Origin of the sequence: Halorubrum sp. ARQ200, from assembly GCF_005435115.1 — an archaeon.
GTDB classification, from domain to species: Archaea; Halobacteriota; Halobacteria; order Halobacteriales; family Haloferacaceae; genus Halorubrum; species Halorubrum tropicale.
The window spans coordinates 1-110,744 of the sequence record NZ_SGTZ01000001.1 but is presented as its reverse complement, the minus strand read 5'-3'; the positions used below and the strand labels follow the sequence as shown (position 1 = coordinate 110,744).

The 110,744-nt window shown below is 70.7% G+C and carries 108 protein-coding genes and 3 tRNA genes (1 of these 111 running past the window's edge); 61 read left to right on the top strand and 50 right to left on the bottom strand.

Annotated elements, in window-relative coordinates:
- On the bottom strand, positions 1-467 hold the start of the coding sequence (locus tag EXE50_RS00555) for a type II secretion system F family protein (RefSeq protein ID WP_137704067.1). 1,735 nt of this gene lie to the left of the window's left edge; 467 of the gene's 2,202 nt are visible here — the first part of the coding sequence; the start codon lies at positions 465-467; its stop codon lies beyond the left edge, outside the window.
- Positions 464-2,161, bottom strand: coding sequence for a type II/IV secretion system ATPase subunit (locus EXE50_RS00550; protein WP_053772293.1), 1,698 nt, complete (start codon positions 2,159-2,161; stop codon positions 464-466). The genes EXE50_RS00555 and EXE50_RS00550 overlap by 4 nt, the downstream gene beginning before the upstream one ends.
- Positions 2,162-2,332: 171 nt before the next feature.
- On the opposite strand from EXE50_RS00550, the gene EXE50_RS00545 reads away from it, so the two are divergent.
- Entirely contained in the window at positions 2,333-2,812 is a 480-nt protein-coding gene (locus tag EXE50_RS00545; protein WP_137704066.1) for a DUF5793 family protein, read from the top strand.
- A gap of 39 nt (positions 2,813-2,851) precedes the next feature.
- Here EXE50_RS00545 and EXE50_RS00540 read toward each other — a convergent pair whose 3' ends face one another.
- Both EXE50_RS00540 and EXE50_RS00535 read right to left on the bottom strand, forming a co-directional pair.
- Positions 2,852-3,685 carry an S-adenosyl-l-methionine hydroxide adenosyltransferase family protein gene (locus EXE50_RS00540; protein WP_053772295.1) on the bottom strand — a complete coding sequence of 278 codons (834 nt, stop codon included), beginning with the start codon at positions 3,683-3,685 and terminating at the stop codon, positions 2,852-2,854.
- Positions 3,686-3,792: 107 nt separating this feature from the next.
- Entirely contained in the window at positions 3,793-4,323 is a 531-nt protein-coding gene (locus tag EXE50_RS00535; RefSeq protein ID WP_053772296.1) for a nicotinamide-nucleotide adenylyltransferase, read from the bottom strand.
- A 170-nt stretch (positions 4,324-4,493) separates the two neighbouring features.
- On the opposite strand from EXE50_RS00535, the gene lonB reads away from it, so the two are divergent.
- From lonB to feoB, 4 genes are all read left to right on the top strand, one after another.
- The gene (gene lonB, locus EXE50_RS00530) at positions 4,494-6,770 is read left to right on the top strand and encodes an ATP-dependent protease LonB (RefSeq protein ID WP_053772297.1); all 2,277 of its coding nucleotides are present in this window, start codon (positions 4,494-4,496) and stop codon (positions 6,768-6,770) included.
- A gap of 351 nt (positions 6,771-7,121) precedes the next feature.
- Complete coding sequence (locus EXE50_RS00525) at positions 7,122-8,042, top strand: NAD(P)/FAD-dependent oxidoreductase (RefSeq protein WP_137704065.1); 921 nt, start codon at positions 7,122-7,124, stop codon at positions 8,040-8,042.
- A 105-nt stretch (positions 8,043-8,147) separates the two neighbouring features.
- On the top strand, positions 8,148-8,390 hold the full coding sequence (locus EXE50_RS00520) for a FeoA domain-containing protein (protein WP_053772299.1): 243 nt from the start codon (positions 8,148-8,150) through the stop codon (positions 8,388-8,390).
- Positions 8,387-10,282 (top strand): ferrous iron transport protein B, encoded by a 1,896-nt coding sequence (gene feoB, locus EXE50_RS00515; RefSeq protein WP_053772300.1) that lies wholly within the window; start codon positions 8,387-8,389, stop codon positions 10,280-10,282. The genes EXE50_RS00520 and feoB overlap by 4 nt, the downstream gene beginning before the upstream one ends.
- Before the next feature lie 319 nt (positions 10,283-10,601).
- Here feoB and EXE50_RS00505 read toward each other — a convergent pair whose 3' ends face one another.
- Positions 10,602-10,781: a hypothetical protein gene (locus tag EXE50_RS00505; protein ID WP_053772302.1), complete on the bottom strand. Its 180-nt coding sequence runs from the start codon at positions 10,779-10,781 to the stop codon at positions 10,602-10,604.
- A 225-nt stretch (positions 10,782-11,006) separates the two neighbouring features.
- Here EXE50_RS00505 and EXE50_RS00500 point away from each other — a divergent pair, with 225 nt between their 5' ends.
- From EXE50_RS00500 to EXE50_RS00490, 3 genes are read left to right on the top strand one after another with little or no spacing between them, the layout of a single operon-like run.
- The gene (locus EXE50_RS00500) at positions 11,007-12,431 is read left to right on the top strand and encodes a cytochrome ubiquinol oxidase subunit I (protein WP_137704064.1); all 1,425 of its coding nucleotides are present in this window, start codon (positions 11,007-11,009) and stop codon (positions 12,429-12,431) included.
- Entirely contained in the window at positions 12,424-13,428 is a 1,005-nt protein-coding gene (gene cydB, locus EXE50_RS00495) for a cytochrome d ubiquinol oxidase subunit II (RefSeq protein ID WP_137704063.1), read from the top strand. Before EXE50_RS00500 ends, cydB begins: the two co-directional genes overlap by 8 nt.
- 1 nt (position 13,429) lies before the next feature.
- On the top strand, positions 13,430-13,675 hold the full coding sequence (locus tag EXE50_RS00490) for a hypothetical protein (protein ID WP_053772304.1): 246 nt from the start codon (positions 13,430-13,432) through the stop codon (positions 13,673-13,675).
- A gap of 20 nt (positions 13,676-13,695) precedes the next feature.
- On the opposite strand, the gene EXE50_RS00485 is transcribed toward EXE50_RS00490, so the two are convergent.
- Positions 13,696-13,935 (bottom strand): hypothetical protein, encoded by a 240-nt coding sequence (locus EXE50_RS00485; protein WP_053772305.1) that lies wholly within the window; start codon positions 13,933-13,935, stop codon positions 13,696-13,698.
- Between the two features lie 177 nt (positions 13,936-14,112).
- On the opposite strand from EXE50_RS00485, the gene EXE50_RS00480 reads away from it, so the two are divergent.
- The 7 genes from EXE50_RS00480 (at position 14,113) to EXE50_RS00450 (ending at position 19,102) form a co-directional block, all read left to right on the top strand.
- Positions 14,113-14,832 carry a helix-turn-helix domain-containing protein gene (locus EXE50_RS00480; RefSeq protein WP_053772375.1) on the top strand — a complete coding sequence of 240 codons (720 nt, stop codon included), beginning with the start codon at positions 14,113-14,115 and terminating at the stop codon, positions 14,830-14,832.
- A complete protein-coding gene (locus EXE50_RS00475; protein WP_137704062.1) occupies positions 14,829-15,761 on the top strand; it encodes a sulfurtransferase in 933 nt (310 codons plus the stop codon). Before EXE50_RS00480 ends, EXE50_RS00475 begins: the two co-directional genes overlap by 4 nt.
- Before the next feature lie 223 nt (positions 15,762-15,984).
- A complete protein-coding gene (locus EXE50_RS00470) occupies positions 15,985-16,350 on the top strand; it encodes a helix-turn-helix domain-containing protein (RefSeq protein WP_053772307.1) in 366 nt (121 codons plus the stop codon).
- A 70-nt stretch (positions 16,351-16,420) separates the two neighbouring features.
- The gene (locus EXE50_RS00465) at positions 16,421-17,203 is read left to right on the top strand and encodes a CBS domain-containing protein (protein ID WP_121599070.1); all 783 of its coding nucleotides are present in this window, start codon (positions 16,421-16,423) and stop codon (positions 17,201-17,203) included.
- A 57-nt stretch (positions 17,204-17,260) separates the two neighbouring features.
- A complete protein-coding gene (locus tag EXE50_RS00460) occupies positions 17,261-17,503 on the top strand; it encodes a hypothetical protein (RefSeq protein ID WP_137704061.1) in 243 nt (80 codons plus the stop codon).
- 65 nt (positions 17,504-17,568) lie between these two features.
- Positions 17,569-18,471, top strand: a complete 903-nt coding sequence (locus EXE50_RS00455) for an NOP5/NOP56 family protein (RefSeq protein ID WP_137704060.1) — start codon at positions 17,569-17,571, stop codon at positions 18,469-18,471.
- The gene (locus tag EXE50_RS00450) at positions 18,464-19,102 is read left to right on the top strand and encodes a fibrillarin-like rRNA/tRNA 2'-O-methyltransferase (protein ID WP_137704059.1); all 639 of its coding nucleotides are present in this window, start codon (positions 18,464-18,466) and stop codon (positions 19,100-19,102) included. Before EXE50_RS00455 ends, EXE50_RS00450 begins: the two co-directional genes overlap by 8 nt.
- An 18-nt stretch (positions 19,103-19,120) precedes the next feature.
- Here EXE50_RS00450 and EXE50_RS00445 read toward each other — a convergent pair whose 3' ends face one another.
- From EXE50_RS00445 to EXE50_RS00435, 3 genes are all read right to left on the bottom strand, one after another.
- A complete protein-coding gene (locus tag EXE50_RS00445) occupies positions 19,121-19,315 on the bottom strand; it encodes a helix-turn-helix transcriptional regulator (RefSeq protein ID WP_053772312.1) in 195 nt (64 codons plus the stop codon).
- Positions 19,312-19,728, bottom strand: a complete 417-nt coding sequence (locus EXE50_RS00440) for a DUF2178 domain-containing protein (protein WP_137704058.1) — start codon at positions 19,726-19,728, stop codon at positions 19,312-19,314. The genes EXE50_RS00445 and EXE50_RS00440 overlap by 4 nt, the downstream gene beginning before the upstream one ends.
- 143 nt (positions 19,729-19,871) lie before the next feature.
- Positions 19,872-20,180: a hypothetical protein gene (locus EXE50_RS00435; RefSeq protein ID WP_053772314.1), complete on the bottom strand. Its 309-nt coding sequence runs from the start codon at positions 20,178-20,180 to the stop codon at positions 19,872-19,874.
- A 123-nt stretch (positions 20,181-20,303) separates the two neighbouring features.
- Here EXE50_RS00435 and nth point away from each other — a divergent pair, with 123 nt between their 5' ends.
- From nth to EXE50_RS00420, 3 genes are all read left to right on the top strand, one after another.
- Positions 20,304-20,999: an endonuclease III gene (gene nth / locus EXE50_RS00430; RefSeq protein WP_137704057.1), complete on the top strand. Its 696-nt coding sequence runs from the start codon at positions 20,304-20,306 to the stop codon at positions 20,997-20,999.
- Between the two features lie 274 nt (positions 21,000-21,273).
- A tRNA-Leu gene (locus EXE50_RS00425) sits at positions 21,274-21,358 on the top strand.
- A gap of 547 nt (positions 21,359-21,905) precedes the next feature.
- The gene (locus EXE50_RS00420; protein WP_053772316.1) at positions 21,906-22,442 is read left to right on the top strand and encodes a PAS domain-containing protein; all 537 of its coding nucleotides are present in this window, start codon (positions 21,906-21,908) and stop codon (positions 22,440-22,442) included.
- Positions 22,443-22,463: 21 nt separating this feature from the next.
- Here EXE50_RS00420 and EXE50_RS00415 read toward each other — a convergent pair whose 3' ends face one another.
- The 6 genes from EXE50_RS00415 to purB form a co-directional block, all read right to left on the bottom strand.
- The gene (locus EXE50_RS00415) at positions 22,464-24,053 is read right to left on the bottom strand and encodes an NAD(P)/FAD-dependent oxidoreductase (protein ID WP_137704056.1); all 1,590 of its coding nucleotides are present in this window, start codon (positions 24,051-24,053) and stop codon (positions 22,464-22,466) included.
- An 85-nt stretch (positions 24,054-24,138) separates the two neighbouring features.
- Positions 24,139-24,816 carry a metal-dependent hydrolase gene (locus EXE50_RS00410; RefSeq protein WP_137704055.1) on the bottom strand — a complete coding sequence of 226 codons (678 nt, stop codon included), beginning with the start codon at positions 24,814-24,816 and terminating at the stop codon, positions 24,139-24,141.
- Positions 24,817-25,494: a hypothetical protein gene (locus tag EXE50_RS00405; RefSeq protein WP_137704054.1), complete on the bottom strand. Its 678-nt coding sequence runs from the start codon at positions 25,492-25,494 to the stop codon at positions 24,817-24,819.
- Between the two features lie 42 nt (positions 25,495-25,536).
- Positions 25,537-26,370 (bottom strand): sensor domain-containing protein, encoded by an 834-nt coding sequence (locus EXE50_RS00400; protein WP_137704053.1) that lies wholly within the window; start codon positions 26,368-26,370, stop codon positions 25,537-25,539.
- A gap of 70 nt (positions 26,371-26,440) precedes the next feature.
- Positions 26,441-26,776: a zinc ribbon domain-containing protein gene (locus tag EXE50_RS00395; protein ID WP_121599081.1), complete on the bottom strand. Its 336-nt coding sequence runs from the start codon at positions 26,774-26,776 to the stop codon at positions 26,441-26,443.
- 44 nt (positions 26,777-26,820) lie between these two features.
- Positions 26,821-28,293 (bottom strand): adenylosuccinate lyase, encoded by a 1,473-nt coding sequence (purB, locus tag EXE50_RS00390; protein WP_137704052.1) that lies wholly within the window; start codon positions 28,291-28,293, stop codon positions 26,821-26,823.
- Positions 28,294-28,460: 167 nt separating this feature from the next.
- Here purB and purN point away from each other — a divergent pair, with 167 nt between their 5' ends.
- On the top strand, positions 28,461-30,065 hold the full coding sequence (gene purN, locus EXE50_RS00385; protein WP_137704051.1) for a phosphoribosylglycinamide formyltransferase: 1,605 nt from the start codon (positions 28,461-28,463) through the stop codon (positions 30,063-30,065).
- Between the two features lie 22 nt (positions 30,066-30,087).
- On the opposite strand, the gene EXE50_RS00380 is transcribed toward purN, so the two are convergent.
- Together EXE50_RS00380 and EXE50_RS00375 are read right to left on the bottom strand one after the other, a co-directional pair.
- Positions 30,088-31,149 carry a hypothetical protein gene (locus EXE50_RS00380; protein ID WP_137704050.1) on the bottom strand — a complete coding sequence of 354 codons (1,062 nt, stop codon included), beginning with the start codon at positions 31,147-31,149 and terminating at the stop codon, positions 30,088-30,090.
- Positions 31,150-31,196: 47 nt separating this feature from the next.
- Positions 31,197-32,081, bottom strand: coding sequence for a substrate-binding domain-containing protein (locus EXE50_RS00375; protein ID WP_137704049.1), 885 nt, complete (start codon positions 32,079-32,081; stop codon positions 31,197-31,199).
- Between the two features lie 185 nt (positions 32,082-32,266).
- Here EXE50_RS00375 and EXE50_RS00370 point away from each other — a divergent pair, with 185 nt between their 5' ends.
- Positions 32,267-33,568 carry an MFS transporter gene (locus EXE50_RS00370; protein ID WP_121599302.1) on the top strand — a complete coding sequence of 434 codons (1,302 nt, stop codon included), beginning with the start codon at positions 32,267-32,269 and terminating at the stop codon, positions 33,566-33,568.
- Between the two features lie 27 nt (positions 33,569-33,595).
- Here the strand turns inward: EXE50_RS00370 and EXE50_RS00365 are convergent, their stop codons facing one another.
- Positions 33,596-34,654, bottom strand: coding sequence for a M42 family metallopeptidase (locus EXE50_RS00365; RefSeq protein WP_137704048.1), 1,059 nt, complete (start codon positions 34,652-34,654; stop codon positions 33,596-33,598).
- Positions 34,655-34,793: 139 nt separating this feature from the next.
- On the opposite strand from EXE50_RS00365, the gene EXE50_RS00360 reads away from it, so the two are divergent.
- From EXE50_RS00360 to EXE50_RS00335, 6 genes are all read left to right on the top strand, one after another.
- Complete coding sequence (locus EXE50_RS00360) at positions 34,794-35,051, top strand: MTH865 family protein (protein ID WP_053772327.1); 258 nt, start codon at positions 34,794-34,796, stop codon at positions 35,049-35,051.
- Positions 35,052-35,152: 101 nt separating this feature from the next.
- Positions 35,153-35,884 carry a J domain-containing protein gene (locus EXE50_RS00355; RefSeq protein ID WP_137704047.1) on the top strand — a complete coding sequence of 244 codons (732 nt, stop codon included), beginning with the start codon at positions 35,153-35,155 and terminating at the stop codon, positions 35,882-35,884.
- Positions 35,881-36,678, top strand: a complete 798-nt coding sequence (locus EXE50_RS00350) for a metallophosphoesterase (RefSeq protein ID WP_053772329.1) — start codon at positions 35,881-35,883, stop codon at positions 36,676-36,678. The genes EXE50_RS00355 and EXE50_RS00350 overlap by 4 nt, the downstream gene beginning before the upstream one ends.
- 91 nt (positions 36,679-36,769) lie before the next feature.
- A complete protein-coding gene (locus EXE50_RS00345; protein ID WP_053772330.1) occupies positions 36,770-37,810 on the top strand; it encodes an NAD(P)-dependent alcohol dehydrogenase in 1,041 nt (346 codons plus the stop codon).
- Between the two features lie 170 nt (positions 37,811-37,980).
- A complete protein-coding gene (locus EXE50_RS00340; RefSeq protein WP_137704046.1) occupies positions 37,981-39,135 on the top strand; it encodes a thiamine pyrophosphate-dependent dehydrogenase E1 component subunit alpha in 1,155 nt (384 codons plus the stop codon).
- A gap of 100 nt (positions 39,136-39,235) precedes the next feature.
- Positions 39,236-39,418, top strand: a complete 183-nt coding sequence (locus tag EXE50_RS00335) for a hypothetical protein (RefSeq protein ID WP_137704045.1) — start codon at positions 39,236-39,238, stop codon at positions 39,416-39,418.
- Between the two features lie 22 nt (positions 39,419-39,440).
- Here EXE50_RS00335 and EXE50_RS00330 read toward each other — a convergent pair whose 3' ends face one another.
- Entirely contained in the window at positions 39,441-40,763 is a 1,323-nt protein-coding gene (locus EXE50_RS00330; RefSeq protein WP_137704044.1) for an NAD(P)/FAD-dependent oxidoreductase, read from the bottom strand.
- Between the two features lie 99 nt (positions 40,764-40,862).
- Between EXE50_RS00330 and EXE50_RS00325 the strand changes: the two genes are divergently transcribed.
- The gene (locus EXE50_RS00325; protein WP_053772334.1) at positions 40,863-41,423 is read left to right on the top strand and encodes a hypothetical protein; all 561 of its coding nucleotides are present in this window, start codon (positions 40,863-40,865) and stop codon (positions 41,421-41,423) included.
- A 419-nt stretch (positions 41,424-41,842) separates the two neighbouring features.
- Complete coding sequence (locus tag EXE50_RS00320; RefSeq protein ID WP_053772335.1) at positions 41,843-43,090, top strand: pyridoxal-phosphate dependent enzyme; 1,248 nt, start codon at positions 41,843-41,845, stop codon at positions 43,088-43,090.
- A 48-nt stretch (positions 43,091-43,138) separates the two neighbouring features.
- On the opposite strand, the gene EXE50_RS00315 is transcribed toward EXE50_RS00320, so the two are convergent.
- Positions 43,139-44,368, bottom strand: a complete 1,230-nt coding sequence (locus EXE50_RS00315) for a PGF-CTERM-anchored ABC transporter substrate-binding protein (protein ID WP_137704043.1) — start codon at positions 44,366-44,368, stop codon at positions 43,139-43,141.
- Positions 44,369-44,430: 62 nt separating this feature from the next.
- Here EXE50_RS00315 and btuC point away from each other — a divergent pair, with 62 nt between their 5' ends.
- The 7 genes from btuC (at position 44,431) to EXE50_RS00280 (ending at position 49,720) form a co-directional block, all read left to right on the top strand.
- Positions 44,431-45,597, top strand: a complete 1,167-nt coding sequence (btuC, locus tag EXE50_RS00310; RefSeq protein WP_137704042.1) for a vitamin B12 ABC transporter permease BtuC — start codon at positions 44,431-44,433, stop codon at positions 45,595-45,597.
- A 155-nt stretch (positions 45,598-45,752) separates the two neighbouring features.
- Complete coding sequence (locus EXE50_RS00305) at positions 45,753-46,922, top strand: ATP-binding cassette domain-containing protein (RefSeq protein ID WP_369333731.1); 1,170 nt, start codon at positions 45,753-45,755, stop codon at positions 46,920-46,922.
- Positions 46,923-46,972: 50 nt separating this feature from the next.
- Positions 46,973-47,968, top strand: a complete 996-nt coding sequence (locus tag EXE50_RS00300) for a class I SAM-dependent methyltransferase family protein (protein ID WP_137704040.1) — start codon at positions 46,973-46,975, stop codon at positions 47,966-47,968.
- 87 nt (positions 47,969-48,055) lie between these two features.
- Positions 48,056-48,277, top strand: coding sequence for a hypothetical protein (locus EXE50_RS00295; protein WP_053772339.1), 222 nt, complete (start codon positions 48,056-48,058; stop codon positions 48,275-48,277).
- The gene (locus EXE50_RS00290) at positions 48,264-48,653 is read left to right on the top strand and encodes a peptide ABC transporter ATP-binding protein (protein WP_137704039.1); all 390 of its coding nucleotides are present in this window, start codon (positions 48,264-48,266) and stop codon (positions 48,651-48,653) included. The genes EXE50_RS00295 and EXE50_RS00290 overlap by 14 nt, the downstream gene beginning before the upstream one ends.
- 581 nt (positions 48,654-49,234) lie before the next feature.
- Positions 49,235-49,307 (top strand) — tRNA-Thr (locus EXE50_RS00285).
- Positions 49,308-49,588: 281 nt separating this feature from the next.
- Positions 49,589-49,720 carry a rubrerythrin-like domain-containing protein gene (locus EXE50_RS00280; protein ID WP_137704038.1) on the top strand — a complete coding sequence of 44 codons (132 nt, stop codon included), beginning with the start codon at positions 49,589-49,591 and terminating at the stop codon, positions 49,718-49,720.
- A gap of 42 nt (positions 49,721-49,762) precedes the next feature.
- Here the strand turns inward: EXE50_RS00280 and EXE50_RS00275 are convergent, their stop codons facing one another.
- From EXE50_RS00275 to proS, 3 genes are all read right to left on the bottom strand, one after another.
- Positions 49,763-50,974 carry a hypothetical protein gene (locus tag EXE50_RS00275; protein WP_137704037.1) on the bottom strand — a complete coding sequence of 404 codons (1,212 nt, stop codon included), beginning with the start codon at positions 50,972-50,974 and terminating at the stop codon, positions 49,763-49,765.
- A 96-nt stretch (positions 50,975-51,070) separates the two neighbouring features.
- Positions 51,071-52,141 carry a hypothetical protein gene (locus tag EXE50_RS00270; protein ID WP_137704036.1) on the bottom strand — a complete coding sequence of 357 codons (1,071 nt, stop codon included), beginning with the start codon at positions 52,139-52,141 and terminating at the stop codon, positions 51,071-51,073.
- 209 nt (positions 52,142-52,350) lie between these two features.
- The gene (gene proS, locus EXE50_RS00265; RefSeq protein ID WP_053772343.1) at positions 52,351-53,826 is read right to left on the bottom strand and encodes a proline--tRNA ligase; all 1,476 of its coding nucleotides are present in this window, start codon (positions 53,824-53,826) and stop codon (positions 52,351-52,353) included.
- 369 nt (positions 53,827-54,195) lie between these two features.
- Between proS and EXE50_RS00260 the strand changes: the two genes are divergently transcribed.
- Together EXE50_RS00260 and EXE50_RS00255 are read left to right on the top strand one after the other, a co-directional pair.
- On the top strand, positions 54,196-54,795 hold the full coding sequence (locus tag EXE50_RS00260; protein WP_053772344.1) for a CoA pyrophosphatase: 600 nt from the start codon (positions 54,196-54,198) through the stop codon (positions 54,793-54,795).
- 54 nt (positions 54,796-54,849) lie between these two features.
- Positions 54,850-55,197 (top strand): hypothetical protein, encoded by a 348-nt coding sequence (locus tag EXE50_RS00255; protein WP_053772345.1) that lies wholly within the window; start codon positions 54,850-54,852, stop codon positions 55,195-55,197.
- Positions 55,198-55,228: 31 nt separating this feature from the next.
- Here EXE50_RS00255 and EXE50_RS00250 read toward each other — a convergent pair whose 3' ends face one another.
- A complete protein-coding gene (locus tag EXE50_RS00250) occupies positions 55,229-55,756 on the bottom strand; it encodes a DUF371 domain-containing protein (protein WP_137704035.1) in 528 nt (175 codons plus the stop codon).
- An 85-nt stretch (positions 55,757-55,841) separates the two neighbouring features.
- Positions 55,842-56,672: an amidohydrolase family protein gene (locus tag EXE50_RS00245; protein ID WP_137704034.1), complete on the bottom strand. Its 831-nt coding sequence runs from the start codon at positions 56,670-56,672 to the stop codon at positions 55,842-55,844.
- Between the two features lie 139 nt (positions 56,673-56,811).
- On the opposite strand from EXE50_RS00245, the gene EXE50_RS00240 reads away from it, so the two are divergent.
- Complete coding sequence (locus EXE50_RS00240) at positions 56,812-57,279, top strand: GNAT family N-acetyltransferase (protein WP_053772348.1); 468 nt, start codon at positions 56,812-56,814, stop codon at positions 57,277-57,279.
- A 44-nt stretch (positions 57,280-57,323) separates the two neighbouring features.
- Here the strand turns inward: EXE50_RS00240 and EXE50_RS00235 are convergent, their stop codons facing one another.
- Both EXE50_RS00235 and EXE50_RS00230 read right to left on the bottom strand, forming a co-directional pair.
- Complete coding sequence (locus tag EXE50_RS00235; RefSeq protein ID WP_137704033.1) at positions 57,324-58,511, bottom strand: redox-regulated ATPase YchF; 1,188 nt, start codon at positions 58,509-58,511, stop codon at positions 57,324-57,326.
- 60 nt (positions 58,512-58,571) lie between these two features.
- Entirely contained in the window at positions 58,572-59,681 is a 1,110-nt protein-coding gene (locus EXE50_RS00230; protein ID WP_053772350.1) for a GTP-binding protein, read from the bottom strand.
- Between the two features lie 179 nt (positions 59,682-59,860).
- Between EXE50_RS00230 and EXE50_RS00225 the strand changes: the two genes are divergently transcribed.
- The 3 genes from EXE50_RS00225 to EXE50_RS00215 all read left to right on the top strand — a co-directional run bounded on the left by EXE50_RS00225 (position 59,861) and on the right by EXE50_RS00215 (position 62,242).
- Positions 59,861-60,061, top strand: coding sequence for a hypothetical protein (locus EXE50_RS00225; RefSeq protein WP_053772351.1), 201 nt, complete (start codon positions 59,861-59,863; stop codon positions 60,059-60,061).
- Between the two features lie 144 nt (positions 60,062-60,205).
- Complete coding sequence (locus tag EXE50_RS00220) at positions 60,206-61,225, top strand: NADP-dependent oxidoreductase (protein WP_137704032.1); 1,020 nt, start codon at positions 60,206-60,208, stop codon at positions 61,223-61,225.
- 114 nt (positions 61,226-61,339) lie between these two features.
- On the top strand, positions 61,340-62,242 hold the full coding sequence (locus EXE50_RS00215; RefSeq protein ID WP_137704031.1) for a hypothetical protein: 903 nt from the start codon (positions 61,340-61,342) through the stop codon (positions 62,240-62,242).
- Positions 62,243-62,565: 323 nt separating this feature from the next.
- Here the strand turns inward: EXE50_RS00215 and EXE50_RS00210 are convergent.
- A tRNA-Ala gene (locus EXE50_RS00210) sits at positions 62,566-62,637 on the bottom strand.
- A gap of 81 nt (positions 62,638-62,718) precedes the next feature.
- Positions 62,719-63,279, bottom strand: a complete 561-nt coding sequence (locus EXE50_RS00205) for an SRPBCC family protein (protein ID WP_053772354.1) — start codon at positions 63,277-63,279, stop codon at positions 62,719-62,721.
- Positions 63,280-63,813: 534 nt separating this feature from the next.
- Here EXE50_RS00205 and EXE50_RS00200 point away from each other — a divergent pair.
- Positions 63,814-65,898, top strand: a complete 2,085-nt coding sequence (locus EXE50_RS00200) for an ABC transporter ATP-binding protein (RefSeq protein ID WP_137704030.1) — start codon at positions 63,814-63,816, stop codon at positions 65,896-65,898.
- Between the two features lie 22 nt (positions 65,899-65,920).
- Here the strand turns inward: EXE50_RS00200 and gltB are convergent, their stop codons facing one another.
- The 4 genes from gltB to EXE50_RS00185 all read right to left on the bottom strand — a co-directional run bounded on the left by gltB (position 65,921) and on the right by EXE50_RS00185 (position 75,307).
- Positions 65,921-70,621 (bottom strand): glutamate synthase large subunit, encoded by a 4,701-nt coding sequence (gene gltB / locus EXE50_RS00195; protein WP_137704029.1) that lies wholly within the window; start codon positions 70,619-70,621, stop codon positions 65,921-65,923.
- A 233-nt stretch (positions 70,622-70,854) separates the two neighbouring features.
- A complete protein-coding gene (locus EXE50_RS17270) occupies positions 70,855-71,022 on the bottom strand; it encodes an HEWD family protein (protein ID WP_167551913.1) in 168 nt (55 codons plus the stop codon).
- Positions 71,023-71,130: 108 nt separating this feature from the next.
- Positions 71,131-73,614 carry a PGF-CTERM sorting domain-containing protein gene (locus EXE50_RS17935; protein ID WP_321167075.1) on the bottom strand — a complete coding sequence of 828 codons (2,484 nt, stop codon included), beginning with the start codon at positions 73,612-73,614 and terminating at the stop codon, positions 71,131-71,133.
- Positions 73,615-74,623: 1,009 nt separating this feature from the next.
- Positions 74,624-75,307, bottom strand: a complete 684-nt coding sequence (locus EXE50_RS00185; protein ID WP_137704028.1) for a DUF6517 family protein — start codon at positions 75,305-75,307, stop codon at positions 74,624-74,626.
- 140 nt (positions 75,308-75,447) lie between these two features.
- Here EXE50_RS00185 and EXE50_RS00180 point away from each other — a divergent pair, with 140 nt between their 5' ends.
- A complete protein-coding gene (locus EXE50_RS00180) occupies positions 75,448-76,188 on the top strand; it encodes a hypothetical protein (protein WP_053771511.1) in 741 nt (246 codons plus the stop codon).
- A gap of 66 nt (positions 76,189-76,254) precedes the next feature.
- Here EXE50_RS00180 and EXE50_RS00175 read toward each other — a convergent pair whose 3' ends face one another.
- Positions 76,255-76,764: a hypothetical protein gene (locus EXE50_RS00175; protein ID WP_137704027.1), complete on the bottom strand. Its 510-nt coding sequence runs from the start codon at positions 76,762-76,764 to the stop codon at positions 76,255-76,257.
- Between the two features lie 92 nt (positions 76,765-76,856).
- Positions 76,857-78,203 (bottom strand): alkaline phosphatase family protein, encoded by a 1,347-nt coding sequence (locus EXE50_RS00170; RefSeq protein ID WP_137704026.1) that lies wholly within the window; start codon positions 78,201-78,203, stop codon positions 76,857-76,859.
- A gap of 178 nt (positions 78,204-78,381) precedes the next feature.
- Here EXE50_RS00170 and EXE50_RS00165 point away from each other — a divergent pair, with 178 nt between their 5' ends.
- The 9 genes from EXE50_RS00165 to EXE50_RS00125 all read left to right on the top strand — a co-directional run bounded on the left by EXE50_RS00165 (position 78,382) and on the right by EXE50_RS00125 (position 86,700).
- Positions 78,382-79,290: a PhzF family phenazine biosynthesis protein gene (locus EXE50_RS00165; RefSeq protein WP_137704025.1), complete on the top strand. Its 909-nt coding sequence runs from the start codon at positions 78,382-78,384 to the stop codon at positions 79,288-79,290.
- A 61-nt stretch (positions 79,291-79,351) separates the two neighbouring features.
- Positions 79,352-79,546: a hypothetical protein gene (locus tag EXE50_RS00160; RefSeq protein ID WP_053771515.1), complete on the top strand. Its 195-nt coding sequence runs from the start codon at positions 79,352-79,354 to the stop codon at positions 79,544-79,546.
- A 96-nt stretch (positions 79,547-79,642) separates the two neighbouring features.
- Positions 79,643-80,593: a calcium/sodium antiporter gene (locus EXE50_RS00155; RefSeq protein ID WP_121599115.1), complete on the top strand. Its 951-nt coding sequence runs from the start codon at positions 79,643-79,645 to the stop codon at positions 80,591-80,593.
- Positions 80,594-80,689: 96 nt separating this feature from the next.
- The gene (locus EXE50_RS00150) at positions 80,690-82,147 is read left to right on the top strand and encodes a D-aminoacyl-tRNA deacylase (protein ID WP_137704024.1); all 1,458 of its coding nucleotides are present in this window, start codon (positions 80,690-80,692) and stop codon (positions 82,145-82,147) included.
- A 146-nt stretch (positions 82,148-82,293) separates the two neighbouring features.
- Positions 82,294-83,451: a cell division protein FtsZ gene (gene ftsZ, locus EXE50_RS00145; RefSeq protein ID WP_053771518.1), complete on the top strand. Its 1,158-nt coding sequence runs from the start codon at positions 82,294-82,296 to the stop codon at positions 83,449-83,451.
- A gap of 107 nt (positions 83,452-83,558) precedes the next feature.
- Positions 83,559-83,735, top strand: a complete 177-nt coding sequence (locus EXE50_RS00140; RefSeq protein WP_006628863.1) for a protein translocase SEC61 complex subunit gamma — start codon at positions 83,559-83,561, stop codon at positions 83,733-83,735.
- Positions 83,735-84,187, top strand: coding sequence for a transcription elongation factor Spt5 (locus tag EXE50_RS00135; protein WP_004598345.1), 453 nt, complete (start codon positions 83,735-83,737; stop codon positions 84,185-84,187). The genes EXE50_RS00140 and EXE50_RS00135 overlap by 1 nt, the downstream gene beginning before the upstream one ends.
- A gap of 121 nt (positions 84,188-84,308) precedes the next feature.
- Complete coding sequence (artA, locus tag EXE50_RS00130) at positions 84,309-85,271, top strand: archaeosortase A (RefSeq protein WP_053771519.1); 963 nt, start codon at positions 84,309-84,311, stop codon at positions 85,269-85,271.
- Between the two features lie 181 nt (positions 85,272-85,452).
- Positions 85,453-86,700 carry a DUF4010 domain-containing protein gene (locus EXE50_RS00125; RefSeq protein WP_053771520.1) on the top strand — a complete coding sequence of 416 codons (1,248 nt, stop codon included), beginning with the start codon at positions 85,453-85,455 and terminating at the stop codon, positions 86,698-86,700.
- A 42-nt stretch (positions 86,701-86,742) separates the two neighbouring features.
- Here the strand turns inward: EXE50_RS00125 and EXE50_RS00120 are convergent, their stop codons facing one another.
- The 3 genes from EXE50_RS00120 to dph5 form a co-directional block, all read right to left on the bottom strand.
- Positions 86,743-87,117: a cyclic nucleotide-binding/CBS domain-containing protein gene (locus EXE50_RS00120; protein WP_053771521.1), complete on the bottom strand. Its 375-nt coding sequence runs from the start codon at positions 87,115-87,117 to the stop codon at positions 86,743-86,745.
- 115 nt (positions 87,118-87,232) lie between these two features.
- Positions 87,233-87,619, bottom strand: a complete 387-nt coding sequence (locus EXE50_RS00115) for a CBS domain-containing protein (protein ID WP_053771522.1) — start codon at positions 87,617-87,619, stop codon at positions 87,233-87,235.
- Between the two features lie 116 nt (positions 87,620-87,735).
- Positions 87,736-88,533: a diphthine synthase gene (dph5, locus tag EXE50_RS00110; RefSeq protein ID WP_137704023.1), complete on the bottom strand. Its 798-nt coding sequence runs from the start codon at positions 88,531-88,533 to the stop codon at positions 87,736-87,738.
- A 215-nt stretch (positions 88,534-88,748) separates the two neighbouring features.
- Here dph5 and EXE50_RS00105 point away from each other — a divergent pair, with 215 nt between their 5' ends.
- The 3 genes from EXE50_RS00105 to lrpA1 all read left to right on the top strand — a co-directional run bounded on the left by EXE50_RS00105 (position 88,749) and on the right by lrpA1 (position 92,098).
- The gene (locus tag EXE50_RS00105) at positions 88,749-90,644 is read left to right on the top strand and encodes a 2-oxoacid:acceptor oxidoreductase subunit alpha (RefSeq protein ID WP_137704022.1); all 1,896 of its coding nucleotides are present in this window, start codon (positions 88,749-88,751) and stop codon (positions 90,642-90,644) included.
- 3 nt (positions 90,645-90,647) lie between these two features.
- Positions 90,648-91,586: a thiamine pyrophosphate-dependent enzyme gene (locus EXE50_RS00100; RefSeq protein ID WP_121599118.1), complete on the top strand. Its 939-nt coding sequence runs from the start codon at positions 90,648-90,650 to the stop codon at positions 91,584-91,586.
- Between the two features lie 83 nt (positions 91,587-91,669).
- On the top strand, positions 91,670-92,098 hold the full coding sequence (gene lrpA1 / locus EXE50_RS00095) for an HTH-type transcriptional regulator LrpA1 (RefSeq protein WP_053771526.1): 429 nt from the start codon (positions 91,670-91,672) through the stop codon (positions 92,096-92,098).
- Between the two features lie 10 nt (positions 92,099-92,108).
- On the opposite strand, the gene EXE50_RS00090 is transcribed toward lrpA1, so the two are convergent.
- Complete coding sequence (locus tag EXE50_RS00090; RefSeq protein ID WP_053771527.1) at positions 92,109-92,582, bottom strand: N-acetyltransferase; 474 nt, start codon at positions 92,580-92,582, stop codon at positions 92,109-92,111.
- A gap of 186 nt (positions 92,583-92,768) precedes the next feature.
- Positions 92,769-95,921, bottom strand: coding sequence for an isoleucine--tRNA ligase (gene ileS / locus EXE50_RS00085; protein WP_137704021.1), 3,153 nt, complete (start codon positions 95,919-95,921; stop codon positions 92,769-92,771).
- Positions 95,922-96,028: 107 nt separating this feature from the next.
- Here ileS and EXE50_RS00080 point away from each other — a divergent pair, with 107 nt between their 5' ends.
- Positions 96,029-96,325 carry a hypothetical protein gene (locus EXE50_RS00080; RefSeq protein WP_137704020.1) on the top strand — a complete coding sequence of 99 codons (297 nt, stop codon included), beginning with the start codon at positions 96,029-96,031 and terminating at the stop codon, positions 96,323-96,325.
- Positions 96,326-96,440: 115 nt separating this feature from the next.
- Positions 96,441-97,700 carry a carboxypeptidase regulatory-like domain-containing protein gene (locus tag EXE50_RS00075; protein WP_137704019.1) on the top strand — a complete coding sequence of 420 codons (1,260 nt, stop codon included), beginning with the start codon at positions 96,441-96,443 and terminating at the stop codon, positions 97,698-97,700.
- A 63-nt stretch (positions 97,701-97,763) separates the two neighbouring features.
- Here EXE50_RS00075 and EXE50_RS00070 read toward each other — a convergent pair whose 3' ends face one another.
- Positions 97,764-98,885 (bottom strand): pyridoxal phosphate-dependent aminotransferase, encoded by a 1,122-nt coding sequence (locus EXE50_RS00070; protein ID WP_137704018.1) that lies wholly within the window; start codon positions 98,883-98,885, stop codon positions 97,764-97,766.
- A 131-nt stretch (positions 98,886-99,016) separates the two neighbouring features.
- Between EXE50_RS00070 and EXE50_RS00065 the strand changes: the two genes are divergently transcribed.
- Entirely contained in the window at positions 99,017-99,517 is a 501-nt protein-coding gene (locus EXE50_RS00065; protein WP_053771532.1) for a metal-dependent hydrolase, read from the top strand.
- A gap of 10 nt (positions 99,518-99,527) precedes the next feature.
- Here the strand turns inward: EXE50_RS00065 and EXE50_RS00060 are convergent, their stop codons facing one another.
- Entirely contained in the window at positions 99,528-100,319 is a 792-nt protein-coding gene (locus EXE50_RS00060) for a PHP domain-containing protein (RefSeq protein WP_053771533.1), read from the bottom strand.
- A gap of 120 nt (positions 100,320-100,439) precedes the next feature.
- Between EXE50_RS00060 and EXE50_RS00055 the strand changes: the two genes are divergently transcribed.
- Complete coding sequence (locus EXE50_RS00055; RefSeq protein ID WP_053771534.1) at positions 100,440-100,739, top strand: hypothetical protein; 300 nt, start codon at positions 100,440-100,442, stop codon at positions 100,737-100,739.
- A gap of 21 nt (positions 100,740-100,760) precedes the next feature.
- On the opposite strand, the gene rocF is transcribed toward EXE50_RS00055, so the two are convergent.
- Positions 100,761-101,666 carry an arginase gene (gene rocF, locus EXE50_RS00050; RefSeq protein WP_137704017.1) on the bottom strand — a complete coding sequence of 302 codons (906 nt, stop codon included), beginning with the start codon at positions 101,664-101,666 and terminating at the stop codon, positions 100,761-100,763.
- A gap of 133 nt (positions 101,667-101,799) precedes the next feature.
- On the opposite strand from rocF, the gene EXE50_RS00045 reads away from it, so the two are divergent.
- Together EXE50_RS00045 and EXE50_RS00040 are read left to right on the top strand one after the other, a co-directional pair.
- Entirely contained in the window at positions 101,800-102,018 is a 219-nt protein-coding gene (locus EXE50_RS00045) for a hypothetical protein (protein ID WP_053771957.1), read from the top strand.
- A 108-nt stretch (positions 102,019-102,126) separates the two neighbouring features.
- The gene (locus tag EXE50_RS00040; protein WP_053771536.1) at positions 102,127-102,660 is read left to right on the top strand and encodes an Rrf2 family transcriptional regulator; all 534 of its coding nucleotides are present in this window, start codon (positions 102,127-102,129) and stop codon (positions 102,658-102,660) included.
- A 120-nt stretch (positions 102,661-102,780) separates the two neighbouring features.
- On the opposite strand, the gene EXE50_RS00035 is transcribed toward EXE50_RS00040, so the two are convergent.
- From EXE50_RS00035 to ligA, 7 genes are all read right to left on the bottom strand, one after another.
- Positions 102,781-103,962: an NAD(P)/FAD-dependent oxidoreductase gene (locus EXE50_RS00035; RefSeq protein WP_053771537.1), complete on the bottom strand. Its 1,182-nt coding sequence runs from the start codon at positions 103,960-103,962 to the stop codon at positions 102,781-102,783.
- 80 nt (positions 103,963-104,042) lie between these two features.
- Entirely contained in the window at positions 104,043-104,861 is an 819-nt protein-coding gene (locus EXE50_RS00030; RefSeq protein ID WP_121599124.1) for a nucleoside phosphorylase, read from the bottom strand.
- A 57-nt stretch (positions 104,862-104,918) separates the two neighbouring features.
- A complete protein-coding gene (cdd, locus tag EXE50_RS00025) occupies positions 104,919-105,323 on the bottom strand; it encodes a cytidine deaminase (RefSeq protein WP_053771539.1) in 405 nt (134 codons plus the stop codon).
- 67 nt (positions 105,324-105,390) lie between these two features.
- Entirely contained in the window at positions 105,391-106,986 is a 1,596-nt protein-coding gene (locus EXE50_RS00020; RefSeq protein ID WP_053771540.1) for a hypothetical protein, read from the bottom strand.
- Positions 106,987-107,079: 93 nt separating this feature from the next.
- Positions 107,080-107,814, bottom strand: a complete 735-nt coding sequence (locus EXE50_RS00015; protein WP_137704016.1) for an MBL fold metallo-hydrolase — start codon at positions 107,812-107,814, stop codon at positions 107,080-107,082.
- 35 nt (positions 107,815-107,849) lie between these two features.
- On the bottom strand, positions 107,850-108,716 hold the full coding sequence (locus EXE50_RS00010) for a hypothetical protein (RefSeq protein ID WP_053771542.1): 867 nt from the start codon (positions 108,714-108,716) through the stop codon (positions 107,850-107,852).
- 88 nt (positions 108,717-108,804) lie between these two features.
- Entirely contained in the window at positions 108,805-110,673 is a 1,869-nt protein-coding gene (gene ligA / locus EXE50_RS00005; protein WP_137704015.1) for an ATP-dependent DNA ligase LigA, read from the bottom strand.
- Between the last annotated feature and the right edge of the window lie 71 nt (positions 110,674-110,744).

Sequence of the window (110,744 nt, the reverse complement as noted above, 5' to 3'; positions counted from 1 at the left end):
TGCCACCGGGCGACGTACGCGCCGAGCGCGAGCCCGGACCCCACCGTCGCGGAGACGACCGCGAGCAGGACGAACAGCCGCCCGAGCCCGAGGTCGGCGAGGCGCGCGACGACGGCGACGAACTCGACCGCGGCCGGGAGCGCCTCGCGGATCGCCGCCTCGCCGACGTCGAGCGCGGCGAGCAGCCCCGCGGCCGCGTACACCCCGATCACGCTGCCGGCGACCCCGAGGACGGCGGCGTACAACAGGGTCCGCGAGGCGTAGACGCGGTGGGTCGTGCCGGCGACGTGGGCCGCGCGCATCCGGTCGCGTTGGGCCCGCCGCCGCGCCTCGTTCTCGCCGACGTAGTCGCCGAACGCCGTCAGCGCGACGCGGGTGACGAACAGGTCCGCCCGGTCGTCGACGAGCGGGAGCGCGAGCGCGAGACAGGCCGCGACCGCGGCGGCCAGGGGGAGGTACGCGATCATCCGTCCGCGGGGTCCGCCGTCGGGTCGCCGGCGGCGCGACCCTCCTCGGCCGCGAGGTCGTCGGCGTCGACGCCGTCGGCCGCGGCGGCGCGATCGTCGAGCCGCTCCATCACGCGGTCGGGGTCGGCGTAGTACTCGTTGACGAGGGCGGTGAACGTCCGGTAGTCGTCGATGCCGAGCGCGGAGAGCAGTTCGAGGAAGCGCTCGCGCCGCCGGACCTCGCGCAGCAGCTCCGAGCGCGACCAGCCGCGCTCGTCGGCGATCTCCTCTAACAGCGAGGAGTCGTTCCGGCGGAACGTGTCGGCGTCGGGCACCCACTCGAACGCCGAGGAGTAGTCCAGCTCGCCCGTCCGCTGGTCGATGCCGCCGATCTCGCCGATCGTCTTCGCGCGGCGCACGCGCTCGTCGTCGGAGCGCGTGAGCGTCTGGACCGAGAGCATGTCGAGCGACTGGACCATCGCCCGCGGGACGTTGATCGGCTCGTTCTCCAGCCGGTTGATCACCGTCTCGATCGAGTCGGCGTGCATCGTCGAGAACGTGGTGTGGCCGGTGTTCATCGCCTGGAACAGCGTGATCGCCTCCTCGCCGCGGACCTCGCCGACGACGATGTACTCGGGGCGGTGACGCAGCGCCGAGCGCAGCAGGTCGTACATGTCGATGTCGGTCCCCTCGTACCGGCGCTCGCGGGTGACCGCCGAGAGCCAGTTGTCGTGGTACAGGGAGAGCTCTCGGGTGTCCTCGATGGTGAGCACCTTCGCGCGCGGGGGGACGAACATCGACACCGCGTTCATCGAGGTGGTCTTCCCGGATGCCGTGCCGCCCGCGAAGATGAGGCTCTTGTTGTGCTCGATACAGAGCCAGAAGTACGCCATCTGCTCGATCGAGAAGGTCCCGTACTCCACGAGGTCGACGGGCGTGAACGGGTCCTCCGCGTACTGGCGGATGGTGAACGCCGACCCCCGCGGCGTCACCTCCTCGCCGAGCGCGAGCTCCGCCCGCGACCCGTCGGGCAGCGTCGTCTCGACGATGGGGTCGCCGACGGAGACGTGGCGCCCCGACTGCTGGGCGAGCCGGATCACGTAGCTGTCGAGCGCCTCCTGGCCGAACGAGACGTTCGTCTCGACGTCCGTGTACTCGTCGTGGTAGACGAAGATGGGGAGGTCGTACCCGTCACAGGAGACGTCCTCGATGTGGCGGTCGTTGAGGAGGGGGTCGACCTTCCCGTAGCCGCGGAAGTCGCGGTAGAGGTAGTACGCGAGCGCGTGGAAGGAGTCCATCCCCACCTCGACCCCGTACCCCTCAAGGAGCGCCTCCAGCTCGGATTTAAGCGTCTCCTCGTCGGTCTTGCCGGTCCCCTCGCGGTAGAGGAGCGGGTCGCGGATGTCGTCGACGACGCGGTCGAGCAGGTCGCGCTCGAAGGCGTCGAGTTCGGGCTCGACCGCGTAGTAGCGGTGTTCGCTCTCCGCCTCGTCGTAGGTGATCACGACGTACGCGTAGGGGGCGTTCACCCAGTACCGGTCGACCTCGCGCTCGTCCTCGGGGACGACGAACGAGGCGAGCGGGCCGTCCTCGCCCGGGCGGAACGGGCGGACGTCGAGTGTCGACCCCTGGAGCAGTTCCCACGCGTGCGAGAGGCGCCGCTGGAGGTCCTCGATCCGGTCGCCGAGGTCGCTCCCGCCGGCGTCACTCGCCATGGATACGGGGCCATAGAGTCGGGGGGAAGTTAAACTACCCCCGACAATTATCACGACCGACATCGGGGGCGCGGCCCCGGGTCGGCTCCGGATTCCGGCGGCGCCGGGGCTCGGGGCCGCCCGGCCGCCCGTTACGTTGATACGGCCGGACCGCAAAGCAACCAATAGGAAATGCGGCGTGACTACTTCGATCTGACCGTCGAGGGCGTCGACGGCGGCGCCGGCTCTCGGTCGCCCCCGCTGGTGCGGATCGACTTCCACGGGCCGGAGGAACTGCTCCGCGAGCGGCTCTCCGGCGGCGAGAGCGGGGACGCCGCCGACGGCGACCTGCTCACGGCCGACCAGATCGACGTCGCCTTCCGGCTCCGCGAGCCGCTGGGCGAGGCGGACGACCCGGAGGGCGTCGTCGGCGTCACCAACCGGTACACCGGCGACTTCATCCTCGAACTCAACGAGACGGCGACGGACGTCCTCCCGTTCATCCACGCCGCGCGCGACGCGACGGACGACGGCGACGCCCGGTACCGCGTCGAGATCGACGTGGACGGCAATCGGCTCGTCGCCTACGACAAGGACACCTTCCTCGTGTACGACCCTGACGGGAACCTGCTCCGCAGCGAGAGCCTGATCCCCTCGGGCGTCGAACTGTAGCGGCCGCGACCGGCCGACGCCGGGCGAGTCACCCGGCGCTCACAGGCTGACGCTGTCCGGGACGAACCGCACCGAGTCCCCCGGCCGGAGGTCGAACGCGCCGTCGCCGCGACCGTCGTTGACGTCGCACTCCGCGTAGCCGTGGCTCCCGACCGTGACGAGGCGCTCGCCGGGCTCGACGGCGCCGAACGTCTCCGCGACCGGCGTGAGGTCGCCGTCGACGCGGATCCAGTCGCGGCCGCGGACCAGGTCGCCGGGGACGTTGGTGATCACGTTGCCGAACCGGTCGATCGCGAGCACCTCGCCGTCGACGGCGGTCACGTCGCCTCCCTCGTCGCGCTCGACCGTCGGCTCCGGGAAGCGGATGTCCGCGGGGTCGCTCGCGGGCGACAGGTCGTCCATGCCTGCCAGCGTCTCCCCGACCGCGTCGGCGTCGGTCGACTCGCCGTCCGCCGCCTGGTCGAGCGCCGCCCGGATCCGCGCCGCGGTCGGGGCGAACACGTCGCGGCCGTGGAACGTCTCGCTCGCGGGGTCGTCGACCGCGACCGTCCACGCCTCGACGTCGGACTCGTCGGCCGCCAGCGCCCGGGCCGGCGGCATCGCCAGCCCGTTGTCCGGGGCCACGAGGACGTGCGCGCCGGCGCGGACGACGAGGGCGTCGCGGTCGGTTCCGACCCCGGGATCGACCACGGCGCAGTGGACCGCCGGCGGGAACTCCGGGAGGACGAACCGGAGCCAGAAGGCCGCGGCGCGCGGGTCCCCGCGCGGCAGGTCGTGGGCCACGTCGATCAGTTCCGCGGCCGTGTGCCGGCGGATCACTCCCTTCATCGCGGCGGGGTACGGCGAGCCGAAGTCCGAGGTGAGCGTGATCATACCGGAGACCGCGTGCGGCGGGCTGTTAAAAGGAACGGGCGCCGGTCTCGACGGGCGCACGTCGCGGCCGGTCGAACGCCGGCGAGCCGGAGCCGCCGTCTCCCCGGCTACTGGTCCGAGGGCTCGTCGCCGTTGGAGTCGGTCTCGGCGATCCGCCGGATGCGGTCGACGCCGTCCACCTCGCGGATCACGTCGACGACGGCGTCGGGGACCAGGTCTTCCCAGTCGCGGCCGCGGATCATGCGTTCGCGGAGCTCGGTCCCCTCCAGGACGTCGCGCCGGAACATGGGGGACTGGCGCACCTCGACGCCGGCCTCCTCGAACAGGCGGACCACGAGCGGGTTGTTCGAGTACGCGACGTCGAACCGGGGTGTCATGCTCTGGACGTGGCTCACCCACACGGAGTTCCGGTCGAGGTCCTCGATGGGGACGACGTAGGTGGTGGCGTCCAGTTCCTCGACCGCCTTCGTCACCATCATCACGCGCTCGCCGGCGGTGAAGGGGTTCCGAGTGGTGTGGGAGTCGCCGGCGGAGCCGATACCCAAGACGAGTTCGTCGACCTCCTCCGCGATCTCTTCCACCATGTGCTGGTGGCCGTCGTGGAACGGCTGATACCGGCCGATGTAGAACCCCCGCATGAATCTACGTACCGTCGGCGTCATTTATAAACCCCGTGGGAACGGTCGAGCCCCCAGATCGGGAAATATACGGCTTCAAAGCGGGGTTTATTGCCCCCGGGGCGACACGGCCGGGGGGAGAAAGTATATCAGTAGCCGCCCCTTCGTTTTCGGTAGCGTTACCCGATTCTATGAGCAACGAGAAGGACACGAACGACCCGACGGCCGACGACCCCGACGAACCGCCTCGCGGCGGCGTCGACGACTCGAGTCCGGCGGGGAACGGCGAGGACGCCACGCGCGGCGACCCCGAGCCCGACGACGGTCCGGCGAACGAGCCCGGCGTCGACGAGGCCGCGGACTCCGACGGCGAGTCGGCCGCGGGCCCCGACGGCGAGGACCCCTGGGACGACGGGGTCGTCGTCGACGACGACGGGTTCGAGGGGACCGACGTCGTCGGGGAGGGTCCCGACGGCGGCCGGAACGGCGACGCCGCGGAGCCGGCCGACGACGGCGACATCGACGAGCTCGGTAGCACCGTCGAGGTCGAGGGCGCCGAGATCGAGGACGACCCGGACGAGGACGACCTCCTCGGCGGGCTCAAGATCGACACGACGGCCGAGATCGAGATCCCCGACCGGCTCGTCGACCAGGTCATCGGGCAGGAGCACGCCCGCGACGTGATCATCAAGGCGGCGAAGCAGCGCCGCCACGTGATGATGATCGGCTCGCCCGGGACCGGGAAGTCGATGCTCGCGAAGGCGATGTCCGAACTCCTCCCGAAGGAGGAGCTTCAGGACGTTTTGGTGTATCACAACCCCGACGACGGCAACAAGCCGAAGGTCCGGACGGTGCCGGCCGGCAAGGGCGACCAGATCGTCGAGGCGCACCGCGAGGAGGCGCGCAAGCGCAACCAGATGCGGTCGCTGCTGATGTGGATCATCATCGCCGTCGTGCTGGGCTACGCGCTCATCATCGTCGGCCAGATCCTCGTCGGCATCATCGCGGCCGGCGTGGTGTACCTCGTCTTCCGCTACCTCAACCGCGGGTCGGACGCGATGATCCCGAACCTGCTGGTGAACAACGGCGACACGAAGACCGCGCCGTTCCGCGACGCGACCGGCGCGCACGCCGGTGCGCTGCTCGGCGACGTGCGGCACGACCCGTTCCAGTCCGGCGGGATGGAGACGCCCAGCCACGACCGCGTCGAGGCGGGGGCCATCCACAAGGCGAACAAGGGCGTGCTGTTCATCGACGAGATCAACACGCTCGACATCCGCAGCCAGCAGCACCTCATGACGGCGATCCAGGAGGGCGAGTTCTCGATCACGGGCCAGTCCGAGCGCTCCTCGGGCGCGATGGTCCAGACCGAGCCCGTCCCGACGGACTTCGTCATGATCGCGGCCGGGAACCTCGACGCGATGGAGAACATGCACCCGGCGCTGCGCAGCCGTATCAAGGGGTACGGCTACGAGGTGTACATGGAGGACACCATCGAGGACACCCCGGAGATGCGCCGCAAGTACGTGCGGTTCATCGCCCAGGAGGTCGCGAAGGACGGCCGCCTGCCGGAGTTCTCCGCGGAGGCCGTCGAGGAGATCATCCTCGAGGCCAAGCGCCGCTCCGGCCGGAAGGGTCACCTCACGCTGAAGATGCGGAACCTCGGCGGGATGGTCCGCGTCGCGGGCGACATCGCCCGGGGCGAGGACGCCGACTACACGACCCGCGACCACGTGCTCCAGGCGAAGGGGCGCTCGCGGTCCATCGAACAGCAGCTCGCCGACGACTACATCGAGCGCCGGAAGGACTACGAGCTCCAGGTCTCCGACGGCTACGTCACCGGGCGCGTCAACGGCCTCGCCGTGATGGGCGAGGACTCCGGGATCATGCTCCCGGTGATGGCCGAGGTGACCCCGACCCAGAGCGGCGGGCAGGTGATCGCCACCGGCCAGCTCAAGGAGATGGCCGAGGAGTCGGTCCAGAACGTCTCGGCGATCATCAAGAAGTTCTCCGACGAGAACATCTCCGAGAAGGACATCCACATCCAGTTCATCCAGACGGGCCAGCAGGGCGTCGACGGCGACTCCGCGTCCATCACGGTCGCGACCGCCGTCATCTCCGCGCTGGAGGACGTCGGCGTCGACCAGTCGCTCGCGATGACCGGCTCGCTGTCGGTCCGCGGCGACGTGCTCCCCGTCGGCGGGGTCACACACAAGATCGAGGCGGCCGCGAAGGCCGGCTGCGACCGAGTGATCATCCCCGCGGCCAACGAGCAGGACGTGATGATCGAAGACGAGTACGAGGAGATGATCGAGGTCATCCCGGTCTCGCACATCAGCGAGGTCCTCGACATCGCGCTGGAGGGCGAGGCCGAGAAGGACTCCCTCGTCTCCCGGCTGAAGTCGATCACGGGCTCCGCGCTGAAGGACGGCAACGTCTCCGGGCCCTCGAACCCGAGCCCGCAGTAGACGGACTCGGGCCTCGCGGTCCGACCGCTTTCGTTCTCGTTCCGTCGAACTGCCGTACCGCGGGCGTCGCCCGCAGTTCCCCGGGCGTCGTCTCCTCGGGTCCGGTCTCGATCGCTCGCCGAGCGACGCCGTACTCGCGAGAGTATTTCGCTATTAACGCATAACTAATGCGCCCGATACAACTGAGACCTCGCAAGCGCGCGGAAACGTGCGTGCGCCAGTAACTGCGTATTCTCGATTTAGAGGCCCGAAAGCACTCATCGTTGTCAGCGTCGCGGATGAGAACGAACCGCTCGACCGACGCCAAGTGCGGAACTCATAAGTTAGTATAGTGCGTACTAAACAATACAGATGTCAGGGGTAGCGATCATCGGCGGCGGACCGACCGGACTGAACGCCGCCATCTACACGGCCCGGGCGGACAGGCGAACGCTCGTGTTCGACGACGGGGGCGGGACGACCCGGGACGTGGACACGATGGAGAACGTCTACGGGTTCCCGGACGGGGTCACGGGGCCGGAGCTCGTCGACCTGGGACGGGAACACGCGCGGAAGTACGGGGCCGAAATCGTCGAGGAGGAGGTCGTTCGGATCGAGCCTGACGGCGACCGGTACCGCGTCGAGACGACGGTCGACGAGTACGTCGTCGACGGGGTCATCATCGCGACGGGCGCGGACTACGAGCGGCCGGCCGTCGCGGACGTCGAGGCGTACGAGGGCCACGGCGTCTCCTACTGCGTCGAGTGCGACGCCTACTTCTACCGCGACAGCCCCGTCGCGGTCGTCGGCACCGACAACTACGCCGCGACCGAGGCGCTCATGCTGCTCGACTACACCGACGACGTCCGGATCCTCACCAACGGGTCGGCGTTCGAGGCCAACGGGGAGCTGAGAGAGCGGGTCGACGACGCCGGGATCCGGGTGGTCACCGACGATCTCGATCGGCTCGCCGGCGAGGAGGTCCTCGAAGCCGTCGTCACCCGAGAGGGCGACGAGATACCGGTCGACGGGTTGTTCGTCGCGCTCGGTACCGCCGGCGGAACCGACCTCGCGGAGATGCTCGGCGTGCCCGTCGAGGGCGACGACATCGTCACCGACCCCGACCAGTCGACGCCGGTCGACCGGGTGTACGCCGCGGGCGACGTCACCGGCGGCCACCAGCAGATCGCGACCTCCGTCGGCGAGGGCGCCCGCGCGGCCATCAACCTACTCGAAGAGCTCCGCGGGGCGGACTACATCGATTACAAGAAGCTGGACTCGCAGCCGGCCTGACCGGTCCGCCCGTCGACTCGGCTCGCGGCGGACGCGGAGGGTATTATATAAGACTACATAATGAGCAGTGCCGCCCAACACGCCCGTTGTTTTAGGTAAGCCTAAATGGTAGTCGCGCTGGCCGACGTTCCATCGGGGGAGTGGGTCGAACTGGTCGACGTGCCGGACGGCGAGCGCCGCGCTCGTTTGCTGCGGCTCGGCCTCCTAGACGGTCGCGTCGAGTGTCGCCGCCGGATCCGCAACGGCCCCGTCGTCGTTCGACGTCGCGGGACGGAGGTGGCGCTCGGGCGGTCACTGGCCCGGGAGATCACCGTAGAGCGGGCGGAGCCCGACGACGCACCGCGATGACGGCGAGCGGGGACGCGGCCCGCGGGCCCACGGCGGGCGACGTCGAGACGTCCACGGCGCTGGTCGGTGCACCCAACACGGGCAAGAGCGTGCTGTTCGGGCGTCTCACACCCGAGTACGTCGAGGTCTCGAACTATCCCGGCACCACGGTCGAGACGACCGCGGCGCCCCTCGGCTCGACCCGCCTGATCGACACGCCCGGGGTCCACGGAATCTCGTCGTTCTCAGAGGAGGAGCGGGTCACGAGGCGGATCGTCCTCCGGGCCGACGCGGTCGTGAACGTCGTCGACGCCACGCAGCTCGACCGAGACCTGTTCGTGACACTACAGCTGTTGGACATGGGGGTCCCGACCGTCGTCGCGCTGAACATGATGGACGAGGTCGAGGCCGAGGGCCTCGAGATCGACGCCGACGCGCTGGAGCGGTCCCTCGGCGTGCCCGTCGTCCCGACCGTCGCCGTCACGGGCGCGGGCGTCGACGAACTGCGCGATCGACTCCCCGAGGCGTCCGCCCCGGAGTCGACGCCGGTCGCCTCGTACTACGGCGCGCTCCCCGACGGGATCGACGCCAGTCGGGCGGAGAAGACCCTCCTCGTCGAGGGCGACGAACCGACGGCTCGCCGCGTCGGGGCTCGCGACCTCGCGGCCGACGGCGGCGCCGCACCGCTCGCCGCCGTCGGAGAACGGGAGGCGGTGTACCGCGAGCGCCGGACGCGCGTCAGGTCCATCGTCGAGACGGTCGAACGGGGTTCTCGGCGTCGTCTCGGGGAACGGCTCGGAGGCCTGTTGATGCGGCCGGTGACGGGGGTCCCGATCGCGCTCGCGCTCCTTTTCGCTGTGTTCTACGTCATGGGGGTGCTCGTCGCGCAGCGGGTCGTGGACTACGCGGAGACTGTGCTATTCGGGCGGTACTACGCCCCGGCGGTCGAGGCGGCCGTCGCGGACCTGCTCCCGGCGAGCGGGTGGGCCCGACCCGTCGAGTTCCTGCTGGTCAACGACAGCCTCGGGCTGTTGACGGTCACCGTCCGGTACACGCTCGGCGTCCTGCTCCCGCTCGTGGTCGCGTTCTACCTCGTGATCGGAACGCTCGAAGACGCCGGCGTCCTCCCGCGGCTTGCCGTGGTGACGGACAGGGGACTCGACCGGATCGGGCTCAACGGCCGCGCGGTCGTCCCGCTGATCGTCGGCGTGGGGTGCGTGACGATGGCGGTCGTCTCCACCCGAGTGGTCGGGTCGCGCCGAGAGCGGCTCATCACGACGGCGCTTCTGGGGCTCGCGATTCCCTGTTCGGCACAGATCGGCGTCGTCGCGGGGTTGCTCGCCGAACTCGGGCCCGTCTGGTGGATCGGTTACCTGACGCTGCTGCTCGGGGTCCTCGGGACCGTCGGCGTCGTTCTCGACCGAACGCTGCCCGGTCGACAGGACGCGCTGATCGAGCAGCTACCGCGGCTGCGCGTCCCCCGCCCGACGAACGTCGCCCGGAAGACGGCGAACCGGGCCGGCGCGTTCCTCCGGGAGGCGGCCCCGCTGTTTGGGGTCACCGCGGCGGCGGTATCGACGCTCGATTACCTCGGCGCGCTCGACGCGATAGTCGGTGCGCTCCGGCCGCTGACTGCGGCTCTGGGCCTTCCCGCGTCGTTCGGAGAGGTGCTCGTGTTGGGGCTGATCCGCCGCGACTTCGCCGCCGCCGGGATGACGGATCTACAGCTGACGGCGTCACAGACCTTCGTCGGGCTGGTGGTCGTCACGCTGTTCGTCCCGTGTATCCTCACGATGGCGATGGTCCTCAGAGAGCGCGACGCGCGGAGCGCGATCCTCGTATGGGTCGGCTCCTGGGTCACCGCGTTCGTCGTCGGAGGCGCTGTCTCGGCCGCCTTGGGGGTGATCACGTGATCTGCCCGCGCTGCGGGTACGAGTTCGAACCGGCGAACGGGCTCTCGTGTCCGCGCTGTGGCGCCCCCGCCTCCTGCGCGGGTGTCTCGTGTGCCGAGTGCGGCGCGTGTTCGTCGCCCTTCGAGCGCCTCCGGCGACAGGTCGCGGAGCGGCTAGCCGACGCGCGGCGATCCGACGACGGTTCCGCCGGCGACGAGCCCGCGAACGAGTCCTGACGAGGGTCGGTGCGAGGCGGCGCGGGTGGCGGCCGGGCGCTCCGGGGGCCGCCGTCGACCGCGCCGGACGCTCTGCCGCCCCCGTCGCGGAGCGGGCCGCCGAGTCAGCCGACCGACTCCCAGCTCCGGTACAGCGCCACGCCGAACGCGAAGACGATCCCGCCGACCCCGACCTGTCTGCCGACCGTCCCGAAGTCGCCGTCCAGGCCGGCGACGACCGCTCTGACGGTCATCACCAACGTGACGAGGGCGACGAGTGCCAGCACCGCGTGCCGTGTCTTCATGCCTAAGCGCAGTCGCCTCGCCACCCAAAGCGATGGTTTGGCGCAGGACAAATTTCGGACCCGCGGGCGGGCCCCGCGTCGCAGCCGAGGGCGCGGCGGCGGGCGCTCCGCGGTCGATTGTCCTGTGCCAACTCCGGGGTTATGGAGGCGGAGCGATCAGTGTCACACGGAGAGACCGACCGCGGCGCGCGTCGGAGCGACCCTCCAATCCGTATCCACTACGACATGATCGACCCAGTACTCGCAAGCCGATTCCAGTTCGCCCTGACGACGATCGTCCACATCATCTTCCCGGTGATGAGCATGGGACTGGCGCCGTTCCTGATATACTTCACCTGGAAGGACGTTCGGGGCGGCGACCCGGTGTACGAGCAGTTGCGTCGCTTCTGGACGAAGATATTCGCCATCTCGTTCGTCGTCGGGACGGTCACTGGGATCGTCTTGGAGTTCGAGTTCGGGACCAACTTCGCGGCGTTCTCGACGACAGCGGGCGAGCTGTTCGGCGGCCCGCTCGCCGTCGAGGGGATGATGGCGTTCATGCTGGAGGCGACGTTCCTCGGCATCTTCGTGTTCGGTCGCGAGCGGGTCTCCGACCGGTTGTACCTGGTGTCCAGCCTCGCCGTCGGCGTCGGCACGTGGCTGTCCGCGGTCTGGATCCTCATCGCGAACTCGTGGATGCAGATGCCGCGCGGCTACGAGCTCGTGACCGAGAACGGGCGGGAGGTCGTCCACCTCGTCGACCCGCTCGCGGCGTACCTGACTCCGCGGTTCGGCTACATGTACGTCCACATGCAAAACGCCGCCGTCGAGTCGGTCGCGCTGTTCATGGCCGGCGTCTCCGCGTACTACGTCTATCGACACCACGTCTGGGGGACGAAGACGGAACACATCGAATTCTGGCACAAGACGCTCAAGATCGCGCTGGTCGCGCTACTGATCACGGCCCCGCTACAGGTGCTTCAGGGCGACCTGTACGCGAGGCACGTCTATGAGACGCAGCCGCAGAAGTTCGCTGCCATGGAGGCGGTCTGGGACACCGAGGCGTACGTCCCGGAGTATATCTTCGCGATCCCGACTGACCTGAGCCAGTTCACGGATCCGCGCGCGAAGGAGCTGTTCGGCCTCGGCATTCCGGGCGGGGCGTCGTGGCTCGCCAGCGGAGGCGACGCGACTGCGGAGATACGCGGGCTGAACACGTTCGAGACGGAGGCGCCCCCCGTCGCGATCGTGTTCTGGTCGTTCCGCGCGATGGTCGGGATGGGCTTCTGGTTCATCCTGCTGGCGTTCTGGGGCGGCTACCGGTGGTTCACCGGCGAACTGTTCGAAGACGGACTGCTCCACAAGGCGCTGATGGCGTCCAGCCTGCTCGGCATCGTCGCGGTCGAACTCGGGTGGGTCGTCACGGAGGTCGGCCGCCAGCCGTGGGTGATCCAGGGCGTGTTGAAGACGAGCGAGGGGGTGTCGCCCGGTCTTACCGGCGGGGAGGCGCTGCTCACGCTCGTGGGGTTCGTCGGGGTCTACACCGGCATCCTCGCGCTGTACACGTACGTCGTCGCGGGGGTTATCCGCGACGGACCACCGAGGGCGCGCGAACTGCGGTCCACCGCGGAGCGCGACGCGGGGACCGCGGAGGTGCCCGGTGATGACTAGCGCCGTCGACGCGCTCGCGGGGGGGCCGGTGTTCAGCCTGCCGCTCCCGGAGCTGTGGTTTTCGCTCGTGTTCGCCCTGCTCGGGACGTTCCTGTTCCTCGACGGCTTCGACTTCGGCGCCGGCGCGATCTTCGCGACGCTCTCCGACGACGAGGCACGCGAGGCGGTGCTGTCGGCGATCGGGCCGTTCTGGGACGGTAACGAGGTGTGGCTCGTCGTGTTCGGCGGCGCGCTGTTCGCCGCCTTTCCGTCGGTGTACGCGGGGCTTTTCAGCCGCCACTACCTGCTGATGTTCGGCATCCTCGGCGCTCTCATCTTTCGGGGACTGGCGCCGGAGATGTACGAGCAACGCCACGACGCGCGGTGGCGGCGGTGGTGGGGGCGGTCGTTCGTCGCCGGCAGCGTCCTCGCGCCGTTCCTCCTCGGCGCGTTCGCGGGGAACTGGCTCGTCGGAACCCCCCGGTCGCTCACGCTCATCGGCGTCGTCACCGGGGTCGCCGTCACGGCGCTGACCGTCGTCTCCGGCGCCGCGTTCCTCCGGCTGAAAGCGCGAAACGCGCTGCCCGAGAGGGTTACAGATATCGGCGTCGGGGCCGTCGCGACGTACCTCATCGCGGTCGTCGCGACCCTCGGCGTCTTGGCGACTCGGCTCCCGGCCGGCGTCGACGCGGTGCTGTCGCCGCCGGTGGTCGCGCTGGTCGTCGCCTCCGTCGCACTCGGCGTCGGCTACGGCGTCGCCCTTCGGCGCGGAGCGAACCTCGCCGCGCTCGCGGTGGCCGCGGGACTGACGTACGGGCTGATCGCGGTGGTCGCGGTCCTCATGTATCCGCGCATCGACCCGGCGACCGGGGCGACGGTCGGGGACGCCGTCGTCTCGACGTTACCGCTGAACCTCATGTCGATCGGCGCGGCCCTGCTGTTGCCGCTGGTCGCCGCGTACTTCGTCGTCCTGTACTCGGCGTTCAGCGGCCCGATCACGGCCGAGGAGGCGTACTGAAATGAGCGACGGATCGGAGGCGCCCGCGACGACACGTCGCTCGCCTGTCGGAACGCTACTGCTCTCGCGCGTGCTCATCACGTGGGCGGAGCTCCTCGTCGTCGGGTTCGGCGGGGCCGTCGCGGGCGGCGCCGCGTCCGGCCCGCCGCAGCTCGTCGTCTACTTCGCGACGGTCCTCGCCGCAGTCGCCGTGGTCATGTTCAACGTCGACAGGCTCGTTGCGGCGCGCGTCCGGGAGGCGACGTGATCGGACCGCCGCGTCCGACGTCAGTCCGACCGACGGTTCGACCGCCTGAGCGGTCCGACGCCGTGACGCTTGGCGACGATGCCGAACAGCAGCGCGGCGCTGGGGAGGAAGAGCAGTGCGCCCAGCGCAGTGACGGTGTCGTCGTGGGTCAGTCCGAGGCCGAACCCGCCGATCCCGGCGACGAGCGCGACGAGGGCCGGGATCAGGAGACGGTTCCGGAGCGCGGTCGGCGTCTCGCGACCCGAGGGTGACTGCGCCATACGAGACAACGTAAGTACGTCGAGCCCATATCACACGCGTTGTCGAGGGACAACTCCCCGCCGAGGCGCGGGCGCTCGCTGACCGGCGACCGCGATACCGCCGGCCGTGAGACCCTCGACGACCGCAAGACCGTCGCCGCGAACCGCGCCCGCACGACCGGACCAGTTCACCGACAGATGCACGACTTCAGCTTCGAAATAACGTACGAGCCCGGCGCCGACGAGTACGTCGACCTGTTCATCGACCGCGGCTCCCTCCAGTCGAAGGCGACCTACTCGTGTCTCGACCCCGCGGAGCTGTGGAAGCTCGAATCGGTGACCGGCGAAGCGGCCGACCTCGCCGCCGTCGACGAACTGCTCTTGGACGAGTCCGTCGACCGCGAGTCGATCAGCGGTCGGGCGTGTCGCTCGACCCGTGCGACGAGCCTGCTGACCGAAGAGCAGCGGCGGCGTGTGGCGTACACGTACGTCTCCGACGTGGACTACTGCGAGTCCGTTCCCCTCATCACGGCGAAGTACGTCGACGGGGGCGTCCTCTTCGAGCAGACGCGGTCCGGCGACACGGTCCGTTGGCGCGTGCTGGTCCAGGACGACTCGAATATCGGGCTGTTGTACGACACGCTGTCCGCGAAGCTCGGCGACGGGCTGTCGTTCTCGTTCGAACACCTGACCGAGGTCGACCACTGGGAGAGCGAACTGCTCTCTCGGCCCGATATCGCGGCCGAACAGCGCGAGACCCTGCTGCTCGCCGTCGAACGCGGGTACTTCGAGACGCCGCGAGACGTGACGCTCGACGAGCTCGCGGCGGAGCTCGACGAGCCGCGTTCGACGGTGTCGTACCGGCTTCGACGCGCGACCGCGGAGCTGGCAAAGCGGTTCGCCGACCAACAGTCATGACCGCAGAAACCCCACCCGACGACGATCAGCGGAGACCGGCAGCCGCGTCGCTAGAGGGCCGGTACCCGACGGACGTGCTCGTCAGCCCCGACTGGGTCGACGCCCGGATCGACCGGTTCGCCGCGGCCGACCCCGACCTGCGGCTGCTCGAAGTCGACGTCAACGCCTCGTTCTACGGGGAGGGACACGCGCCCGGCGCCGTCGGCGTCGACTGGCGCACCGAACTCCGGTCGGCGACGGCGCACGACATCCTCCCCCCGGCAGAGATGACCGCCTTCCTCGAATCGAACGGGATCGACGAGGAGACGACCGTCGTCATTTACGGCGACAACCGGAACTGGTTCGCGGCCCACCTGTACTGGCAGCTCACCTACTACGGCCACCCGGATGTCCGGATCATGGACGGCGGCCGCGAGTACTGGACGGAACACGGCTACCCGACCACGACGGAGCCGGCCGACCCGCCCGCCGTGACGTACGGCGACGCCCCCGAAGCGCCGGCCAGACCGGGGGTGCGTGCCACGCGAACGGACGTGCGGGCAGCGCTCGACACCGACACGGAGTTCGTCGACGTGCGACTACCCGAGGAGTTTCGGGGGGAAATCACGAAGCCGCCCGGCAGCAACGAGGGGGCGATGCGGGGCGGCCACATCCCCGGGGCGACGAACGTGTTCTGGGCCGAGAACGTCCGCCCAGACGGCCTGTTCAAGTCTCGCGAGCGGCTTTCGGACGTGTACGAATCCCGGGGGATCTTCCCCGACGACGACGTCATCGTCTACTGTCGGATCGGGGAGCGATCGTCGGTGACGTGGTTCGTGCTCGAGGAACTGCTCGGCTACGAACGCGTGCGGCACTACGACGGGTCGTGGACCGAGTGGGGAAACATGATCGGCGTCCCGATAGACGTCGGCGAACCGGACGACGGTTAGCCGGCTCCCCGTCCTCGGCGGCCGTCAGCCGCCGCCACCGGGGCGCGGCAAGTCACCGCCCCCGGCCGAGGAGAGAGGTCGTTGTCCTACGACAAACGGACACATTAGCTCCTGTACACACAATCTTCGGCGATGACTGGTTCTCACGCCGAACCGATGGCGAGGCGCACAGGAAGCCGGTGGGGCGGCCGGCGAAGCGAACTCGTACCGCCGGTCGGTCACGATGAGTGACGCCGGCTCGAAGCGCGACGAGTCGGGGACCGTCCGGCGGCTCTTGGACGCACTGAGCGAGGAGACGAACCGGACGATCCTGTCGGAACTCGACGAGCCGACCTCGGTCGCCGAACTCGTCGACGCGTGCGACATCCCGATGTCGACGGTGTACCGGCGCTTGGATACGCTCGAGGAGATGGACCTAGTGACCGAGCACGTCGCGATCGACGCCGAGAAGGGGCGATATCGACTGTACGAGCGCAACGTACGCCGCGTCACGATCACCGTCGACGACGACGGACGGCTCGGGACGCGGGTCGAGCGCCCGGCGGGGAACCCCGACGAGACGGTGACGTGGCGGCCGGACGGAGAGTGACGGACGTACGGCGACGGCCGGGGGACCGTCGCCCCGCCCTCTTTTATTCCGGGAGCGCCTATGGCGGACGATGAGCGGGAAACCGACGGTCGGGGAGTACATGACCCGCGAGGTGGAGACGGTGAGCCCGGACGAGACGGTGGCGACCGTCGCGCGTCGCATGGCCGACAGCGACGGCCACAACGGGTTCCCGGTCACCCAGGGCCGCACCGTGGAGGGGTTCGTCTCGGCCGGGGACCTGCTGCTCGCCGACGACGACGCCCCCGTGTTCACGGTGATGACGGAGGACCTGATCGTCGCGCACCCGGACATGAAGGTGACCGACGCCGCGCGGGTGATCCTTCGCTCGGGGATCCAGCGGCTCCCCGTCGTCGACGATGCCGACAACCTCGTCGGAATCATCTCGAACACCGACGTGGTCCGCTCGCAGATCGAGCGCGCCACGCCCGGCAAGGTCGGGAAGCTGATGCGGACCCTCTCGCAGATCCACGGCGTCGAGCTCGACGAGGAGCGCCGCGAGGTTGCGATCGCCGACCTGACGCCGACGCAGGCGCGCGTGTACGCCGACGAGTTAGAGGGCCGACAGTACGAGCTCGAACACGGGCTCGCGGAGCCGCTCGTCGTCATCGACAACGGCGGCACGCTCTACCTCGCCGACGGCCACCACCGGGCCATGGCCGCCCGCGAGGGCGGCATCGAGGCGATGGACGCGTACGTGATCGTCCCGCGGACGACGATCGACCTCGGAATGGCGAAGACGGCGGAGAAGGAGGGGCTCCGGGTCGTCGACGACATCGAGGTCGTCGACTACGCGCGCCACCCCCTCGTGGAGACGACGAAGCGGCTCCAGTGAGGCGCCGCGCGGAACCCCGTCCGTAGGCTTTTGTAAGTTGACGTAGACGTTCCGCGCATGGGATCACGCATTCGACGCGCACTCTCTCGGGCGGCGTTCGCCGCGGTCGGCGCGGCCGCCGGCGCCGCGGTCGGCGGACTGATCAGCAGACAGGCGGCCTCCAGCGGCGGCGCCCTCGGCGCGCTCGCGGGCGCGACGATCGCGGACGTGCGCTCGGACCCGGGCGGCTTCTTCGACGCGCTCCGCTCCGACGAGGACGAGGCGCTCGACGACGCAGACGGCGCGGCGACCGCCGGCTGAGTCGCTCTCCGCCGCGCGTCGGCGTTCGGGAACGCCTATACGACGGGAACGAGTAGCGACGGCCGATGACCGACACCGACGCCGACGCGGGGTGGTTCTCGCGGTCCGACGCGGGCGACGCGGCCGACGCCGCCCGCGACCGGCTCGCGAACGGCGAGGCCGACCGGCCCCGGGACTGGCCGGCCCTCGCCGTCGAGTCCGGGTTCGCCGACTCGACCGACGACTATTACGACCGGCTCCACGAGGCGAGCGTCGCGGCGGCCCGCGAGGCGGTCCGCGAGCGGGAGCGCGCCGACGACGCGCAGCTGATCCACGCGGTCCGGGCGATGGACGACGCGGAGCGCGTGGCCAACGAGCTCGCCGAACGCGCCGTCGAGTGGGCCGGGAGCCTCTTCGACGACGTGGGGTCCGGCGTCGAGGGCGCCCGAGCGATCGCGGCCCGCGAGCCGGAGAGCGAGGTCGAGCGGCGGGCGGTGTCGCTCGCGGCGCGCGCCGCCGACCTGGACGACGAGCGGGCCGAACTCGCGGCGACGATCGGTCGGATCGCGCCCGCGGTCGCGCCGAACCTCACCGAGATGGCCGGGCCGGAGCTCGCCGCGCGGCTGATCGCGCTCGCGGGCGGGCTGGAGTCGCTCGCGAAGAAGCCGTCGGGGACGGTCCAGGTGCTCGGCGCCGAGGACGCGCTGTTCGCGCACCTCTCGGGGCGGGCCCCCTCGCCGAAACACGGGATCATCTACACGCACGAGTTCGTCCGCGGCACGCGACCGGCGGACCGCGGCTCGGCGGCGCGCGCGCTCGCCGGGAAGCTGTCGCTCGCGGCGCGGGCCGACCACTACGCCGGCGAGCGACGGGCGCAGCTTCACGAGGACCTCCGAGAGCGCATGGCGACGATCCGAGCCCGGGCAGACGAGGGCGCCGAGAGCGACGGCGACGGAGCGGCGAGCGAGGGGGAAGCCGACCATGAGTGAGCCGTCTCTTCCCGACGGCGTCGAGCGCCGCGAGATAGCCGGCGAGGAGCGGCTCGCGACCCGCGGCGAGCCGGTGTACGGCGAGCCGACGGCGGACGGCTGGCGCGCGTGGGAGCCCGAGCGGTCGAAGCTCGGCGGGATGCTGGAGTTGGGACTGGAGACCGGGCTCGCGGGCGGGGAGACGGTCCTCTACCTCGGCGCCGCGAGCGGGACGACCGTCAGCCACGTCGCCGACTTCGCCGGGCCGACGTACGCGGTCGAGTTCGCACCGCGGCCGGCGCGGGACCTGCTCGACGCCGCCGAACCGCGCGACCGACTCTTCCCGCTGCTCAAGGACGCCCGGCGGCCCGAGACGTACGCGCACGTGGTCGAGGCCGACGTCGACGCGGTCGTCCAGGACGTTGCCACGCGCGGGCAGGCCGACGTGGCCGTCCGCAACGCGCGGTTCCTCGCCGACGACGGCCGGCTGCTGCTCGCGGTCAAGGCGCGCAGCGAGGACGTGACCGCGGCGCCGGAGGAGGTGTTCGAGGGCGCGCTCGACCGCCTTCGGGACGCGTACGAGGTCCTGGAGACGCGGCGGCTCGACCGGTTCCACGAGGACCACCTCGGCGTGGTGGCGACGCCGAAGTAGCCGCGCCGCGGCGGTCGGTCACTCCGCCGGTTCGAAGATGTCCTCGATCCGACAGCCGAAGTGGTCGGCGAGCTCGAAGGCGAGCTCCAGCGACGGGTCGTAGCGCTCGCGTTCGATGGCGTTGATCGTCTGGCGAGTGACGTCGACGGCGGCGGCTAGGTCGGCCTGGCTCTCGCCGGTCTCCTCGCGCCGCTCGGGGATGTCGTTTCTCATGCGGTCCGCTTGTAGTAGAAGATAGACACGCCGAACACGACGTACACTCCAAAGAGCGTCAGCATCGCGCCGTAGAACTCGCCCGGGAGCGTGACGACGCCGCTCTCGTGTAAGGCGAGTCCGCCCGGCGCGCCGAGGACGAAGAGGTACGCGAAGACGTTCAGCGTGTTCTGGCTGGCTTTGCGCTCGATAGCGTTGTCGCGCTCGTCGTACAGTTCGACCGGGCTGAACCGCTGGACCAGCCCCATACCGAGGCCGCCGGCCCAGTACAGAGCGACGCCGAGGACGAAGCGGTCGACCGCGATGCCGATCCACAGGGCGAGAATACCGGCGCCGAGCAGTCCGTAGGCGATGCGCTTGTACCGTTTTCTGGTGGAGGGCCGAGTCGTCGCGGAGGCGGTGTGTTCGCTCATGGTGGGAGTAAAGCGAGCGAGAACTGCATGTAAAACTCGCTTTACAGTAAAAGACACTTTACGTTTGCTAATAAAACTGTCGCCGGCGAAGGTTCTGATAGGAAACGCGTCGAGGGGGTTCTAAACCGCAATTCACCGCCGTTTCACCACGACGGAGGCGAGAAGCCGGCGTCTTCGAGGATGGGCTTCCAGCGCTTCTGGACCGAGAGCCGGGAGACGTCCATCGCGTCGGCGACCGCCGACTGCGAGCGCTCCTCGCCGCGGATCAGTCCGGCGGCGTAGAGGCTGGCGGCGGCCGCGACGCGCTTCCCGCGGTCGTCGTCGGGGGCGCGCGAGAGGAACAGGTCGACCGCGGTCGAGCGCGTCTCGTCGTCGAGGTCGAGCGAGGCGCACGCCTCGTCGAGCAGTTCGATCCACGCCTCGTTGTCGACTCGGTCGCTCGCCCGGTACACGCGGCGAGGTAGTCGAGGGAGGGATATAAACGTCCGCGTCGGCGCCCCGGAGTCGCCCGCGGTCGCCGCCGTTGAGTTCCCCGCGGTCGCCGGTCTCAAGTCGTACGCGCACGTAGCGCGCGTATGACGCAGACGTGGGACGAGACGCGGGTCCGCGCGCTTCACGACGACCTCGTCGAGCTGTACGACCCGGTCGACCGAGTCGCCGAACACGGCGCGGACCCGACCGCGGAGCCGGGCGAGGGCGTCCGGCAACTGGTGACGACGATCCTCTCGCAGAACGTCGCCGACGAGAACACGCGACGGGCCGCCGAGGCGCTGTTCGAGCGGTACGACGACTTCGCGGCGATCGAGGCCGCCGACCACGAGGAGCTGCGCGAGACGATCCGAGTGGCCGGGCTGCCGGACCAGAAGGCCGCGCGCATCCAGCGCGCGCTGACCGCGATCCGCGAGGAGACCGGCGGCGCGTACTCGCTCGCGTTCCTCGACGCGATGGCGACCGACGACGCGAAGGCGTGGCTGACGGAGATCAAAGGCGTCGGGCCGAAGACCGCCAGCGTCGTGTTGAACTTCCACTTCGGGAAGCCGACGATGGCGGTCGACACCCACGTCGAGCGCGTCTCGAAGCGGTTCGGGCTCGTCTCGGAGTCGGCGTCGAACGAGCGCGCCCACGAGGAACTGGACGCGCAGGTGCCCGACGAGCTGATCTACCCGCTTCACGTGTTGTTGATTCGGCACGGTCGCGAGCACTGTTCGGCTCGGGGCGCGGACTGCGACAACCCGGTGTGTGAAGTCTACTGCGACTGCGAGTACTGCTGATACGTCGAGTAGGGAGCGATTCGTGACCGGTTCGAAGTGAATTCTGCTGGTCGCTCGGCGGCGACCGCTTCCCGAAGCACCGCACAGCGGCCCCACGCCTTCCCAGCCTCGTCGCTGGCTCCGGCGGCGCCAGCGACTCCCCCGCGCGTGCTCCTCGCGGCCTCCGCTTCGCTCCGGCCGCTCGCGGACACGCGCCGCCGCACGATATTGACGAATCGTATCGCCGCTGTCGGTTCGTCAGGTTCTTGACTCGGTTCCGCGTACGCTGGTTTGCGCGCGGGTTGCCGAGCCAGGCCAAAGGCGTAGCGCTTAGGACGCTATCCCGTAGGGGTCCGCCGGTTCAAATCCGGTCCCGCGCACTGAGCGAAGGAGCAAGAGCGGATTTGTAACCCAGAGGACGAGCGAAGGGAGTCCTCGCGGTTCGAATCCGGTCCCGCGCATACTGCCTCGAACGAACGTGAGAGGCATTTCGGCGCAGGTTCGGACTCCTTCGCTGTCTGAATCCGTGTTAGTAAGGTCGGTACGTCTACTTGACCGCGGCGCTCGAAGCGCGCTATCGGGAGTAGCTCGCCGCTCGGAGGCTATGCCGGCCACGTCCTCCAACCGCACCTCCTGTTGCCCGTAGTACTCGCCGTCGACCGTACAGGACCCGCCGCCGTCGGCGAAGCAGACCTCGCCGCGCTCGTCGTGACCGAGCGACGCGGGCGCGGCGACGAGTGCGGCGCTGGCGTGACGCATCGTTACTGGACCTCCGAACCGGAGACACATAACCGTCGTTTCAGCCGGCGACCAGATGAGCGGTCGGACGGGCTCGCCTCGCCGCGGCGCACCCCGACGTGGATTCCGCGTGCGGGCCGCTCGTCGCCGAAACGACACCCCCTTGTCGATCGGTCGCGAACCGGATCCGTGACGCTCCGACGCGACGTGCTCGCGGCGGTCGACGCCGACCGCGGCTCGTTCCGGCCCGCGCTCGCGGCGCTTCTCGACGAGTACGAACTCGCGCTCGGGAGGGCCCCGACGCCGGTCGATCACCCCGACGACCGGACGGAGCGCGAGGCGCGCTTCGTCGACCGACTCCGGGCGCTCGACGACGCGCCGATCGGACTCACGCTCACCGGTCCGGCGTACCGCGACACCCCGATCGTCTACGTCAACCGCTGGTTTCGCGAGTGGACCGGGTACCCGCTCAACGAGCTCCGCGGCCGGAACCCACGACTGTTTCAGGGCCCCGACGCCGACGAGGGCGCCCGCGCGGACTTCCGCGAGGCGCTGTCGACGTGGTCGGCGGTCACCGTCGAGCTCCGCAACCGCCGCCGGGACGGCGCCCCGTTCGCGAACCGGGTCGCGCTGCGACCGCTGTTCGGCGACGCGGGAACCGTCACGCACTGGGTCGCCGCGCAGGAGCCGCGGCCGATCGAGGGGTCGGACGCGGGCGTCGAGTGAGCGAGCGCTCGTCCTCGCCGCTCACCGCAGCGTCGACGTGGGGACGACCGACGGGAACGCGCCGCTCCCGGTCGCGTCCTCGACGACCGCCTCGGCGACGTGTTCGCCGCTGAGGAGGCACATCGGCATCCCGATGCCGGGGTTCGTGTACGCGCCGACGTAGTAGAGGCCGTCGACGCCGGGCGCGCGGTGCGCCGGCCGGAGCGGGCCGGTCTGGCCGAGCGTGTGCGACAGCGCCAGCGCGGTGCCGCGGGGCGCGTTGAACCGCCGCCGGAAGTCGGAGACGCAGGCCGTCTCCTCGAAGACGATCCGGTCGCGGAAGTCGACGCCGGCGTGCTCGGCGAGGTCGTCGAACACCAGGTCGCGGAACCGCTCGCGCGTCTCCGGGCCGTCCTCCAGCCCGGCGGCCAGCGGCACGAGCAGGAAGACGGCCTCGTGGCCCTCGGGCGCCGCCTCCGGGTCCGTCTTCGAGGGGACGTGGACGTAGTACGCCGGGTCGTCCGGCCACCCCGGCTCGTCGAAGATGGCGTCGAAGTGCGGCCGCCAGTCGGTCGGGAACACGAGCGTGTGGTGGTCTAAGTCCACCTCGCCCTCGACGCCGATGTACGAGAGGTACGCCGAGGGCGCGTACGTCCGCGACTCCCAGTACGACTCGCGGTCGACGGTCCCGGCGGGGAGGAGCTCGCGCTCGACGTGGGGCGGGGCGGCGTTCGCCACGACGCGGTCGAAGCGGGCCGAGCGGGGCGACGCGCCCGATTCGCGGGGCGCCGACTCCACGGTGAACTTCGGGATCGACGCCGGGACCGACGGCTCGATCGCGGTCACCGGCTCGCTCGTCCGGATCGAGACGCCGAGCTCCCCGGCGAGGTCGGCCATCGCGTCCACGACGCTCGCGATCCCCCCGACCGGGTGGTAGACGCCGAGGTTCATGTCGACGTGGCTCATCAGCGTGTAGATCGCCGGCGTGTTGTACGGCGAGCCGCCGAGGAAGACGAGCTTGTACTCCGCGATCTGGCGGAGCTTCTCGCTGTCGAAGTAGTCGCCGACGTAGTCGTCCATCCCCCGGAGCTTCGGGAGCGCGCGGCCGGACCGGAGCACGTCGGCGTCGACCATGTCGCGGAGCCGCGAGCGGCTCGGGTAGACGAACCGGTCCATGCCCAGCTCGTACGCCTCCGCCGCGTCCGCGAGGTAGTCGTCCAGGACCTCCCCCGCGCCCGACTCGTAGGACTCGAACAGCGCCTTCTGCCCCTCGCGGTCGGCGGGCATCGACGCGCGGTCGCCGTCCTTCCAGATCACCTCGTACAGCGGATCGAGTTCGATCAGTTCGTAGTAGTCGTCGGTCGAGCGCCCGAAGTGCTCGAAGAAGCGGTCGAACACCTCCGGCATGAGGTACCACGAGGGCCCGGTGTCGATCCGGAACCCGTCGCGCTCGATCCGCCCGGCGTACCCGCCGGGGTGGTCGTTCCGCTCGAAGAGCGTCACGTCCGCACCCGCGTCGGCGAGGTGGCTGGCCGCGGCGAGCCCGCCGAAGCCGGCGCCGACGACCGCGATCGACTCCCCGGCGAGCGGCTCGCCCGCGTCCGACCGCCCCGCGTCCGGTTGGGGTGACATTACGTCGTGATAGGCGGCCGACCAGGTTTACCCTGCGGTCATACCATGTTAGGGGCGTCGCCGTCGGTCGGATTTCGCGCGTCCGTCAGGGGTCGTCGCCGACGCCGTCGCCTTGGAGGCGCCGGGCGCCGAGCGCGAACAGGCCCAGCCCGATCAGGTAGAGCCGCCACCCGCTGTTCGCGACCGGGAACCGGCGGTCGACCGGCTCCGCGACGTCGAGGTCAGGGTCGCGCGGCTGGACCGGGTTGTCGACGTGGACCGACTCGCTGGTGCCGCCCGCGCCCGCGTCGACGGTCCGGCTCCCCGTCTCCGGGTCGATCCGCACGTCGACGAACGTCTGGACGACCCCGTCGGCCGTCGAGTAGAGGATCTGGCCGTCCAGCTGGAAGAAGCGGTCGCGGAGCGGCCAGAGGGCGTTGACCCCGTCGAGGTGGGTCCAGTCGATCGCGACGTGCGCGAAGACGTGGACGAAGAGGGCGACCCACGCGACGGCGACCCACCGCGGCGAGAGCCGCTCGCGAACCAGCGACCGCTCTCGGACGCGCGTGTCGTAGTACAGCGCCAGTGCGCCGACGCCGGGGAGGACGAAGTTGTGCCCGACGGTGCGGTGCGCGCCCTCCATGACGACGCCGAGGAAGCTGTCCGCCTCCGGAAGGACGAGGACGACCAGCAGGACCGCGAGCGTTCGCCGGTCGTAGTACGCGCCGAGCAGCCCGGCCGCGAGCAGCAGCGCGAACCCGGCGTGGACGACCGTCGAGGGCATTCAGCGTGGCACCTCCGGGGCGTCCGTCGCCTCGCCGCCACGCCGGAAGCGGACCGCGAGCGTCGCGGCCGCCGCGGCGGCGACGACCAGCTGCCACCCGCCGTCGACGAACCGGAACTCGCGGCCCGCGGCCGGGTCGAGGCCGGGGCGCCCGTCGGGGTTGATCCACGAGGCGACCGGGTCCGCGACCGCGCCGCCGGCGGTCCGGAGCGGCAGGACGCCGGACCCGTCGCCGCCGAGCGCGAGGAACGTCTGGACGACTCCCTCCTGCGTCGAGAACACGAGCCGCCCGCGGACGACGTATCGCGCGTCCTCCAGCGGGTACAGGAGCGCCGCCCCCTCGCCGGCGAACAGCGCGGACCCGATGCCGGCGACGACGAGCGACGCGAGCGCGACCCACGCGACCCGCACGCCGCGGCGACCGAACCGGTCGCGGAGCGCCGACGCCGGGCGCAGCGACGCGTCCCAGTAGACCGCGGCGCCGACGAGCAGCGGCGCCCAGACGGCGTGGAGGAGGGCGTTCGTCGCGCCCGGGACGACGAGGCTCGCGGCCGCGTCGAGGGAGGGGACGAGCGCGGCCGCGACGACGACCGCGACCGTCCGCCGGTCGAACGCGCCGCCCAGCAGCGCGGCCGCGAGCAGCGCCCCGACGGCCGCGCTCACGAGCGTCGGAGCCATACCCGTCCTGACGCTCGGAGGCGAATAAGCGCTCCGGGCGGGTCAGCCGCGGTCGTCCGGGTCCGGGTCGGGGTCGGCCGGGTCGGCGTCGAACTGGAAGCCGTCGGCGTCCGGCTCGCCGTCGCTGTCGGCGCCGCGGTCGTCGCTCCCGTCGGGGTCGTCAGCCACCTCGCGGTCGCCGTCGCGCTCGACCGTGACCCGGTCGCCGTCGTCCCCGCCGTCCGACTCGTCGCTCTCCCCGAGCAGCGCGACGGCCATCAGCCGGGCGCCGCCCGCGATCAGGTTCGTCAGGTGGAGGCCGACGAGCAGGCCGACGACCCCGACGCCCGTCGCGAGGGCGGCCTCCGGGGCCGTGTCGATCGCCCACACCGCCGGCTCGCCGTTCACCTCGCCGAACTGCGGCGCGTAGGGGTATCGAACCGGGGCGCCGACGAGCGCGAGCGACCGCGCGAGGACGGCGAGCGGCGCGAGCGCCAGCACCGTGACCCAGAACTTCAGCGAGACGAACCCGAGCCCCCGCCAGGTCGACGGCGCCGACAGGTACGCCCCGACGGTCGCGACCGCACCGGCGGAGCCGTCGGTCGCCGGGGCCTGGAGGTCGTCCGGCGCGACCAGGTCGGTGCCGAGCAGGCTGTTCGCCAGCCACCGTTCGAGCCCGGCGGCGATCCGCGAGGCGACGACGGCCCCGATCAGGACGCCGACCCCGACGAGGACGACAGAGAAGACGAGCCCGAACGCGAGCGCGAACGTGACGAACCCCGAGTAGACGACCCAGAGCGGGACCGCGATCAGCAGGTACAGCAGGCGGCGATACGTGCGGCCGTCGGCGACGACGCCGACGACCGGGAGGGCTGCCAGCGGTCGGAGGAAGACCATATCCCGACTGGTTCGCCGCCCGACAAAAATCGATCGCTCGACGGCGGTCGGCCCGCCGCGGGGAGCCGACTCAGCCGAGGAAGAAGTCGATCGCGTTGCCGGACGACTGGCCCTTGTACAGCTCGGAGTAGCCGCACTCCGCGCAGGAGACGACCACGAACCGTCGGTTCTGGACGTCGAACATCTTGGTGAGTCCCGTGCCGCTGGTGGCTATCTCGTCCGTCTCGGTCTCGGTGCCGCCGCACTTCGGGCAGCCGTCCTCGCCGCCGCCGAGTGACTGCGGCCGGTCGTCGGTCGCCGCCTCGCCGCGGCCGGCGGGCGACCCGCCGTCATCGCGCTCGCTCTCGTCCGTCGATTCGTCGCCGCCGAAGACGGAGTACTCCGTGTTGTCGGTTTCGGAGGGCATCGATCCCTCCTGCTCGGCCGAGGAGTAAACGTCTTGTGCCGTCGCTAAGCGGACCCGTCGTCATCGTCCTCTCCGTCGCCGAGTTCGTCCGCGAGCGCGTCGGCGACGCCCGTGTAGCCGGCCGGCGTGAGCGCGTTCAGCTCCGCGCGGACCGACTCGTCGACGTCGAGGTCGTCGAACAGCTCGCGGAAGTCGTCGAGCGTCACCGACCGGCCGCGCGAGAGCGCCTTCACGCGCTCGTAGGCCTCGGTGTCGCCCTCGCGGCGGAGGATCGTCTGGACCGCCTCGCCGATCACTTCGGGGGTCGCGTCCAGTTCCTCGCGCATCACAGCCTCGTTCGGGACGACCTTCCCGAGCCCGTCGGCCGCCTTCGAGTAGCCGATCAGGCAGTGCGCGAGCGCGGCGCCGACGTTGCGCTTGACAGTGGAGTCGGAGAGGTCGCGCTGGAGCCGGGAGGCGGTCACGTAGTCGGCGAGGAAGGTGAGGTCCGAGTTCGCCTTCGAGAGGTTCCCCTCGCTGTTCTCGAAGTCGATCGGGTTCACCTTGTGCGGCATCGTCGACGAGCCCGTCTCGCCCTCGACGGCCTCCTGGCCGAGGTAGCGGTCGGAGACGTACAGCCAGGCGTCGAGGTCTAAATCGAGGAGGACGTTGTTGACGCCACGGAGCGCGTCGAACAGCGCCGCGAGGTCGTCGCAGGGGTTCACCTGCGTCGCGAGCGCGGTGTGCTCCAAGTCGAGCCCGCGCACGAACGACGCGGAGAACGCCCGCCAGTCGACGTCGGGGTAGGCGGCGTCGTGGGCCGCGAAGGTGCCCGAGGCGCCGGCGAGCTTCCCCGAGAGGTCGCCGTTCGCGACGACGACCCGCCCGAGCGCGCGGCCCAGCCGCGCCGCGTACACGGCCATCTCCTTGCCGAAGGTGGTCGGCGTCGCGGGCTGGCCGTGGGTGCGCGCCAGCATCGGGGTGTCGCGGTGCTCGCGGGCCAGTTCGGCGAGGGCGTCGCGCACCTCGCGGACGGCGGGGACGATCACCTCGCTCACCGCGTCCTTGACGAGGAGCCGGTGCGCGAGGTTGTTCACGTCCTCGCTGGTGAGCCCGAAGTGGATCCACGGGTACAGCGGCTCGGCGTCGTCGAGGGGCGCGTCGGGGGCCTCCGCGACCTCGGCCAGCCGGACGCGGAGGAAGTACTCGACCGCCTTCACGTCGTGGTTGGTCGCGTCGTACCCCTCGGCGCCCTCGGTCTCTAGGGCCTTGATCAGGCGCGCGTCCTCCGCCGAAAACCCCTCGTACAGCTCCCGGAGCGCCGCCTCGGTCGCCTCGTCGAAGCCGATCGGCGTCGCCGAGAGCGCGCCCAGCGCGACCAGGTACTCGACCTCGACGCGGGTCCGGGCGCGCATCAGCGCGGCCTCGCTCGCGTACGGAGACAGCGGCGCCGTTCGGCCGGCGTAGCGGCCGTCGAGCGGCGAGACGGCCGCGAGCGGGTCCGACCGTGACAGCCCCGAGATGGCATCGTCGGTCATGCCCGCGACTGCCCCCGGAGCCAGCAAAAGCGTGTCGATAGGGTGTCGCACGGACGTGGATCCGAATCCGTCTCGAACCGACCTAAAACCACTCTCCGATCCCCGATCGTGTACACACACGCGGCGCGGACCGCAATCGATATACCCGATCGGTCGGACGTTCGCGTATGAAGATCGCGGGACTCGCGAGCAACCGGGGACGGAACCTCAGACACATCGCCGACGCCGCGCCCGGCGGGGCGGAGCTGTCGGTCGTCCTGACGAACCGCGAGCAGGCGCCCGTGTTGGGCGCCGCGACCGAGCGCCGGATCCCGACCGAGGTCGTCGAGCGCGAGGAGGGGGAGTCGCGCGCATCACACGAGCGCCGGATCGTCGAGCGGCTCTCGGACTACGACGTGGACCTCGTCTGCCTGGACGGCTACATGCGCGTGCTCACCGACGAGTTCCTCGACGCCCTCCCGACGACGCTGAACGTTCACCCGTCGCTGCTCCCGTCGTTCCCCGGCGCGGACGCGCACGAGCAGGTCCTCGACGCCGGCGTCCGGACGACCGGCTGTACGGTCCACGTCGTCACCGAGGAGGTCGACGCCGGCCCCGTCGTCACTCAGGAGCCGATCCCGGTGTACGAGGACGACGACGCCGACTCGCTGAAGGCGCGCGTCCTCCGCGAGGCCGAGTTCACGGCGTACCCGCGGGCGGTCCGCTGGTTCGCCGAGGACCGCGTGACCGTCGAGCGGGACGCCGACGGCGAGCCGGTCGGCGTCGCGGTCGACGGCGACGTGGGCGGCGACTTCCCGGAGCGGCGGTTCGTCTCCGAGGAGCGGTCCGCGTCGCTGCGCTACGGCGAGAACCCGCACCAGGACGCCGCCCTCTACGTCGACGACGGCTGCGAGGAGGCGAGCGTCGTCGAGGCCGACCAGCTGAACCCCGGCGCGAAGGGGATGGGGTACAACAACTACAACGACGCCGACGCCGCGCTCGACCTCGTCAAGGAGTTCGACGAGCCGGCGGCCGCGGTGATCAAGCACACGAACCCCGCGGGCTGTGCGGTCGGCTCGGACCTCGCCGACGCCTACGACCGCGCGCTGCGCACCGACGCGAAGTCGGCGTTCGGCGGGATCGTCGCCCTGAACCGCGAGTGCGACGCCGACACCGCCACCGCGGTCGCCGACTCGTTCAAGGAGGTCGTCGTCGCGCCCGGCTACACCGACAGCGCGCTCGACGTGCTCCGCGACAAGGGGAACCTGCGCGTGCTCGACGTGGGGCCGCTCGGCGACGGCGACGACCGCTTCTCGGAGCGGTTCACGGAGAAACCGATCGTCGGCGGCCGGCTCGTCCAGGAACGGGACCGGCAGTCCCCGACGGCCGCGGACCTTGAGGTCGTCACCGAGCGCGAGCCGACCGACGAGCAGGTCGAGACGATGCTGTTCGCGTGGAAGACGCTGAAACACGTGAAGTCGAACGGCATCCTCTTCGCGACCGGCACGGAGACGGTCGGCGTCGGCATGGGGCAGGTCTCCCGCGTCGACGCCGTGACGCTCGCGGCGATGAAGGCCGAGAAGGACGCCGAGGGCAAGTCCGCCGAGGGGGCCGTGATGGCCTCGGACGCCTTCTTCCCGTTCCCGGACGCTATCGAGGAGGCGGCCGACGCGGGCGTCGAGGCCGTCATCCAGCCCGGCGGCTCGGTCAACGACGAGGACGTGATCGCCGCGGCCGACGAGCGCGACATGGCGATGGCGTTCACCGGCTCGCGCTGCTTCCGGCACGATTAGCCTTCGCCGACGCCGAGCCGGCTTAGCTCCGTGGACCGCCGTCGGGGTACCAAACGGCCTGCCCCGGCGTGTGGTGGTGCCAGTAGTCGTCCTCGCGAACCAGTCGCGCGTCGCGCCACCGGAACCGAGCGTTTGCGACGTACGAGAACGGGTCGGGCGTCTCGACCGGAGTCAGAATCGAGCGCTGACAGGCGGTGAAGCCGCGGCGCGTGCGGTCGCTGGTGGACTCGAACCCGTGGTCGACCGCGTCGTCGCCCCGGTCCTCCTCGCGTCGAACGGTCAGTCCGTCGGTCTCGCCCGTCGGCGGCGCGGTCGCGTGGAGCGGGTCGTCGAACGACGCGACGAGCCGGATCCGGTCGGCGTCGTAGCGGTCACCGCCGTCGTCGACGCCCCCGCGGTCCCGGATCGTTCCCCGCATCGAGAGCACCACCCGCGTGCGGTCCGGGCCGGGCGCGATCCGAAGGGCGTCCCGGCGGGTGAAGCGTCCCGCCTCGTTGCGGCCGTGGACGTACGCGGTGCCGAGCGCCCGCCCCCGGTCGTCGAACCCGTTCGGGTACCCCGGAAGCTCCGGATCTACCTCGCAGGCTGCGTGGGGCGGGTTCAAGATGCGGTCGAGCGCGTCCGGGAGACCGCCCGGCACGCCGACGCCTTCGAAGACATGCGTGGCGAGGACCTCACCGTACGGGACTACGGCAGCGACGCGCGTCGTCGGATCCCAACTCTCACCAGCGAGGCCGTACGCTCGTCCGTCCTGCGCGCAGAGCGCCGCGAGCGTCGCCTGCGTGTTGCGGCCGACGACCACGACCGGCGTAGCCCCTCGCAGCGCGGCAAGCGCCTCGTCCAGAGCCGGGTTCCTCGCCGGAAACAGGGCGAGCCGGCCGCCCGTCGGGTCCTCGACGGTAAGTAGGTCCGCGCCGTCGGGCAGCGACACGCCGTCGGCGACGTAGAGCGGGTCGAGGTCGGCGAGTCGGACCGGCGGGGGCGACGCCGACAATCCGTCGAGACGGGCGTTACAACCGGCGACGCCGCCGGCGAGTCCGGTCGCGACCGACGCGAGGAGGGAGCGACGCGAGCGGGGAGACATGCGCGCTCGGATACTCCGCCGTGGCACCTCAATCCTCTGGCTCCACGCTACCCGTCCCGGTCGCTCGGGACGTACTGGTCGAACGCGGGGTCGGCCGAGCGGGCGAGCGGCCGGAACGCACGCTCCCCGTCGACCCGGAAATCCTCGATCCGCGACTGTCCGGGCCCGGTGAGGTAGCCAACGTAGGACATGGCGAGCGCGTACGCCGCGTCGTGTCGCGCGGGGTTGACCGGGATGACGGCGTACTCGTTCCGGAGGGTCGGCGGCGGGTCGTCGATGCCGCGGTCGACGTGCCGCGCCAGGGCGCCGTCACCGCCCACCGCGAGGAAGGTGCCGCGGTCGACGAGCGTGTACGCGCCCGACTGCCGGGCGGCGATCAGCGTGTCGCCCATCCCCTGGCCGGTTTCGAGGTACCACTCGCCGCCGGGGTCGACGCCCGCCTCGTCCCAGATCCGACGCTCGCGGACGTGAGTCCCCGAGCGGTCGCCGCGCGAGAGGAACGTCGCTCCCGCGTCGGCGACGGCCTCGAACGCCGCCACCGGATCGCCTCCCGCGGCGCCCGCGGGGTCGTCGGGCGGCCCGACGACCAGGAAGTCGTTGACCATCACCCGCCGTCGGTTGATCCCGTGTCCCCCCCGGAGGAACTCGTCTTCCAGCGGGCGGGCGTGGACGAGCACGGCGTCGCAGTCGCCGTCCCGGGCGGTCCGGAGCGAGGCGCCCGTCCCGCGCACGACCGACTCCACCCGCGCCCCGAACAGGTCGGCGTACCCCCGGTTCAGGACGGGGAGCAGCCCGCTGTCGTACGCCGTCGTGGCGGCCGCGAGCGTCACCGTGCCGCGGTCGGCGGGGCGCTCCTCGGCCCGGGTCGTACAGCCGGCCAGCGAGGCGGCACCGCCGAGGCCGAGCGCCCGCAGGTACTGTCGACGGCGCATGCGTAATGTAGTCGGAATCGTACACACTTCGGTAAGAAGTAATCGGTCGTTGTTTCTATTCGGGAACGCGGTTCGCCCAGATGCGGTCGACCTCCGTCGTCCCGTCGAACCGACAACCCCACGCGGACCGCCGGATCGACGGCGCTTTTTTCTCGGGATCCCCTTGGCTCGGATCGGAGACGACCGTGGCGAAGTTCGGCAACTCGGTACGGCTGCTCGGGGACCGCGAGTTCGCGGCGCTCGCCGGGACCGCGTTCGCGCGCAGTCAGGCGTACTCGACGATCCTCATCGCCCTCGCGCTGTACGCCGATCTCTTCGGGACCACCGGGTTCATCGAGGGGCTGTTCGGGACCGCGTTCGCGATCGTTCAGCTGGTCATCGTCCTCCCGCTGGGGCGGAAGGTCGACACCGGGAACGCGAAGCGGTGGCTGCTCGGGGGCTTCCTGATCAACGTCGCCGTCTTCGTCGGCTTTGCGCTGGTCGACAGCTCCGTCCACATCGTCCTCGTGCGGATGGTCCAGGGCCTCGGCGCGAGCGTGCTCTGGATCACGGGCGCGACGGTGATCGGCGAGATCAGCCCGGACGACGAGCAGGGGCGGTGGCTGGGCTCGTACAACCAGTTCGCCTCCTTCTCGTCGCTCGCGGGCGACCTCGTCGGCGGCTACCTCCTGTACGCCTACGGGTTCTCCGAGACGTACCTCGTCTTGACGCTCGTCACGCTCGCGGCGTTCGCCCTGGTGTTCGCGTTCCTGCGCGACAACCCCGGCGGGCAGAAGGACCCCGAGGACGCGGGGGGGATCGAGACGTTCCGGTCGCTGCTCGGGCTCCCGATGCTGCGCGCGCTCGTCTTCTTCCGGTTCACGTTCAGCGTCGGGAAGATGGCGGTGATCATCTTCCTCCCCATCTACGCGCGGACGACGTTCGGCATCTCGGCGTTCGCCATCGGCTGGATCATGGCGGGCGGGAAGCTGACGAAGGCGCTCACGCAGGGGTTCGTCGGCGACCTCACCGACCGCTACGAGCGCACGTACCTGTTCGTCGCCGTCGGCGCGCTCCTGTACGGCGTCGGCACCGCGACCATCCCGCTCGCGGCGTACTTCGAGGGGACCCTCTCGCCCGTCACCGTCTCGTACCTCGGCGACTCGCAGACGCTCGGCGGGGCCTTCTTCGCGCTGTTCGGCGCCTACTCGCTCCTCGGGATCGCCGACTCGATACGCCTCCCGGCCAGCATGTCGCTGTTCGTCAGCGAGGGCGAGGCGTACGACTCCGTCGCCAGCGCGATGAGCCTCCGGTCCGTCTCGTGGAAGGTCGGCCAGGTCGTCGGGCCGGTGCTGGTCGGCGTCACGATGGACGGGACGAGCACGGAAGCCGGGTTCCTCCTCGCGGCCGGGTTCATCGCGTTCGCGACGGTCGGCTTCGCGTGGCAGGCGCGGGGCGCCCACCGCGCGGCCAGCGACCCGGGCCCGGCCGTCCCGAGCGACGACTGACCCGCGCCGGCGCGGCGCACGACGCGCTTACAGCGTGTAGTCGTGTTCGCCGGTCTCGGTCTCTAAGAAAGCCGTCAGCAGGTCTATCGTCGCCTCGACGTCGCCGCCGTCCGCGGTCTCGGTGACGGTGTGGAGGTACCGCGTCGGGATCGAGAGGGCCCCGACGGGCTTCGCGCCCGCCGTGTTCTGGAACCCCGCGGTGTCGGTGCCGCCCGCGGGCAGCACCTCGTGCTGGTGGTCGATCCCCTCGCCTTCGGCCACCTCGGTGAGTCGGGCGTGGACGTTCGGGCTGGTGATCACCGAGGAGTCCTTCAGCTTCACCGCCGTCCCCTCGCCGAGTTCCGTGACGGCGTCAGCGGGGTCGCCGACCTGCGGCACGTCGTTGGCGACGGTCACGTCCAGGGCGACCGCGAGGTCCGGGTCGATGTCGACGCCGAGCGCCCGCGCCCCCCGGAGGCCGACCTCCTCCTGGACCGTCGCCGCGAAGTGGATCGTCACGTCGGGGTCCTCGATGCGCCGGGCGGCCTCCAGCATCGCGAACACACAGATCCGGTCGTCGAGCGCCTTCCCCGTGACCCGGTCGCCCATCCGCGTCGTGGTCTGGTCGAGGGTGACGAGGTCGCCGACGCTCACCGCTTCCTCCACCGCCTCGGCCTCGCGCCCGAGGTCGATGAACACGTCCTTCACTTCGTCGTCCTTCTCCTTCTGCTCCTCCGTGAGCGTGTGCGGCGGGACCGAGCCGATGACGCCCGTCAGGTCCTCGTCGCCGTGGACGGTGACGCGCTGCGCGCGCAGGACGCGGGCGTCGAACCCGCCGAGCGGGTCCACCTGGACGAACCCCTCGTCGGTGACGTGGCGGACCATGAACCCAATCTCGTCCATGTGGGCGGCGACGGCGACCGAGTAGTCCGAGTCGCCCTCGACCGTGCCGACGACGTTGCCCATCGCGTCCGTCCGGACGCGGTCGACGCTCTCGGCGAACTCGCGGCGGACGACCTCGCGGACGTCGTCCTCGTAGCCGGGGACGCCGCGGGCCTCTGTCAGCTCTCGGAGCAGGTCGAAGTCGAAGTCGAACTCGCGTGGCATGTCAGCACGTGGCCGCGCCAGCGACAAAGGTCCGCAGGATCCGGCACGACCGTCGCCCTTCGGGGGAGAGTATTCAACCGTAAATATGTTTATCGTTGTTCCGCAACCCTTTTGCGGGCGCTCGCGGGATTGGACGTGTATGAGCGACGTGAAAGCGGAACTCCGCGAACAGTTCTTAGAGGCCTTCGGCGGCGCCGACTTCCCCGTCCAGAACCAGATGGACCTCGTCCCGGCGCTGCCGGACGGCCCGGCGACGAAGTTCGAGGCCGGCGACGTGAGCTTCACCGCGATGGAGATGGCCGCGAAGCTCGGCAGCGAACAGGAGTTCCCCTACGACACCGCCGAGGAGCTCGTCGACGACATCCTCGACGGGCTCGAGTCGAAGGGGATGATCTGAGTCGGCCGGTCCCGCGAAACGCCTCTTCTCGCCGCACCGCTCCCGTCCCGTAGCTCCCGCTCCGGCGGGAGGTTGATTACCGCGGAGCCGCTACGGCGGGTGTGTTCGCCGATCTCACGACGCTGGTGCCGCGGTGGGTCCTCTGGGGGGTCGGCCTCGGGGCCGTCGCCACCGCGCTCGTCGCGCTCGCGTTCTACCTCGGGGACCGGTTCGTGCCGGCCCCGGCCGCGGCGACGGGTCGCCGCGGCGCCGCGGGCGACGAGCGCCGCCGCCGCGAGATCCGGACGTACCTGGAGGCGGCGGGCGAGCGCTTCGCCGAGGATCACGCGATCGACGAGGTGACGGTCCCCTTCTACCTGCCCGAGCGCGGCGTCGCCATCACCTTCGACGCGCACGACTACTTCCGGCTGGAGGGCGAGGGCGTCTACACAGTCCTCTGCGAGCACGAGATGCCGGGCCGCGGGCTCGGTCGCCGGCTCCCGTTCGACGTCGACGAGCCCGACTGGGCGACCGGCGAGTCCGCCGGGTCAAACGCGGGGCACGCCGGGCGCTTCGGCGGCGACCGGTTCGGTCCCGCGACCGGGACCGCCGGCCGGCCCGACCCCGTCGGCGACGCCTTCGACGAGCTGGGCCTCGACCGCGACGCCGACCTCGACGCGGTGAAGGGCGCCTACCGCGAGCGCGTCAAGGAGACCCATCCCGACCAGGGCGGCGACGAGGAGTCGTTCCGCCGCGTCCGCGAGGCGTACGCGACCGCCCGCAACCACGCCGACGGCGGGCCGGCGGACCGCGGCGGCGCGCGCCGCGAGCCCTCGGCCGGGTACGGCCGGTGACCGACCGCCGCCCCGACGCCGCGGGCCCGACCGCGTTCGCCGACGCCGCGTTCGCGGAGCGAGCGGTCTACCTCCGCGCCCACGACGCGCTCGTCCTCGCCGACCTCCACGTCGGCCGCGGCGAGGCCTCGGCCGTCTCGCTCCCGCTGGGCGAGCGAGCGGACCTCGCCGACCGCCTCGACGCGCTCCTCGACCGGTTCGACCCCGAGACGGTCGTCGTCGCGGGCGACGCGGTCCACACCTTCGACCGGGTGACAGACAGGGCCCGCGGGACCCTGAACGCGCTCCGCGACCGCTGCGAGGCGAGCGGTGCGCCCCTCGAACTCGTCGCCGGCAACCACGACGCCGCGCTCGCCGACGCCTGGGACGGGCCGGTCAGCGAGGAGCTAGTCCTGAACGGCGACGACTCCGACAGCGGGGCCGCCGGGGCGCCGCGGACCGTCGTCCGGCACGGCCACGAGGCGCCCGCGGCCGGGCGCGCGTCGGCGCCCGCCGACCGCTACGTGATCGGCCACGTCCACCCGACGATCGAGATCGAGGGCGACCGGCGCCCCTGTTTCCTCAGCGGCGCCGGGACCTACCGCGGCGCCGACCTCCTCGTGTTGCCCGCGTTCACGCGCTTGGCGGCGGGTGTTCCGGTCAACGACGCGGTCCGGACCGGGCTCGACTCCCCGCTCGTCACCGACGCGGCCGCGCTCGCGCCGGTCGTGTACGACCCCGACGCCGGCGCCGCCGACGGCGCAGAGAGCGCGCTTCGGTTCCCGCCGCTGGGCGAGTTCGACCGGTTGTTGTGACCGCCCTGCCGGGTGGGTCGACGCGCGGCACCGCCGCGCCCGCGAGGTCTGCGACGAACGTTTATGTGAATTCCGCGTGAGTTTCTCACGCATGGAAGCCGCGAGACTCCACGAGTACACGGACGACATGAGCGAGGGACTGACGATCGACGAGGTCGACCGCCCGACTGCGAGCGGTCCGGACGACGTGATCGTCGAGGTCGAGGGGGCGGGGTGGTGTCAGACTGACAACCACATCATCGAGGGGATGTGGGCCGAGTACGTCCCGCAGGAACTGCCCATGACCCTCGGACACGAGAACGCCGGCACCGTGGTCGAGACGGGGGACAACGTCGACCTCGTCTCGCCGGGCGACCCGGTGATCTGCCACCCGGTCCAGACCTGCGGCACGTGTCGGCCCTGCCGGCTCGGCGAGACGATGTACTGCGAGAACGACGCGTTCAACGGGCTCACGACCGACGGCGGCTTCGCCGAGTACCTCCACACCAGCGAGCGCTCGGTGATCCCGCTGCCGTCGGGCGTCGAACCGATCGACATCGCCCCGCACGCCGACGCGGGGATCACCGCGTACCACGCCGCGAAGAAGGCCGTCGCGGCCCTCAATCCCGGCGACCACGCCGTCGTCATCGGCGTCGGCGGGCTCGGCCACATCGGCCTCCAGTGCCTCGACGCGATGAGCGCGGCCCGGATCACCGCGGTCGACCTCAAGGAGTCGGCGCTGAACCTCGCGGACGGCTACGGCGCCGACCACCTGATCAACCCGAGCGAGGAGGACGTGGCGGTCGAAATCGAGGGTATCACGGACGGAACCGGTGCGGCGCAGGTGCTCGACTTCGTCGGCGAGGACGTGACGACCGCCTACGCCCCCGAGATCACCGCCGCCGGCGGCGACCACCACATCATCGGGTACGGCGGCCACGTCCACGAGCCGGCGCAGGCGCTGGTGAACGGCGAGTTCTCCTTCGTCGGCAACATCGTCGGCCGGTACGCCGAGCTCCAGGAGCTCGTCGCGCTCGTCGAGCAGGGCGACGTCGACCTCCACACCAGCCGGTACGACCTCGGCGAGATCAACGCGGTCGCCGAGAAGCTCGAACACCGGGAGATCGACGGGCGCGCCGTCATCACGCCCTGAGCCGGTCGGCGGTCCCACGCCGCTCATCGTCGCCCTCGTGTTCGCGCTGCCGACGCTCGCCGGAACGCTGATCGGTCCGCCGGTGATCTTCGTCCGTCGGCGGCACGCGGGCGGGTAATGCGCCGCCGCGACCGCTAACTCCTTGTGACCACGGGCCACACCGATCGCGCATGGACGAGAACGGCGCCGGCGCGTCGGACGGGGGCGACGCGACCGACCCCCTCGCAGGCGAGGACCTCTACCGCGTGCTCGGGCCGGACGGGAGTCCACTCCCCGACGCGTCGGTCCCGGACCTGTCGGACGAGCGGTTCCGCGAGATCTACCGCGACCTGGTGGTCACGCGCCGCTTCGACGAGCGCGCGGTGAGCCTCCAGCGTCAGGGCCGCATCGGGACGTACGCGCCCTGCGCGGGCCAGGAGGGATCGGCGGTCGGCTCGACGCACGCGCTCGCGGCCGACGACCTGATCAGCTACCAGTACCGCGAGCACGGCGCGGTCGTCGTCCGCGACCTCCTCGCCGAGTACCTCCCCTACTGGATGGGCCACGAGTCCGGGACGGAAGCGATCGCGGCGGGCAACGTCTTCCCGCTGAACATCGGCATCGCGGCGCACCTCCCGCACGCGGTCGGCGCCGCGTGGGCGTTCGACCACCGCGGCGAGGACCGCGTCGTCGCCTGCCACTTCGGCGACGGCGCGACCAGCGAGGGCGACTTCCACGAGGCGCTGAACTTCGCGGGCGTGTTCGACACGCCGACGCTGTTCTGCTGTCACAACAACGGCTGGGCCATCTCGATCCCCGAGTCGCGACAGACCGCGAGCGACACGTTCGCGGCGAAGGCGACCGCCTACGGCTTCGACGGCGTCCGCGTCGACGGGATGGACCCGCTCGCGAGCTACGCGGTCACGCGGGAGGCCGCCGAGCGCGCGCGAGGCGAGACGGACGGCGCCGGCGGGGACGAGCCGCGCCCCGTCCTCATCGAATTCGTCGAGTACCGCTTCGGCGCGCACACGACCGCCGACGACCCGGGCGCATACCGCGACCCCGACGACGTGGACCCGTGGCGTGCGCTCGACCCGCTCGACCGCACGGAGGCGTTCCTGCGCGAGACCGGGCGGATCGGCGACGAGGGGGTCGCGGCGATACGCGACGAGGCCGACGAGGTCGTCGCCGACGCCATCGACTTCGCGGAGTCGATCGAGGCCGACCCGCGCGACATGTTTGACCACGCGTCCGCCGAGCTCCCGCCCGAGATCCGCCGCCAGCGCGACGAGCTGCTCGCCGCCGTCGAGGAGCACGGCGAGGGGGCGTTCTCGCGCGAGGAGTGACGCCGGCGGCGACCCGGTCGCTTCGACGAGGGGCGCACGGTCGGTCGGCTGGGTCCCGCGATCGCCACCGCTATCGGGGCCTCGCCCCCTACGAGTTGGCATGGACGACTCGACCCTCCGGCGGCGGCTGAACGCCGTCCTCCTCCTGTTGGCGGCGAACGCGCTGCTGCTGTTCGGGATCGGACTCCGGAACAACACCCGGTGGACGATCGGCGTGGCCGTGCTCGCGGCGATCGTCGGCCTCGGGCGCCGCGCGGACGACGACGCCGGCGACGGCTCGTAACCTCTCGACGGGGTTCGCCGGCCTACAGGTACTCGGTCGCCGCGCTCGCCGCCTTCCGACCGCTTTCGAGCGCGCCCTGGATCGACGACCACTCTGTGTAGTCGCCGGCGAGCGTCACCGGCCCCTCGGGGTCGTCGACGCCGGGGAGGTCGGCGTGGACGCCCGGCGGCTGCGCGAACTGCGCGAACCGGATCCGGTGGACGTCGAGCGTTTCTACCCCCTCGAACTCGCGGTCCGGGAACCACGCCGCCAGCGCGTCGCGGACGTCCGCGCGGAGGGCCCGGTCGTCGCGCTCCAAGGACTCCTCGCCGAGGAACGTCGCGGCGACCAGCGCGCGGTCGCCCGGGGCGTACTCGGGCGCGACCTCCGACATCGGGACCACGGCGTTCGGCGACTCGCCCGCGGCGTTGAGCAGGATCCGTTTCCCCGTCTCGAACGACTCGCCCGCGGGGAGCGCGTACCAGCCGGTCGTGTTCGGCACGCCCTCTGTCGGGACGGACTCGACGCCGGTGAGCCGGCGGGCCTCGGGCGGCGAGGTCGCGACGACGACCGCGTCCGCCTCGCGGGTCGATCCGTCCGCGAGTTCGACGGTGGCGCCCTCGGCGTCGGCCGCACCGCTCCGGAACGGGATCCGGCCCCGTCCGGCGGTCCGGACCGCCTCCACGTCCTCGCCGGTCCGGATATCGACGCCCGCCTCGCGGGCGCGGTCGGCGAGCGCGGCGGGGAGCGCGGCCATCCCCTCTGCGGGGACGCCGATCGACCCGCGGCCCATCGCGCGGAACGTGTACTCGAAGACGTGCTTCGAGGTCGACAGCGTGCGGTCGAGGGTGATCCCGCCGTAGAACGGCTCGACGAAGTTCTCGACGTAGTCGTCGGCGAACCCCCAGTCGCGGAGGTACTCGCGGATCGGCGCGTCCGGGCCGGCGAAGAACTCGGCCTCGTCGCGGTTCGCGAGGTCGTACCGGAGCGCGAGCGTCCGGAGCTTGTCGGAGAACGAGACCTCGTCGTTCAACAGGGAGGGGACCGCGGACCGCGGGTCGCGGAGCGGGTCGCCGAGGACCGAGCGCGAGCCGGGCCGACAGATCGTCGCGCCGGGCGCGAAGGTGCGTAAGTCGAGGGCGTCGAGCCCGTCCGCGCCGAGTTCGCGGTCGACGCCGGGATAGCTGGAGAAGAGCACCTGAAAGCCGCGGTCGAGCGTGAACCCGTCGACCGTCTCGGTTCGGACTCGGCCGCCGACCCCGGGCCGTCGCTCGTACAGCGTCACGTCCGCGCCCGCCTCGGCGAGCCGCCTCGCCGCGACCAGCCCCGCCAGTCCGCCGCCGACGACCGTGGCGTCTCCGTTCATGCTTCGAGTATCGGGTCGCGGGTTTATAAGCGGCGGCGGGATCGGATCGCGGACGTCGCGGTGACCACGCTTGTTGTCGGGGGCGCGCGAGTCCCACGCGTGGACCGCGTCGCGGTCGGTCGGTGGCTGTCCCTCGCCCTCGTCCCGCTCGGCGTCTGGCTGTCGGTCGGCGGTCCGGGCGCGAGCGGCGCGCTCGGCGCGCCGGTCGCCCTGTTCGGGCTGGTCGGGTTCGGGCTGTCGGGCTGGCTGTTCGACCCGGACGCCGCTCCGTCGAGGAGTGCCATCGACGGGCGGGCCGCGGACCTCTTCCAGGTCGGCGCCGCGCTCCTGGCGTTTGCGTTTCTCACCGTCGTCTTGGGACGATTCGAATCTCCCTCGGCCGTTATCGCTTCGCTCCGGTCTCCGGGGCCGCTCGCGCTCGTCGCCATCGTCGCCGGGACATTTCTCGGCGGCGGGCTGGCGGCTCTGACGCACCGGTGGGGCCGGCTTCGAGCCGTGAGTCAGACGGGTCGGTTCCGAGCGATCGGCGGTGCCGCCACGTTCGGGACCTACCTCGCGCTCCTCGTCGCGGCGCCCTCGGCTGCGTTCCTGTACGCCGCGGTGTACGCGCTCAGTCGGTTGATCGCGCTCTTCCGACTGCCGCCCTCCTCGCAGTGGTGACATTCTGGAGCCGGTGAGCGGTCCGGATTCGACCGTGTCGCGGCGTCGGACTCAGGAGATCATAACCCGACGGCCGACGCGAGCGCCCACGAAGCCCCAGCCGGGAGGCGGGCGCACGCTCGCTGCGCGCTTCAGTCGCTCACTTCGTTCGCTCCTTCCAGTGCTTGCGTCGCCTGCGCCCGCCTCCCGGCTGCCCCTTCGAGTCCCACCCCGCACGGCACCGCACCTCACGCCTCCCCAGCCTCGCGGCTCGGTCGGGGCTCCCTGCGGTCGCCCCTCACTCACCGCGTCCCTCGCGCGTGCGACTCGTGCCCTACGGCCGCTCGTCGGCACGCACCACCGCGTTGTCGTGGTGTCAGTCCGCCGGCAGCCCGTCTCGGAGTGCGAAGCGATTAGTCGCCGCCGCCGCAAGGTTCGCTATGGCTGACTTCGAGACCACGCCGGCGTTTCGCGGGCTGGAGAGTCGGGCGTCGGGACGCGTCCACGAGACCGCCGACGCGGCCGCGATCGACGACGACGAGCGGGCGCGCGGCCTCGACCCCGTCTACGACTACGACGCGGTCGACCCGGACGACCTGTTCGACCCCGCGGCGCGGGGCGGCAGCGGCGACGCCCGGGCCGCGCCCGCGACCGCGAGGGGCCACTGGCGCTTCGACGCGCTGCTCCCGTTCCCGGCCGCGGACGCGCTCACCGCGGGCGAGGGCGCCACGCCGCTCGTGGCGACCGACCGGCTCGCCGGCGAGCTCGACGTCGACGCGGTGTACGTCAAAGACGAGGGGCGAAACCCGACGGGGACCGTCCTCGACCGCGGGCTCTCGCTCGCGATGACGGCGGTCGCGAGGCGGGCGGCCGACGGCGCCGACGTGGAGCCGCTCGTCTGCGCGAGTCCCGGCAACGCCGGGCAGTCGATGGCGGCGTACGCGGGCCGGGCGGACCTGCGCTCGTACGCGTTCGTCCCCTCGCGCTGCGCGTTCTCGAACAAGTCGATGACGAACGTCCACGGCGGCGAGATGCGCGTGGTCGGCGGGCGCTTCCCGGACGCCGCCGAGGCGGTCGACGAGCAGCTGGAGACCGAGTACACCGACCTCGGCGAGTTCGTCACCCCCTACCGCCACGAGGGCGCCAAGACGGTCGCGTTCGAGCTCGTCGCCGACCTCGGCGACGCCCCCGACGTCGTCGTCGTCCCGACCGGCTCCGGCGAGGTCGTCACCGGCGTGTACAAGGGGTTCGACGAGCTCGACCGGATCGGCGCGATCGACGGGACGCCGAAGGTCGTCGCGGCGCAGGCGGCGGGCTGCGCCCCGATCGCGGCCGCCGTCGAGCGGGGCCTCGACGAGCCCGAGCCGTGGGGGACGCCCGACACCATCTGCGGTGAACTGGAGATCGCGGACCCCGCCGGCGGCGCCGCGGCCGTCGCGGCGGTCACCGAGAGCGGCGGGACCGCGGTCGGCGTCGACGACGACGACATCCTCGCGAGCGCGGTCGCCGTGGCGCAGAACGAGGTCGTCGAGATGGGCGCCACGGGCGGCGCGGCCCCCGCCGGCGCGTGGGCGCTCGCCGAGGAGGGCTTCTTCGACGGCGACGAGACCGTCGTGCTGCTCAACAGCGACGCCGGGCTGAAGACGCCCGACGTGCTCCGCAGCCACCTGATGGGACAGGGGATCTAGACGGACCCGTCGGTCAGCGCTCGGTGCGGCTCGCGCGCTCCTCGCCCGTCACTCGCCCCGCGCGAGCAGGCCGGTCGCGAGCAGCGCGAGCGCGGCCGCGACGGCGCCGAACCCGGGCGACTCCGCGCCCGTGTCGCCGGCGCTCTCCCCGTCGCCGCCGTCGGTCCCGTCCGAATCTCCGGTCGTCGAACCGTCCGACGCGTCGCCGTCCCCGGAGCCGTCGCCCGAGGAATCGCCGCCGTCGGAGCCGTCCCCGTCAGACGAGCCGCCCTCGGCGCCGTGCGTCGACTCGCTGCCGTCGCTCCGTAGCTCGACCACGGCGTTCGACAGCGTCGTCGTCGACTCGATCACGCTGCGCGGCGCCGGCTGGTTGAGGTGGTTCACGTTCATCACCACGTAGCTGTCCTCGGCGCCCGCGGTCGTGCTGGCGTACGGCTCCTGGTCGAGGATCGCGGCCTCGGAGTCGGTGACGATGATCAGCTCGGGGTCCGTCTCTAGGATTACCTCGTCGGAGAGTTGCGGGTACGCCTCGTACTCCGCGGCGGCGTTGTCGGTCCCGCCCGCGGTCATGATCGCGTCGATGAAGGTGTTGTTCGCCGCCACGTAGCCGCCGCCGAGGGGGTAGAGGGCGGTCGGCCGGTCGACGCCGCTGGTCCGCTCCTCGGCCGCCTCCACCGCGTCGTACATCTCCGCGTTGGTCTCGCTCGCGGCCTCGCACGCGCCCACGAGTCGACCGATCGTCTCCGTCTTCTCGGCGATGTCGCCGATGCTCGTCGCCGCCGGGAAGTGGTAGACGGTCAGCCCCTGCTCGCGGAGCGGCTCCACGTCGGCCGCCGAGGAGTTCGGCGCCAACACGAGGTCGGGCTCGGTGTCGACGACGCGCTCGACGCTCGCGCCGAACGAGGCGGAAACGTTCGCCCGCTCCTCGGCGCCGTCGAGGTAGAAGGCGAACTGGCTCACGCCGACGACGCGGTCCTGCGCGCCGAGCTCCCACAGCGTCTGCGCCGCAGACGGGGAGATCGTCGTGATCCGGTCGGGGCGCTCCTCTAAGGTTATCGTCTCGCCGGTGGCGTCGGTCGCGTTGTACGGGAAGCCGCAGGCGCCGTCGGTCTGCGCGGCCCCCGCGCCCGTCGCCGCCGCGCCGACCGCCGGCTGCGCGCCCGCGGTGGGCCCGTCGGTCGATATCGTCGACTGTGCGCCCGCCGCCGTCCCGGCGACGCCGCCGATCAGGGCGGTCGTCACCAGCACGGCTATCGCGATCGCGAAGCTGTCTCGCATCGCGTCCATGACCGGACTCGTCCAATAAGTATTTACCTACTACAAGTTGTGTTGGAGTACGCATGCGACCATGGGTTCGGTCGGCGTACTGGTCGGCGGCGGTAGCCGCGCTCCTCGCGGTCGCCGTCGTGGTCAGCGCCGCGATCGGTCCCGTCTCCGTCCCGCCCGAGACCGTCGTGAAGTCGGTGCTGAACGCGCTCGCGGTGCCAGCGGGGATCGAGACGAGCGCCAGCGGCGTCGGTCCGCTGCCGGTCCCCGGCGTCGGACCGCTGACGCTCCCGGGCGTCGACCTCGCGTTCGCGTCCCCGTTCGCGTTCCCCGTCGACTCGGTCCACCAGCAGATCGTCGTGGGCGTGCGGCTGCCGCGGATCCTGCTGGCCGCGCTCGTCGGGTTCGCGCTCGCGGCCGCCGGCACGGTGATGCAGGGCTTCTTCCGCAACCCGATGGCCGACCCCTCGATAATCGGCGTCTCCTCGGGCGCGGCGGTCGGCGCGGTCGCGTACATCGTCTTCCCCGCCGCGCTCTCGGCGACGGTCGCCGTCCCCCTCTTCGGGCCGGTCGAGGTCGCGCTCTCGCGCGGCGCCGGGACGAGCCTCTTCGCGTTCGTCGGCGCGCTCGCCGCCGCCTTCGGCGTGTACGCCATCGCGACCCGGGGCGGCCGGACGCCCGTCGCCACCCTCCTCCTGGCCGGCGTCGCGGTCCAGACGTTCCTCGGCGCGGTCGTCTCGTACCTCCAGCTCCAGGCCGGCGAGTCGCTCCGCCAGATCGTCGCGTGGCTGATGGGCCACCTCTCCGGCGCGGCGTGGAGCGAGGTCGCCGTCACCGCCGTCGTCGTGCCGCCGCTGTTCGCCGTGCTGCTCGCGTACGCCCGCGACCTCAACGTCCTCCTGCTCGGCGAGGAGGAGGCCCGAGGGCTCGGCATCGCCGTCGAGCGGACCAAGCGCGTGCTGCTCGCGGCGTCGGCGCTGGTCACGGCCGCGGGCGTCGCGTTCGCCGGCGTGATCGGGTTCGTCGGCCTCATCGTCCCGCACATGCTCCGGCTCGTCGTCGGCCCCGACCACCGGGTGCTGCTCCCGACCGCGGCGCTTTCCGGCGGCACCTTCCTCGTCGCGGCCGACACGCTCGCGCGCTCCGCCCCCGCCGAGTACCCGGTCGGGATCATCACCGCCGCGGTCGGCGCGCCCTTCTTCGTCTACCTGCTCGTGACCCGTGAGGTGACGGAGCTGTGAGCGCGGACCGCCACGCGGACGCCGAGGCGGCGGACGGCGAGGAATCCGTCGCCGAGACGGCCGAGGCCCGACCCGCCGCCGCGCGCGACGGGTCGGCGTCGCTCGCGGGACCGGGGTCGCTCCCGGACACCGCTCGGTCGTTCGGCGACGACCCGCTGCTGTCGGTCGCGGACGTTGCCGTCTCGTTCGGCGACCTCGACGTCGTCTCCGGGGTCGACCTCCGCGTCGAGCCGGGGTCGCTCGTCGGCCTCGTCGGCCCCAACGGCGCCGGCAAGACGACGGTGTTGCGCGCGGTGACCGGGGCCGTCGAGCCGGACGCCGGGACCGTCGAGATCGGCGGCGACCCGGCGGCGTCGCTGTCGGCCAAGGCGGTCGGGCGCCGGGTCGCGAGCGTCCCGCAGGCGACGAACCTCGCGTTCGACTTCCGCGTGCGCCACGTCGTCGAGATGGGGCGGACCCCGCACCTCGGGCGCTTCGACGCGCACGGCGTCGCGGACGACGAGGCGGTCGACGCCGCGATGGCCGCGGCCGACGTCGAGCGGTTCGCGGACCGCTCGATCACCGAGGTCTCCGGCGGCGAGCGCCAGCGCGTCCTGCTCGCCCGGGCCCTGGCGCAGGCGGCCCCGCTCCTCCTCCTGGACGAGCCGACCGCCAGCCTCGACGTGAACCACGCGGTCGAGACGCTGGAACTGGTCCGCGCGTTCGTCGACGACGGCGACCGGGGGGCGATCGCCGCGATCCACGACCTCGACGCCGCGGCCCGGTACTGCGACGAGGTCGTCGTCCTCGCGAACGGCGGCGTCCGGGCCGCCGGCCCGCCTGAGGACGTGCTCTCGGCGTCGACCGTCGGCGCCGCCTTCGACGCCGAGGCGTTCGTCGGCCGCGACCCGGCGACCGGCGCGCCCGCGGTGACGGCGTTCCCCCACAGCGACGTCGAGCCCCGGCGCGTCCACGTGATCGGCACGGGGCGCCCGGCGGCGCGCGCCGTCGCCCGGCTGGCGGCCGCGGGCCACGAAGCCTCCGTCGGCGTCGTTCCGGCGGGGGACGCCGCCGCCGGCGCCGCCGCGGACGCGGGCGCGACCGCCGTGACGGCGCCGCCGTTCGAGGCCCCGTCCGCGGCGGCGGTCGCGGCGGCGCGGAGTCTCGCGGCCGACGCGGACGCGACGCTCGTCGTCGGGTCGGAGGGCCTGGGTGCCCCCGACGCGCCGCGCGGCCCGAACGCCGAGGTGGCCGCGGCCGCCGACCGGGTCGTCTCGGTCGCCGCCGACGCGAGCGGCGCGGAACTGCTCGACGCGGTCGCGGCCGCGACCGCGGACGGGGAGTGAGCCGTCCGCGAAGCGTCACCGTTTATTCGCTCGCCCGCGTCTCGCCGACGATGAGCGTCCCCTGCGTGGCCGTCGACCGCGAGCGCGGCGAGACCGTCCGGAGCCGGCTCGCCGACGCCGACGCCCTCGACGGCGACCACCAGATCGCCGTCGACGGCGACACGATCTACATCCCCGTCGCGGACCGCGATCGGGTCCCGGCCGACCTCGCGGCCCACGTCGTGGAGCGCGACGCGGCGGCCCGGGACCGGCCCACGACGCCCGCGGAGATCCTCGGCTACGAGCCCTCGATCGAGCGGCTGGGCGACATCGTCATCGTCGACGAGGACGACGACGACCGCGCCCGCGAGATCGCGGACGCGGTCATGGCCGCCGACCTCCCCTGCGACACGGTCCTCAACCGCGCGTCGCCGATCGAGGGCGAACTGCGGGTCCGTCAGTGGGACGTGCTGGCCGGGAACGGCACCGAGACGGTCCACCGCGAGTACGGCCACGAGTTCGCGCTCGACGTCGCGGAAGTGTACTTCTCGCCGCGGCTCGCGACCGAGCGGCACCGCGTGGTCGAGCAGGTGGAGTCCGGCGAGTCGGCGGTCGACATGTTCGCCGGCGTGGGACCGTACGCCGTCCCCATGGCCGCCCGCGGCGCCGACGTGGTCGCGTGCGACCTCAACGAGCGCGCCGTCGAGTACCTCCGGGAGAACGCCGAGCGCAACGGCGTCGCCGACCGGGTGACGGCCGTCGCGGGCGACGTCCGCGAGATCGCCGAGTCGTGCGCCGACACCGCCGACCGGCTCGTGATGAACCTCCCGCACTCCGCGGACGAGTTCCTCGACACCGCCGTCGCGCTCGCGGGCGACGACTGCGTGATCCACTACTACGACATCCAACACGAGGACGAGCCGTTCGGCCCGGGCCGGCGCGCGATCGAGGCGGCCGCCGGCGACGCCTACGCCGTCGACGTCGAGACCGAACGGGTCGTCCGGTCGTACGCGCCACACGAACAGAACGTCTGTCTCGACGTCCGGCTGACCCGCGTCGACGGCTGACCGCGCCGGTCGGTCCCGCCCCGGTACCGACGGCACAGACACGTCAGGCCGCTCACTTATGAGTGACACTCACTATCGTGAACGTGTATGAGCGACGCCGAAGACCCCGCGGAGCGCATCGACGAGACGACCACCTGGCCGGACTTAGCGATCGGGCTGTACGACCGGCTCACGGGCCGAAACGCCGAAATACACTATCAGTTCGAGGATATGACCGTCGAGGTGCCGAGCGGGACCGGCGACGACGCCGAGCACGCCGAGTGGCGCGTCGACGGCGGCGTCCGGGTCACCACGCGTGAGCGGGAGTGAGTCCGGGCGGCGCCTCTCGGTCGAGACCGAGGACCTGACGCTCTCGGTCGACGGGGTCGACGCCGCGGTCCGCGCGACCGGCCGCCGGCTGTTCGTCGAGGTCGACAGCGTCGGCGACGCCCTCCGCGTCGCCCGGCGGCTCCCGGCGGAGTCCGTCTCGACCCTCGCGACCGCGGAGCTGGTCCGGGGCGGTCTCACCGCCGAGGTCAGGGTCCGCGGGCGGACGGTCGCGGTCGCGGGCGCCGACGCGCGGCCGGGGCCGCTCTCGCACCGCCTCGGCGTCGCGCCCGCGGAACTGCGGCTCGCTGGCGTCGTCGGCGCCGGGTACGCCGGGCTCTCCGCGGAGGTCCGTCGCGCGCGGCGGCTGTTCGCGTAACGCGAATCAGCACCCGCGCGAGCGCGTCGGGCGGTCCGGTCGCTCGCGAGGGAGCGTTGAGACAGCGAGAACGCCGCGTCGCCCCGACCCTCCTCGGGGCGACGCGGCCGGGGCCCGTCACATGACAAGCGGTCGCGGCGGCGGTCGGCGGACCAGAGGTGATTCTGCGCTTGGCGCGTCGGAGACGCGTTTCACACGGTAGCCGCGACGGGACGCTGCTGGGGATGACGGCCGCGTCGAGTCGCCGTGGGGCCGGCGACCGACGTGACTATCCCCGCCCGGTACGGGCTTCGACCGGGCACGCACCGCCGAGGGATTCGATCCCCGCCGTCTCGGCACGCGGGCGGTGTCATCACGTCTGAATTCAAACCCGAACACGCATTTAGTCTTTTTCCTTATACACTTGTGAACTATTTCGCTTGCTTGTGAGTATCGAGATAGAATACGACCCAACACAAGACGATTGTCAGATTGCTACCGAGACAATTCGCCGATTCGGTCGCGGGAGTCGGCGCGTCGGATCGCCGCCCCGTCCCCGTTTCGGAACCCTTATTTTTCCGTCCGGGAATTGTCGAATGCGCGCCGGAGTAGCTCAGCTGGCAGAGCGATTCCTTCGTAAGGAATAGGTCGAGGGTTCAAATCCCTCCTCCGGCTCTTCTGACGGAACGGAGTGGAGTCGAAGAGCCGCGGGTGAGATTTGAGCTAGGGAGTAAAGCGAAGCGGAACGACCGTGGTTCACAGTCCCTCCTCCGACTCTTGTGACGGTGCGACGCCGAACCGGTGAGCGACGGGACTCCCGACCGCTGACGTGAGCGCGGTTCTCGGAGCCGATCAAGCCGTTCCGATCGTTCGGTCACCGGCTCCCGGAAAACTATTTATATTCTAAAAATAATATTAGGTGTGTGGTTATTTATCACGGAGTCTTATCGGCGTATATGCGACCAGAATACGACTGCAACGGCGAAGAAATGTACGAGTGTTTCAAATGCGGCCGGCGGACCGGCTCGCCCGGCGAGTGCGAGTGCGGGGGCGAACTGCTTCACATCGGTCGCTCGCGGGACCTGTGAGCGTGGCCGAACCGGGCCGTCTCCGGGCCGTCGACGGCGCGGTCAGTCGCCGGTAGGGTCGCCCTCGGTGCCCGCGTCCTCTCCCTCGCCGCCGTTCCCGCCGTCCTCGTCGGCTCCGCCCGCGTCTCCCTCCGGATCGTAGTCCGGCAGCGAGAGGACGTTCTCGCGGCCCAGACGGAAGCCGTCGAGGTCGCCCTCGTCGCGCAGCCCCGTCACCACCTGGCTCGTCTTCGCGGCGGTCCAGTCCAACCGCTCGGCCACCTGCTTCTGTTTCATCCGGCCTCCCTCCGACTCGATCAGCCGGAGCACCTGCTCCTCGTTGCTCAACAGGTCGCCGTCGACGGGCCGCGGCTCGTCCGAGTCCGGCTCCGACGCGTCGCCGTCGTCGTCGCCGGCCGTCGGCTCCGCCGTCGAGTCGCTCGCGGCCGCCGCGCTCTTCGGGGCGCCCGAGCCGTTCGCCGGCGCGTCGCCGGTCGCCTCGGTCTCGGCGTCTCCGCCCCCCGCGGGCGCCGCGGGCTCGGCGTCTCGACGACGGTAGGCGACGGCGGCGCCGGCGACGACGAGCGCCCCGAAGAGCGCGGCGACACCGGCGGTCGGGACCCCCGAGAGCGGCCCCGCGGGCGCGACGGAGATCCGCGGCTGGCCGGCGGAGAAGTCGACCGGCCCGTTCCAGACCACGGACCGCTCCCGCACCTCGCTCGGCTCGGGCGTCGTCTCGCCGAGGCGGTACCCCTCCGGCCACGAGACGATGAGCGACGAGGAGTCGTCGAGGAACAGCCCGTCGACGGCGTCGCCGACGCGGAGCCGGTCGCCGTCGACGGCCGCGAAGTTCGTCCACTCGAACCGGTAGGTCAACACGCCGTACGCCTGCGGGAGCTCGCGCCGCTCGGCGGTCACGGTCGCGTTCGACACGGTCATGTTGCGGCCCGTCGCCGTCTCGGCGGTCTCCGCGGTCGAGGCCATCCGGTCGCGGAACCGGGTCGTGTACGCTTCCGTGTCGTTCTCCACGTCCACGCGGAGCTGTTCGAACGCCCGCTCCTCCTCGTCGGTGCCGAGCCGGATCCGGTACTCGACGGTCCACCGCGCGTCCCCGTCCGGCTGGACGGCGACCTCCATCGACACGTCGTCCGGTTCGACGTCCATCTGAGCGAACCCGCCCTCGAACGGGACCGCGCCGGCGCCGCCCGCGCCGAGCGCGAGGCCGACGGCTCCGAGGAGGGCGATGACTGCGAGGAGGATCGGCGCTCGCTGCACGCCGTGAGCGACAGACCGTGTGAATAAATTCCTTCTCATCCCCGACCGGCGACGTTCCCAGAACCGAGCGCTCTCACCCGTCGCGCTGCGCCCCGCTCACGCATCGCGGCCCGGGTGGGCGTCGACGACGCCTCGCGGGGACGTCACCGACGGTTCGTCGCCGTCCTGCTCGGATTCGTCGTCGCTCGACTCGTCTCCTTCGGATCCGCGGTCGTCGGACCCGCCCGCCCCAGGTCCGCCGCCGGACCCGTTTCCGTCGGACTCGTCCGGGGGGCCGCCGGGGGCTGCCCCCGGCTCGTCGTCGGCCTCGTCCCCGTCTCTGGGGTCGGACCCGTTCGGGGCGCCGTCCTCGCCGTTCCCGTCCGGCGGTCCTCGGCGTTCGCTTCCGTCGTCCGCGTCCGACTCGCCGTCCTCGCGGTCCTCCTCGTTCGGGGGTCCGGCTTCGTCGTCCTCGCCGGGCCCCCTGTCGTCCGGCGGGCCCCCGGCTTCGGGCCCGCGGTCCTCCGGCGGCCCGCGTCCGGTCCCGTTTCCGGGCGGCCCGCGTCCGGACGCGACCGGTCCGCCAACGCCGTCGCCGGCCACGCCGCGGGCGATGGCGGCGACCTCGGGGCCGCTGAGCGCGCTCGCGCGCTCGCGCAGCGCCGTCAGTCGATCGCCGTCCACGCCCGCCTCGCTGCGGACGGCGGCCGGGAGCTCGGCGGCCGCGCTCGCGCTCCGGTTCAGCCCGCGAGAGAGCGTCTCGATCCGCGCGGTCGTCGTCGCCATCCGCGCGGCGTACTCCCCCTGACTCAACTCGCCGGCCGCGCGGCGCTCGCGCAGCGCCTCCTGCCGCTGCTCCAGCTCCGCGAGGCGCGCTTCGGTCCGGTTCAGTCGCTCCGCCACGACGGCGGCGCGGCTCTCGTTGCTCGCCGCCTCGCGGAGCCCGACCGCGAAGGCGCGCGACTCAACCTCGCCTTCGATCTCGGCGCCCTGGACGCCGACGACGCCGGCGAGCTGCTCGCCGGGACTCAGGTCGAGCGTCGCGTTCTCGGCGCCCGAGTCCGCACCGCTCCCGTTCGGCGCGTCGGTCTGTGCGGTCACCGCTCCCGCCGGCGCGGCGGCGGCGGCCCCCGCGATCACCGCGGCGGCGACGGCCGCGACGACGAGGCCGGCAATCCATCGGTTCATCACCAGCGGGTACGCACTCCGTCCGTATATACCCGGAACTCCGTTAAGTCGGATCAACGCGGATTAATCGCCCGACGTGAGGGAGGCAGTGCGGTCCAGGGGAACAGTCGCGTCGCCGAGGGAGCGATCCCGCAGGGGGCGCGCGGTCCGGACCGATCGCCGTCACCGCGCGAACCCGGTAGCGCAGGCGGCGTCGGCACCGCCGCGGCTCAGTACGTCTTCGCGAAGTAGGCGGTCCGCTCGGCGTCGGCGTCGCACATCGCGCACGTCTCGTCGTGCCCCTCGTCGGCGAGGGGGTCGTCGTCCTCGAACGGCACCATCACGATCTCGGCGGCCATCGGCTCCTTGATCGGCTCCTCACAGGCCTCGTCGCCGCACCACGGGGCCTTCACGTAGCCGCCGTGCTGGCCGAGCGTGCCGAGGATGTCGGCGCGGTCGTCGGCCTCGCGCACGCCGTCGTCGAGGGTCTCCTCGGCGGTCGCGTACAGCTTGGCGTATACCTCGTCGAACTGGTCGCGGACGGTCTCGGCGACCCCGTCGCGGTCGACCTCGACGCTCTCGCCGTCGGGCCGGTGGACCAGGGTGAGCTCCTCGTCGTCGACCTCGTGGGGGCCGATCTCGATCCGGAGCGGGATCCCGTTGAGCTCGTGTTCGTTGAACTTGAACCCGGGGTTGCGCTCGTCGCGGTCGTCGAGTTCGACCCGGATCCCCGCGTCGTCGAGGTCGTCGGCCACTCCCTCCGCGTACGCCAGCACGTCGTCTTTCGTGTCCTCCTGCCAGATGGGGACGACGACGACCTGGGTGGGGGCGACGGTGTGGGGCAGGACGAGCCCCTGCTCGTCGGAGTGGGTCATGATCAGCGCGCCCAGCGCGCGCCACGAGAGCCCCCACGAGGTGGTGTGGGCGGTGCGCTCCTCCTCGTCCTCGTCCGAGTAGGTGATGTCGAACGCCTCCGCGAACGACTGCCCGAGGTGGTGGGAGGTGCCCGCCTGGACCGACTTCCCGTCGGGCATCAGCGCCTCGACGGTCGTCGTCGTGTCGGCGCCGGGGAACTTGTCGTGGTCCGGCTTCTGTCCCTTCAGGACCGGCAGCGCGAGCAGGTCCTCGTAGACGGACTCGTACTGGTCGAGCCGCGTCATCGTCTCGTCCCACGCGTCCTCGCGGGTCGCGTGCGCGGTGTGACCTTCCTGCCAGAGGAACTCCTTCGTGCGGAAGAACGGCTTCGTCTCGGTCGCCTCCCACCGCACGACCGAGCACCACTGGTTCACGCGCAGCGGGAGGTCGCGGTGGCTCCGGACCCACCGGCTGATGTACGGCGTGATGATCGACTCGGAGGTGGGGCGGACCGCCAGCCGCTCTTCGAGCTCTTTGTTCCCCGCCTCGTCGACCCACGCCACCTCGGGGTCGAACCCCTCGACGATGTCCTTCTCGCGTTCGAGGTACGACTCGGGGATGAACAGCGGGAAGTAGGCGTTCTGAACGCCCGTCTCCTTGAACTTCGCGTCGAGGAAGCCCTGGAGGCGCTCCCAGACGGCGTACGCCCGCGGGCGGGTGACGATGAACCCGCTCATCCCCTCGGGGCCGTAGTCCGCGAGCCCCGCCTTCCGTACGACCTCGGCGTACCACTCGCCGGTGTTGTGCGTCTTGGACTCGGTGATTCCGAGCTCCTGGTCGTCGTCGCTCATTACTCTCGAAAGCGGGTGTCTCGGGCTTAAAAGGTCCGAACCCGACCGCCGTCGCCCGCCCTCGCGGCGCGTCGGTACGGAGGCCTTTCGTCCCGGCGCGTCGCCAAATTCGGGTAAACTCGGGACGAGAGTCGTCGGGGTACATGGTCGCTTCGCCCCTCCCACGGGTACGATGTTCCCGACGAAGCGGACCGTCCTGCTCGCGGCGCTGATCGTCGTGCTGTCGGCGTTCGCGGCGACGCTCGTCAGTCAGATCTCGGCGGTCTGAGCCGCGCTCGCGCCCGCTCCGGCCCGCTCCAGTCCGCCGTTCCGTCCGGTACGGTCGGAATCCGCGGAAACGTTATCCGCCTCGCGTGGCCTATCACTCCCATGGACCTGTCGGGGCTGCGCCGACACACGCCGCAGTCGCTCGCCGGCCGGCGGGAGGCGGCGGTGCTGGCGCCGGTGATCGCGCGGGACGGCGACGCCAACCTCCTCTTTACCAAGCGCGCCGCGCACCTCGGCGAACACCCCGGGCAGATGAGCTTCCCCGGGGGCGGCCGCGAGCCGATCGACCGGACGCTGACCGACACCGCGCTGCGCGAGGCCGACGAGGAGGTCGGCATGCGACCGACGGAGGTCGACGTCGTCGGGCGCCTCGACGACACCCGCACGTCGAGCAAGTACGCGGTCCGCCCGTTCGTCGGCGTCGCCCCCGATCGCCAGTACGTCCCGGACGAGTCGGAGGTCGCCGAGGTGGCGGTCCTCCCGGTCGACGCGCTCACCGACCCGGCGAACTACGAGTCGGAGCGCCGCGTCGGCCACCCGGAGTACGGCGACCACCGCGTCCACTTCTTCCACGTCGACGGCTACACCGTCTGGGGCGTGACGGGTCGGATGGTCGTCCAACTGCTCGAACGGACGACCGACTGGCGCGCGCCCGCGGAGCCGGACCGGGTCGTCGGGGCGGACGCAGAGCTGCCGATATGAGGTCCGACGGACCCGTATGGGCAGTTTTACCAGGTTAGCGCGAAATCTACTGCTATGTCCGACCTCGCCGAACGCCTCCGCGCGGTCGACGGCGCGGAGGCCCGGGTGATAGCTCACCTCGGGTCCCTCGATTTCACCGTCGAATACGTCAGGGACGACCTCGCGTCCCGGTACACCGATCAGGACTTGGAGTCCGCGTACCGGCTGATAATGGCGAACCAGGTCACCGGCGACGACTTCAAGGAACTGATCGACGAGTCGTTCGAGGCCCAGACGCTGTTCTTCGAGAAGGTCGTCGTGTTCGTGTTCCCCTCGGCCCGCTACGAGGCCGTCTTCGCCTCGTTCGACCGGACCGAGCCGTTCCCCGTCCTCGACATCATCGACGCCGCCGATCAGTCCTGACCCCCCGCGGCCCCCGACTCGTATCGGCCGCTTACTCCGTCGGCTCGACCGCCAGCCGCAGCGCCGCGGGCGCGCCGTCGGCGAGCGCGGCGACCAGGTCGCGGTCGAGGTCGGCCGCGGCGCCGTCCCCGTGGACGAGGACCGTCCGCTCGTCGTCGGTGTAATCGCTCGTGCGTCCGACCATGGAGCGCTCGTCGAGCAGGGCGAGCCCGGGGTCGCCGCGACCGACGATCCGGTCGACGTGGGCGGGGTCGGCGAGGTCGACCGCCTCGGCGCCCGGCTCCCCGACCGCGACGGCGGCCGTGATCGTCGCGTCCGCGTCCCGGCAAGCCTCGCGGAACTCGGCCGAGAAGTCCCGCGGGGCCCGGTCCGCCTCGACGCCGACGATACAGTCGCCCGCCGGCGTGAGCCAGTCGTCGGTCGTGAACTCGAACGTGCTCGCGTGCTCGGCGGTGACGTGCTCGTGGCCGACCGCGCGCACGACCTCGACGTACGGGTCGTCGGCGGCCGCGTCGGCGTCGCGCGCGACGGGCTCGCTCCGGGCGTCTGCGTCGCTCATGTCCGTCGGTCGGCGGCGGCGCGACAAGTGCGCGTCGCTTCGGCGGCGGGGATCGACCCGCGGGCGGCGGCGGGGGGCCGTCGGGTCACACGTCGGCGCCCTCGGCGAGCGCCGGGACGAGGCGGGCGGGGTTCTTCGCCAGCACGCGCCGCATCAGGTCCTCGGAGACGTCGAGCGTGAGCACTTCCATCACGCCGACGTTCGGGTGGACGTCCGGCGCGCCGGAGCCGAAGAGGACGCGGTCGGGGTGTTCTAAGACGCCGCGCTCGAGCACCTCGCGGTACCGCACGGCGCTCGTGTCGACGTACAGCCGGTCGTACTCGTCGAGCAGGTCAAGGGTCTCGCTCATCAGGTCGGCGTCGAGCGGGTACCCGCCGAAGCTCCCCAAAACGACGGGGAGGTCGTAGCCGAGCAGCTCCGTCTCGACCGCTTCCGGCGGGAACTGCCGGCCCGCGTGGACGAACAGGGGGAGGTCGGCGTCCTCGAGGCGGGTCAGCACGTCCTCGTTGGGGAGGCCGTCGACGTGGGGCGCCAGCGTGAAGCCGTGAAAGCGGTCGTCGTAGGAGTACTGCTCGACGTCGTCGGGGCGGGTGTGGTGGTCGTCGCGCTCGGCGCGCAGGTTCCGGACGGCCGACACCGGCCCGGTCCCGGGGTCGCGGGGGCCGTTGAGGCGGGCGAACGCGACGAACGGGCGGTCGATAGAGAGGCGGGCGACGGCGTTGTTCGCGCGGAGGTAGCTCCGCCCGGCGGCGCGTTGCCCGGGGCTCGCGACCGCGCGGACGATCCCGGCCTGGAGCATCTCGCGTTCCAGCCGCTCCGGCGAGATGTCCCGCCCGTGGGTGGCGACCGACGACTCGTCGGGGTCGAGGGTCGCGCGGGTGTCGACGATCCGGAAGTCGTGTTCGAGCCCGAGCATGGCCGCTCTCTATCGGTTCGTCTCGGGCGACCCGCATGTGCCTGTCGGTCGCACGGCGGACGCCCCCTCGCGTTCCCGGACGCGACGGCGACCCACACCGGACGAACGCTGAAGTGGCCGTCCGCCGTCGCGGATTGACATGGAACTCGTGGCGGCGGGCGAGGACGACCTCGACGCCCTCGTCGAGCGGTGGTACGACCTCGCGACGGCGATGGAGGCGCACTCGGAGCTGAACGAAATCGCCTACGAGGACGCGGAAGCGGTCCCGGACGACGGCTTCCGCGCGCACCTCGACGACCCCTCCGTGACCGACTACCTCGTGGTCGTCGACGGCGAGACGGTCGGGTTCGTCACCCTCGAAGCGGGCGAGCGACCATCCCGGGAGCGGGGGCGGTACCTCGACGTGGTGAACCTCGAAATCGACCCGGGCCGCCGGAACGAGGGACACGGCAGCGCGGTCCTCGAGCGGGTGGAGGCGATGGCCCGCGAGGACGACCGCGACTACCTCACCGTCTCCTGCGAGTGGGGCAACGACGGCGCGCGGCGGTTCTACCGCGACGCGGGCTTCGAGCCGAAACAGGTGACGTACGCGCGCCCGCTGGAGTGATCGCCGGGCGACGCCCGCGGCCGGCGGGCGTCGCTCCGCGGCGATCAGGGGCCGGCCGTCGAGACGATCTTCACCACGTCGCCCTCGGTCAGCTCGTGGCCCTCGCCGATCCGGCGCGAGGCGCGCGCGTCGACCGCGTGGAGGTACCCCTCGCCGATGTCGGAGTGGACCGCGTACGCGAGGTCGCGCGGCGTCGAGCCCGCGGGCAGCAGGAAGGCGTCCGGGAGGACGTTGCCCGTCCCGTCCGTCCACTTGCCGGCGTCCTGGACCGGGTAGGCCGTGATCCGGTCGAGCAGGTCGTAGACGGCCGCGTTCAGCGCGGTCTGGACGCCCGTCCCCCCGTGAGCCGACATCGACTCGCGGAGCGCGTCGAGGCCGGCGCGCTGGTCGTCGGAGACCTCGCCGGTGATGGCGAACTCCTCGTCGCCCGGGTCGTAGTCGACGACGCCCGCCTCCGCGGCGCGGCGCAGGGCGAGTTCGCCGTCGGCGGTCGCCGGGATCACGGGCTTGTCGGTCCCCTCGCGGATGCGCTCGACCACCCCGTCGGGCGCCGCGTCGACCTTGTTCGCGACGACGACGATGGGCTTGGTGCGGCGGCGGACCGCCCGCGCGAGCGCCTCGCGGTCGTCGTCGGTCCACGCCTTCGGGTCGTCCGGGTACTCCAGCCCGCGCAGGACCGCGGTCACGTCGCGCTCGGTCGCGCCGAACCCCGTGAGCATGTCCGACAGCGCGGCTTCGAGGTCGAAGTCCGGGGCGCGGGACTGCCGCTCGACGCCCTCCCAGTTGCGGTCGACGATGCCGGCGAGCCACAGGTCCATCTCCTCCTCGACGAAGTCAACGTCGTCGAGGGGGTCGTGGCTCCCGACCTCGACCGGCTCGCCCTCGGCGTTCGTCGCGCCGGAGGCGTCGACGACGTTCAACACCACGTCCGCGTTCGTCAGCTCGTCGAGGAACTGGTTGCCGAGCCCCTTGCCCTCGTGGGCGCCGGGGACGAGGCCGGCGACGTCGAGGAGTTCGATCGGGACGTACCGCTTCCCGTCGCGGCAGTTCTCCGCCCCGCAGCGCTCCTCGCGGTCGAGACAGGGGCACTCGGTTCGGACGTAGGTCACGCCTCGGTTCGGGTCGACCGTCGTGAACGGGTAGTTCGCGACGTCGACGTCGGCCATCGTGGCGGCGGTGTAGAAGGTGGACTTGCCGGCGTTCGGCTTGCCCGCGAGCGCGACCGTGAGCATACCCGACGGTCGCGGCCCCGCGAAAAGCGCCTTTCGGTCGGGCGGGGCGAGCGCGCGGGGCTACTTCCGCGCGACGATCCGGAGCACGTCCTCGTCGGCCAGTTCGTGCCCCTTCCCGACCTGCTGGTCGTCGTGTTTCGCGCTCTCGCCGGTCACGCGCGCGAACTTGAACCGCTCGTCGAACTCGCCGCCGAGCTTCTCGCAGGCGTCGCCGACGGTGTCGCCCTCGAACAGGATGAGCGGCTCCTCGTAGTCGACGCCGCGGCCCGGCTTGTCCATGTAGATCCGGATGACGCCCAGCTCCTCCCAGAGGCGCTCCTTCAGCCCGTCGAGGCCGAGCCCCTCCTGCGCGGAGATAAACACCACGTCGTCGGGGTCGAGGTCGCGCTCGCGCAGTTCCTCCTTCACGGTCGGGAGGTAGCTCTTGTCGATGAGGTCCGCCTTGTTGACCGAGACCATCGAGGGGAGGTACTCGCGGTTGTCCATCACGGCGTCGACCAGCTCGTCGATGGTGAGGTCGTGGGGGATCGTCACCTTCGCGTTGACGTAGCCGTACTCGCGGAGGACCTGCTTGACCGTCTCCTCGTCGAGGCTCACCTCGTCGCTCATCGTCACGCCGAGCCCGTCCTTGTGCGTCTTCCGGATGTTGATGTTCGGGGGCTCGGTGTCGAGTCGGATGTTCGTGTTGTACAGCTCCTCGCGGAGCCGGTCGTACTGCTCGATCTCGAAGACCGAGAGCATGAACACGACCAGGTCCGCGGTCCGGACGACCGAGAGCACCTCCTTCCCGCCGCCGCGGCCGCCGGCGGCGCCCTCGATCAGGCCCGGCACGTCGAGGATCTGGATGTTCGCGCCGCGGTACTGCAGCATGCCGGGGTTGACGTCGAGGGTCGTGAACTCGTACGAGCCGACCTCGCTGTCGGCGTTGGTGAGGGCGTTGATGAGGGTGGACTTGCCGACGCTCGGGAACCCGACCAGGGCGACGGTGGCGTCGCCGTGCTTCTCGACCGCGTAGCCGTGGCCGCCGCCGGCGGAGGACTGGTTCTCCAGCTTCTCTTTCTTCTCCGCGAGCTTCGCCTTCAGCCGCCCGATGTGGGCCTCCGTGGCCTTGTTGTAGGGCGTGTTGGCGATCTCCTCGCGGAGGTCTTCGATCTCCTCCTCCAGTCCCATTACCCGTTCCTCGGCCGGTCGGCTCGTTAAAGGTGTTCCTTCGGATTGCCAGTCCTCGACCGAGGATCGGATCGACCGCGAACGCCGCGCGAACCGCCGGTTCGCCGCCGAACGAGTGGTTGGCCCGCCGATACTTCGACACGGTTATATCGGAGACGAGTAACCCATTCACACGCCGAATGCCAGATCCGTCGAGCCTTCGCGACAGTACGCAGATCGTCCTCCCGCGCCGCGCGCTCGACGGGCACCGGGAGTGTCTCGAATCCCGCTTCACCGTCACCGTCGTGGAGGGCTCCGACCAGTACCGGATCATCGGGAGCCCGGTCGAGATCAAGGCCGCCAGCAACTACCTCGCGCGCAACGGCGTCGCGGTCGCGTGAATCGCCCGGCGGTCGCTCGCGGATATTCTTGAGCGACGGCCCGCCGCCGCGCCCCTTCGACCGCCGCGCCGGCTGCGAGTTCCGGATCCCCACGACCGCTGCTGGGGTCCAAACCCTATTGCGTTCCATCCGCCAACGAGGACCGTGATGGACACCAACCGCGAGTGGCTTCTCGCCGAGCGGCCGACCGGCGAGCCTGACGAGGACAGCTTCGAACTGCGCGAGACCGACGTTCCCGACCCCGACCCGGGCGAGCTCCTCGTCCGCGTCCGGTTCCTCTCCGTCGACCCGTACATGCGCGGCCGGATGCGCGACGCCGAGTCGTACGCCGAGCCGTGGGACGTGGGCGACGCGCTCAAGGGCGGCGTCGTCGGCGAAGTGGTCGAAAGCGAGGGCGACGCGTACGACGCGGGCGACCTCGTGACCGGCGAGGGGCGCTGGGCCGACTACGCGACGCTCGACGCCGCCGACGTCGCGCCGGTCGACCCGACCGTCGCCGACCCGGAGGCGTACCTCGGCGTCCTCGGGATGCCCGGCCGGACCGCCTACTTCGGCCTCCTCGACGTGGGCGAGCCGAAGCCCGGCGACACCGTCGTCGTCTCCGGCGCGGCCGGCGCCGTCGGCTCCGTCGTCGGCCAGATCGCGAAGCTGAACGGCTGTCGGGTGGTCGGCTTCGCCGGCAGCGACGAGAAGACCGACTGGCTCACCGACGACCTCGGCTTCGACGCCGCGATCAACTACAAGGCGACGGACGACTACCGGGCCGCGCTCGACGAGGCGGCGCCGGACGGCGTCGACGTGTACTTCGACAACGTCGGCGGGCCCATCACCGACGCCGTGTTCACGAAGCTGAACCTCGACGCGCGCGTCGCTGTCTGCGGTCAGATCGCCCACTACAACGACGAGACGGCCCCGACCGGGCCGCGGAAGCTCCCGCAGCTCATCTCCGTGCGCGCGACGGTCCGGGGCCTGCTCGTCGGCGACTTCGCGACCCGGTTCGGCGAGGCGAGCGAGCGCCTCGCGGGGTGGGTCGCGAGCGGCGACCTCGAACACCGCGAGACGGTCGTGGAGGGCTTGGAGAACGCGCCCGACGCCTTCCTCGGCCTGTTCTCCGGCGAGAACATCGGGAAGCAGGTGGTGCGGGTGTCGGCGGCGGAGCAGTAGTCGCGGCCCGCTCGACCCCGTTACGCGGGAAACGCGGCCCGGCCCCGCGGCGGTCGTCACCGCCGCGAAGGAACCGTCGGCAGGGCTATACGACGCTGAGATGTATCGGCGCGTATGAAATTACTCCGCTGGGCCGCGGTCGCGCTCGTCGGGGCCGTCGTCGTCGTCGCCGCCGCGTACGCGGTCTTCGCGGGCGTCCTGATCGGGTCCGACGTGGCGTCGTACTCCTCGGACGGCGTCACCGTGTCGGACCTCGCGTACGAGGACGCCTTGGACCGAGCCGACGCGGCCGGGTACGAGGTCGAGCGCGTCGGATCGAGCGGCTTCCACCCGGCGGGGATCGCCGAGCTCGACGCCGACCTCGGCCCGGAGTACGAGGCGTTCAGGGTCACGTTCGACCACTCGGAGGCGACGCGGCTGTGGGCCACCTTCTACGCCGACGAGGGTGTCACCGTCGTGACCGTCTTCGCGGACGGCAACCGCGGCGAGTTCACCGTCGACGACCTCCCGCCGGAGGAGTGGCTCGTCGATCGGCTCACGACCCTGTTCGAGATGGACGAGGCGACCGCGGCGGGGGACGTCGAGGAACTACAAGCGAACGTCCGTGACGCCGAGCCCGACGAGCTCGGGGCGGGCGCCCCGGAGATCAGGATCGAGGAGCCGGTCGCGTTCCGCGCGACGTACGACGAGCTGACCGCTCGCGCGACGACGGTCACCGAGCGTTCCGTCCCGGGCTCCGGTCAGCACACCCGCGAGTACTACGCGGGCGGAGCGCGGTTGGGAGCGATCGACTTCGTCCTCTCGCGGGCGACCGTCACGCACGAGGTCGACGGGTACACCTACCGGGTCCACCTCGATTACCACGGCGGGATCGAGGTCGACGCGCAGACGCGCGCCTCCCGGTCATTCGAGGAAGCCGACGTTCGCGCGACCTTCCGACGGATGTTCGAGGAGATGGGGATCCCGCCGGAGACGGCCGACCACCTACGGCTGGAGTACCGGGGGAGCGTGTGGTGAACGAGAAGGCGCCTGCTTCGTTCAGTACGTGCGACTGGTAGGTTCAGATCCCTGCCCGGTACATATTCGCGCCGCTCGCGACGTTGCTCGCGGCGCAAAAACATGGACTCGCGGGGGTCCCGCGAGCGAACGCAGTGAGCGAGTGGGGCCACGCGAGGGAACGACTAAGCGAACGAAGTGAGCGCAGGAGTGGACTCGCGGGGATTTGAACCAGAACCAGACGTGCTCGCTCGCGTCGCTCGCTGCGCGCGACTGGTAGGGTTCAAATCCCCCGCTCGGCACATGTTCACGCCGCTCGCGACGTTGCTCGCGGCGAAAAAACATGGACTCGCGGGGATTTGAACCCCGGGCCTTCCCCGTGCCAGGGGGATGATCTACCACTGATCTACGAGCCCGCGAACGCATCCGTTCGTTCCCCGCTGGATATATTAAGGCCTTCGACTCGCCGACGCGAGGCGGACCCGATCCGGAGCGCGTCAGATCCGGTCGGAGTCGACGTACACGTCGAGGTCCACGTCCCGTCTCGACCCCTCCAAGTCCTGAACGGCGCGTTCGACGACGCGCTCGGCCTCGTCTCTGATCAGCGGGATCGCCTTCTTCAACACCCAGTCGAACGAGACGAGCCGCGGCAGGTCGAGCGCGTCGGAGCTGGCGGAGCCCGGATCGAACTCGACTTCGAGCGCGACCTCGCAGGGGGCGTCGTCGCTTCGATCGGCGTCGTCGCTCGTGTCGTCGCCCGCGTCGTCGCTCGTCGCGGGCGTCACCCGCCAGCAGCCGCCGGCGTCGATGTCTTTTGTGATCTCCCAGTCGATGCGGGCGGGCGGGTCGACGCCGGTCACCTCCGAACGAGCGGTGTAGGAGATCTTCCACCACGCGAACGTGAGCGCGTACCGGGTCCCGGGCCCGCCGTCGCCGGTGACCGTGCGGACCTCGCGGAGGTACTCCGAGTAGTTCGCGTACTGCGGGAAGTCCAGCAGGAACTCGTACACCTCCTCAGGATCGGCGTACACCTCCGTTCGCACGACGAGTTCGTCCACGTACCCGGGTTCGCGCGGCGCTTATTAAACGGTCCGGCGACGGTACGTGTTCGGCGTTTCCGCAGTGATCGGTGTCGGATCCTCACCCGCTCGGTGGTACTCGAGCGACCTCGGGATGACGGAGTACTCCTCCAAAGCCCCAGTCTCTCGCTCGTACGGATTTGGCTTCCCTGTGGCGAACACCGCCAAAGCCCCAGCCGCGAGGACTCGCGCGGCTTGCTGCGCTCCTCGCTCACTCCGTTCGCTGTGGTGCTTACTGCGCCGTGCTTCGTCCTCGCGGCTGCCCCTTTGAGTCCCACCCCGCACCGCGACCGCACCTCACGCCTCCCCAGCCTCGTCGGGCGCCATCGCTTCGCTCGGCGCCCGACTCCCTCGCGCGTGCTCCTCGCGTCCGTCGGACGCTCGGAGGCACGCGCCACCGCTCCCAGAAAGGAATTCCTGAACCGCGACGGAGGCGAAAGGGCGCGATCAGCGGAACCCGGAACGGGCCGCCGAAGCCGCCGGATACATGCGGGTCGCGGCGCTCGTACGCCCATGGCTGCCGACGAGCGCAACGCCTTCGAAGTGTACCGCGACCGGGTTGATCGCCCCCTCGGACGGCTGTTCCGCGAGTACGGGGCCTCCGAGGCCCACTGGCTCGCGGTCGGGATGGTCGCCAACATCGTCGCCCGGGTGGCGGGGCTGATCCCGCCGGTCGTCCTCGGCGTCGCGATCGACGCCGTCTTCACCGGCACCGGCCCCTACACGCTCCCGATCGTTCCGGACGCGTGGCTCCCCACCAAAGACGGTGCGCAGTTCCGCCTCTCCGTGCTGCTCATCTTCGGGTCGTTCGTCGTGACGGGCGTGTTCACGTACGTCTACGGCATCGCGGCGAACAACTTCGCGCACCGCGTGATGCACGCGGTCCGCACCGACTCCTTCGACCAGATGCAGCGGCTCGACATGACCTTCTTCGACGACAAACAGACCGGCGAGGTCATGTCCGTCCTCAACAACGACGCCTCGAACCTAGAGGTCTTCCTGGACAACGCCCTCCAGAACTCCGCCCGCCTCGGCGTGATGCTGGTCGGGATCGCGGGCGTCCTCGTCTACTACAACTACGAGCTAGCGGTCGTCACCCTCGCCGCGATCCCGCTCATGCTCCTCTTCACGGTGTGGTTCATGCGCGCTGTCGAGCCGCGGTACACCGCCCAACGGTCCGTCGTCGGCGACCTCAACACCGCCCTCGAGAACGCGCTGTCGGGCGTCGAGCTGGTGAAGACCTCCAACACGGAGGCCCACGAGAGCGATCGCGTGGAGGACGCCTCGTTCTCGTACTTTCGGCGGACGATGTCGATCCTCCGGCTCAACTACGTCTACCGCCCCGGGATGGAACTGCTCGCCGGGCTCGCCTTCGCCGCCACCTTCGCGGTCGGCGGCTACTGGCTCGCGAACGGCCCGCCGGGCCCGTTCTCCACGGAGCTGACCGTCGGGACGTTCGTTACCTTCGTCCTCCTCACGCAGCAGTTCGTCGCCCCGCTCGCCGAGGTCTCGAACATCATCGACCAGTACGAGAACGCGAAGGCCTCCTGCGAGCGCGTGTTCGGGCTGCGCGACATCCCGGTCCGCATCGAGGACGCCGACGACGCGGTCGAACTCGGCGGCGGTGCCGAAAGCGACGGCGGGGCCCGAAACGACGGCGGCGTGACGCCGGCCGGCGACACCGACCGCGGCGGCGTCGCGGGCGCGGTCGAGTACGACGACGTCTCCTTCGCGTACCCCGAGAACGCCCTCGTCGACCCCGCGGACGCCGAGGAGGAGGTCCTCAGCGGCGTCTCCTTCGCCGCCGACCCGGGCGACACCGTCGCCCTCGTCGGCCCGACCGGCGCCGGGAAGTCGACGCTGCTCAAGCTCCTCCTCCGGCTGTACGACGTGACCGACGGCGCGATCCGCGTCGACGGCCACGACGTGCGCGACGTGACTGCCGAGAGCCTCCGCTCGTCCGTGGGCTACGTCGCGCAGGACACCACGCTGTTCGACGGCACCATCGCCGAGAACATCCGCTACGGCCGGTTCACGCGGATCGAGGAGGCGGGCGCCGAGGGCCTCGACGAGGACGAGGTCCGAGAGCGCGTAATCGAGGCCGCGAAGGCCGCGGAGGCCCACGAGTTCATCTCGTCGCTGCCGAACAGATACGAGACGCGGATCGGCGAGCGCGGCGTGAAGCTCTCCGGCGGCCAGCGCCAGCGACTCGCCATCGCGCGGGTCGTCCTCCAAGACCCCGCGATACTCATCCTCGACGAGGCGACCTCCGCCGTCGACACCGAAACCGAGATGCTGATCCAGCGCTCGCTCGACCGGCTCGCCGCCGACCGCACCACCTTCGTCATCGCGCACCGCCTCTCGACGGTCACCGACGCCGACACCGCGCTCGTGTTGGAGGACGGCGGGGTCGTCGAGCGCGGCACCCACGACGAACTGCTCGCCGCGGACGGGCTCTACGCGAAGCTCTGGGGCGTTCAGGCCGGCGAGATAGACGAGCTGCCGGAGGAGTTCGTCGAGCGCGCCCGCGAGCGCCACGTCGACCGCGCGGTCGAGCGGGCGACCGAGAGCGAGGTCGACCCGGAGACGCTGGAGTAGCGGGCGGCGCTCGTTTCGCGGCTCAGTCGTCGCTCGACACCTGGCCGGTCGCGTCGGCGTCGGCGCCCGGCACGGCGGCGGCGGGCGCGGGCGGCTCGTCGCGCACGTCGACGCCCGTGCCCTCCGCGATGACCTCCGCGTACGCGTCGGGGAAGACGCGGACGAAGTCGTCGAGCGCGGCCTCCCAGTCGTCGAGGAGGTCGGCCGCGCGCTCGCTGTCGGTGTACGCGCGGTGGTTCTCGACGAGCCGGCGGAGCATACGCTCGTCCGACCCCTCCAGCGTCTCGGAGACCGACACCATCCCGCGGTTGACGCGGTCGTCGAGGCGGTCGTCGGGGTCGTACACGTAGGCGATGCCGCCGGACATCCCGGCCGCGAAGTTGCGGCCCGTGTCGCCGAGGACGGCGACGACGCCGCCGGTCATGTACTCGCAGCCGTGGTCGCCCACGCCCTCGACGACCGCTTTCACGCCCGAGTTGCGGACGCCGAAGCGCTCGCCGGCGACGCCGTTGACGTACATCTCGCCGTCGGTGGCGCCGTACAGACAGACGTTGCCGGCGACGACGTTCTCGGTCGGGTCGTACGCCGCCTCGGCGGGCGTGTCGATCACGAGCCGCCCGCCGGAGAGCCCCTTGCCGACGTAGTCGTTGGCGGCGCCCGACAGCTCCATCGTGATCCCCGGCGCGAGGAACGCGCCGAAGCTCTGCCCGGCCTCGCCGTCGAACCGGCAGGAGATAGTGTCGTCCGGGAGCCCCTCGCCGCCGTGTTCGGAGACGACGCGGTTCGAGAGCGTGGCGCCGACCGCGCGGTCGACGTTGCGCACGTCGCGGGTGAGCGCGACCGGCGCGCCGTCCTCGATGGCGGGCGCGGCCTCCTCGATGAGGTCCCAGTCGAGCAGGTCGTCGATACCGCCGTGGGCCTGCTCGCGGACCTTGGTGCGGGACTCGCCCGCGGGCTCGGCGATGACCGCCGAGAGGTCGAGGTGCTTCGCCTTCTCGTGGTCGGTGTCGCGCTGGGCGAGCAGCTCGGGGCGGCCGATGAACTCCTCAAGCTCCGTGTACCCCTGCTCGGCCATGATCTCGCGCAGCTCCTGCGCGATGAACGTCATGTAGTTGATGACGTGGTCCGGCTGGCCGGGGAACCGCTGGCGGAGGTCCTCCCGCTGGGTGGCGACCCCGACCGGGCAGGTGTTCTCGTGGCACTGCCGGGCCATCACGCAGCCCGCGGTGACGAGCGACGCGGTGCCGAAGACGTACTCCTCGGCGCCGAGGGCGGCCGCGACCGCGACGTCGCGGCCGGTCCGCAGCCCGCCGTCCGCGGAGACGCGAATGCGGTCACGGAGCCCGGTGGCGCGGAGCATCTGGTTCGCCTCCGCGAGCCCGAGCTCCCACGGCAGGCCGGCGTTCTTGATCGAGGTCTTCGGCGAGGCGCCGGTGCCGCCGTCGTGGCCGGAGACGTGGACCACGTCGGCGTTCGCCTTCGCGACGCCGGCCGCGATGGTCCCGATGCCGGCCTCCGAGACCAGCTTCACGTTGACGTCGGCCTCGGGGCTCGCGGCCTTCAGGTCGAAGATGAGCTGCTTGAGGTCCTCGATCGAGTAGATGTCGTGCTGGGGCGGCGGCGAGATGAGCCCGACGCCCGGCGTGGAACACCGGACGTGCGCGATCATCTCGTTTACCTTCTTGCCCGGGAGGTGGCCGCCCTCGCCGGGCTTCGAGCCCTGCGCCATCTTGATCTGGAGCTCATCGGCGCTCGCGAGGTACTCGGAGGTGACGCCGAAGCGGCCGGAGGCGACCTGCTTGACGGTACACTCCTTCTCGGTGTCGAACCGCTCGGGCGGCTCGCCGCCCTCGCCGGTGTTCGACTTCGCGCCCAGCCGGTTCATCGCGATGGCGTTGTTCTCGTGGGCCTCCGGCGAGATGCTCCCGAGGCTCATCGCGGCCGTCGAGAAGCGCTCGACGATCGACTCGACGGGCTCGACCTCCTCGACCGGGACGGGGTCGCGGTCGGAGTCGAACTCCAAGAGCCCGCGCAGCGACTGGAGCTCCTCGGTCTGGTCGTTCACCAGCTCCGCGAACTCTTGGTACTGCTCGTAGTCGCCGCCGCGGACGGCCTGCTGGAGGGTGCCGACCGTCTGGGGGTTCCAGCCGTGTTTCACGCCGGACGAGCGGTGCTCGTACTCGCCGATCGTCTCCAGTTCGGGGTCGGCGCCGAACGCCATCGCGTGGCGCGTGCGCAGGTCGTCTTCGATCTGCTCGATCCCGATCCCCTCGGTGCGGATCTCGGTCCCCTCGAAGTACTCGGCGACGAACTCGGAGTCGAGCCCGACCGCCTCGAAGATCTGGGCGCCCTGGTACGACTCCATCGTCGAGATGCCCATCTTCGCCATCGTCTTGAGGAGGCCGTCCTCCAGCGCGTGGCGGTACGCGGCGAGCGCCTCGTCCTCGTCGGCGCCGTCCGGCCCGGCGACCACGTCGGCGATGGAGGCGTACGCGAGGTACGGGTCGACGGCGTCGGCGCCGTAGCCGACGAGCGTCGCGAGGTGGTGGACCTCGTGGGGCTCGGCGGACTCGACGACCACGCCCGCGCGGTTGCGGAGCCCCTTGCGGACGAGGTGGTGATGGACCGCGCCGGTCGCGAGCAGGCTCGGCACCGCCAGGCGGTCCGGGCCCACCGCGCGGTCCGAGAGGACGACCACATCGGCGCCGTCCTCGATGGCGGCCGCGGCGTCCTCGCGGACCCGGTTGACGGCGTCGACGAGCGACCCGTCGCGGTCGTAGGTGACGTCGACGACGAGGGAGGTGAACTCGGGGCCGTCGGCGGCCACGTCCGCGTCGCCCGGGCTCCGCTCGCCCGGCCCCGGCAGGTCGCGGAGGGCGGTCGTCTCGGCGTCGGTCAGGACCGGTGACTCGGCGACGATCTGCTCGGCGTGCTCCGGCGTCTCGTCGAGGAGGTTGCGCTGATTGCCGATGCGCGTCTCGAGCGAGGTGACGAGCTCCTCCCGGATGTAGTCGATCGGCGGGTTCGACACCTGCGCGAACAGCTGCTTGAAGTAGGTGAACAGCGGGCGGTCAACGTCGGCGAGGACCGAGAGCGGGGTGTCGTCGCCCATGGAACCGACCGGGTCCTTCCCGTCCTTCGCCATCGGCTCGACGAGGTGGTTCAGCGAGTCGGTCGTGTAGCCGAACGCGGCCTGGTGGGCGCGGACGGTGGGTTCCGCGTCCACGTCGTCGGCGTCGTCGCCCTCGTCGACCGAGTCCGCGCCGATCCCGGCCGCGGCGTCGTCCTCCTCGGTGAACGCGTCGAGGTCGACTTGGCCGTCCTCGACCCACTCGCCGTACTTCTCGTCGGTGAGCGCCTCGAACACCTCGTCGTCGGGGACGATCCGGCCCGCCTCGGGGTCGGCGACGAAGATTTCACCGGGCTGGAGGCGGCCCCGACGGCGCACGTCCGCGGGCTCGGTCGGGAGCGCGCCGACCTCGCTGCCGACGACGAGGCGGTCGTCCGTCGTCACCTCGTAGCGACACGGGCGGAGCCCGTTGCGGTCCAAGACGCCGGCGACGCGTTCGCCGTCGAAGCCGATGACGAGGGCGGGACCGTCCCACGGCTCGACGAGGGAGGCGTGGTAGTCGTAGAAGTCCGCGCGGTCGTCGTCCATCAGGTCGTCGCCGCGGAACGCCTCCGGGATCAGCATCCGGAGCGCGTGCGGAAGGTCGCGGTCGGTATGGAGGAGCAGTTCGAGCGCGTTGTCGACGCTCGCGGTGTCCGACTGGTTCGGGTCGTCGATCACCGGCTTGATCGTGTCGAGTTCGGCCCCGAACGCCGGGTGTTCGAGGTCGTTCTCGCGGGCCCGCATCCAGTTGACGTTGCCGCGGATCGTGTTGAACTCGCCGTTGTGGACGATGTTGCGGTACGGGTGCGCGAGGTGCCACGCGCCGAGCGTGTTCGTCGAGAACCGCGCGTGGACCAAGGCGACGTGGCTCGCGAAGCGCTCGTCCGCCAAGTCGGGGTAGTAGTCAGCGAGCTGCGAGCCCTTCAGCAGGCCCTTGTAGACGACGCGCTGGCGGTCGAGCGAGCAGACGTAGAAGCGCCCCGCGCCGTCGACCTCCGAGACGGCGTTCTCGATCTCGCGGCGGGCCGCGTACAGCGCGCGGTCGAACCCGAGCAGGTCCGGGTCGGCGTCGTCGGGGCGGTTCCCCTCGCTAGTGAACCGCTGGGCGAGCCCCGCGCCCTCGACGGGCGCGACGAACACCTGCGACACCTCGGGCTCGGAGTCGAGCGCCGTGGCGCCGAGGTCGGCGTTGTCGGTGGGCACCGAGCGCCACGCGAGCACCTCCAGCCCGTAGACGGCGCACACCTCGGCGATGACGTCGTGGATCTCCGCCTGGACGCCCGGCTCCGGCGGCATGAACACGGAGCCGACAGCGTACTCCTCGGGGAGGTCGGCGTCGACGACGTCGCGGAAGAACTCGTCCGGCCGCGCGACCATGATCCCCGCGCCGTCGCCGGTGTTCTCCTCGGCGCCGGTCGTCCCGCGGTGTTCGAGGTTTTCGAGCAGTTCGACCGCGTCCGCGACGGTGTCGTGCGACGGCGTACCGTCGAGGTCGACGACCCCGCCGATGCCGCAGTTCGACCGGTCGTCCGTCGGCGCCGCGAGCCCCCCCTCGTGACCCGAGGACTCCGAGTCGCGTACGCCCCGGGTGGTACTACGTGACTTAGTCATACGTCTCCCTACGGATGAATAGTTAAAGGTATGACCCTGATAGGGGTAGGATCCATCGTACACACATTAGGGAATATAAGGTAATTATTCATCACGGGTGGTGAACAGATGACACACCACCAGAACCAGACAGAACCATCGGGTTTTCAGTCCGATAATTGACGGAATACCCCATAACACACCGCGAACGTTTCACTCTATCTGAGCAGAGTGAAGAAACGTCCAGCTCGAAATTACTCTCGAAGAGGGACGAACGAGCCGTTGATGTCCCACTCGTGGATACAGTAGACGTTACCGGGGTCGTCCGCGATCCGCCACCCCTCCACCTCGTCGTCCCATCGCTCCTCGCGCCCGCAGAGTTCGCACGCGCGCTCCTTCGGCGGTGTGATGGTCACGCCCATGACCGAACGGAGGGCATCAGCGAGCAAAAACGTACCGACGGTCGGCCACCACGGAACTGTATCGCGACGCGATCCGACGGCTCGTCCGAACGACGGCGACGCCCGCGCTCACGCCCCGCTCCCGCGGCGCCGGGCGAGCAGCGACGCCCCGACCACCGCCGCGAGCGACGCGGCGGGCCCGAACCCGGGGAGGTCGTACGCGGTCGATCGGATCGGCGCGTCGTCGTAGCCCAGATCGCTCGCATCGGCCTCGTCCGAAGGCGGTTCGCCGGACACAGACGATTCCCGGAACTCGCCCGAGTCGCCGGGGGCGGCCGACGTCGCACCGCCGCCATCACCGGTCTCGGTGTCGCTCGACGGTCCGTTCTCGCCGTCGCCCGGCCGTCCGTTCTCGGGGCGGGAGTTCGCCGCCGCGGAACCGGCTGGCCCGGGTTCGAGCCCGCCAGGTCCGGAAAGCTCCGCCGGTCCCGCGGCCGGCGGGATCTCGGACGCTCCGGGGGCGATCGAGACGCCGACGCCCGGCGGCCGCGACGGCCGGCCGAGATCCGAGCCGGTCGGTCCGTCGGGTCCGTTGTTACCGCCGGCATCGGTGGCGGCAGCGTCGTCGGACCCGACGGAGCCGCCCGGACCGTCAGCCGAACCAGTGCCGCGGGACCCACCCGTAATCGAACTGCTACCGGCCGAGCCGCCACCGGTTGAGCCACCATCGGTCGAACCGCTACCTGCCGAACCGCCGCCGGCCGAGCCACCATCGGTCGAGGCGCCGCCAGTGTTTGAGGTGGTCGGCGCACCGGGCTGACCCGACGACCCCGTCGCGACCGACGCAGTCGTCTGGGTGGAATCGGCGGTCGATTCGACGCTCGTTTCCTCCGCAGCCGGATCTGCGACGTAGGTCAGCCCGGTCGTCACGCGGTGCCTGTCGTCCGCCGCGGTCCGGCGGAGTCGATCGTCGTCCACCCGAAAGGCGACCTCGAACGTCTCCCCGGGGTCGGGGATCGTCTCGGTTCCGAACGCGCGGTCGCCGGCGACGACGAGGTACAGGCCGTTCCGGTCGAGGTGGACTGCGGACTCGTTCGGCGTGTGACCGATCCCGCCCCCGTCAGACCCGTTACTTGCGTCCGTGGCCGTCGGTTGGACCCCGAATTCGAGGCCGTCGAGTCGGTCGAGATCCGCGCCACGCTCCAGTGATCCGTTCGCGGTCGCCGCGAGGCCCGTGAGCCCCGTCGCGTTCACCGCGTACACGACGGTGTCGTTCGCAGTCGCGGTCGTCGCCTCGGTGAGCGTTCTGTCGGCGATCGCCTCCCGGACCGCGGTCGCGTTCTCGAAGTCGCCGCGGTCGACCGCCTGCGTCGTGTACGCCGTTAGGTTGTTCGTCGATCGGGGTTCCACGGTGACCGTGGCGGTGTCGTTGGCGACCTCGGTGCCGTGTTCCGACCGGAGTGTGAGGTCGTACGTCCCGGGAGTGAGCGACCCGGAGTCCCCGTTGACCGACTCGACGCCGATACCGGTGCCTGCCGTGACGAAGTCCGACCGGGATTCAGTCGACGCGTATGTGTTAATCGTGACGGGTGTCGGGCCTGTCTTGTTGGTTGTCAGGTTGAGTGTTGTAGAAGAATTACCATCCGTACTAGAAAATGTCATATCTAATTTTGGTACACTATGAGACAGAGAGATCCGCATTGGACTTCCATAGTTTGACTCTTCAGTAATATTCTTCAGAGTAACGCGTTTTCTGTCCTCTCCAATAATTTCAAACTTCTCTGAATTCCCTCTATCTGAGTGGACGTAGTATGTGCCAGTAGAGAGCGTTGACGTATTATATCCGACTTGTTGGGAATTGTTCAACTGTGTTCCTATGGATACAATCCGAGAGTTTCCGTCCTTCCCTACTTTATGAAGCTCAACAGACCTCGGATTTGGTGTGGAATTAAACAGAACTGTTTGTCCGGAGTATACGGGCGTGTTTATAGACTGATTGCGGTTGATTTGGACGGTATCTGTATTTGACCCAGTTGTGTGAACAGACTCAATGATAATTACTCCCCCATCGGCGACGCCATCAGAGACAAACTGTTGATTAAGATCAGAGTTCCGAAGCGGTTCCGCCTTTTTTACAGATACCCAGTTACCAGCACTATGTCCTAGTGCTAATTGAATGGACGCAGCATATCGGTTGCTACGGAAAATTCCACTTTGTGAGGCTGTGGTATTGAAATTGAGAGGGATATCCTCACTCCATCCCGTTAGAACTCTTGAGCGAGCAATAACTTGATCATGAAGGATATGACCAGTTGAATTGACAGGGTGTAGTGAAATTATGTATGGAGTCTCATCGTTGATCGTGTCTGAGACCTTAGCTCTGGAGATAACGATGGTCTCTGTTTGTGGTTCATTATATGATGAATTATTGAAATTTATATAGGAATTAACTACTCGACCACTAGCGGATGAAAGAGCTAATTCGGTTACCTTAGTGGGTAAATAATCTCCAATGTCATAATCTGAAGTATCAATCGAAGAGTTAGCTATGAGATATCCAGTGACATTTCCACCAGGGTTGGACAGATCAACAGAAATAGAATCTTCGCTCATAAGAACCTCTTTACGAAGATCTTGAACACCGATTATTTCGTTATGTTCTCGTTTTGTGATGAATAGGGTTGAATTTGTGTTCCCGCTGAGATTATCAACAGTTACACCGACAGCCGTCCGGAAGTCCCGATGGAGTTGTGTTGACCCGGTCGCTTGATTGTGAATTCGGATATTACCATCTATTATTTGAAATGAGCTTGTACTCTTTTGTTCGGTAAGGTTGGTAGATGAGAAATCAGTCTTGTTAGTGACTGTGATTGGATATCTTATGTTTCTCGAAAGTTGTGCCTCATCTGTGTTAATTCCAGATATTTGGACAGAGTCAATATGTATTGAGCGACTCGATCTATTCGGCCGTATCGTAGCGGCTAGGAGAGTCGTATCTTCAGTATTTAATTGTGAGGTATTAATTACGGATCCGTTTTGGATACCATTGATTGACATTGAGACTGAAGAAGTGTCTACTCCATTTGACTCAATACTAGCTAAATCCACATACAGTCTTATTTTTTCGGGAGTGTTTGATGTATTCAAAACTAGAATTTCAACATTATTTATTTTTTGCCCAGACTGACCTATTCGGATAGATTCCGGGTCACCAGTGCTGTTTAAAGTGGGTTTATGATTATTTGCTTGAGCATCAACGATGCTCGTTCCCAGTAGTACGATAACAGAACCGATCACGAAGCAAACGACAATACCGGTCCACAGCCATCGAAGCGATCGCGTCCGGATCATAGCCAACGAACCGCGGATGCCAGAGCGGTCGCTCCCGGGGCAGCACGGCGTCAGTGGTCGCCCAGCCTCCGCGAAGCGGCTCTTGTCGCACCGCGGGATCTCTTACTCGAACCGATCGCTTATAAGTGGCTTACGAACGTGAAAGCTTCCGCTCAGAGAAATAACCGCAAGACAGCGGCGTCGCGAGAGGGCTGCTTCATAGAAATTCACGGGCGATAGGTCCGGGATCGGACAGAACGGGAAACGAGGACTGGGCGGTCGCTGAAGGGGGTCAGTGTTCGACCGCTTCCATCATCGCGAGCAGCTGTTCGGACTGCTCGACCTCGACCGGGTGGAGTCCCACCAGCGCGATCACGTCCTCGCTGTCCGCGTCGGCCGCCTGGTGTTGGATCGTCGTGAGGTAGAGGAGGACGGGGATGTCCTCGACCGACCCGCTCTGGCCGTTCGAGCCCTCGACGTCCGCGCTAACGGTCGTTTCGAAGACGGAGATGGTCGCCTCCTGATCGAGGATCGTCCGCGTCTCCTCGCCCCGCGCCTCGATGTCGTCCGTCTGGATGTCGGCGTTGCCGCCGCCGACGTCCTGCTGGTTGACCTGGTTGAGGAGCCGGCGGATGAGCTCGGCGCCCTCCACTCGGACGAGCGGATTGACCGACTGGCCGGCGACCGACGCGTTCGGGGTGCTCGCCACGAACAACGCCGACTGGGTCGTCGGGTTGACGTACCGGGCGACCCACGTCGTCGCCGTCACCCACGCGTTCACGCCCGTGACGTTGAACTCGCGGTCGATGCTGAACGACTCCGGCTCCTGACCGTTGTATCCGGAGTCACTGTACGCGCTCTCCGGGACGCGCGCCGGTTCCGCGTCGAACTCGTAGCTCCCGTCCTCGCCGGCGCATCCCGCGACCGCGACCGACGCCGAGGCAGCCATCGCGGCGAGCAGTCCACGTCGTTTCATACGTACGGGTAGGTCCACACAGTTCTTTAACAGTATCGGCGAGGGTATCGGCCGCGAGAACGTCGGGGTCGAAGGCACAAAGTTCACGTCGGGGCGTGCGCGACGTGAGGCAAATGGAACGCCGAGGACAAACCGGGCTGGTGGAAGCGCTCTTCTTAGACGTTGTTCGCCTCCACGAGACGTGGATGGAGGTGGTCTTTCCCCGACAGCTCGACCCGAGCGCCGTCCTGGGAAAGTGGAAGCCCGAGACGACGGTTCAGTCGGTCGGCTACTACCTCTGGGCGGTGCTCGGCGCGCCGCTCGTCGCGGTCGCGTACCCGCTGTTGCTCGTCGGGTTCGCCACGCGCTACTACGCGGCGAAGCTCGACTCGGCGGTCACCCGGATCGGCGTCGCCGGTGCGGTGCTCGTCGCCGCCGTCGTCTGGGGGACGCTGACCGTCATCACCCACCTCCAACTCCCGTTCGACGCGGTGATCGCGGTCGGCGCCGCGAGCGCGGTAGCGGTCGTCTCGGCCGCGCTCGCCGCCGGCTTCTCGAAGCTGGGCGGACGGTTCGTCAGCGTCCTGCTCGCGTACCCGTTCGCCATGACGGCGCTGTTCCTGCCGCCGGTCGTCGCCGCGCTCGTCACGCCGACGCTGGAGGAACTAATCTTACCGCCGAGCTACGACCTCGCGCGGTGGATCCTCGACACGTTCCTCTCGGTGGGCGGCATAAACGAGATGCTTCGAGGCGCGTTCGACCTGGAGACGTTCGGCGAGCAGTGGGGGCTCCCCGGGCTGGGCTACGTGCTGATGTGGATCGGGATCTCGGTGCCGCTCGGGTGGTTCCTCGGCCTGCTCGTCGCGCTGGCGAACCTGATCCGGCCGGCCGACGACGCCTGATCGGGTCGGGGGTCGCCTGAATCGGAGCGACCGTCAGTCGGCTGAACCGGATCGGTCGTCGATCGATCAGTTCTCGGGATCGTATCCCTCGCTGGCCGCCTCGAACGACGACGCCGAGCGCTCGGTCTCCCGGCGTCGCTCGCGCTCGGCGATCGCCTCGGGGTCCGGGCTCGCGTCGTCGTCGATCCGAGCGATCGAGTTGTGGACCTTGGCGTGACACCAGCGACACAGGCCGACCGCGATCTCATGGGAGCCGTCGCCGCCGTACGAGAGGTGGTGTTCCTCGACGAGCGGCCGGGAGTCGTCGTGGGCCAGGCGCACGTCCGCCAGCCCGCACCGGGCGCAGGTCTTCGCGTCGGTCGTCGACCGGTAGTGCGGGCACGCGCGCCACGCGCCGTCGGCGCCGACGTGGCAGTCGTAGCCATCGGCGCGGCGGGCCGCCGCGAACTCGGGGTCGTCTCCGGACCGCGTCAGCGCGAAGCGACACCGACCGTCGTCGGTGAGGTGGTCGCAGACGCCGGCGACCGCGTAGGGGTCGTCGACGCCGACGGGAGTCCCGTCGGGGGTGCGCTCCATACCGGCAGGTAGGGGCGGACTCACTTCAATTCGGTCGCCTGAAGGCGGGAACGGAGCAGCGAGGGAGACGCGGGGGCCGGGGTGCCGACGGCTCAGACGAGGCTGGCGCCGTCGAAGTCGGTGCGGCCGTATTCCACGTCGAGGAGTCGGAGGAGGGTCGGGGCGACGTCGAGGAGGTCCGCGTCCTCGACCGTCGCGTCCGGGTGGTCGACGAACAGCGCGGCGTCGTCGAAGGCGTGCATCCCGGACCGTGGACCGTCGGGATCGAACACCTCGTCGTGCGGGCGGAACCCGGACTTGAGGTCGAACCCGTCGTTCGGGAGGACGACGAGGTCGGGCGCGATGGCGGCGTGATCGCCGCGGAACACCGTCTCGCGGTCGACGACGCGGTCGGCGACGGGGTCGCCGTCGGGGCCGGTCCACGACTCCAGCGCCTCGCGCAGTTCGGCGCGCGTCTCCTCGTACTCGGACTCGGGGACGACGCCGTTCGGCTCGCGGCCCTCCACGTTGAGGTAGAAGCGGCCGGGGACGAGCGAGTACGCGCGGGCGTCGTCGGTGACGTCGGCGAGCGCCTCGTGGTCGTCGCCGTCGTAGGAGAGCCACCCCTCGCGTTCGAGCCACTCGTTACAGTAGACGTCGTACCGGAGGCGGCGGAACCCGTGCGTGGAGCCGACGACGAGGGTGACGTCGTCCGGGAGCGCCTCGCGGATCGAGCCGACGTGCTCGTCGAGCGCGGCGTGGAAGGCAAGCAGCTCCTCGCGGTACGTCCCGCCGTCCTCGTAGTCGCCCCAGAGGAAGTGGTTGACGCGGTCGGGGGCGGTGAAGACGCCGACGAAGAGGTCCCAGTCGTCCCGCTCGACGTAGCGCTCGAAGGCCGCGGCGCGCGCGTCGAGGGTCTCGCGGGCGTGCTCTATGAACGCCGTCTTGTCCGGCTTGTGGCCGAGCTTCGCGTTGACCGACAGTCGATAGTCGCTGCCGGTCAGGTACTCGCGGAGCTCCTCGGGGGTGGCCGCCGCGTCGAGGTCGGGCGAGAGGTAGCCGGAGACCATCCGCTGGACGGTCCGCTGCGGCGGGAACGTGACGGGGACGTTCATCACGGTCGCGTCGAGCCCCGCCTCAGTCGCTCGGTCCCACACCCGGGGTGCCTGGACGTCGCGCCCCATCGGCACGTAGGTGTCGTAGGACCCCACCTCGCGGTCCTGAAAGCCGTACACACCCGTCTCGCCGGGGTTTTTCCCCGTCGTCAGGCTCGGCCAGCACGCGCTCGACTCCGCCGGCACGATGCTGTCGATCCGTCCCCCACCGCCCTCGTCCGCGATCGCCGACAGCGCCGGGAACGTCTCCGGGTTGTCGGCGACGAGCCGGTACGAGAGGCCGTCGATCCCGATGAACGCCACCCGCGGCGTGTCGCTCCCTCGCAGCCGGTCGAAGAGACCCATACACATTCATCCGCGGTCGAGGGCAAAAGGATTGACATCGGACGCGCCGCGAACCGCGGTTCGACGCCCCCGAGACGCGGGGGTCGTCGGCGCCCGAAGGGCGGCTCGTCTGTTCGTGAGGCCCGGACCGCCGACCGGCTCGGGTGGGTTTTTGTCCGTGACTCGCGGAGGACCCGGCATGGAACACAGACGCGCGATGCTCGTCGACGCGTTCGCCGCGGAGCCGCTGGCCGGGAACGCCGCCGGCGTCGTCCCCGACGCCGAGGGGCTGAGCGACGGCCAGCTGGCCGCGGTCGCCGCCGAGCTCGGCGCCTCGGAGACCGCGTTCCTGACCGACGGCGACGGCGCGGCCGACGACCGGCTCCGCTACTTCTCGCCGACCACGGAGGTCGACCTCTGCGGCCACGCCACGATAGCGACCTACGGCGCCCTGTTCGCCGAGGGGGCGATCGACGGCGGCGAGCGTACGCTCCACACGAACGTCTGCGACCTCACCGTCTCGGTCGACGACGACGGCACCGCCTGGATGCGACAGCAGGCGCCGAGCGTCGAGGTCGTCGACGTCGACCTCGACCGGGTGGCGGCCGCGCTCGGCGTCGACCCCGCCGCGCTGCGCGACGTCGGCGCGGACCTCCCCGTCGCGGTCGCGTCGACCGGCCTGCCGTTCCTCGTCGTCCCGGTGAACTTCTTGGAGCGGCTGGGCGAGGCGGATCCGGACGACGACGCGGTCGAAGCGCTCTCGGAGGCGTTCGACGTCGCGGGCGTGTACGCGTTCTCCTTCGACGCGCTCGACGCGGACTCGACGCTCCACGGCCGGGCGTTCGTCCCGTCGCTCGGCATCCCGGAGGACCCGGTCACGGGGACCGCGAGCGGCGCGGTCGGGGGATACCTCCGCCACGTCGACGCCTTCGACGGGGACAAGCCCGACGAGCTCCGGTTCGAACAGGGGCACTTCCTCGACCGGCCCGGGCACGTCCGCGTTCGCGTGGAGGCGGACGGGGTCCGCGTCGGCGGGCGGGCGACGGTCGCGCTCGACGGGGAGGTCCGGATCCCCGACGACGAGGACGACGAGATCATCGAGGCCTGATGCGCCGGAACGCGGGCGTCCGAGACAGAACGTTTAGGATCGCTCGCGACGTACGGCAGGTATGAAGTTCGACCTTCCACGCGCGGCAGCGGTCCTCGTACTGATCGTCGCGGTCGGCGCCGGCGGCCTCATCGGCGCGAACATGATGCCGCTCCGGACGACGCTGATGATGGTCGTCCCGTCGATGCTCGTCTTCGGGGCGCTCGCGTTCGCGATCGGCGTGAAACACGGCGAGTTCCGGGCCGGACACGCCTGACCCGGGGCGGGCGGCGAGCGGCGATCGACCGGTGACGACGCCCCCGAGCGACCGGGGATCACGACCCTTTTGAAACGCCGTTGCGAACCGGGAGCCGTGCTGCCCGGGTCGCCACTCCTCGAACTGCTGTTGATCGTCGGCGGCGTCGCCCTCCTGTACGCCGGCGCCGAACTGCTCGTCACCGGCGCGCGGGACCTCGCGCTCGCCGTGGGGCTGAAGGCGTCGACCGTCGGCGTCACGGTCGTGGCGTTCGCGACGACCGCCCCGGAGCTGTTCGTCTCGCTGCTCGGCGCCGTCACGGTGTCGACCGACATCGGGCTCGGCGCCATCGTCGGCTCGAACATCGCGAACATCGGGCTCGTACTGGGCGTCTCCGCGCTCATCCGCCCGCTCGACGTCTCCGACACCGTGTTCCGCCGAGACGTTCCGTTCATGGTGTTGGCAGCGCTGCTGCTCGTCGCGCTCGGCTGGGACGGCCGGATCGGCCTGGTCGACGGCTCGGTGCTGCTCGCAACGCTCGCCGCGTTCACGGCCGCGGTCCTGCGGCGCGTTCAGGCGAACCAGTCGGCGATCTCCGACAGCGAGCGCGACGGCATGCCGGACGCGGAGGTGCGCGACGCCGCGGCGGTCGTCGGAGGGATCACCGCGCTCGTCCTCGGCTCTCGGTGGCTGATCGACGGCAGCGAGTCGCTGCTGGCGGCCGCCGGGTTCTCCGACATCTTCATCGGGCTCACGGTGCTGGCGCTGGGGACGTCGCTGCCGGAGCTGGCCGCCAGCGTCGTGGCCGCGGTGCGCGGCCAGGCGGAGTTCAGCGTCGGCAACGTCGTCGGGTCGAACATCTACAACATCCTCGCGGTCATCGGGATCGTCGCGGTGGTGACGCCCGTCGGCGTCGCCCCCGGCGTCCGCGGCTTCGAGTTCCCCGCGCTGCTCGCGTTCACGGCCGGAATCGTCGCGATAATGGCGTACCGCGAGCGGATCACCCGACTCGACGGCGCCGTGCTCACCGTCGGGTACGGGGTCTTCGTGTACCTGTTACTTCCGTAGCACGGCGTGCCCGGTTCCGGTCGGGGCGTCCGCGGCGGGGCGGCTTCTGGGGTCGGAACCGACGGGTATTCGGTCGCGGGCGGCCGAGCCGATGCCGTGATAGCGATCGTCGTCAGCCGGGCCGACAGCGCCTCGGCGCACATCGGGGAGCGGCTGCTGGAGGTCGGCGACTGGACGGCGCGCGAGGACGGCTCGCGCCCCGACGCCGACGGGGGCGGGACCTACTACCGGACGGAGGGGTTCGAGCTCCGCGAGTTCGACGACCTCCACATCCGGCTGTCCGACCCGACCGCGGCCTTCGACTGCGACCCCGCGTTCCTCGCGTTCGTCTCCAGGCACTCGGGCGAGACCGGGCGACTCCTCACCGCGCACGTCACCGGGAACTTCGGCGGCGCCGAGTACGGCGGCGAGCCGGAGTCGCTGGCGCGGGCCGCGCCGGGCGCCGAGAAGCGCGTCGTGGAGGCGCTCGCCCGGCGCGCGCCCGACGGGTACGAGGTCGGCATCGAGTGTACCCACCACGGCCCGACCGACGTCGCCGTCCCGTCGCTGTTCGTCGAACTGGGGTCCGACGGACCGCAGTGGGAGGACCCGGACGCGGCCCGGGCGGTCGCGCGGGCGGTCCTCGACCTGCGGGGGACCGGCGCGGACCTGACTGCGGACGGCGACCCCGCGGCGACCGACGCGGGCGACGCCGGGAACTGGCCCCGCCACGTCGTCGGCTTCGGCGGGGGCCACTACGCGCCGCGGTTCACCCGGATCGTTCGCGAGACCGAGTGGGCCGTGGGGCACGTCGGCGCCGACTGGGCGCTCGGAGAGCTCGGCGCGCCCGACGCCAACCGCCGCGTGATCGAGGCCGCGTTCGAGCGGAGCCGCGCCGAGCGGGCCGTGATCGACGGCGACCGCCCCGCCCTCGCGGCGGTGATCGAGGACCTCGGGTACGGGGTGGTGAGCGAGACGTGGGTCCGCGAGGTCGGCGACGCGCCGCTCGCGCTCGTCGAACGGCTGGAGGCCGAGATGGGGTCCGTCGACGACGGCCTGCGGTTCGGCGCGGTCGGCGGCGACGCGCTCGACCCCGACTCGGAAGCGGTCGACGGCGATGCCGACGCGGTCGGCGACGCGGTCCGCGTCCGGGACCTCCCGGCGGACCTGCTCGCGCGGGCCCAGGGGCTCGACGCGGACGCGGCGCGCGCGACGGTCGAGCGCGTCGCCGTCGCGTTCGACACGGAGCAGGGCGGCACGCGGGCGGCCGGGCGCGTCGCGTTCGCGACGGCCCCGGAGGCGCCGGGCTACGCGGGCCTGATCGAGGGGCTGGTCGACGTGCTTGAAACGGGGTACGACGCGGTCGAGGTGTCGCCGGAGGGGGGCGCGGTGGTCGCCCGGGAGACGGCGTTCGACCCGGCGCTGGCAGCCGAGCGAGGCGTCCCGGAGGGACCGGCGTTCGGGCGGTTGGCCGACGGAGAGGCTGTCGAGGTCGACGGGGAGACCGTCGGGCCGGACGAGGTGTCGCGGACGCGCGCGGACCGGTTCCCGATCGACGGCGACGCGCTCGACTGATTTATAAGAATCGTCGCGTTCGGCGGGCGCGGGCACGGCGCCCGTACTTTCGCCGGTCGACGGCGGACGCCGGTGATTTCGGCGTCCGACTCGCGTCAGACGAACGGGCAAAAATAAATACGTCCGGGTCGCAACCTCACCACATAATGGACTCCATCGTTGAGGACGCCATCGACGAAGCCGAAGAGGCCCCCGCAGACGACGCCGGGGGAGCCGGCGAGAGCGCCGCCGGGGGGAGCGCCGGCGCGCCGCCGCAGACGGGGACGATGACCGACGACGAGCTACAGGACGTCCTCCAGGACCTCCAGACGAACATCACGGTCGTCGGCTGCGGGGGGGCCGGCGGCAACACGGTCAACCGCATGACCGAGGAGGGGATCCACGGCGCGAAGCTGGTCGCCGCCAACACCGACGTCCAGCACCTCGTCAACATCGAGGCCGACACGAAGATCCTGATGGGCCAGCAGAAGACGCAGGGCCGCGGCGCCGGCTCCCTCCCGCAGGTGGGCGAGGAGGCGGCCATCGAGTCCCAAGAGGAGATCCAGGACGCCATCGACGGCTCCGACATGGTGTTCGTCACCGCCGGGCTCGGCGGCGGCACCGGGACCGGCTCGGCGCCGGTCGTCGCGAAGGCGGCCCGCGAGTCCGGGGCGCTCACCATCGCCATCGTCACGACGCCGTTCACCGCCGAGGGCGAGGTCCGCCGGACGAACGCCGAGGCCGGCCTCGAACGCCTCCGCGACGTGAGCGACACGGTCATCGTCGTCCCCAACGACCGCCTGCTCGACGCGGTCGGGAAGCTCCCCGTCCGGCAGGCGTTCAAGGTGTCCGACGAGGTGCTGATGCGCTCGGTGAAGGGGATCACGGAGCTCATCACGATGCCCGGGCTCGTCAACCTCGACTTCGCCGACGTCCGCACCGTGATGGAGAAGGGCGGCGTCGCGATGATCGGCCTCGGCGAGTCCGACTCCGACTCGAAGGCGCAGGACTCGGTGAAGTCCGCGCTGCGCTCGCCGCTCTTGGACGTGGACATCTCCGGCGCGAACTCCGCGCTCGTGAACGTCACCGGGGGCACTGACATGTCCATCGAGGAGGCCGAGGGGGTCGTCGAGGAGATCTACGACCGGATCGACCCCGACGCGCGGATCATCTGGGGGACCTCGGTCGACGACGAGCTTGAGGGCGAGATGCGGACGATGATCGTCGTCACCGGCGTCGAGTCGCCGCAGATCTACGGCAGCAACGGCGAGCCGCCGGAGGGCGGCGCGCCGAGCGACGTCGAGGACATCGACTACGTGGAGTGACGGACGCCGAGCGGGCGGGTCGGTGGCCGCGCGCCGGGACGGCGCCGTCGCCGCTTCGGGGGCGCATCAAAAGGTAAAAACCGTCTCGTCTCGAATCCGCAGGTAACATGGACGTTCCGTACGACCTCAACAGCTACATTCGGGTGCTGAAGCTGGCGAGCACGCCGAGCACCGACGAGTTCCTCCAGGTGTCGAAGATCGCCGGCGCCGGGATCCTGCTCATCGGGTTCATCGGCTTCCTGATGTTCGCGATCATGAGCCTCCTCCCGGGGGTCGGCGCGTAATGCCGATCTACTCGGTCAAGACCACGGCGAGCCAAGAGCGGACGGTCGCCGACATGATCGCCGAGAAGGAGGCGCCGGAGATCCAGGCCGTCATCGCCCCCGACCAGCTCACGAGCTACGTGATGGTCGAGGCGACCGACGGGACCGCCTTCGGGCGGATCCTCGACGAGATTCCGCACGCTCGCGGCGTCATTCAGGGCGGCGACGGCCCCGCCGAGAGCCCCTTCTCCGAGGTCGAGCACTTCCTCTCGCCGACCCCGGACGTGGAGGGGATCGGCGAGGGCGACATCGTCGAGCTGATCGCGGGCCCGTTCAAGGGAGAGAAGGCGCGCGTCCAGCGGATCGACGAGGGGAAAGACCAGGTGACCGTCGAGCTGTACGAGGCGACCGTGCCGATTCCGGTGACGGTCCGCGGCGACCAGATCCGCGTGCTCGACAGCGAGGAGCGGTAGCTCCCTCCTCGCGCCGGCGGCGCGGAAACGGGGCGACGCGGTGCGCGTGACGGCGTCGGTCTGACGGCGATCTCGCGCGCAACGACAAGGGCTTTATTCGACGACGACGGACCGGACGGATATGCTCGGCCACGGCGTGCCGGCGGTGTTGAGCGTGATCCCCGACACGTTCACGTTCGCGTGGGTCGTCGCGATCCTCTTCGCGACCTCGTGGGCGCTCGACAGCCGCGGACTCGCCGCGGGGCGCGTCCTCGCGGCCGCGACGTGGGCGCTGTTCGGGCTCTTCTGGCTGTCGACGGTGCCGTACTTCGCGTTCGAACACCAGAGCTACGTCGAGTCGATCCTCGCCCTGGTCGGCTTCCCGGCCAGCGTGTACGCGGGGTACCTCCTCTACGACGGGCGGGCATCGCTTTTCACCCTCACCCGGGCCATCGCGATAATGTTGTTCATCTACCTGCCGTTCGAGACCATTCCGGCGTTCACCGTCGCCGGGGTCGCGGTCCCGGAGCCCCGTCGGGTCCTCATCGAGGTCGTGGCGTCACAGACCGGGGCGCTCATCGACCTGCTCGGGTACGCGCCCGAGGCGGTGGCGAGCAACGAGGGGTACGACGCGGCGTACTCCTGGACGCTCGACGACGGCCACACGGTCGTCATCCACATCGTGCTGGCGTGTACGGGGCTCGGGAGCATGGCCATCTTCGGCGGGCTCGTGGCCGCCGTCGAGGCGCCGCTCACGAGGAAGCTCCGCGCGCTCGCGGTGTCTATCCCGCTCATCTACGGGCTGAACATCCTCCGGACGACGTTCATCTCGGTCGTGTCCGGCAACCAGTACATGCACTGGTACCCGGACCTCGTGATGACGATGTTCGGCGCGACCGACCCGTACCGGGTCTCCTTCCTCATCTCCGACCGGATCATGAGCCAGCTGTTGGCGGTCGTGGCGCTCATCGCGATCACCTTCCTCGCGGTGCGCGAGCTGCCCGAGCTGGCGGTCATCCTAGAGGACGTGCTCTACCTCATCACCGGCGAGGAACACGACCTGACGGAGGCGCTCGACCTCCCGCGAGAGCCGACGAACCGGTAGCCCGGCGGCCTCTCGACGGTTCCGGCGGGGCGGTCGGGTCCCGGAGAACTGCCGGGGATAAATAGAACTATATAGCAAGCTATAGACGTTGGCGACGGGTACGGGCGAGCATGACTGCGGCGACGCGCGGCGGATCCCCCGGTCCGCGTCGAGGGACGCGGTCGCCACGGGGTGAGCGGCGGTGATCGGCGGCGTCGACCCGTTCGTCTACCTGGAGACGAACGTCGCGAAGCTGGTGTTGGCGACCGCGCTCGGCATGTTCCTCGGGTTGGAGCGGGAGTGGTCACAGAAGTCGGCGGGGATCCGGACGTTCGCGCTGATCAGCCTCGCGGCGGCGGTGTTCTCGCTCGTCGGCGAACCGGGGCTCCTCGCCGTCGGCGGGGTGCTGGTGGTTGCCAGCGCGGTGCTGCTGGCGGTGCGAAGCTTCGTCGAGGCCGACGTCGACGGGCTCTCGCTGACCACGTCGGCGTCGATGCTCGTCGCGTACGGCGTCGGCGTCCTCGTCGCGGCGGGGCTGTTCATCGAGTCGGTGACGGTAGCGGTGCTGTCGTCGCTACTCCTGGTGTTGAAACGCGAACTCCACGCGTTCGCGTGGGGACTCTCCAGAGAGGAGGTGCGCAGCGCCGTGGAGTTCACCATCCTCGCGTTCGTCGTCTTCCCGCTCCTCCCCGCGGAGACGGTCGACCCGTGGGGGGCGGTCCAGCCGCGGCTGGTCTGGTCGCTGGTGGTCGCGGTCAGCGCCATCGGGTTCGTCAACTACGTCCTCGTCAAGCGGTACCAGGGCCGCGGCTACGCGGTGACGGGCTTCTTCGGCGGGCTCGTCAACTCGACGGCGGTCGTCGCCGAGATGGCCGAGCGGGCGAAGGGGCGCGCGGCCATCGGCGACGTCGCGGTGGGCTCCATCCTCCTCGCGAACGCGGCGATGGCGTTCCGGAACGCCGCCGTAGTGGCAGTCTTCGTCCCCGAGGCGGCGCTCGTCGTCGGCGTCCCGCTCGGCGCGATCACCGTCGCGGGGGTCGGCGTCGCCGTGCGGCGGAGCGACTGGCGGACGACGATTGAGGCCGAGCTGGCCTCGCCGTTCAGCCTCGGGAACGCGCTCACGTTCGGCGCGCTCTTCCTGATCGTGCTGCTCGTCTCCGCTGTCGCCGAGGAGTCGTTCGGCGCGAGCGGCTTCATCGTCACCTCCTTCCTCGCCGGCCTGGTGTCGTCGGGGACCTCGACGGCCACGGCGGTCTCGCTGCTCGGGACCGGACAGATCGGGGTCGAGACCGCGGTCGCGGGCGTGATCGCCGGCACCGCCGCCAGCGTCCTCATCAAGACCGTCTTCGCGGCGAGCATCGCTCGGGAACTCGTCCGTCCGGTGTTCTTCTGGAACCTCCTGCTGATCGCCGTGGGGGTACTCGCCGGAATCCCGGTGTTGCTGTTTTAAAACGCCTCGGCGGACCCGCTCCGGCGCGGGTCGGGGCGCGCCTCACGAGAGGTGTTCGGCGATGTCCGTCGACGAGACCATGCCGACGTAGTCGTCGTCGACGACCGGGAGGTGTTTGACGCCGTACATCGTCATCATCGCGGCCACCTCCTGCATCATGAGGTCGGGCGTCACCGTCTCGACGTCCTCGGTCATCACGTCGCGGACCGTCGTCGCCTCGGGGTCGCGCCCGTCGGCGACCGCCCCGACGACGTCGCTCTGCGTGACGATACAACCGCCGCCGGTGGTCACGACGAGGGCGCTGATGCCGCCGTCGCGCATCCGCTGAGCCGCCTCTCGAATCGGAACGTTCGCTCCGATCGTCTCCAGGGGCGTCGACATCACGTCCGCGACGCGGGTTCTGTCGTCGAGATCCATGCCACGACGTGTGATACCGCGTGTCATTACTCTTCCGGAACCCACACCGCGGGGCGGGCGCGACCCCGTTCGGGACGGCAGAAGAGCGGCGGAACGCGACGCTCGGAGGGGGCCGTCAGCGCGCCTTCGAGAGGTGCGCCGTGAGGTCCGTCGTCGACACCATCCCTATCGGTCTGCCGTCCCCGTCGGTCACCGGGAGGTGGGTGTAGCCGTGCGCGGTCGGCGCCGCCAGCTCCGCGACGGTGTCCTCGCGGCCCACCGTGACGACGTCGGTCGTCATGAACGCCTCGACCGGCGTCCGGTCTTTCGGGTCGTTGTCGCGGACGAGCCCCACGAAGTCCGTCGCGGTGATCAGCCCGGCCAGCCGTCCGTCGGGCTCCACGACGAGGATCGAACTGACGCCGGTGTCGCGCATCCGCTTCGCCGCGTCGGCCGCTGGGGCGCCGCGTTCGATCGTGGTGAGGTCGGTCGACATGAGCCGATCGACGAGTACGTCGTTCATGTCTCGTGGTAACGCTGGGCACGGTTATCAATTATCCGGTCGGAGGGCCTGTTCGCGTCGAGCGACACGGGTTCGGGCCCGGCGAGGGACGGAGACGTCCCGGACCGCCCGACGGCTCACTCCTCGACGAGGGCGTCCGGAGCGTCCGCGAGGCCGACCAGCGCGTCCGCTTCGACGTGGTGGAGGTCGCCCGGGATTACGAGCAGGTGGAGCGGGTCGCCGAACTGGCGGTCGGCGAGCGCGCTCAGGCGGTCGGCGGCGACGACCGCGTCCGGCGACCCGGCGCGGGCGACGGCGACAGCGAGCTCGTCGGCCCACCCCTCGGCGAGCAGTTCCGCGGCCGCGTCGGCCGTCATGTACTCCTCGTGGTCCGGGTCGGGGCCGCTCGGGCCGGTCCCGACCTTGATGTCGAGGTAGACGACGGTGTGGAGCCCGCGCTCGCGGTTCGCCTCGACGGTCTCGACCACGCTCGCGGGCACGTCGTCGCCGCCGTGCCCGTACGGGAACGGCAGCGTCGTCGCCTTCCCGAACCGGTAGTTCTGGAGCCCCGTCAGGCTCGACGCCGCGGACTGGGCGGTGACGCCGTGGACCACCCGCGTGTCGATGCCGCGCTCCTCGGCGCGGAGCCGGAGGTCGGTGTGGGTGGTCGAGATCATCGTGTCGCCGGCCGTGAGGAAGGCGGCGTCGCCGTCCGCGGCCGCCTCCAGGATCGGCTCCGGATCCCGTTCCACGCCGGCGCGGTCGCGGACCGCGATGTCGACGTCGTGGTACGCCTCCAGGTCGGCGACGTCGGCGCCGATCAGCCGACTGGTGTAGAACTCCGCGAAGACCCGGTCGGCCGCCCGCAGCGCCTCGCGCCCCTCGACGGTGACGGAGCGCTCGTCGTAGAGGCCGAGCCCGATGAAGGTGAGCATGGGTGCGTTCGGCGCGCGGCGGCCTAAAAGGACGCGGAAGGGTCGGCAGCGACGAAACCGAGGGCGGGCGCTCGGATCGGCCCGGCGGACGGGCGACGAGCGCCCGAGCGCCCCTTATAGACCTTCATGATAGTCCCTTGGGATTCCATAGCAAGCCCTAAGAGGGAACCAGCACAACGTTCCGCTACGAGGCCCAATCGGGCTCACATACCACTATGACTGACGACGAACTCATCTGGCGGATATCGGGGGGATCCGGTGACGGGATCGCTTCCACCAGCCAGAACTTCGCGAAGGCCTTGATGCGATCGGGGCTCAACGTCTTCACGCATCGGCACTACCCGTCGCGGATCCGCGGCGGCCACACCTATACCGAGGTCCGCGCGTCGGCGGACCCCGTCGAATCCCGGGGCGACGGCTACAACTTCCTGCTGGCACTCGGCGACTCCTTCGCCCGTAACCCGCAGGAGGAGGCCGTCTACGGCAACGAGGAGATCAAGCCGCTCTCGGAGAACCTAGACGAGCTCCGCGAGGGCGGGGTCATCGTCTACGACGAGGGGCTGTTGGACGCCTCCGAGATCCCGAACTTCGAGGAGCGCGCCGAGGAGAACGACTGGCACGTGTATCCGCTCGACCTCCGCGGGCTCGCCCGCGACATGGGTCGCGAGGTCATGCGCAACACCGCCGGCGTCGGCGCGACCTGCGCGCTGACCGGCATGGAACTCGATCACGTCGAGGACCTGATGCGCGACGCGATGCCGGAGAAGATCCTCGAACCGAACCTGGAGATCCTCGAGACCGCGTACGACCAGGTCCGCGAGGAGTACGACGTGGACGCCCCGGACGTGTCGGTGCCGACGGGCGAACACGACGAGACCCAGCTGCTCATGTCCGGGTCGGACGCCATCTCCTACGGCGCCATCGACGAGGGCTGCCGGTTCATCGCCGGCTACCCGATGACGCCGTGGACCGAGGTGTTCACCATCATGACGCAGAACCTGCCGAAGCTCGGCGGGATCTCCGAGCAGGTGGAAGACGAGATCGCCGCGGCCGCGCTCGCGGTCGGGGCCTCGCACGCCGGCGTCAAGGCGATGTCCGGCTCCTCCGGCGGCGGGTTCGCGCTGATGTCCGAGCCGCTCGGGCTGGCGGAGATGACGGAGACGCCCGTCGTCCTCGTCGAGGCCATGCGCGCCGGCCCCTCGACCGGGATGCCGACGAAGCCGGAGCAGTCCGACCTCGAACACGTCCTCTACACCTCGCAGGGCGACTCCCAGCGCGTCGTCCTGGCCCCGGGGACCGTCGAGGAGGCGTACGAGCAGTCGCGCATCGCCTTCCGGCTCGCCTACGAGTACCAGATCCCGACGATCCTGCTGTACGACCAGAAGCTCGGCGGCGAGCTGACGAACGTCCCCAAGAGCCACTTCGACCGCGATCCGAACCCGGACCTCGGGAAGACGCTCTCGGAGGACGCGCTCGCGGACGAGCCGCACTCCGGCGACGGGAAGTTCCACCGCTTCCAGCACGACGTCGACGACGGCGTCTCGCCGCGGTCGGTGCCCGGGCAGAAGGGCGGTCGCTTCCTCGCGACGGGCAACGAGCACGACCCGACCGGCCACATCAGCGAGTCCCCGGACAACCGGGTCGCGCAGATCGACCGGCGGACCCAGAAGCTGGAGGCGATCCGCGCCGACCTCGACAGGGAGGACACCGGCTCGTACGCCGGCCCCGAGGACGCCGAGTACGGCATCCTCACGTTCGGCAGCCAGCAGGGCACCGTCGAGGAGGCCGTCGGTCGGCTCAACGAGGCCGGCCACTCGGTGAAGTCGTACGGGGTCTCCGACATGCTCCCGTTCCCGACCGAGCAGGTCAAGGCGTTCGTCGAGAGCGTCGACGAGGTCCTCGTCGTCGAGATGACGGCGTCCGGACAGTTCCGCGGGCTCGTCCAAAAGAACCTCGGCCGCTACGGCGAGAAGCTGTCGAGCCTGTTGAAGTACAACGGGAACCCGTTCGAGCCGGCGGAGGTCGTCGACGGGTTCGAGGCCGCGATCGTCGAGGGCGACGGCGACGCGTCCGGCCACCAGACCACGTTCGTCCCAGCCGCAGGTGACTAACCAATGAGCACGTTTTCAGCGATCGGAGAGGAGCGGGAGATCGACCGCGACGAGTACACCCCCGGCGTGGAGCCGCAGCCGACGTGGTGTCCGGGCTGCGGTGACTTCAGCGTCCTGAAGGCGCTCAAGCAGGCGCTGCCGGAGGTCGGGCGCACGCCCGAGGAGACCCTGCTGTGTACCGGGATCGGCTGTTCGGGCAAGCTGAACAGCTACCTCGACACGTACGGGTTCCACACGATCCACGGGCGCTCGCTGCCCGTGGCCCGCGCTGCGAAGCTCGCGAACCCCGACCTCGAAGTGATCGCCGCCGGCGGCGACGGCGACGGCTACGGGATCGGCGGGAACCACTTCGTCCACACGGCCCGGGAGAACCACGACATGACGTACATCGTGTTCAACAACGAGATCTTCGGGCTCACGAAGGGGCAGACCTCCCCGACCAGCCCGAAGGGCCACAAGTCGAAGACGCAGCCCCACGGGAGCGCCAAGGAACCGATCAAGCCGCTCTCGATGTCGCTCAACGCCGGCGCCTCCTACGTCGCCCGGACGGCCGCGGTCAACCCGAACCAGGCGAAGGAGATCCTCATCGAGGCGATCGAACACGACGGGTTCGCGCACGTCGACTTCCTCACCCAGTGTCCGACCTGGAACAAGGACGCGCGCCAGTACGTCCCGTACATCGACGTCAACGACTCCGACGACTACGAGTTCGACAAGACGGACCGCGTCGAGGCCCAGGAGATGATGCGCACGACCGAGGAGGCCCTCTACGACGGCGAGGTCCTCACCGGCCGCTTCTACGTCGACGAGGACCGTCCGTCCTACGGCCAGGAGAAGCGCGAAATCGGCGAGATGCCCGAGGAGCCGCTCGCCGAGCGCTACTGGGACGACGACTACGAGTGGGAGCGCTCCCACGACATGTTCCTCGACAAACACGCCTGAGCGGGGCCGTCGGTCGTTGACGGCGCGGTGAATCCGTTTTTTGATTCGCAAGGTATTTTTTCATTGGTGACAAACGGAGTGGTATGAGTACGGTATCGACGGAAGAGCGAATCCTCTCCGTGTTAGAGGAGGACGCGCAGGCGTCCTGCGGAGAGATCGCCGAACGGGCCGACGTCTCGAAGCCGACGGTGCGGAAGTACATCGACCGCCTCGAAGAGCGGGGCGTGATCGTCGGCTACTCCGCGGAGGTCGACCCGAAGAAGCTCTCGTCGCAGTCGATCGCCATGGTCGGGATGGACGTCGACTCCGGACAGTACGTGGAGGCGACGCGCGAACTGAAGTCGCTCGACGAGGTCCAGGCGCTGTACACCTCCTCGGGCGACCACATGCTGATGGCCGAGGTCCGCGCCGGCGACGGCGACGAGCTCGGCGAGGTCATCTCCGAGAAGCTGCTCGGCGTCGAGGGCGTCACCGCGGCCCACCCCTCCTTCCTGCAGGAGCGACTGAAGTAGGCCGGCGGCCTCAGACGAGCGTCCGCGGGGCCGCGACCACCACGTCCTCGTCGCCGACGGGGCTCCGGCGGGTCCCGCGCGCCTCGAAGCCGTGTGCGACGAAGAACTCCGTCGCGCTCGGTCTGTCCGCCGGCACCGTCGCCCGGAGCGTCTCGACGCCGCGGTCGGCGAGCGCGCCGCCGACGCGCGACAGCAGCTCCCCGGCGATCCCCTCCCCCGCGCGGTTCGGGTGGACCCACAGCGCCAGTAGCTCCGCTTCGGCGCCGTCCGGGTCCGGGTGCGCGATGGCGAGGCCGACGGGGCCCTCCTCGTCGTGTTCCATCAGGAACGACCACTCGGCCTCGGCGGCGGCCTCGCGGACGCCGGCGGCGGAGACGTCAAGCAGCGGTGCGCCGATGTCGTCGAACACCGTCTCCTCCCGGGCCCGCGAGACCGCGGTGCGAAGGGCCTCGGCGTCGTCGGCCCGAGCCGCCCGAACATCCATGTTCAACCGTGAGTAAAGAACGCACCTATAGGTTTCGGGGTGCGAATTGTTCCCACAGTAATTCGCGTCGCGGAGGCGACGCCCCGGCGGTGCCGTTGTCGTCGGTTCGAGCCAGCGAGCGCGGGCGCCGAGGGCTTCGAAACCGAGCACTCGGACGCTCGAAGCGGCGTCTTCGGTCGGGGAGGCCTACGCGACCGGGTCGACGCCGATGGTGAGCGTGACGTCCTCGACCTCCCACTCCTCGACGAGGCCGTCCTCGGCGTCCGCCGCGTCGGTCGGGTCGTCGAACCAAGCGTCGGCGCGCACTTCGCCGGCGATGAGGTCGGCGTGGTCGTCCACGAAGCCGGCCACGCGGTCGTCGTCGACGCCGACGCCGACGCGGATCCGCGCCTCCACGTCCAAGTCGAGCTCCTTGCGCATCTCCTGGATCCGGCGGATCACGTCGCGGGCGTACCCCTCGGACTCGATGTCGGGGGTCAGCGAGGTGTCGACGTAGACGGTGCCGCCCTCGAAGTCGGCGCCGGAGACGTGCTCCGGGGGCTCAGCGACGTACTCGACCATCTCGTCGTCGAGGTCGACGGGCTGGCCGTCGACGGTCACCTCGCCGCTCTCGACCGCCGCGCGGTCGGCGCCCTGAACCGCCTCCATCACCTTCTGGGCGTCGCCGCCGAACGCGGGTCCGATGGCCGCCATCTGCGGCTCCGCGGTCTCGACGAGCTCGTCGAAGGCGTCCGTGACGAGCACCTCGCGGGCGTTGACGCGGTCGGCGATCAGCGCTTCGAGCCGGTCGACCGCGGCCGCGACGGTCTCGTCGGCCGTCTCGACGACGACGCGCGGGACGGGCCAGCGGAGCTTCCGGCCGGCCTGCTGACGCGCGTTCGCCGCCGCCTCCTCCACGTCGCGGAAGACCGCCACGTCGCGTTCGAGGTCAGGGTCGCGCAGGTCGGCGTCCGGCTCGGGGTACGACAGCGCGTGGACGGTCGTCGCCGCGCCGTCGAGCCGCTGGTACATCCGCTCGGTCAGGTACGGCGCGATCGGCGCGAGCAGGCGGATCACCTCGTCGAGGACGGTCGCGAGCGTGGCGTAGGCGCCGCGCTTCGAGGCGGAGTCGGCCTCCTCCCACATGCGGTCGCGGACCGCCTTCACGTAGAACCGCGACACGTCCTGCGTGACGAACTCGATGACGGCGTTGACCGCATCGCTGACCTGGTAGTCGTCCCAGGCGTCGGCGACCTCGGCCTCCACGGACTGGAGCCGCGAGAGCACCCACTCGTCGACGAGTTCGAGCTCGCCGTCCGAGAGGTCCGCCTCGGCGGGGTCGTAGCCGTCGAGCTCCATGTACTCCAGCGGGAACCGGAACACGTTCCAGAGGATGTTGAGCTTACCCTGGATCTCGCCGAGCCCGTCCCACTCGAACGCGAGGTCGACCCCCTGCTGGTCGTGGCTGAGGAGGTACGTGCGGAGCGGGTCGCGGCCGGCGCGCTCGATCGCCTCCTCCGGCGTGACGATGTTGCCGACCGACTTCGACATCTTCCGGCCGTCCTCGTCGTTGGCGAAGCCGTGCATCAGCACCTCCTCGTAGGGGATCTGGTCGACCGCGGCGGTGCCCATCCCGAGCTGCGACCAGAACCAGCCGCGGGTCTGGTCGTGCGCCTCGATGATCAGGTCGGCGGGCCACAGCTCGTCGTGCGCGGCCTCGTCGCTCGGGTAGCCCAGCGTCCCCCACGAAGCGACGGAGGAGTCGAGCCACACGTCGAACACGTCCTCGACGCGGCGGTACGTCGTCCCGTCCTCGACGATAGTGAGGTCGTCGACGGAGGGGCGGTGGAGGTCGATCGACTCGGGGTCGACGTCCTCCTCGACGCGCTCGGCGAGCTCCTCGCGGGTGCCGATCACGATCATGTCCTCGTCGAGGTCGCCGGCGTCGGCGTCCTCCGGCACCCAGATGGGGATCGGGATCCCCCAGTAGCGCTGGCGGGAAACGTTCCAGTCGGGCGCGTCCTCGATGAAGTCGCGGAACCGGTTGTCGCGGGCCCAGTCGGGGTGCCACTCCGAGTCCTCCATGTTGTCGAGGAGGTCGTCTTTGACGTCCGTGATCGAGATGAACCACTGGTCGGTGACCAGCTGAACGATCCCGGTGTCACACCGCCAGCAGTGGCCGTAGCTGTGGTCGACGGTGCCGTGCGCGAGCATATGTCCGTCGGCGACGAGGTCGTCGACGATGTCGTCGTTGGCGTCGCGCACGAACTGGCCGGCGTACTCGCCGGCCGCCTCGGTGAACTCGCCGTTCGGCTTCACGGGGCAGTGGATGTCGAGTCCGAGCTCCGTGCCGCGCTGGAAGTCCTCCTCCCCGTGGCCGGGCGCGGAGTGGACCAGTCCGGTCCGGTCGGCCTCCACGTAGTCGGCGGCGTACACCCGACCGGCGCCCTCGAAGTCGGGGTACTCGGCGACGCGGTCGGCGAGCGGGTGGTCGTACGCCCAGCCGACGAGCTCGTCGCCCGTCAGCTCGGCCTCGACCTCGTAGTCCTCGTAGCGCCCCTCGCCGAGCACGTCCTCGACGCAGTCGGCGGCGACGTAGATGAGCTCGCTCTCGCCGTCCTTCTCCGCGCGGACGGCGTTGTAGGTGAGATCCTCGTCGACGGCGACGAAGGTGTTCGCGGGGATGGTCCACGGCGTCGTCGTCCAGATGACGAGGCTCCCCTCGCGGTCGGCGAGCGGGAACTTCACGTAGACGGAGGGGTCCTCGACGTCCTCGTACTCCACCTCGTTGTTTGCGAGGCCGGTCTCGCAGCGCGGGCACTGCGAGATGGACCGCTTCCCCTGCTCGACGAGGCCGTTGTCGGCGACCTCGGAGAACGCCCACCAGGCGGCCTCCATGTACTCCGGCGAGATGGTCTCGTACGGGTCGTCCCAGTCCATCCACGCGCCGATGGATTTGAAGTCCTCGTCCATCGCCGCCCGGTTCTCCAAGGCGAACTCCTTACACTTCTCGATGAACGCCTCCATCCCGTACTCCTCGATGTCCCGCTTGTTCTCGAAGCCGAGCTCCTCCTCGACTTTGACCTCGATCGGGAGCCCGTGCATGTCGTAGCCGGGGCGGTCGGTGACGCGGTGGCCGGTCATCCGCTTGTACCGGATGACGGCGTCCTTCAGCGTCTTGTTCCAGGCCGTCCCGAGGTGCATCTGCCCGGAGGTGTACGGCGGGCCGTCCACGAAGAAGAACGGCGGGTCGTCGGCGTGCGCCTCCTTCGCCGCCTCGTAGGCGTCGTGGTCGTCCCAGTACTCGTCGACCGCGGACTCGACGTCCGCGGGCGCGTACTGGTCGTCGATCTGCTCCATACGCGTTGGTCTGCGCGCGCGTATTTGAATACGGCGGAGTCGTGGGAACGGTTCAGCGGCGGCGAGGCGGGACAAGACACTTCTCCCGGGAGGCGGACGCAGCGAACATGGAGACGCCGCGACTCGTCCGCGAGGACCTCGGGTACGCGCTCCTCGGCGGCCCGGCACTGGCCGCCGCCGCGTACCTGGCCGGCGCGTGGCTCGCCGGCACCGGCGCCGGCGTCGCCGCCGCAGTCGCGGCGTACGCCCTCGGCTGGGCGCTCGCGGCGCGGGGGTCCGGGTCGGCGTCAGAGCGGTCGGCGTCCGAGCGATCGACCGCGAACGCGGACGACGGCTCGGACCGGCGCGAGCGGGAGGCCGAGGCGGGGAAGAGCGGCTACGGCGGCGGTGGCGGCGGCGGGTAGCGGAGGCGATTTCCCGGCCCCACTGACCGTCAGATCGGCCGGGAATGCGGGATTCAGGCCCGCTTACGGCAAGTAATCGGGTCATACCTATACTGACCGACCGCGTACGCCGCGTATGAACGTCGCACGTTCGACGCTGGTCACCGCGGCAGTACTGTTCGTCGCGGTGACCGCGACCGGCGGCGCGTTCGCCGCCGACCCGGTGACGCTCACCGTCTCCGTGACCGATCGGGACGGCGACGCCGTCGCCGGTGCGACGGTCGAGGCGACGTGGGAGACCGACGCCGGTGAGACGGGGACCGCGTCCGGGACGACGGCGAGCAACGGGAACGTCCTCCTCGACGTCCCGGAGGGCGCCGGCGTCGAGTTGGACGTCGACGACGACGCTTACGTCCGGAACCGTCCGCTCCGGGTCGAGAACGCCAGCGAGACGACCGTGGACCTCGGGGTCTCACGGAGCGGCACCGCGACCGTGACTGTCGTCGACGGGGAGAACCGGTCGCAGCCGGACGCGACCGTCCGGGTCCGCGAAGGCGGGCGGACGATCGACCGGGGCGAGACCGAGGCGGACGGGCGGTACGAGACGGCGCGCCTCGAACGCGGCGACTACGAGGTCGTCGTCGTGAAGCCCGGGTACCTGGAGGCGTCCGTCCCCGTGACCGTGGGGGACGGCGGCGAGGCCCGGGTCGCCGTCGAGCGAGGCGCCACGACGCTCGACGTGCGGGTCTTCGACGACCACTTCGACCCGCCGGTCCCGATCGAGACGGGGGCGGTGCGGGCCTCCTCCTCGGTGTTCGACGGGCGGGTGAGCGTGACCGACGGGACCGCATCGCTCACCGTACCGGTGAACGCCGTCTACACGGTCGCGGTCGTCAAGAACGGATACGACGCCACGTCCGAGCGGGTCAGGGTGGAGGAGTCGGCGGTGAGCGTGAACGCCACCGCGCAGCGCAGCGCCGCACTCGTCGCCGAGCCCGCGAACGACCGCGTCCTCGTCGGGGAGACGACGCGCGTGACCGTGCGGAACGCCTACGACGAGCCGGTCGGTGGTGCGACCGTCGAACTCGACGGCGAGGCCGTCGGGGAGACCGACGACCGCGGCGAGTTCGAAGTGACGATCCGGACCGCCGGTGACCGGACGCTCGTCGCGCGGGACGGCGACACCGTCTCCGAACCGGTGACGGTCGTGGGCGTCGACGAGTCGGCGACGGACCGCGACGACGGGAGCGCCGACGACGCGGACGGCGACGCGTCCGACGGCGACTCGTCGAGCGGCGACGGGACCACCGACGACGAGAACCCCGGATTCGGCGTCGTCGCGGCCGCGGTCGCTCTCCTCGCGCTGTCCGTCGCGGGCCGGACCCGCGGCCGGTGAGGGCGTCGCGGCGGCCGTCGGGAGCGACCGGCTGACGAGCGCCCGCCGGCCCGCCGGGGTTCCTCAGCGGGAGTCCGGGGCCCCGTCCGCGAAGTAGTCCGCGAGCCGCTCGGCCGCCTCGGTCGCGCGCGGCGTCACCAGCGCGAACCGGATCCACTCGTCGCGGGCGGTGCCGAACGCCTCTCCCGGCATGCCGGCGACGCCCGCCTCGTCGACCAGGCGCTTGACGTTCGCCATCGTGCCGGGGAACCCCTCGAAGCGCGCGAGGACGTAGAAGGCACCCTCCGGGCGGCTGTACTCGGCGCCGGCCGCGTCGAGGGCGTCGGTGAAGGCCGCGACACGGTCGGCGAGCAGCTCGCGCGACTCGGCGTAGTAGTCGTCCGGGGTCTCGGCGAGCGCGTGGTAGACCGCGTACTGGGAGGGACGGGCCCCGGTGACGTTCACGAGCATGTGACGGGTCTTCGCGTCGCCGACGTGCGCCTCGGGGAACACGCCGTAGCCGACCCGGAGCCCCGTGATCGCCATCGACTTCGAGAAGCCGCTGGTGACGATCACGCGCTCGGAGTCGAGGGTTAGGGCCGACTCGAAGGAGCCGGCGAGGTCGAACTGACCGTACACCTCGTCGGCGACGACCACGGCGTCGACCGCCTCGGCGACCGCGACGACCTCGCGGACCGCGTCGAGGTCGTAGACGGCGCCGGTCGGGTTGTTCGGGGTGTTCAAGACGATCAGCGCGGTGTCCTCGCTCGCGGCTTCGCGGACCGCGTCGACGTCGAGGCGCCCGTCGCGGGCGGTGGGCACGAGCGTCGGCTCGCCGCCGAGCAGGTGGGTCTTCCCCGGGTAGTACGGGTACACCGGGTCCATCAGGAGCGCCTCGTCGCCGGCGCCGCGGTCGAGCGCGCGCGCCATCGCGAGGTAGTTCGCCTCGCCGGTGCCGTTGGTGACGACCACGCGCTCGGGGTCCACGTCGCGGCGCTCGGCGATCGCCTCGCGGAGCTCGCGGAGCCCGTCGCTCGGCGGGTACTGGAAGTCGGCGGGCGGCAGGTCGGCGTACTCGCGGAGCGCCTCCCGGAGCACGGCGGGCGGCTCCCAGTCGGGGTTACCGCTCACCATGTCGATGACGTCGCCGTCGGCGCCCGCGGCGTACCGCATCACGTGGAAGAACTTCGGCTCCTCGTACTCCATACGGTCGGGTCGGACGCGGTCGCCGTGGCTCTTTCGACCCGAACGCCGGGGCCGCCGACGGGGGAGGCGCGGCGTCCCACCGAGTCACCGCGATCCGGTGGTTTGACCTGCCGACCCGCACACGGGGAGACATGAACAAACGCGGCCACGTGCTCAACGGCCTGCTGCTCGCCCTCGGGCTCGGCTTCATCCTCGAACCGGGGCTCGACGCGGCGACCGCGACGACCGTCGCCGAGATCACCGTTCCCGTCGTGTTGGGGGCGCTGTTCCCCGACGTCGACACCGCCTTCGGGCGCCACCGGAAGACGCTCCACAGCCTCCCCGTGCTGGCAGTGTTCCTCGCGTACCCGATCTTCTTCGGGAACCTCCAGTACGTCTGGATCGGCGTGTTGACTCACTACGTCCTCGACGTGGTCGGGAGCCGCCGGGGTATCGCGCTGTTCCACCCCCTCTCGGACCGGGAGTTCGGATTCCCGAGCGGCGTGACGACGAGCAGCAAGTACGCCGACCTCGTCACGGTGGTCATCACCGCGATCGAGCTGGCGGGCTTCTGGGCGATCCACACCTACGTCGTCAGCCTCGATCTGGACCTGTCCGCCGCGTCGGAGGCCGCGGCCGGATTCGGACTGTGAGCGCGACGCGCTACTCGTAGACGCTCACGTCGTCGAACCGCCCCTCGTAGGCGACGTTCGACGGCAGGGTAGGCTCGTTTCCGGAGAGGAACATCCGGTCGAGCTTCGCCCACGTGTTCTCGTAGCCGAGGTGTGCGAACTCGACGAGCCCCCGGAGCCGGTGGCCGACGCCGCCGCGGTGGATCACCGTCCGCGGGCGGCGCTCGCGGAACGCCTCGGCGACCGCCGCGGCGTCGTCAAGGTCGCCCCCGAAGGCGGTCCACGCCTCGCCGACCGTGCCGGGGAGGTGGGCGTACGACGAGCCGAAGCCGGCGCAGCCGGTCTCCGACGCGGTCCGGCGGGCGCGGGCGTTCTGGTGGGGGAGGAGCTTCGTGTTGTACGTCTCGACGGCGTCGATCCGGGCGGCGTGCGCGTCCACCTCGGGCCGCGTGAGCGAGATGGTGGCGAACCCGGGGTGCGGGACGAGGACGGCCGCGTCCTGGCGCTCGAACTCGGCCATGGCGCCCTCGAAGGTGATGTAGTCGGGGACCGGGTCGGAGAGCCCGAGCGCGAGGAGGTGCCGCCGGTTCCCCCAGTCGCCGGTAAACACCTCGCGGGCGGGGACGACGGTCAGCTCGTCGTCGCTGTAGCGGGCCGCGCGCTCGCGGACCGTCGGGAGCCGCGTGAAGTGCGGCGCGTACACGAGCGCGTCGATCCCGCGGGCCTTCGCGCGGGCGACGACCTCGTCGTCGAGCACCTTGACGTGGGCGTCGACGCGCGTTTGCGATCGGGTCACGGTCGCACGGTCGTCGCGCCCGCGCAAAGGCGTATCGTTCGACGACGACGGTGCCGCGGCCGCGGGTCGGACCGCGCGGCGGCGGCCCGTCCCGGCGTCTCGCCGAGTTGGGAAACCGTTAATCCCTCTCGGGCGAGTGTTCCCGGTATGGCTCCTCGCTGGACGTGCGGCATCGGCGACTGCGACGCCGCCTTCGACGACGTGGAGGCGGCGATCGTCCACCAGACGAACGACCACCAGCGCCACGAGTGCAAGGTGTGCGGCACGATCGTCCCGGACGGCTACTTCGCGATCCGCCACGCGTTCGACGAGCACACCCGCGCCGAGTTCGTCCGCGCGTACGACGCCGACTCCGCGGCGGTCCGGCGCCGCGAGGAGATCAAAGGCGAGATCGAGGCCGCCGCGGACCTCCAGCGCGTCGTCGAGGAACTCGATCGGAACGTCTGAGGCGGATCTGTCGTCCCCGAGCTACAGCACCCGCTTCCCGAACGCGCTCGCCGCGAGCTCCGTCGCCAGCTCCGCCGTCTCGTTGTGCTGGTCCAGCGTCGGGTTCACCTCGACGATCTCCATCGAGCGGAGCGCGTCCGTCTCGTCGACGATCTCCATCGCGCTGTGCGCCTCGCGGTAGGTGACGCCCCCGCGGACGGGCGTCCCGACGCCGGGCGCGGCGTTCGGGTCGAGCCAGTCGAGATCGAGGCTGACGTGGATCCCGTCGACGCCGGCCGAGGCGACGTCGAGCGCCTCCTCCGTGACCTCGGTTATCCCCCGCTCGTCGATGTCGGACATCGTGTACGCGGCGAAGTCGCGCTCGCGGATGAGCTCCGCCTCCGCGCCGTCGACCGACCGCAGCCCGACGAGGGCGACGTTCTCCGGCGAGAGCCCCGGCGCGGTCGCCCACTCGGCGTCCGCGAACTCGCCGATCCCGAGGGCGGCCGCCAGCGGCATCCCGTGGACGTTGCCCGACGGCGTCGTCGCGGGCGTGTTGAGGTCGGCGTGCGCGTCGAACCACACGGCGCCGATGTCCGCGTCGCGCGCGGAGCCGGCGAGGCTCCCGATGGCGATCGAGTGGTCGCCGCCGAGCGCGAGCGGCACGTCGCCGGCGTCGAGCGTCGCGGCGACCTCGTCGCCGAGCTCCCGGCACACGTCGGCGGTCTCGCGGAGGAACTTCGCCTCCCCGACGCTGGGCGCGTCCGCGTCCGGGTCGCGCTCCTCCGCCCGCGGGACGGGGAGGTCGCCCGCGTCGACCGCCTCGACGCCGGCGCCGGCGAGCTGGCCCGCGAGCCCGCCGTACCGGATCGCCGACGGTCCCATGTCGACCCCGCGTCGGTTCGCCCCGTAGTCGGTCGGCGCGCCGATAATCCTGACCGTGGTCATACCGGGTACGCGACGCCGCGGCGCTTGAATGGTGGGGATCGACGCGGCCGCGGCCCGCGAGGGCGGCGGAGAGCGCCCGGTTCGCCTCGCCGGATCGGACACCGTTTTGCGCCCGGGCCGCCACGGGGCGGTCATGGGCAGTTCCGATCCCTACTCGGTCGAGCCCGGCGACATCGAGCCGATCGGCGCGACCATCGCGGTCGCGTTCACCGGCGCGGCGATCGGGCTCGTCGGCGCCGCGGTGTCGTTCGTCGCCGTCGACTTCGGGCTTGCGCTGATCGGCGTCGGCGTGGTCGTCGCGCTGTCGAGCCCGCTCGCGTACGTGCGCATGAAGCGGCTGCGCGGGGAGTAGCCCCGGAACGCGCAGCGCTGGCTGTACCCGGCCGTCGAGGCGGTTTCACACGATCATTTATAAGCGAATTCCATCGCATTTAAGCGGGGGCGTCGTGTATTCGAGACCATGTCATCGATCGAGCTCACGTCAAGCCAGAAGAGCATCCTCACGGCCCTCATCAACCTGTACGGGGAACAGGAAGACGCCGTCAAAGGCGAGGCGATCGCCGAGGAAGTCGACCGCAATCCCGGGACGATCCGGAACCAGATGCAGAGCCTCAAGGCCCTCCAGCTCGTCGAGGGCGTCCCCGGTCCGAAGGGCGGCTACAAGCCCACCTCGAACGCCTACGAGGCGCTCGACATCCAGCGCATGGACGAGCCGGCCGACGTCCCGATCTCCCACGAGGGCGAGCAGGTCGAGGGGACCAACGTCGACGGGATCGACCTCTCCAGCGTCCACCACCCCGAGCTGTGCCGCGCCGAGATCCACGTCCAGGGCTCGGTCCGCGACTTCCACGAGGGGGACAGCGTCACCGTCGGCCCGACGCCGCTCTCGAAGCTCGTCATCGACGGCACCGTCGACGGCAAAGACGACACCGCGAACATTCTCATCCTGCGGATCGACGACATGCGGGCGCCCGACGAGCCGGCCGAACACTGATCTAGAAGCGGGACTCGTCTACCGGTTCGAGAAATCCTCGGAGAGCGCGGACTGATTTGTCGACGGCCGGAGTCGAGCGTCGGAGGCCGAAGGCGCGTCGACGAAAGGCGTCGCCCGCGCTTACATGTCGCCGAACGCGCTGACGCCGCGGCTCGCGGAGGAGACCTTGGCGATCCAGCGCGTGGCGATGGCCTTCTTCAGCAGCTTCGCGGGCTTGCCGCCGAACGTCTTGATCGGCATGCCCACCACGTCGTGGGCGACCGCCTCCTCGCCGACGGAGACGACGGTGCCCTTGTCCTCGTGGGTCCACGAGCGGAGCGGCGCGCCCCGGGCGGCGCGCGCGAGGTTGGCGCCGGCGACCTCGGCGGCCTGCCAGGCGGCCTGCGCGGTCGGCGGGGCCACGTCGTCCTCGCCCTGCTCGACGAGGGCGGTGTCGCCGATGGCGAACACGCGGTCGTCGCTGGTGGCGAAGTCGGAACCGGCGTGGACGCGGTTCGAGCGGTCGTCCTTGTCGACCTCGACGTGCTCCAACTCGGGCTGGCCCGTAATTCCGCCGGTCCAGATCAGCACGTCGTAGCCCAGCTCCTCGGGCTCTTCGTCCTCGCCGCCGCCGAGGTAGACAGCCTCCTCGTCGGCCTCCGAGATGAAGTCGCCGGTGAGGATGTCGATGTCGGCGTCCTCGAGCCGCTGGCGGAGCGCGCCCTGGATCTGCGGGTCGTTACCGGGGAAGACCTCGTCGAGCCCCTCGACGAGCTTGATATCGAGCGGCGCGCGGTGCTTGTCGCGGTACTCGGCGATCTCGCCGGCCGTCTGGATGCCGGAGAGGCCGGCGCCGCCGACGATGACCTGCGCGGGGTCGGAGCGGGTCGCGTCCGCGGCCGCCTCGCGCACGTCCTCGTGGATCGCCTTCGCGTCGTCGAGTCCCTTCAGCTGGCGGGCGTTCTCCTTCAAGCCCTCGATGCCGAAGAACGCGGTCGTGGAGCCGACCGCGAGGAGGAGGTAGTCGTAGTCGACGGTCGTGCCGTCGTCGGTCTCGACGACGCGCTCGTCGGTGTCGACGTCGACGACCCGGCCCTGAACGAAGTCGGACTCGGGCGACTTGATCTCGTCGACGGGGATCGTGATCTTGTCCTCGACGGCGGGGTTGCGGATCGCGCGGTGGACCTCGTGTAAAACGAGGTGGTAGTCGTGTTCCGAGATCCACGTGAGATCGGCCTCGCCCTCGCCGACCTCGTCTTCGAACGCCTTGACCGCCCCTGCGCCGGCGTATCCCGAGCCGACGACCACGACCTGTGTACTCATGCCTGCCGCTCCGCGGCGCGCGGGTAAAGTCGCTTTGGAACGGTCGCGATCGGCGGTCCGGCCCGCGGCGGGACGGCGCGTTACAGCGAGAGCCCGGCGTGCCAGCGGTCGGCGCCCGCCTCCCGCTTGACCTCGTCCATGCGCGCGAGCAGCTTCACCGCGAGGCTCGCCGTCTCAGCCGCGCGCGACTCGCCCTCCGTCCGGAACTCGCCGGTGACGCGGTTGGCGTAGACGGAGCAGACCGCGCCCGCACGGAGCCCGTACACGTTCGCGATCGTCAGGATCGCCGACGCTTCCATCTCGATGTTCTTCACGTTCGCGTCCCGGAGCTCCGCGACGAGTTCGTCCGAGCCGGCGGCCTCGAACCCGTCGAATCCCGGGCGCCCCTGCCCGGCGTAGAAGGAGTCGGCGCTCATCGTCACGCCGGTGTGGTAGTCGTGGCCCAGCCGCTCGGCGGCCGCGACGAGCGCGGAGACGACCTCGCCGTCCGCGGCAGCGGGGTAGTCCTCGCGCACGTACTCGTCGCTCGTCCCCTCCTGTCGGACGGCCCCGGTCGTGATGACGAGGTCGCCCACGTCCATCTCCGGCTGGATCGCGCCGCAGGAGCCGACCCGGATGAACGTGTCGACGCCGACGCGCGCCAGTTCCTCGACGGCGATGGCGGCCGACGGCGAGCCGATGCCGGTGGAGGTCACCGAGATGGGTGCGCCGTCGTAGGTGCCGGTCGCGGTGCGGTACTCGCGGTGGCGCGCGACCTCCTCGTGGCCGTCCCACAGCGCGGTGATCTTGTCGACTCGCTCGGGATTGCCGGGGAGGAGGACGGCGTCCGCGACGTCCTCGGGCGCGGCCTCGACGTGGTAACCGGCCTCGTCGTTCGGGTCCTCGCTGTCGTCGGTCATGTCTCCGCCCTTCGCCGAGCCGTTTAAAAGTAGTTCCGTCTCGGTCGCCCGCCGGCGTCACTCCCGGCTGGCGTCGTCGAGCGTCCCCTCGCTGATCGTGTTCGGGAGGAGTTCGCCCAGCGTGTACTCGGTCACGGCGTCGCCGCCCTCGTCGCAGGCGACGACGAGGTCGTCGGCCGCGAACTCGGCGAGCGTCTGCCGGCACATCCCGCAGGGCGTGACGCCGTCGCGGACGCCCGACGAGACCGCGATCCGGTCGAACTCGCGGTGGCCGTTCTTCACCGCCTCCGCGAGCGCGACCTCCTCGGCGTGGAGGCTGTTGGAGTAGTTGGCGTTCTCGATGTTACAGCCGGTGAACACGGTGCCGTCAGCGGTCCGCAGCGCGGCGCCGACGCGGTACTCGGAGTACGGGACGTGGGCGGCGTCCAAGGCCTCGCGCGCCGCGGCGATCAGGTCGTCCATACCGGCGCGTGACGCGGCGGGCCGATAACTGTACTGTGTCGCGGTCGGGGGCGGGCCCGCGGTCCGGTCAGGCGCGGTCCACCCACGCCGAGAAGCCGCCGTCGATGAGCGTGTCGGCCTGCTGGCGGATGTACTCGCGCTGGGTGTCGACCACGGCCGTCTCGAAGTCGTCGCCGTCGTCGAGGCGGGCGCGGACGCGGTCGCGCTTCCAGCTGGCCGGGGTCGTCCGGTTGGCCACGCGCCACCGGAGCGGCGCGACCCACTCGGCGGCCTCGTCGGCGGCGCAGCCGGCGGTCCGGAGCCCGGCCTCCGCGTGGTCGAGGAGGTCCTCGTACAGCGCGTCCGTGTCCGTGGTGTGCTGGCCGTCCGGACCGATCCACTCCATCTCGGCGTCGAGCCCGTCGGCGACCGCCGCGTAGAAGTTGTCGCGAGCGGTCTCCCAGTCGAGCCCGATGACCGGGTGTTCGCGCTGGGCGAGCGACTGCAGCAGGCCCGCGAACGCCCCCTGGAACGCGATGGAGTCGCGGACCGTGGGCTGGCCGGGGATCGGGCGGAACTCGATGCGCGCGTTCGCCGCCGAGCGGCTCGCCCCCTCGAAGACGGGCCGCACCCACCGCCAGTAGCTGCCGTGTTTGGTCCGGAACGTCGCGAAGTCGTCGTCGAACCGGTCGCTGCCGCCCGGGTCGGGCATCGGGATCAGCGTCTCGTCGGCCGCGATGCGGTCGACCGCGGTCTCGACGTCGCGGAAGTCCCGCGGGAACCGCACCTTGTCCGCGTCGGTGCGGGCGTTGAGTACGGACTCGAACACGTGGACGCGGTTCTCGGTCGCCCCCTCCGCGAGGATCCGCTCGCCGTCCCAGCCGTCGTCGTACAGGTCCGGCGGGAAGAACGGGGAGTTGACGCCGAGCGCGAGCAGGGGGCCGGCGATCCGGAGCGCGTACCGGAAGTGCCGCGGTAGCGTCTCTGCGTGCGCCACCTGATAGTGCGGCTGGATCGACGTGATGAGGCTCTCGGGCATCACCGTGTCCGCCGCCAGCGACACGCCGGGGGCGGAGAGCTCGACGCGGCTGCCCGCCGACCGCGCGTCGTCGGGTCCGTCCCCGTCCGCCGCGTCGGGGTCCGCGTTCGCCATCGCGTGGTAGCGGACCGCGTCGCTCATGTTGACCGCGACGACGACGCCGTCGACCTCGACGCTGTCGGTGAGGTACCCCTCCGCGGTCTCGCCCGCGGGCGGGATAGTCCAGAGGCCGTCGGAGACGAGCCGCATCCCCTCGACGCCGGCGGTGTTCTCCGCGGCCTCCAGGCGCGCGCGGACCTCGGCGAGCTGCGCTCGGAGCCCGTGGTCGGAGAGCGGCTGCGGGCTCGTACACATCTCGGCGTTGTGGAGCCCGAGTTCCTTCTCGAAGCCCATCAGCTCCAGCAGGCGGCGCGGCACGCGCATCAGCGCGTACTCGCCCGCCCGCGACTCCTCGCTCCATCGCCCGTCGCCGACCGCGTAGAACTCGTACTCGAAGCCGACGATCGACTGGTGGTTGTCGAAGGAGCCGTCGCGGAGCTCCTGTTTGACGATCTCGGCCTCCTCGGCCGCGCGCTCGGCGAACGCCTCGGCGTCGACCGAAAGCGCCTCCCGGACCCCGTCGGCGAGCGCGGACTCGGTGGTCATGCGACCGGGGAAGGAGTCGGCGAGGTGAAAAGGTCACCGGCCGCGAGAGCGTACGGGTCGAGTTCCCACGACGGCTCCGCCCGGCCCGCGCGCCTACTGGTTCGCCGAGCGCGCGTCGAGCGCGACGGGGATCGAGCGGCTCGCCACGTCGCCCGCGAACGCCTCGCCGTCCGCTTCCAGCAGGTCGAAGGTGTCGTAGTGGACCGGGACGACGAGGTCCGGGGCCATCGCCTCGGCGAGGTCGGCCGCCGCGCGCCGGTCGGCGACGATGCCGCCCCCGCCGATGTTCGCGAGGAAGACGGAGACGTCCAGCTCGGCGAACCCGTCGAGCGCGTCCGAGTCGCCGGGCCAGAAGACGGTGCGGCCCCCGAGCGACAGCAGGTAGCCGCAGCCGAAGCCGGGCGGGTGCGCGACCGAGCCGTCGGCGTCGGCGTTCGGTCCCTCGGGGTCGTTGTGGGCGGGCACGGACCACACCGTGACCTCGCCGGCCGGCGTGTCGACGTCGACGCGGTCCTCCTCGCCGACGCGGACCACGTCGTAGTCGGCCGCGAGCGCGTCGATCGGCTCCACGTCGCGGTCGATGCCCGCGGGGTCGACCGCCTCGTAGATGACCACCGTCGCGTCCTCGCTCGCGACCGACCGGATGCCGTCGCTGTCGTAGTGGTGGTCGTGGGTGACGACGACGAGGTCGCCGTCGCGCGCCCAGTAGTCGTCGAGGACGCCGTACCGACCGGGGTCGGTGTAGGCGACCGGCCCCCCGTCCGTCTCCAGCCGCGCCGTCGCGTAGCCGAGCCACTCCACGGTGAGCTCCTCGAATCGGACCGTCATGTCACGGGGTCCGGCCGCGGGCGCCTTGAGGGTGGCTATCGGTCGCGGTCGCCGGCGTCGTCGCCCGCGCCGCGCGTCCCGCCGGCCGCGTCGGGCCCGTCGTCGATCACGACCAGGTCCCACGCCGCGGCGAGCGCGTCGTCCCCGAGCGAGCGCCCCAGCGCGTGCTCGGGGACGAGCGGCATCGGGACCGGGACGTATCCGGCGTCGCGCATCGCCCCGAAGCCGCCGAGCGTCTCGACGACGGCCCCGTCGTCGCCCCGCCGGACCCGGAACCGCTTGTCGTCCGGGTCGCGGCGGTACGCGAACGGGAACGCCGCGTCCGGCGGCGTCCGGAGGCTCTCGACGCCGGCGAGGACCGCGACTGGAGTCCCGTCGACCTCGCAGACGAGCCGCGGGACGACCGGGCGGCCCGCCTCGTCGACCGCGGCGGCGTCGACTCCCGAGTCCGCCGTCACCGGGCCGACCGGGGTGTCCGTCTCGCGCCACGCGAACGTCGGGTCGCCGAGCCCCTCGGCGCGAACGCAGGCGTAGCCGCCGCCGGCGACCGGGATCCGGTCCGGACCGAGGTGGAAGGTCCGCCGGCCGTCGCGGCGCGCGGCCAGCAGCGGCGGGTCGGCAAGGAGGTCGCGCACGGCGGCCGCGGTGGCGTCGTCGCGAGCGACGAACAGGACGCTGCGGTCGCGGTCGAGGGCGTGGCCGAGCCGCGAGACGATCACGGTCGGCGTCGCGTCGTCGGGGGCTAGCGGCTCGACCGCGATCCGCTCGTCGCCGCGGGTCGCGACCGCCGGGGGCTCGACGCCGCTCTCCGGGCGGTCGACCGCGAACCCGTCGCCGGCGAGCCGGGCGGCGGCCGCGTCGGTGAGGTCGCGCCGCGTCGCGTCCCCGAGCGGGCCTGGCATGGGCGTCACTACGCGCCGAGGGGTCAAGGGGTTTCGCGTGGCGGAACGCCGGGCGCGGTCGCGTCGCCGCCGGCCCGCCGACCGCGGCTCACTCGTCGTCGGCGAGCCGGCGGACCCGCGCGAGCGAATCGGCGTCGCCGACCCCCTTGTCCTCGCGCACGCCGACGAACCGCGGGAACCGGAGGGCGTAGCCGGCCGAGTACGTCGGCGATGTCTGGATCTCCTCGTAGCCGACCTCGACTACCAGTTCGGGGTCGAACGCGACCGTCGTTCCCGTCTCTTCGACGACGTGCGGCGCCAGCCGCTCGGTGAGGTCCGCCAGCGCCTCGTCGGTGATCCCCGTGGCCACCTTGCCGACCGTCGCGTACCCCGCGGGCACGGGGGCGTCGGCGTCGCGGTCGGCCGCGTCACGAGCCGCTGTGTCACGGCCCGCTGCGTCGCTCGCGTCCCCCTCGTCGTCGCGGACGGCGAGGAGGAACGTGCCGAACAGCTCCGCTCGGCGCCCCTCGCCCCACTCGGCGCCGACGACGACGGCGTCGAGCGTCTCCACGTCGGGCTTGCGCTTCAGCCAGTCGCGGCCGCGGTCGCCGGGCGTGTACGCCGCCTCCGGGTTCTTCAGCATCACGCCCTCGTGGCCCGCGTCGAGGGCGGTCCGCTCCGCGGCCGCGATCGCGTCGGGGTCGTCCGCGAGCGTGAGCTCCGCGGCCGCGTCCGGGAGGACCCCGCGGAGCCGGTCGTGCCGCTCGCGGAGCGGGCGGTCGAGCAGGTCGTCGCCGGCGGCGTGGAGGCAGTCGAACGCGTGGAGCCGCAGCGAGACCGCCTCGCGCATGCGGTCGACGTCGTGTTTCCGACGGAAGCGTCGCAGCACCTCCTGGAACGGGAGCGGGTCGCCGTCGTCGTCGACCGCGACGACTTCACCGTCGAGGATGACCGGGACGTCGACGCGCTCGGCGACGTACTCGACGATCTCGGGGAGCGCCTCGGTCACGTCGTCCATGTTCCGCGAGTAGAGCCTCGGGCCGAGCGCCTCGTCGCCGCCGGCCGCGGCGTCGCCGCCGCCCGCTCCGTCGTCGCCTCCGGGGTCGTAGTGGACCTGAACGCGGGCGCCGTCGAACTTCGTCTCGACGGCGACCTCGCCGAAGGCGTCGAGCGCGTCGGTCGCGGTGCCCGCCTGCGCGAGCATCGCCTGGACCGGTCGGCCGACGCGCAGCGACTCCTCGCGGAGCCCCGCGACCCCCTCGTCGCGGGCGCGGACCGCGACCCGGCCGTAGTCGTTCGTCACCTGGAGCGCCCGCTCGACGGCCGCGACCGCGTCGTCGGGCGCGGCGAGTTCCGAACCCGCCTCGTTCGACGACTCCTCGGCGGTCGCGGGCGACGCGAGAAACGCCTCGGCGACCGCGTCGCGGACCGTCCCCTCGCCGACGCCGAGCCGCATCTCGCCGAGGACGAGGCGCGCGAGGAACGCCGCCTCGCTCGGCGAGCAGCGCGTGAACAGGCCGAACAGCGCGTCCCGCTTGCGCGACTCGCTTCCCTCCCCGCTCGCGGCCGCGAGGTCGCGCAGCTCCTCGTCGAGCGCGGCCACCGTGAGCGCGTCGCGGCCGCTCCCGAACGCGGCGAGCCCCCGCTGGCCGCCGAGGTCGTACTCGGCCGCGACGGCGCCGATCTCGCCGCGCTCCGCGAGCCGGCCCTCCACGTCGGCGGCCGAGACGTTCTGCCCCGCGGCGCGGGCGATCGCCTCGCGACAGAGCGCGGGCCCGACGTCGAGGGTCCGCGTGTCGTGGGCGGGGAAGACGCGACCGAGGAGGAAGCGGACGACGACCGGGAGGTCGTCGGTCGAGCCGTCGTCCGCGGCGCCGTCGGCGTCCGCGAGCAGGTCGGCGACCGCGAGCGTGGTCTCGATGTCGCCGTCGTTCGCGGCCACCCGTTCCGCCCGTTCGGCCAGCGCGGCGAACTCCATACGCGTCCGGTCGGTGGTCGGGGGGCAAAAGCGGCCCGATGCGCCGTGCGCGGCGGGGCGCGGTGGGCGAG

Bases quoted from the DNA above. Each gene is read 5' to 3' on its own strand.
- EXE50_RS00550 (WP_053772293.1), bottom strand. From the start codon at position 2,161: ATGGCGAGTGACGCCGGCGGGAGCGACCTCGGCGACCGGATCGAGGAC.
- EXE50_RS00545 (WP_137704066.1), top strand. From the start codon at position 2,333: ATGCGGCGTGACTACTTCGATCTGACCGTCGAGGGCGTCGACGGCGGC.
- EXE50_RS00540 (WP_053772295.1), bottom strand. From the start codon at position 3,685: ATGATCACGCTCACCTCGGACTTCGGCTCGCCGTACCCCGCCGCGATG.
- EXE50_RS00535 (WP_053772296.1), bottom strand. From the start codon at position 4,323: ATGCGGGGGTTCTACATCGGCCGGTATCAGCCGTTCCACGACGGCCAC.
- lonB (WP_053772297.1), top strand. From the start codon at position 4,494: ATGAGCAACGAGAAGGACACGAACGACCCGACGGCCGACGACCCCGAC.
- EXE50_RS00525 (WP_137704065.1), top strand. From the start codon at position 7,122: ATGTCAGGGGTAGCGATCATCGGCGGCGGACCGACCGGACTGAACGCC.
- EXE50_RS00520 (WP_053772299.1), top strand. From the start codon at position 8,148: ATGGTAGTCGCGCTGGCCGACGTTCCATCGGGGGAGTGGGTCGAACTG.
- feoB (WP_053772300.1), top strand. From the start codon at position 8,387: ATGACGGCGAGCGGGGACGCGGCCCGCGGGCCCACGGCGGGCGACGTC.
- EXE50_RS00505 (WP_053772302.1), bottom strand. From the start codon at position 10,781: ATGAAGACACGGCACGCGGTGCTGGCACTCGTCGCCCTCGTCACGTTG.
- EXE50_RS00500 (WP_137704064.1), top strand. From the start codon at position 11,007: ATGATCGACCCAGTACTCGCAAGCCGATTCCAGTTCGCCCTGACGACG.
- cydB (WP_137704063.1), top strand. From the start codon at position 12,424: ATGACTAGCGCCGTCGACGCGCTCGCGGGGGGGCCGGTGTTCAGCCTG.
- EXE50_RS00490 (WP_053772304.1), top strand. From the start codon at position 13,430: ATGAGCGACGGATCGGAGGCGCCCGCGACGACACGTCGCTCGCCTGTC.
- EXE50_RS00485 (WP_053772305.1), bottom strand. From the start codon at position 13,935: ATGGCGCAGTCACCCTCGGGTCGCGAGACGCCGACCGCGCTCCGGAAC.
- EXE50_RS00480 (WP_053772375.1), top strand. From the start codon at position 14,113: ATGCACGACTTCAGCTTCGAAATAACGTACGAGCCCGGCGCCGACGAG.
- EXE50_RS00475 (WP_137704062.1), top strand. From the start codon at position 14,829: ATGACCGCAGAAACCCCACCCGACGACGATCAGCGGAGACCGGCAGCC.
- EXE50_RS00470 (WP_053772307.1), top strand. From the start codon at position 15,985: ATGAGTGACGCCGGCTCGAAGCGCGACGAGTCGGGGACCGTCCGGCGG.
- EXE50_RS00465 (WP_121599070.1), top strand. From the start codon at position 16,421: ATGAGCGGGAAACCGACGGTCGGGGAGTACATGACCCGCGAGGTGGAG.
- EXE50_RS00460 (WP_137704061.1), top strand. From the start codon at position 17,261: ATGGGATCACGCATTCGACGCGCACTCTCTCGGGCGGCGTTCGCCGCG.
- EXE50_RS00455 (WP_137704060.1), top strand. From the start codon at position 17,569: ATGACCGACACCGACGCCGACGCGGGGTGGTTCTCGCGGTCCGACGCG.
- EXE50_RS00450 (WP_137704059.1), top strand. From the start codon at position 18,464: ATGAGTGAGCCGTCTCTTCCCGACGGCGTCGAGCGCCGCGAGATAGCC.
- EXE50_RS00445 (WP_053772312.1), bottom strand. From the start codon at position 19,315: ATGAGAAACGACATCCCCGAGCGGCGCGAGGAGACCGGCGAGAGCCAG.
- EXE50_RS00440 (WP_137704058.1), bottom strand. From the start codon at position 19,728: ATGAGCGAACACACCGCCTCCGCGACGACTCGGCCCTCCACCAGAAAA.
- nth (WP_137704057.1), top strand. From the start codon at position 20,304: ATGACGCAGACGTGGGACGAGACGCGGGTCCGCGCGCTTCACGACGAC.
- EXE50_RS00415 (WP_137704056.1), bottom strand. From the start codon at position 24,053: ATGTCACCCCAACCGGACGCGGGGCGGTCGGACGCGGGCGAGCCGCTC.
- EXE50_RS00410 (WP_137704055.1), bottom strand. From the start codon at position 24,816: ATGCCCTCGACGGTCGTCCACGCCGGGTTCGCGCTGCTGCTCGCGGCC.
- EXE50_RS00405 (WP_137704054.1), bottom strand. From the start codon at position 25,494: ATGGCTCCGACGCTCGTGAGCGCGGCCGTCGGGGCGCTGCTCGCGGCC.
- EXE50_RS00400 (WP_137704053.1), bottom strand. From the start codon at position 26,370: ATGGTCTTCCTCCGACCGCTGGCAGCCCTCCCGGTCGTCGGCGTCGTC.
- EXE50_RS00395 (WP_121599081.1), bottom strand. From the start codon at position 26,776: ATGCCCTCCGAAACCGACAACACGGAGTACTCCGTCTTCGGCGGCGAC.
- purB (WP_137704052.1), bottom strand. From the start codon at position 28,293: ATGACCGACGATGCCATCTCGGGGCTGTCACGGTCGGACCCGCTCGCG.
- purN (WP_137704051.1), top strand. From the start codon at position 28,461: ATGAAGATCGCGGGACTCGCGAGCAACCGGGGACGGAACCTCAGACAC.
- EXE50_RS00380 (WP_137704050.1), bottom strand. From the start codon at position 31,149: ATGTCTCCCCGCTCGCGTCGCTCCCTCCTCGCGTCGGTCGCGACCGGA.
- EXE50_RS00375 (WP_137704049.1), bottom strand. From the start codon at position 32,081: ATGCGCCGTCGACAGTACCTGCGGGCGCTCGGCCTCGGCGGTGCCGCC.
- EXE50_RS00365 (WP_137704048.1), bottom strand. From the start codon at position 34,654: ATGCCACGCGAGTTCGACTTCGACTTCGACCTGCTCCGAGAGCTGACA.
- EXE50_RS00360 (WP_053772327.1), top strand. From the start codon at position 34,794: ATGAGCGACGTGAAAGCGGAACTCCGCGAACAGTTCTTAGAGGCCTTC.
- EXE50_RS00345 (WP_053772330.1), top strand. From the start codon at position 36,770: ATGGAAGCCGCGAGACTCCACGAGTACACGGACGACATGAGCGAGGGA.
- EXE50_RS00340 (WP_137704046.1), top strand. From the start codon at position 37,981: ATGGACGAGAACGGCGCCGGCGCGTCGGACGGGGGCGACGCGACCGAC.
- EXE50_RS00335 (WP_137704045.1), top strand. From the start codon at position 39,236: ATGGACGACTCGACCCTCCGGCGGCGGCTGAACGCCGTCCTCCTCCTG.
- EXE50_RS00330 (WP_137704044.1), bottom strand. From the start codon at position 40,763: ATGAACGGAGACGCCACGGTCGTCGGCGGCGGACTGGCGGGGCTGGTC.
- EXE50_RS00320 (WP_053772335.1), top strand. From the start codon at position 41,843: ATGGCTGACTTCGAGACCACGCCGGCGTTTCGCGGGCTGGAGAGTCGG.
- EXE50_RS00315 (WP_137704043.1), bottom strand. From the start codon at position 44,368: ATGCGAGACAGCTTCGCGATCGCGATAGCCGTGCTGGTGACGACCGCC.
- btuC (WP_137704042.1), top strand. From the start codon at position 44,431: ATGCGACCATGGGTTCGGTCGGCGTACTGGTCGGCGGCGGTAGCCGCG.
- EXE50_RS00300 (WP_137704040.1), top strand. From the start codon at position 46,973: ATGAGCGTCCCCTGCGTGGCCGTCGACCGCGAGCGCGGCGAGACCGTC.
- EXE50_RS00295 (WP_053772339.1), top strand. From the start codon at position 48,056: ATGAGCGACGCCGAAGACCCCGCGGAGCGCATCGACGAGACGACCACC.
- EXE50_RS00280 (WP_137704038.1), top strand. From the start codon at position 49,589: ATGCGACCAGAATACGACTGCAACGGCGAAGAAATGTACGAGTGTTTC.
- EXE50_RS00270 (WP_137704036.1), bottom strand. From the start codon at position 52,141: ATGAACCGATGGATTGCCGGCCTCGTCGTCGCGGCCGTCGCCGCCGCG.
- proS (WP_053772343.1), bottom strand. From the start codon at position 53,826: ATGAGCGACGACGACCAGGAGCTCGGAATCACCGAGTCCAAGACGCAC.
- EXE50_RS00260 (WP_053772344.1), top strand. From the start codon at position 54,196: ATGGACCTGTCGGGGCTGCGCCGACACACGCCGCAGTCGCTCGCCGGC.
- EXE50_RS00255 (WP_053772345.1), top strand. From the start codon at position 54,850: ATGTCCGACCTCGCCGAACGCCTCCGCGCGGTCGACGGCGCGGAGGCC.
- EXE50_RS00250 (WP_137704035.1), bottom strand. From the start codon at position 55,756: ATGAGCGACGCAGACGCCCGGAGCGAGCCCGTCGCGCGCGACGCCGAC.
- EXE50_RS00245 (WP_137704034.1), bottom strand. From the start codon at position 56,672: ATGCTCGGGCTCGAACACGACTTCCGGATCGTCGACACCCGCGCGACC.
- EXE50_RS00240 (WP_053772348.1), top strand. From the start codon at position 56,812: ATGGAACTCGTGGCGGCGGGCGAGGACGACCTCGACGCCCTCGTCGAG.
- EXE50_RS00235 (WP_137704033.1), bottom strand. From the start codon at position 58,511: ATGCTCACGGTCGCGCTCGCGGGCAAGCCGAACGCCGGCAAGTCCACC.
- EXE50_RS00230 (WP_053772350.1), bottom strand. From the start codon at position 59,681: ATGGGACTGGAGGAGGAGATCGAAGACCTCCGCGAGGAGATCGCCAAC.
- EXE50_RS00225 (WP_053772351.1), top strand. From the start codon at position 59,861: ATGCCAGATCCGTCGAGCCTTCGCGACAGTACGCAGATCGTCCTCCCG.
- EXE50_RS00215 (WP_137704031.1), top strand. From the start codon at position 61,340: ATGAAATTACTCCGCTGGGCCGCGGTCGCGCTCGTCGGGGCCGTCGTC.
- EXE50_RS00200 (WP_137704030.1), top strand. From the start codon at position 63,814: ATGGCTGCCGACGAGCGCAACGCCTTCGAAGTGTACCGCGACCGGGTT.
- gltB (WP_137704029.1), bottom strand. From the start codon at position 70,621: ATGACTAAGTCACGTAGTACCACCCGGGGCGTACGCGACTCGGAGTCC.
- EXE50_RS17270 (WP_167551913.1), bottom strand. From the start codon at position 71,022: ATGGGCGTGACCATCACACCGCCGAAGGAGCGCGCGTGCGAACTCTGC.
- EXE50_RS17935 (WP_321167075.1), bottom strand. From the start codon at position 73,614: ATGAGCGAAGATTCTATTTCTGTTGATCTGTCCAACCCTGGTGGAAAT.
- EXE50_RS00185 (WP_137704028.1), bottom strand. From the start codon at position 75,307: ATGAAACGACGTGGACTGCTCGCCGCGATGGCTGCCTCGGCGTCGGTC.
- EXE50_RS00175 (WP_137704027.1), bottom strand. From the start codon at position 76,764: ATGGAGCGCACCCCCGACGGGACTCCCGTCGGCGTCGACGACCCCTAC.
- EXE50_RS00170 (WP_137704026.1), bottom strand. From the start codon at position 78,203: ATGGGTCTCTTCGACCGGCTGCGAGGGAGCGACACGCCGCGGGTGGCG.
- EXE50_RS00165 (WP_137704025.1), top strand. From the start codon at position 78,382: ATGGAACACAGACGCGCGATGCTCGTCGACGCGTTCGCCGCGGAGCCG.
- EXE50_RS00160 (WP_053771515.1), top strand. From the start codon at position 79,352: ATGAAGTTCGACCTTCCACGCGCGGCAGCGGTCCTCGTACTGATCGTC.
- ftsZ (WP_053771518.1), top strand. From the start codon at position 82,294: ATGGACTCCATCGTTGAGGACGCCATCGACGAAGCCGAAGAGGCCCCC.
- EXE50_RS00140 (WP_006628863.1), top strand. From the start codon at position 83,559: ATGGACGTTCCGTACGACCTCAACAGCTACATTCGGGTGCTGAAGCTG.
- EXE50_RS00135 (WP_004598345.1), top strand. From the start codon at position 83,735: ATGCCGATCTACTCGGTCAAGACCACGGCGAGCCAAGAGCGGACGGTC.
- artA (WP_053771519.1), top strand. From the start codon at position 84,309: ATGCTCGGCCACGGCGTGCCGGCGGTGTTGAGCGTGATCCCCGACACG.
- EXE50_RS00120 (WP_053771521.1), bottom strand. From the start codon at position 87,117: ATGGATCTCGACGACAGAACCCGCGTCGCGGACGTGATGTCGACGCCC.
- EXE50_RS00115 (WP_053771522.1), bottom strand. From the start codon at position 87,619: ATGAACGACGTACTCGTCGATCGGCTCATGTCGACCGACCTCACCACG.
- dph5 (WP_137704023.1), bottom strand. From the start codon at position 88,533: ATGCTCACCTTCATCGGGCTCGGCCTCTACGACGAGCGCTCCGTCACC.
- EXE50_RS00105 (WP_137704022.1), top strand. From the start codon at position 88,749: ATGACTGACGACGAACTCATCTGGCGGATATCGGGGGGATCCGGTGAC.
- EXE50_RS00100 (WP_121599118.1), top strand. From the start codon at position 90,648: ATGAGCACGTTTTCAGCGATCGGAGAGGAGCGGGAGATCGACCGCGAC.
- lrpA1 (WP_053771526.1), top strand. From the start codon at position 91,670: ATGAGTACGGTATCGACGGAAGAGCGAATCCTCTCCGTGTTAGAGGAG.
- EXE50_RS00090 (WP_053771527.1), bottom strand. From the start codon at position 92,582: ATGGATGTTCGGGCGGCTCGGGCCGACGACGCCGAGGCCCTTCGCACC.
- ileS (WP_137704021.1), bottom strand. From the start codon at position 95,921: ATGGAGCAGATCGACGACCAGTACGCGCCCGCGGACGTCGAGTCCGCG.
- EXE50_RS00080 (WP_137704020.1), top strand. From the start codon at position 96,029: ATGGAGACGCCGCGACTCGTCCGCGAGGACCTCGGGTACGCGCTCCTC.
- EXE50_RS00075 (WP_137704019.1), top strand. From the start codon at position 96,441: ATGAACGTCGCACGTTCGACGCTGGTCACCGCGGCAGTACTGTTCGTC.
- EXE50_RS00070 (WP_137704018.1), bottom strand. From the start codon at position 98,885: ATGGAGTACGAGGAGCCGAAGTTCTTCCACGTGATGCGGTACGCCGCG.
- EXE50_RS00065 (WP_053771532.1), top strand. From the start codon at position 99,017: ATGAACAAACGCGGCCACGTGCTCAACGGCCTGCTGCTCGCCCTCGGG.
- EXE50_RS00055 (WP_053771534.1), top strand. From the start codon at position 100,440: ATGGCTCCTCGCTGGACGTGCGGCATCGGCGACTGCGACGCCGCCTTC.
- rocF (WP_137704017.1), bottom strand. From the start codon at position 101,666: ATGACCACGGTCAGGATTATCGGCGCGCCGACCGACTACGGGGCGAAC.
- EXE50_RS00045 (WP_053771957.1), top strand. From the start codon at position 101,800: ATGGGCAGTTCCGATCCCTACTCGGTCGAGCCCGGCGACATCGAGCCG.
- EXE50_RS00040 (WP_053771536.1), top strand. From the start codon at position 102,127: ATGTCATCGATCGAGCTCACGTCAAGCCAGAAGAGCATCCTCACGGCC.
- EXE50_RS00035 (WP_053771537.1), bottom strand. From the start codon at position 103,962: ATGAGTACACAGGTCGTGGTCGTCGGCTCGGGATACGCCGGCGCAGGG.
- EXE50_RS00030 (WP_121599124.1), bottom strand. From the start codon at position 104,861: ATGACCGACGACAGCGAGGACCCGAACGACGAGGCCGGTTACCACGTC.
- cdd (WP_053771539.1), bottom strand. From the start codon at position 105,323: ATGGACGACCTGATCGCCGCGGCGCGCGAGGCCTTGGACGCCGCCCAC.
- EXE50_RS00020 (WP_053771540.1), bottom strand. From the start codon at position 106,986: ATGACCACCGAGTCCGCGCTCGCCGACGGGGTCCGGGAGGCGCTTTCG.
- EXE50_RS00015 (WP_137704016.1), bottom strand. From the start codon at position 107,814: ATGACGGTCCGATTCGAGGAGCTCACCGTGGAGTGGCTCGGCTACGCG.
- EXE50_RS00010 (WP_053771542.1), bottom strand. From the start codon at position 108,716: ATGCCAGGCCCGCTCGGGGACGCGACGCGGCGCGACCTCACCGACGCG.
- ligA (WP_137704015.1), bottom strand. From the start codon at position 110,673: ATGGAGTTCGCCGCGCTGGCCGAACGGGCGGAACGGGTGGCCGCGAAC.